General features: G+C 31.7%; 116 protein-coding genes and 2 pseudogenes (2 of these 118 cut by a window edge). 43 read left to right on the forward strand and 75 right to left on the reverse strand.

Translation table 11 applies throughout. The annotated features are described in order from the left end of the window. On the forward strand, positions 1-151 hold the end of the coding sequence (gene def / locus B7R65_RS16620; RefSeq protein ID WP_088043957.1) for a peptide deformylase. The gene continues 410 nt to the left of window position 1, outside the view; 151 of the gene's 561 nt are visible here — the last part of the coding sequence; its start codon lies off the left edge, out of view; the stop codon is at positions 149-151. Between the two features lie 59 nt (positions 152-210). On the opposite strand, the gene B7R65_RS16625 is transcribed toward def, so the two are convergent. Together B7R65_RS16625 and B7R65_RS16630 are read right to left on the reverse strand one after the other, a co-directional pair. Beyond that, entirely contained in the window at positions 211-984 is a 774-nt protein-coding gene (locus tag B7R65_RS16625) for a Cof-type HAD-IIB family hydrolase (protein ID WP_088043958.1), read from the reverse strand. A gap of 12 nt (positions 985-996) precedes the next feature. Continuing rightward, entirely contained in the window at positions 997-1,905 is a 909-nt protein-coding gene (locus tag B7R65_RS16630) for a DMT family transporter (protein ID WP_088043959.1), read from the reverse strand. Positions 1,906-2,496: 591 nt separating this feature from the next. Between B7R65_RS16630 and B7R65_RS16635 the strand changes: the two genes are divergently transcribed. Both B7R65_RS16635 and rnjA read left to right on the forward strand, forming a co-directional pair. Next, a complete protein-coding gene (locus B7R65_RS16635; protein WP_088043960.1) occupies positions 2,497-2,709 on the forward strand; it encodes a DNA-dependent RNA polymerase subunit epsilon in 213 nt (70 codons plus the stop codon). A gap of 3 nt (positions 2,710-2,712) precedes the next feature. Beyond that, positions 2,713-4,380 carry a ribonuclease J1 gene (gene rnjA / locus B7R65_RS16640; protein ID WP_088043961.1) on the forward strand — a complete coding sequence of 556 codons (1,668 nt, stop codon included), beginning with the start codon at positions 2,713-2,715 and terminating at the stop codon, positions 4,378-4,380. A gap of 290 nt (positions 4,381-4,670) precedes the next feature. Here rnjA and B7R65_RS16645 read toward each other — a convergent pair whose 3' ends face one another. The 10 genes from B7R65_RS16645 to B7R65_RS16690 all read right to left on the reverse strand — a co-directional run bounded on the left by B7R65_RS16645 (position 4,671) and on the right by B7R65_RS16690 (position 12,448). Further along, on the reverse strand, positions 4,671-5,705 hold the full coding sequence (locus B7R65_RS16645; RefSeq protein WP_088043962.1) for a cytochrome d ubiquinol oxidase subunit II: 1,035 nt from the start codon (positions 5,703-5,705) through the stop codon (positions 4,671-4,673). Between the two features lie 133 nt (positions 5,706-5,838). Further along, positions 5,839-6,294: a TlpA family protein disulfide reductase gene (locus B7R65_RS16650; RefSeq protein ID WP_088043963.1), complete on the reverse strand. Its 456-nt coding sequence runs from the start codon at positions 6,292-6,294 to the stop codon at positions 5,839-5,841. A 389-nt stretch (positions 6,295-6,683) separates the two neighbouring features. Then, on the reverse strand, positions 6,684-7,226 hold the full coding sequence (locus B7R65_RS16655) for a peroxiredoxin (protein ID WP_088043964.1): 543 nt from the start codon (positions 7,224-7,226) through the stop codon (positions 6,684-6,686). A gap of 112 nt (positions 7,227-7,338) precedes the next feature. Beyond that, positions 7,339-8,454 carry an N-acetyldiaminopimelate deacetylase gene (locus B7R65_RS16660; RefSeq protein WP_088043965.1) on the reverse strand — a complete coding sequence of 372 codons (1,116 nt, stop codon included), beginning with the start codon at positions 8,452-8,454 and terminating at the stop codon, positions 7,339-7,341. Positions 8,455-8,699: 245 nt separating this feature from the next. Beyond that, positions 8,700-9,416: a 2,3,4,5-tetrahydropyridine-2,6-dicarboxylate N-acetyltransferase gene (dapD, locus tag B7R65_RS16665; protein ID WP_088043966.1), complete on the reverse strand. Its 717-nt coding sequence runs from the start codon at positions 9,414-9,416 to the stop codon at positions 8,700-8,702. A gap of 84 nt (positions 9,417-9,500) precedes the next feature. Beyond that, on the reverse strand, positions 9,501-10,370 hold the full coding sequence (locus B7R65_RS16670; RefSeq protein ID WP_142288270.1) for a transcriptional regulator CcpC: 870 nt from the start codon (positions 10,368-10,370) through the stop codon (positions 9,501-9,503). Between the two features lie 213 nt (positions 10,371-10,583). Next, positions 10,584-11,030, reverse strand: a complete 447-nt coding sequence (cbpB, locus tag B7R65_RS16675) for a cyclic-di-AMP-binding protein CbpB (protein WP_088043968.1) — start codon at positions 11,028-11,030, stop codon at positions 10,584-10,586. Between the two features lie 282 nt (positions 11,031-11,312). Next, entirely contained in the window at positions 11,313-11,504 is a 192-nt protein-coding gene (abbA, locus tag B7R65_RS16680) for an antirepressor AbbA (RefSeq protein ID WP_088043969.1), read from the reverse strand. A gap of 54 nt (positions 11,505-11,558) precedes the next feature. Next, complete coding sequence (locus B7R65_RS16685) at positions 11,559-12,032, reverse strand: ribonuclease H-like YkuK family protein (RefSeq protein ID WP_088044077.1); 474 nt, start codon at positions 12,030-12,032, stop codon at positions 11,559-11,561. A gap of 179 nt (positions 12,033-12,211) precedes the next feature. Continuing rightward, complete coding sequence (locus B7R65_RS16690) at positions 12,212-12,448, reverse strand: YkuJ family protein (protein WP_088043970.1); 237 nt, start codon at positions 12,446-12,448, stop codon at positions 12,212-12,214. Between the two features lie 274 nt (positions 12,449-12,722). Here B7R65_RS16690 and B7R65_RS16695 point away from each other — a divergent pair, with 274 nt between their 5' ends. Both B7R65_RS16695 and B7R65_RS16700 read left to right on the forward strand, forming a co-directional pair. Then, positions 12,723-12,962, forward strand: coding sequence for a glutaredoxin domain-containing protein (locus B7R65_RS16695; RefSeq protein WP_088043971.1), 240 nt, complete (start codon positions 12,723-12,725; stop codon positions 12,960-12,962). Positions 12,963-13,711: 749 nt separating this feature from the next. Next, complete coding sequence (locus tag B7R65_RS16700) at positions 13,712-14,104, forward strand: hypothetical protein (protein ID WP_088043972.1); 393 nt, start codon at positions 13,712-13,714, stop codon at positions 14,102-14,104. Between the two features lie 161 nt (positions 14,105-14,265). Here B7R65_RS16700 and B7R65_RS16705 read toward each other — a convergent pair whose 3' ends face one another. Both B7R65_RS16705 and fadH read right to left on the reverse strand, forming a co-directional pair. Next, entirely contained in the window at positions 14,266-15,480 is a 1,215-nt protein-coding gene (locus B7R65_RS16705) for an EAL domain-containing protein (RefSeq protein WP_088043973.1), read from the reverse strand. A 13-nt stretch (positions 15,481-15,493) separates the two neighbouring features. Further along, positions 15,494-16,258 carry a 2,4-dienoyl-CoA reductase gene (gene fadH / locus B7R65_RS16710; protein WP_088043974.1) on the reverse strand — a complete coding sequence of 255 codons (765 nt, stop codon included), beginning with the start codon at positions 16,256-16,258 and terminating at the stop codon, positions 15,494-15,496. Positions 16,259-16,381: 123 nt separating this feature from the next. On the opposite strand from fadH, the gene B7R65_RS16715 reads away from it, so the two are divergent. Beyond that, positions 16,382-17,212, forward strand: a complete 831-nt coding sequence (locus B7R65_RS16715; protein WP_088043975.1) for a metallophosphoesterase — start codon at positions 16,382-16,384, stop codon at positions 17,210-17,212. Positions 17,213-17,242: 30 nt separating this feature from the next. Here B7R65_RS16715 and B7R65_RS16720 read toward each other — a convergent pair whose 3' ends face one another. After that, positions 17,243-19,330: an EAL domain-containing protein gene (locus tag B7R65_RS16720; RefSeq protein WP_179194907.1), complete on the reverse strand. Its 2,088-nt coding sequence runs from the start codon at positions 19,328-19,330 to the stop codon at positions 17,243-17,245. Positions 19,331-19,592: 262 nt separating this feature from the next. On the opposite strand from B7R65_RS16720, the pseudogene B7R65_RS16725 reads away from it, so the two are divergent. After that, a pseudogene (locus tag B7R65_RS16725) lies at positions 19,593-19,826 on the forward strand (hypothetical protein); the annotation flags it as partial. Positions 19,827-20,163: 337 nt separating this feature from the next. Continuing rightward, positions 20,164-20,673 carry a YkyB family protein gene (locus tag B7R65_RS16730; protein WP_373419593.1) on the forward strand — a complete coding sequence of 170 codons (510 nt, stop codon included), beginning with the start codon at positions 20,164-20,166 and terminating at the stop codon, positions 20,671-20,673. A 102-nt stretch (positions 20,674-20,775) separates the two neighbouring features. Here B7R65_RS16730 and B7R65_RS16735 read toward each other — a convergent pair whose 3' ends face one another. After that, a complete protein-coding gene (locus tag B7R65_RS16735) occupies positions 20,776-21,681 on the reverse strand; it encodes a chemotaxis protein (RefSeq protein WP_088043978.1) in 906 nt (301 codons plus the stop codon). A 343-nt stretch (positions 21,682-22,024) separates the two neighbouring features. On the opposite strand from B7R65_RS16735, the gene B7R65_RS16740 reads away from it, so the two are divergent. After that, positions 22,025-22,279, forward strand: a complete 255-nt coding sequence (locus B7R65_RS16740; RefSeq protein WP_088043979.1) for a phage holin — start codon at positions 22,025-22,027, stop codon at positions 22,277-22,279. 292 nt (positions 22,280-22,571) lie between these two features. Beyond that, positions 22,572-23,618 carry a DUF3967 domain-containing protein gene (locus B7R65_RS16745; RefSeq protein WP_088043980.1) on the forward strand — a complete coding sequence of 349 codons (1,047 nt, stop codon included), beginning with the start codon at positions 22,572-22,574 and terminating at the stop codon, positions 23,616-23,618. A gap of 71 nt (positions 23,619-23,689) precedes the next feature. Here B7R65_RS16745 and B7R65_RS16750 read toward each other — a convergent pair whose 3' ends face one another. Together B7R65_RS16750 and corA are read right to left on the reverse strand one after the other, a co-directional pair. Beyond that, positions 23,690-24,997 (reverse strand): sensor histidine kinase, encoded by a 1,308-nt coding sequence (locus tag B7R65_RS16750; protein ID WP_088043981.1) that lies wholly within the window; start codon positions 24,995-24,997, stop codon positions 23,690-23,692. 164 nt (positions 24,998-25,161) lie between these two features. After that, complete coding sequence (gene corA / locus B7R65_RS16755) at positions 25,162-26,106, reverse strand: magnesium/cobalt transporter CorA (protein WP_256941372.1); 945 nt, start codon at positions 26,104-26,106, stop codon at positions 25,162-25,164. Between the two features lie 136 nt (positions 26,107-26,242). On the opposite strand from corA, the gene B7R65_RS16760 reads away from it, so the two are divergent. Beyond that, positions 26,243-27,406: an aminotransferase A gene (locus B7R65_RS16760; protein WP_088043983.1), complete on the forward strand. Its 1,164-nt coding sequence runs from the start codon at positions 26,243-26,245 to the stop codon at positions 27,404-27,406. Positions 27,407-27,465: 59 nt separating this feature from the next. Here the strand turns inward: B7R65_RS16760 and B7R65_RS16765 are convergent, their stop codons facing one another. Together B7R65_RS16765 and B7R65_RS16770 are read right to left on the reverse strand one after the other, a co-directional pair. Next, the gene (locus tag B7R65_RS16765; RefSeq protein ID WP_088043984.1) at positions 27,466-27,915 is read right to left on the reverse strand and encodes an RDD family protein; all 450 of its coding nucleotides are present in this window, start codon (positions 27,913-27,915) and stop codon (positions 27,466-27,468) included. A 25-nt stretch (positions 27,916-27,940) separates the two neighbouring features. Next, positions 27,941-28,837, reverse strand: coding sequence for an NAD(P)-dependent oxidoreductase (locus B7R65_RS16770; RefSeq protein ID WP_088043985.1), 897 nt, complete (start codon positions 28,835-28,837; stop codon positions 27,941-27,943). Between the two features lie 268 nt (positions 28,838-29,105). On the opposite strand from B7R65_RS16770, the gene B7R65_RS16775 reads away from it, so the two are divergent. Next, complete coding sequence (locus B7R65_RS16775) at positions 29,106-29,720, forward strand: nitroreductase family protein (RefSeq protein WP_088043986.1); 615 nt, start codon at positions 29,106-29,108, stop codon at positions 29,718-29,720. Between the two features lie 45 nt (positions 29,721-29,765). On the opposite strand, the gene B7R65_RS16780 is transcribed toward B7R65_RS16775, so the two are convergent. The 5 genes from B7R65_RS16780 to glcT form a co-directional block, all read right to left on the reverse strand. Further along, a complete protein-coding gene (locus B7R65_RS16780; RefSeq protein WP_088043987.1) occupies positions 29,766-30,065 on the reverse strand; it encodes an ArsR/SmtB family transcription factor in 300 nt (99 codons plus the stop codon). Positions 30,066-30,489: 424 nt separating this feature from the next. After that, complete coding sequence (ptsP, locus tag B7R65_RS16785; protein WP_088043988.1) at positions 30,490-32,199, reverse strand: phosphoenolpyruvate--protein phosphotransferase; 1,710 nt, start codon at positions 32,197-32,199, stop codon at positions 30,490-30,492. Continuing rightward, positions 32,199-32,462 carry a phosphocarrier protein HPr gene (locus tag B7R65_RS16790; RefSeq protein WP_088043989.1) on the reverse strand — a complete coding sequence of 88 codons (264 nt, stop codon included), beginning with the start codon at positions 32,460-32,462 and terminating at the stop codon, positions 32,199-32,201. Before B7R65_RS16790 ends, ptsP begins: the two co-directional genes overlap by 1 nt. Positions 32,463-32,597: 135 nt before the next feature. Continuing rightward, on the reverse strand, positions 32,598-34,643 hold the full coding sequence (gene ptsG, locus B7R65_RS16795; protein WP_088043990.1) for a glucose-specific PTS transporter subunit IIBC: 2,046 nt from the start codon (positions 34,641-34,643) through the stop codon (positions 32,598-32,600). A 221-nt stretch (positions 34,644-34,864) separates the two neighbouring features. Next, complete coding sequence (glcT, locus tag B7R65_RS16800; protein WP_088043991.1) at positions 34,865-35,719, reverse strand: glucose PTS transporter transcription antiterminator GlcT; 855 nt, start codon at positions 35,717-35,719, stop codon at positions 34,865-34,867. A 169-nt stretch (positions 35,720-35,888) separates the two neighbouring features. Here glcT and B7R65_RS16805 point away from each other — a divergent pair, with 169 nt between their 5' ends. Further along, a complete protein-coding gene (locus B7R65_RS16805; RefSeq protein ID WP_088043992.1) occupies positions 35,889-36,671 on the forward strand; it encodes a Cof-type HAD-IIB family hydrolase in 783 nt (260 codons plus the stop codon). Positions 36,672-36,704: 33 nt separating this feature from the next. Here the strand turns inward: B7R65_RS16805 and B7R65_RS16810 are convergent, their stop codons facing one another. From B7R65_RS16810 to B7R65_RS16835, 6 genes are all read right to left on the reverse strand, one after another. Further along, positions 36,705-37,445 (reverse strand): GntR family transcriptional regulator, encoded by a 741-nt coding sequence (locus B7R65_RS16810; RefSeq protein ID WP_088043993.1) that lies wholly within the window; start codon positions 37,443-37,445, stop codon positions 36,705-36,707. Further along, the gene (gene nagB / locus B7R65_RS16815; RefSeq protein WP_088043994.1) at positions 37,445-38,155 is read right to left on the reverse strand and encodes a glucosamine-6-phosphate deaminase; all 711 of its coding nucleotides are present in this window, start codon (positions 38,153-38,155) and stop codon (positions 37,445-37,447) included. The genes B7R65_RS16810 and nagB overlap by 1 nt, the downstream gene beginning before the upstream one ends. Further along, positions 38,152-39,288, reverse strand: a complete 1,137-nt coding sequence (gene nagA / locus B7R65_RS16820; protein WP_088043995.1) for an N-acetylglucosamine-6-phosphate deacetylase — start codon at positions 39,286-39,288, stop codon at positions 38,152-38,154. The genes nagB and nagA overlap by 4 nt, the downstream gene beginning before the upstream one ends. A gap of 197 nt (positions 39,289-39,485) precedes the next feature. Continuing rightward, complete coding sequence (locus tag B7R65_RS16825; RefSeq protein ID WP_088043996.1) at positions 39,486-40,373, reverse strand: ComEC/Rec2 family competence protein; 888 nt, start codon at positions 40,371-40,373, stop codon at positions 39,486-39,488. A gap of 370 nt (positions 40,374-40,743) precedes the next feature. Continuing rightward, positions 40,744-41,562: an HAD family hydrolase gene (locus tag B7R65_RS16830; RefSeq protein WP_088043997.1), complete on the reverse strand. Its 819-nt coding sequence runs from the start codon at positions 41,560-41,562 to the stop codon at positions 40,744-40,746. A 10-nt stretch (positions 41,563-41,572) separates the two neighbouring features. Continuing rightward, on the reverse strand, positions 41,573-42,307 hold the full coding sequence (locus B7R65_RS16835; protein WP_088043998.1) for a hypothetical protein: 735 nt from the start codon (positions 42,305-42,307) through the stop codon (positions 41,573-41,575). A 301-nt stretch (positions 42,308-42,608) separates the two neighbouring features. Between B7R65_RS16835 and deoD the strand changes: the two genes are divergently transcribed. Continuing rightward, positions 42,609-43,313 carry a purine-nucleoside phosphorylase gene (deoD, locus tag B7R65_RS16840; protein ID WP_088043999.1) on the forward strand — a complete coding sequence of 235 codons (705 nt, stop codon included), beginning with the start codon at positions 42,609-42,611 and terminating at the stop codon, positions 43,311-43,313. A gap of 176 nt (positions 43,314-43,489) precedes the next feature. Continuing rightward, on the forward strand, positions 43,490-43,903 hold the full coding sequence (locus B7R65_RS16845) for a disulfide oxidoreductase (RefSeq protein ID WP_088044000.1): 414 nt from the start codon (positions 43,490-43,492) through the stop codon (positions 43,901-43,903). On the opposite strand, the gene B7R65_RS16850 is transcribed toward B7R65_RS16845, so the two are convergent. Next, a complete protein-coding gene (locus tag B7R65_RS16850) occupies positions 43,900-44,748 on the reverse strand; it encodes a DUF72 domain-containing protein (protein WP_088044001.1) in 849 nt (282 codons plus the stop codon). The genes B7R65_RS16845 and B7R65_RS16850 overlap by 4 nt on opposite strands. A gap of 125 nt (positions 44,749-44,873) precedes the next feature. Here B7R65_RS16850 and B7R65_RS16855 point away from each other — a divergent pair, with 125 nt between their 5' ends. Next, positions 44,874-46,106 carry a two-component system sensor histidine kinase NtrB gene (locus B7R65_RS16855; protein WP_088044002.1) on the forward strand — a complete coding sequence of 411 codons (1,233 nt, stop codon included), beginning with the start codon at positions 44,874-44,876 and terminating at the stop codon, positions 46,104-46,106. Between the two features lie 512 nt (positions 46,107-46,618). Here the strand turns inward: B7R65_RS16855 and B7R65_RS16860 are convergent. From B7R65_RS16860 to B7R65_RS16890, 7 genes are all read right to left on the reverse strand, one after another. Then, a complete protein-coding gene (locus B7R65_RS16860) occupies positions 46,619-46,753 on the reverse strand; it encodes a YvrJ family protein (protein WP_088044003.1) in 135 nt (44 codons plus the stop codon). Positions 46,754-46,801: 48 nt separating this feature from the next. After that, positions 46,802-47,770 (reverse strand): quinone oxidoreductase family protein, encoded by a 969-nt coding sequence (locus B7R65_RS16865; RefSeq protein WP_088044004.1) that lies wholly within the window; start codon positions 47,768-47,770, stop codon positions 46,802-46,804. Positions 47,771-47,788: 18 nt separating this feature from the next. After that, positions 47,789-48,757, reverse strand: a complete 969-nt coding sequence (gene nrdF / locus B7R65_RS16870) for a class 1b ribonucleoside-diphosphate reductase subunit beta (RefSeq protein ID WP_088044005.1) — start codon at positions 48,755-48,757, stop codon at positions 47,789-47,791. Positions 48,758-48,936: 179 nt separating this feature from the next. After that, positions 48,937-51,021 carry a class 1b ribonucleoside-diphosphate reductase subunit alpha gene (gene nrdE, locus B7R65_RS16875; protein ID WP_088044006.1) on the reverse strand — a complete coding sequence of 695 codons (2,085 nt, stop codon included), beginning with the start codon at positions 51,019-51,021 and terminating at the stop codon, positions 48,937-48,939. After that, complete coding sequence (gene nrdI, locus B7R65_RS16880; RefSeq protein ID WP_088044007.1) at positions 51,008-51,367, reverse strand: class Ib ribonucleoside-diphosphate reductase assembly flavoprotein NrdI; 360 nt, start codon at positions 51,365-51,367, stop codon at positions 51,008-51,010. Before nrdI ends, nrdE begins: the two co-directional genes overlap by 14 nt. A gap of 345 nt (positions 51,368-51,712) precedes the next feature. Beyond that, positions 51,713-51,907, reverse strand: coding sequence for a hypothetical protein (locus B7R65_RS16885; protein ID WP_088044008.1), 195 nt, complete (start codon positions 51,905-51,907; stop codon positions 51,713-51,715). A gap of 541 nt (positions 51,908-52,448) precedes the next feature. Continuing rightward, on the reverse strand, positions 52,449-52,757 hold the full coding sequence (locus B7R65_RS16890; protein WP_088044009.1) for a hypothetical protein: 309 nt from the start codon (positions 52,755-52,757) through the stop codon (positions 52,449-52,451). Between the two features lie 177 nt (positions 52,758-52,934). Between B7R65_RS16890 and B7R65_RS16895 the strand changes: the two genes are divergently transcribed. Further along, positions 52,935-53,120: a YkvS family protein gene (locus tag B7R65_RS16895; RefSeq protein ID WP_069035503.1), complete on the forward strand. Its 186-nt coding sequence runs from the start codon at positions 52,935-52,937 to the stop codon at positions 53,118-53,120. A gap of 196 nt (positions 53,121-53,316) precedes the next feature. On the opposite strand, the gene B7R65_RS21835 is transcribed toward B7R65_RS16895, so the two are convergent. Beyond that, positions 53,317-53,427 carry a DUF6254 family protein gene (locus B7R65_RS21835; RefSeq protein WP_256941376.1) on the reverse strand — a complete coding sequence of 37 codons (111 nt, stop codon included), beginning with the start codon at positions 53,425-53,427 and terminating at the stop codon, positions 53,317-53,319. 212 nt (positions 53,428-53,639) lie between these two features. On the opposite strand from B7R65_RS21835, the gene B7R65_RS16900 reads away from it, so the two are divergent. Continuing rightward, on the forward strand, positions 53,640-56,723 hold the full coding sequence (locus tag B7R65_RS16900; protein ID WP_088044010.1) for an efflux RND transporter permease subunit: 3,084 nt from the start codon (positions 53,640-53,642) through the stop codon (positions 56,721-56,723). Between the two features lie 90 nt (positions 56,724-56,813). On the opposite strand, the gene B7R65_RS16905 is transcribed toward B7R65_RS16900, so the two are convergent. Beyond that, a complete protein-coding gene (locus B7R65_RS16905; RefSeq protein WP_088044011.1) occupies positions 56,814-58,508 on the reverse strand; it encodes a M3 family oligoendopeptidase in 1,695 nt (564 codons plus the stop codon). A 311-nt stretch (positions 58,509-58,819) separates the two neighbouring features. On the opposite strand from B7R65_RS16905, the gene motA reads away from it, so the two are divergent. After that, the gene (gene motA / locus B7R65_RS16910) at positions 58,820-59,611 is read left to right on the forward strand and encodes a flagellar motor stator protein MotA (RefSeq protein WP_088044012.1); all 792 of its coding nucleotides are present in this window, start codon (positions 58,820-58,822) and stop codon (positions 59,609-59,611) included. Next, on the forward strand, positions 59,604-60,356 hold the full coding sequence (gene motB, locus B7R65_RS16915) for a flagellar motor protein MotB (RefSeq protein ID WP_088044013.1): 753 nt from the start codon (positions 59,604-59,606) through the stop codon (positions 60,354-60,356). The genes motA and motB overlap by 8 nt, the downstream gene beginning before the upstream one ends. A gap of 32 nt (positions 60,357-60,388) precedes the next feature. Here the strand turns inward: motB and B7R65_RS16920 are convergent, their stop codons facing one another. From B7R65_RS16920 to mtnB, 3 genes are all read right to left on the reverse strand, one after another. Continuing rightward, positions 60,389-60,835 (reverse strand): MarR family winged helix-turn-helix transcriptional regulator, encoded by a 447-nt coding sequence (locus B7R65_RS16920; protein WP_088044014.1) that lies wholly within the window; start codon positions 60,833-60,835, stop codon positions 60,389-60,391. A gap of 50 nt (positions 60,836-60,885) precedes the next feature. Beyond that, positions 60,886-61,095 (reverse strand): aspartyl-phosphate phosphatase Spo0E family protein, encoded by a 210-nt coding sequence (locus B7R65_RS16925; RefSeq protein ID WP_088044015.1) that lies wholly within the window; start codon positions 61,093-61,095, stop codon positions 60,886-60,888. 690 nt (positions 61,096-61,785) lie between these two features. Then, on the reverse strand, positions 61,786-62,421 hold the full coding sequence (gene mtnB, locus B7R65_RS16930) for a methylthioribulose 1-phosphate dehydratase (RefSeq protein ID WP_088044016.1): 636 nt from the start codon (positions 62,419-62,421) through the stop codon (positions 61,786-61,788). 426 nt (positions 62,422-62,847) lie between these two features. On the opposite strand from mtnB, the gene B7R65_RS16935 reads away from it, so the two are divergent. After that, the gene (locus B7R65_RS16935; RefSeq protein WP_088044017.1) at positions 62,848-64,590 is read left to right on the forward strand and encodes a B12-binding domain-containing radical SAM protein; all 1,743 of its coding nucleotides are present in this window, start codon (positions 62,848-62,850) and stop codon (positions 64,588-64,590) included. 144 nt (positions 64,591-64,734) lie between these two features. Continuing rightward, on the forward strand, positions 64,735-65,079 hold the full coding sequence (locus B7R65_RS16940) for a DUF3905 domain-containing protein (protein WP_088044018.1): 345 nt from the start codon (positions 64,735-64,737) through the stop codon (positions 65,077-65,079). 121 nt (positions 65,080-65,200) lie between these two features. Here B7R65_RS16940 and B7R65_RS16945 read toward each other — a convergent pair whose 3' ends face one another. Further along, positions 65,201-65,662, reverse strand: coding sequence for a DinB family protein (locus B7R65_RS16945; protein WP_088044019.1), 462 nt, complete (start codon positions 65,660-65,662; stop codon positions 65,201-65,203). 222 nt (positions 65,663-65,884) lie between these two features. Between B7R65_RS16945 and B7R65_RS16950 the strand changes: the two genes are divergently transcribed. After that, on the forward strand, positions 65,885-66,364 hold the full coding sequence (locus B7R65_RS16950; RefSeq protein WP_088044020.1) for a spore coat protein: 480 nt from the start codon (positions 65,885-65,887) through the stop codon (positions 66,362-66,364). A 29-nt stretch (positions 66,365-66,393) separates the two neighbouring features. On the opposite strand, the gene B7R65_RS16955 is transcribed toward B7R65_RS16950, so the two are convergent. The 6 genes from B7R65_RS16955 to B7R65_RS16980 all read right to left on the reverse strand — a co-directional run bounded on the left by B7R65_RS16955 (position 66,394) and on the right by B7R65_RS16980 (position 71,696). After that, on the reverse strand, positions 66,394-66,900 hold the full coding sequence (locus tag B7R65_RS16955) for a DUF3189 family protein (RefSeq protein WP_088044021.1): 507 nt from the start codon (positions 66,898-66,900) through the stop codon (positions 66,394-66,396). A gap of 318 nt (positions 66,901-67,218) precedes the next feature. Then, positions 67,219-67,887 carry a DUF421 domain-containing protein gene (locus tag B7R65_RS16960; RefSeq protein WP_088044022.1) on the reverse strand — a complete coding sequence of 223 codons (669 nt, stop codon included), beginning with the start codon at positions 67,885-67,887 and terminating at the stop codon, positions 67,219-67,221. A gap of 87 nt (positions 67,888-67,974) precedes the next feature. Continuing rightward, positions 67,975-69,183, reverse strand: a complete 1,209-nt coding sequence (locus tag B7R65_RS16965; protein WP_088044023.1) for an NAD(P)/FAD-dependent oxidoreductase — start codon at positions 69,181-69,183, stop codon at positions 67,975-67,977. Positions 69,184-69,322: 139 nt separating this feature from the next. After that, complete coding sequence (gene phaC / locus B7R65_RS16970) at positions 69,323-70,402, reverse strand: class III poly(R)-hydroxyalkanoic acid synthase subunit PhaC (RefSeq protein ID WP_088044024.1); 1,080 nt, start codon at positions 70,400-70,402, stop codon at positions 69,323-69,325. A 44-nt stretch (positions 70,403-70,446) separates the two neighbouring features. After that, on the reverse strand, positions 70,447-71,187 hold the full coding sequence (locus B7R65_RS16975) for a 3-oxoacyl-ACP reductase (RefSeq protein WP_088044025.1): 741 nt from the start codon (positions 71,185-71,187) through the stop codon (positions 70,447-70,449). 23 nt (positions 71,188-71,210) lie between these two features. Further along, complete coding sequence (locus B7R65_RS16980; protein ID WP_088044026.1) at positions 71,211-71,696, reverse strand: DUF4349 domain-containing protein; 486 nt, start codon at positions 71,694-71,696, stop codon at positions 71,211-71,213. Positions 71,697-71,903: 207 nt separating this feature from the next. Here B7R65_RS16980 and phaQ point away from each other — a divergent pair, with 207 nt between their 5' ends. The 5 genes from phaQ to nagE all read left to right on the forward strand — a co-directional run bounded on the left by phaQ (position 71,904) and on the right by nagE (position 75,205). Beyond that, a complete protein-coding gene (gene phaQ / locus B7R65_RS16985) occupies positions 71,904-72,335 on the forward strand; it encodes a poly-beta-hydroxybutyrate-responsive repressor (RefSeq protein ID WP_088044027.1) in 432 nt (143 codons plus the stop codon). Between the two features lie 44 nt (positions 72,336-72,379). Beyond that, complete coding sequence (locus tag B7R65_RS16990; protein WP_088044028.1) at positions 72,380-72,889, forward strand: hypothetical protein; 510 nt, start codon at positions 72,380-72,382, stop codon at positions 72,887-72,889. Between the two features lie 51 nt (positions 72,890-72,940). Next, positions 72,941-73,384, forward strand: coding sequence for a MaoC family dehydratase (locus tag B7R65_RS16995; protein WP_088044029.1), 444 nt, complete (start codon positions 72,941-72,943; stop codon positions 73,382-73,384). A gap of 91 nt (positions 73,385-73,475) precedes the next feature. After that, positions 73,476-73,664: an alpha/beta-type small acid-soluble spore protein gene (locus tag B7R65_RS17000; protein WP_088044030.1), complete on the forward strand. Its 189-nt coding sequence runs from the start codon at positions 73,476-73,478 to the stop codon at positions 73,662-73,664. 176 nt (positions 73,665-73,840) lie between these two features. Next, on the forward strand, positions 73,841-75,205 hold the full coding sequence (gene nagE / locus B7R65_RS17005; RefSeq protein WP_088044031.1) for an N-acetylglucosamine-specific PTS transporter subunit IIBC: 1,365 nt from the start codon (positions 73,841-73,843) through the stop codon (positions 75,203-75,205). Between the two features lie 160 nt (positions 75,206-75,365). Here nagE and B7R65_RS17010 read toward each other — a convergent pair whose 3' ends face one another. Further along, complete coding sequence (locus B7R65_RS17010) at positions 75,366-75,677, reverse strand: cyclic-phosphate processing receiver domain-containing protein (RefSeq protein WP_088044032.1); 312 nt, start codon at positions 75,675-75,677, stop codon at positions 75,366-75,368. A gap of 346 nt (positions 75,678-76,023) precedes the next feature. Between B7R65_RS17010 and B7R65_RS17015 the strand changes: the two genes are divergently transcribed. Beyond that, complete coding sequence (locus tag B7R65_RS17015; protein WP_088044033.1) at positions 76,024-76,833, forward strand: CAP domain-containing protein; 810 nt, start codon at positions 76,024-76,026, stop codon at positions 76,831-76,833. Positions 76,834-76,940: 107 nt separating this feature from the next. Here the strand turns inward: B7R65_RS17015 and B7R65_RS17020 are convergent, their stop codons facing one another. The 3 genes from B7R65_RS17020 to adhE all read right to left on the reverse strand — a co-directional run bounded on the left by B7R65_RS17020 (position 76,941) and on the right by adhE (position 81,251). After that, positions 76,941-77,630 carry a copper homeostasis protein CutC gene (locus tag B7R65_RS17020; RefSeq protein ID WP_088044034.1) on the reverse strand — a complete coding sequence of 230 codons (690 nt, stop codon included), beginning with the start codon at positions 77,628-77,630 and terminating at the stop codon, positions 76,941-76,943. Between the two features lie 10 nt (positions 77,631-77,640). After that, entirely contained in the window at positions 77,641-78,549 is a 909-nt protein-coding gene (locus B7R65_RS17025) for an RluA family pseudouridine synthase (RefSeq protein ID WP_088044035.1), read from the reverse strand. Positions 78,550-78,647: 98 nt separating this feature from the next. Beyond that, positions 78,648-81,251 (reverse strand): bifunctional acetaldehyde-CoA/alcohol dehydrogenase, encoded by a 2,604-nt coding sequence (gene adhE / locus B7R65_RS17030; RefSeq protein WP_088044036.1) that lies wholly within the window; start codon positions 81,249-81,251, stop codon positions 78,648-78,650. 838 nt (positions 81,252-82,089) lie between these two features. Here adhE and B7R65_RS17035 point away from each other — a divergent pair. Beyond that, a complete protein-coding gene (locus B7R65_RS17035) occupies positions 82,090-82,698 on the forward strand; it encodes a YitT family protein (RefSeq protein WP_088044078.1) in 609 nt (202 codons plus the stop codon). A gap of 256 nt (positions 82,699-82,954) precedes the next feature. Here the strand turns inward: B7R65_RS17035 and B7R65_RS22025 are convergent. Next, positions 82,955-83,147, reverse strand: a pseudogene (locus B7R65_RS22025) (histidinol dehydrogenase); the annotation flags it as partial. Positions 83,148-83,349: 202 nt separating this feature from the next. Here B7R65_RS22025 and B7R65_RS17045 point away from each other — a divergent pair. Continuing rightward, positions 83,350-83,769, forward strand: coding sequence for a MarR family winged helix-turn-helix transcriptional regulator (locus B7R65_RS17045; RefSeq protein ID WP_088044038.1), 420 nt, complete (start codon positions 83,350-83,352; stop codon positions 83,767-83,769). A 31-nt stretch (positions 83,770-83,800) separates the two neighbouring features. Here B7R65_RS17045 and B7R65_RS17050 read toward each other — a convergent pair whose 3' ends face one another. The 5 genes from B7R65_RS17050 to B7R65_RS17070 all read right to left on the reverse strand — a co-directional run bounded on the left by B7R65_RS17050 (position 83,801) and on the right by B7R65_RS17070 (position 89,000). Then, the gene (locus B7R65_RS17050) at positions 83,801-84,850 is read right to left on the reverse strand and encodes an ABC transporter substrate-binding protein (protein WP_088044039.1); all 1,050 of its coding nucleotides are present in this window, start codon (positions 84,848-84,850) and stop codon (positions 83,801-83,803) included. 19 nt (positions 84,851-84,869) lie between these two features. Continuing rightward, positions 84,870-85,658, reverse strand: a complete 789-nt coding sequence (locus B7R65_RS17055; protein WP_373419594.1) for an ABC transporter permease — start codon at positions 85,656-85,658, stop codon at positions 84,870-84,872. 15 nt (positions 85,659-85,673) lie between these two features. Then, positions 85,674-86,525 (reverse strand): ABC transporter permease, encoded by an 852-nt coding sequence (locus B7R65_RS17060; protein ID WP_088044040.1) that lies wholly within the window; start codon positions 86,523-86,525, stop codon positions 85,674-85,676. Further along, entirely contained in the window at positions 86,522-87,496 is a 975-nt protein-coding gene (locus B7R65_RS17065) for an ABC transporter ATP-binding protein (protein ID WP_088044080.1), read from the reverse strand. Before B7R65_RS17065 ends, B7R65_RS17060 begins: the two co-directional genes overlap by 4 nt. 115 nt (positions 87,497-87,611) lie before the next feature. Beyond that, positions 87,612-89,000 carry an aldehyde dehydrogenase gene (locus B7R65_RS17070; RefSeq protein ID WP_088044041.1) on the reverse strand — a complete coding sequence of 463 codons (1,389 nt, stop codon included), beginning with the start codon at positions 88,998-89,000 and terminating at the stop codon, positions 87,612-87,614. A gap of 324 nt (positions 89,001-89,324) precedes the next feature. Between B7R65_RS17070 and B7R65_RS17075 the strand changes: the two genes are divergently transcribed. Together B7R65_RS17075 and B7R65_RS17080 are read left to right on the forward strand one after the other, a co-directional pair. Next, positions 89,325-89,945 (forward strand): DUF47 domain-containing protein, encoded by a 621-nt coding sequence (locus tag B7R65_RS17075; protein WP_088044042.1) that lies wholly within the window; start codon positions 89,325-89,327, stop codon positions 89,943-89,945. Positions 89,946-89,956: 11 nt separating this feature from the next. Continuing rightward, positions 89,957-90,964: an inorganic phosphate transporter gene (locus B7R65_RS17080; protein ID WP_088044043.1), complete on the forward strand. Its 1,008-nt coding sequence runs from the start codon at positions 89,957-89,959 to the stop codon at positions 90,962-90,964. Positions 90,965-91,000: 36 nt separating this feature from the next. Here B7R65_RS17080 and B7R65_RS17085 read toward each other — a convergent pair whose 3' ends face one another. Next, on the reverse strand, positions 91,001-92,218 hold the full coding sequence (locus tag B7R65_RS17085) for a D-alanyl-D-alanine carboxypeptidase family protein (protein WP_088044044.1): 1,218 nt from the start codon (positions 92,216-92,218) through the stop codon (positions 91,001-91,003). Positions 92,219-92,357: 139 nt separating this feature from the next. Further along, positions 92,358-93,032, reverse strand: coding sequence for a DNA alkylation repair protein (locus tag B7R65_RS17090; RefSeq protein WP_256941379.1), 675 nt, complete (start codon positions 93,030-93,032; stop codon positions 92,358-92,360). Between the two features lie 137 nt (positions 93,033-93,169). Between B7R65_RS17090 and B7R65_RS17095 the strand changes: the two genes are divergently transcribed. Then, complete coding sequence (locus B7R65_RS17095) at positions 93,170-94,384, forward strand: MFS transporter (protein ID WP_088044045.1); 1,215 nt, start codon at positions 93,170-93,172, stop codon at positions 94,382-94,384. Between the two features lie 40 nt (positions 94,385-94,424). Here the strand turns inward: B7R65_RS17095 and qoxD are convergent, their stop codons facing one another. Genes qoxD through qoxA form a run of 4 tightly spaced genes read right to left on the reverse strand, consistent with a single transcriptional unit; the run spans position 94,425 to position 98,137 of the window. Next, entirely contained in the window at positions 94,425-94,706 is a 282-nt protein-coding gene (qoxD, locus tag B7R65_RS17100; RefSeq protein WP_088044046.1) for a cytochrome aa3 quinol oxidase subunit IV, read from the reverse strand. Continuing rightward, on the reverse strand, positions 94,703-95,302 hold the full coding sequence (locus B7R65_RS17105; RefSeq protein ID WP_373419595.1) for a cytochrome c oxidase subunit 3: 600 nt from the start codon (positions 95,300-95,302) through the stop codon (positions 94,703-94,705). Before B7R65_RS17105 ends, qoxD begins: the two co-directional genes overlap by 4 nt. After that, positions 95,271-97,238 carry a cytochrome aa3 quinol oxidase subunit I gene (qoxB, locus tag B7R65_RS17110; protein ID WP_088044048.1) on the reverse strand — a complete coding sequence of 656 codons (1,968 nt, stop codon included), beginning with the start codon at positions 97,236-97,238 and terminating at the stop codon, positions 95,271-95,273. The genes B7R65_RS17105 and qoxB overlap by 32 nt, the downstream gene beginning before the upstream one ends. Beyond that, positions 97,238-98,137 (reverse strand): cytochrome aa3 quinol oxidase subunit II, encoded by a 900-nt coding sequence (gene qoxA, locus B7R65_RS17115; protein WP_088044049.1) that lies wholly within the window; start codon positions 98,135-98,137, stop codon positions 97,238-97,240. Before qoxA ends, qoxB begins: the two co-directional genes overlap by 1 nt. A 770-nt stretch (positions 98,138-98,907) precedes the next feature. Here qoxA and B7R65_RS17120 point away from each other — a divergent pair. The 3 genes from B7R65_RS17120 (at position 98,908) to B7R65_RS17130 (ending at position 101,576) form a co-directional block, all read left to right on the forward strand. Beyond that, positions 98,908-99,237, forward strand: a complete 330-nt coding sequence (locus B7R65_RS17120) for a DUF1904 family protein (RefSeq protein WP_088044050.1) — start codon at positions 98,908-98,910, stop codon at positions 99,235-99,237. A gap of 281 nt (positions 99,238-99,518) precedes the next feature. Beyond that, entirely contained in the window at positions 99,519-100,877 is a 1,359-nt protein-coding gene (locus B7R65_RS17125) for an arsenic transporter (protein ID WP_088044051.1), read from the forward strand. 33 nt (positions 100,878-100,910) lie between these two features. Beyond that, on the forward strand, positions 100,911-101,576 hold the full coding sequence (locus B7R65_RS17130) for a DUF2642 domain-containing protein (protein ID WP_088044052.1): 666 nt from the start codon (positions 100,911-100,913) through the stop codon (positions 101,574-101,576). A 363-nt stretch (positions 101,577-101,939) separates the two neighbouring features. Here the strand turns inward: B7R65_RS17130 and B7R65_RS17135 are convergent, their stop codons facing one another. Next, positions 101,940-102,509, reverse strand: a complete 570-nt coding sequence (locus B7R65_RS17135) for a GNAT family N-acetyltransferase (protein ID WP_088044053.1) — start codon at positions 102,507-102,509, stop codon at positions 101,940-101,942. Positions 102,510-102,778: 269 nt separating this feature from the next. Between B7R65_RS17135 and B7R65_RS17140 the strand changes: the two genes are divergently transcribed. Genes B7R65_RS17140 through B7R65_RS17150 form a run of 3 tightly spaced genes read left to right on the forward strand, consistent with a single transcriptional unit; the run spans position 102,779 to position 105,345 of the window. Continuing rightward, positions 102,779-103,528 carry a metal ABC transporter ATP-binding protein gene (locus tag B7R65_RS17140; protein WP_088044054.1) on the forward strand — a complete coding sequence of 250 codons (750 nt, stop codon included), beginning with the start codon at positions 102,779-102,781 and terminating at the stop codon, positions 103,526-103,528. After that, positions 103,525-104,400: a metal ABC transporter permease gene (locus tag B7R65_RS17145; RefSeq protein ID WP_088044055.1), complete on the forward strand. Its 876-nt coding sequence runs from the start codon at positions 103,525-103,527 to the stop codon at positions 104,398-104,400. The genes B7R65_RS17140 and B7R65_RS17145 overlap by 4 nt, the downstream gene beginning before the upstream one ends. Before the next feature lie 18 nt (positions 104,401-104,418). Further along, positions 104,419-105,345: a metal ABC transporter substrate-binding protein gene (locus B7R65_RS17150; RefSeq protein ID WP_088044056.1), complete on the forward strand. Its 927-nt coding sequence runs from the start codon at positions 104,419-104,421 to the stop codon at positions 105,343-105,345. Between the two features lie 48 nt (positions 105,346-105,393). Here the strand turns inward: B7R65_RS17150 and B7R65_RS17155 are convergent, their stop codons facing one another. The 7 genes from B7R65_RS17155 to B7R65_RS17185 all read right to left on the reverse strand — a co-directional run bounded on the left by B7R65_RS17155 (position 105,394) and on the right by B7R65_RS17185 (position 112,151). After that, positions 105,394-106,602 (reverse strand): DUF4097 family beta strand repeat-containing protein, encoded by a 1,209-nt coding sequence (locus tag B7R65_RS17155; protein WP_088044057.1) that lies wholly within the window; start codon positions 106,600-106,602, stop codon positions 105,394-105,396. Beyond that, on the reverse strand, positions 106,599-107,057 hold the full coding sequence (locus tag B7R65_RS17160; protein ID WP_088044058.1) for a hypothetical protein: 459 nt from the start codon (positions 107,055-107,057) through the stop codon (positions 106,599-106,601). The genes B7R65_RS17155 and B7R65_RS17160 overlap by 4 nt, the downstream gene beginning before the upstream one ends. 14 nt (positions 107,058-107,071) lie before the next feature. Next, complete coding sequence (locus B7R65_RS17165) at positions 107,072-107,530, reverse strand: zf-HC2 domain-containing protein (RefSeq protein ID WP_088044059.1); 459 nt, start codon at positions 107,528-107,530, stop codon at positions 107,072-107,074. After that, positions 107,527-108,075: an RNA polymerase sigma factor gene (locus tag B7R65_RS17170; RefSeq protein WP_088044060.1), complete on the reverse strand. Its 549-nt coding sequence runs from the start codon at positions 108,073-108,075 to the stop codon at positions 107,527-107,529. The genes B7R65_RS17165 and B7R65_RS17170 overlap by 4 nt, the downstream gene beginning before the upstream one ends. 463 nt (positions 108,076-108,538) lie before the next feature. Beyond that, on the reverse strand, positions 108,539-109,699 hold the full coding sequence (locus tag B7R65_RS17175; RefSeq protein WP_088044061.1) for a CapA family protein: 1,161 nt from the start codon (positions 109,697-109,699) through the stop codon (positions 108,539-108,541). 171 nt (positions 109,700-109,870) lie between these two features. Then, positions 109,871-111,571, reverse strand: a complete 1,701-nt coding sequence (locus B7R65_RS17180; protein ID WP_088044062.1) for a methyl-accepting chemotaxis protein — start codon at positions 111,569-111,571, stop codon at positions 109,871-109,873. 175 nt (positions 111,572-111,746) lie between these two features. Beyond that, a complete protein-coding gene (locus B7R65_RS17185) occupies positions 111,747-112,151 on the reverse strand; it encodes a hypothetical protein (RefSeq protein WP_088044063.1) in 405 nt (134 codons plus the stop codon). A 290-nt stretch (positions 112,152-112,441) separates the two neighbouring features. Here B7R65_RS17185 and B7R65_RS17190 point away from each other — a divergent pair, with 290 nt between their 5' ends. The 3 genes in view from B7R65_RS17190 to B7R65_RS17200 are tightly spaced (each overlapping or abutting the next) and all read left to right on the forward strand, a layout consistent with a single transcriptional unit that may run on beyond the window. Then, on the forward strand, positions 112,442-113,389 hold the full coding sequence (locus tag B7R65_RS17190) for an AAA family ATPase (RefSeq protein ID WP_088044064.1): 948 nt from the start codon (positions 112,442-112,444) through the stop codon (positions 113,387-113,389). Continuing rightward, positions 113,390-114,610: a DUF58 domain-containing protein gene (locus tag B7R65_RS17195; RefSeq protein ID WP_088044065.1), complete on the forward strand. Its 1,221-nt coding sequence runs from the start codon at positions 113,390-113,392 to the stop codon at positions 114,608-114,610. Continuing rightward, on the forward strand, positions 114,607-115,343 hold the 5' portion of the coding sequence (locus B7R65_RS17200) for a hypothetical protein (protein WP_088044066.1). It continues 454 nt past the right edge of the window; 737 of the gene's 1,191 nt are visible here — the first part of the coding sequence; it begins with the start codon at positions 114,607-114,609; its stop codon lies off the right edge, out of view. Before B7R65_RS17195 ends, B7R65_RS17200 begins: the two co-directional genes overlap by 4 nt.

Below are 115,343 nucleotides of genomic sequence, written 5' to 3' on the forward strand. Positions count from 1 at the left end.
CGAAGTGAAAATTCGTCTAAAAGGATTACCAGCTATTTGTTTTCAGCATGAGATCGATCATTTAAATGGTGTTATGTTTTATGATCGAATTGATAAAACAAATCCATTTTCAGCACCAGAAGGTTCTTCCCCATTAGATAGAGATGCATAATTTTATCGATAAAAAAGAAGCTATTGATATCAATAGCTTCTTTTCTTCTTGGTAAAACTTTATAATAATCCAGCCCACTTTAAACCATTTAAGATTCCATCTTCTTCTACACTAGTTGTTACATGGTTCGCAAGTTTCTTTAATGGCTCTACAGCATTCCCCATTGCAATTCCAGTACCAACAGTCTCAATCATCTCTAAATCGTTTAATCCATCACCAAAAGCAAATACATCTTTTATATCGATTCCTAAATGTTTCACCATTTGTAGTATTCCATTTGCTTTAGATCCACCGATTGGTAATACATCAGTAGAGAAATCATGCCAACGAATGAAATTAAATTGACTAAAACCATTTGTAAGATTAGCTTCATTTTGTTCTTCACAGAATAGTAAAACTTGATAAATATCACGATTATGATAAAAATCGCTTTGTGCTTCTGGAATATTCATTTTAATTGAATTCATCGCTTCCATAATATGTGGGTGTGTGACAGTAGAGGCCCTCATTGTTTCATTATTTAAATAAACTAGTGGAATATTTAATTCATTCGCTTTTTCAGTGAATAAATGTAGTTCTTCAGGATGTAACGCGTGTGTATGAACAGTTTCACCTTCAAATTCAGCATATTGACCATTTAGACTGACAAAACTTTTAATGTTCAATTCTTCACGAATTTCCTCAAACATAAATGGCGCACGTCCAGTAGCTATTGCTACATGAATATCCTTCTTCTGAAGTTCCATAATAGCTTCTTTTGTACTATTTGGAATTACTTTTTCATGATTTAAGATGGTTCCATCTATATCAAAAAATACAATTGGTTTTGACATTTTATTCTCCTCTCATGATGCCGCATTAGCTTTTGTGCTCTTTATCTTTATCTTTTTTTTACTATTTGAAATATAAACACCAATTAAAACGATTAGTAATCCTGCAATCATTTTTAAGGATAATGGCTCCTTTAAAAATAAGAATCCCCATATGGAAGCAAATACTGGTACAATATAAGTAACCATTGTAGCAAATTCTGCACTTCCCTCTTTAACCATATAATAAAATAGTAAATATGCCAACCCAGAACATAAAATACCAAGTCCAATTACTCCTCCAAAAACATGTAACTCTATGAATGGTTTTAAAGTTCCTTTTCCAGCAATAATCATGTAGAAAAAGCCGAATACAGCTGAAATTCCTAGCGTTAAGAAAGATACAATTAATACATCAATATTTTGTAAGTATTTTTTAGTTAAATGGGATCCGAGCCCATAACAGAACGTTACAAAAATCATTAAAAGTGAATAGAATATATTATTGGACAATATTGTTGATAGATTTATATTCATCATAATACCTACACCTATGATCCCGACAATTAAACCAATCCATTGGTTTTTAAGTATTTTTTGAGAAAAGAAGAAATAACCAATCACAAGTGTCGCAATTGGAGTAAATGCGTTCAGCATCGCAGCCTGATTGCTTTGGAGGTGTGTTTCGCTTAAGGATAAAAATAACCACGGTATTGCATGATTAAATAAAGATATTGCAATGATTAAACTAAACTTAGGGAGATTCTTATATTCAATTTTTACTTTTTTAACTAACATTATGATTAATAAAGTTAGCGAACCAAACAAACATCGATAAAATACTATCCCTTCTGGACTTATATCATTTAGTAGTAGTTTTATAAATAGAAATGATGTACTCCAGATAATGCTTAACAAAAATAAGGCGGCATATAATTTCTTCATAGTATTCTCTCCTTAAATTAATATCACTGTTAAAATATATTGTTGATTTTCCGTTACAGTATGCTCCCTTTTTTGCGGCGCGTTAGCTAAGCCTAATTGGCAAGCCTTCGGGATCTCACCCTTCTCACTACGATCGCAGGAGTATCGCACCTTCCACTTTAATCAAATCTCTTTATAAACTCTTTCCTTCCAATCCTGTTAAATGTTTTAGAACAATGCGTTTTGTTTAATTTCAACAATAAACATTAACAGAGAGAAATTATTAGATACCATCTATTTTAACTTCTTTTCCCCTTATATTGTATGAAAATGTTTTTTCGATAAATACTAAACATAAATTATCTTATGTCCGTGTTCGCTTCACATAGTTTATTTTCGAGTATAGGAGGTAAAACTAATGTTACGTAAACTTCGAAATAGATTAAAAAAACGGCTAAAACAATTATTAAAAAAGAAGAAATATATCTCTATAATTTCAAATAAACTTTTAAAATGAGCGTAATTTAGGCATTATGCAATAAAAAGAATGAAAATATATAGAATATCCCTTATAATATTGAGAAGATAGTGAATTGACAAGGAGAGATTTAAATGATTTTTAAAGTATACTATCAGGAGCTACCTTTAGAGGTACCTGTAAGAGAAAAAACAAAAACAGTTTATGTTGAAGCTGAAAGTGAAAGAGAAGTTCGTGCGAAATTAACACCTTTCAATTATAACATTGAGTTAGTACAAGCTTTAACCGGCGCTCATCTTGAATTCGAAAAACAAAGTGAAAGCTTTAAAATTTTGGAGCTTGTGTAATTTATGAAATTTCTTAAAAATGATCAAGCGGCCGTATTCGCACTAGGCGGCTTAGGGGAAATTGGAAAAAATACATACGCAGTACAATACCAAGATGAAATTATACTAATCGATGCCGGAATCAAATTCCCTGAAGATGAACTACTTGGGATAGACTATGTTATACCTGATTATTCCTATTTAGTTCGAAATGAGGAAAAAATTAAAGGTTTATTTATTACACATGGACATGAAGACCACATTGGTGGTATCCCGTATTTACTAAGAGAATTAAATATTCCAATTTACGGTGGTAAACTAGCCTTAGCTTTAATCAAAAATAAACTTGAAGAGCACGGTCTATTGCGAAAAGCTAAGTTAATAGAAATCAAAGAAGATGACATCATTAAATTCAGAAAAACTAGTGTTACTTTTTATCGTACTACACATAGTATTCCAGATTGTTATGGTATCGTCGTTAAAACACCACAAGGACAGGTTGTTCATACAGGAGATTTTAAATTTGATTTCACACCAGTTGGAGATTCGGCTAATTTAACGAAAATGGCTGAAATAGGAAAAGAAGGTGTGTTATGCCTACTTTCAGATAGTACGAACAGTGAGGTTTCTCACTTTACGATGTCAGAAAGAAAAGTCGGTGACACGATCAGTGAAATTTTCCGTAAGGTAGATGGTCGTATCATTTTTGCTACTTTCGCTTCTAATATTCACCGTCTTCAACAAGTTGTAGAATCTGCAATCGCTACTGGACGAAAAATTGCTGTCTTCGGGCGTAGCATGGAAGCAAATATTGAAATCGGTCATGATTTAGGATACATAAAATGTCCAAAAGATACGTTTATTGATGCTAGTCAAATTAATCGTATCCCTGCAAATCAGATTGTTATTCTATGTACAGGTAGTCAAGGTGAGCCTATGGCCGCACTATCTAGAATAGCTAATGGTACTCATCGTCAGATCCAAATTATCCCTGGAGATACAGTCGTATTCTCGTCTTCACCAATTCCAGGTAATACGATGAGTGTAAACCGTACGATCAACTTGTTATACCGTGCTGGTGCAGAGGTTATCCACGGATCTCTTAATGATATCCATACAAGTGGACATGGTGGACAAGAAGAACAAAAATTAATGCTTCGTTTAATGAAGCCTAAATATTTCATGCCAATTCACGGTGAGTACAGAATGCAAAGAATGCATGCTAAGCTTGCTATGGATTGTGGTGTACCAGAAGAAAACTGTTTCATTATGGACAATGGTGAAGTTCTTGCCCTACGTGCAGATGAGGCAATGGTAGCTGGTAAAGTTCCTTCAGGAAATGTATATATTGACGGAAGCGGTATTGGTGATATCGGAAATATCGTTTTACGTGATCGTAGAATTCTTTCTGAAGAAGGTCTTGTAATCGTTGTCGTGAGTATCGACATGAAGGAATTTAAAATATCTGCTGGACCAGACATCATTTCTCGTGGATTCGTATATATGAGAGAAAGTGGCGATTTAATTAATGAAGCACAAGCTATGATTTCTTCTCATTTAAATAAAATTATGGATCGTAAAACTTCACAATGGTCTGAAATTAAAAACGAAATTACAGATACTTTATCACCATTCCTTTATGAAAAAACAAAGCGTAAACCAATGATTCTTCCAATCATTATGGAAGTGTAAATCTAAATACAGTAAAAAAGAAGAAGCTTAATTACTATTAAGCTTCTTCTTTTTTTGCTCATTTCTAAAAACGGTTGGTATAAAACAGTTTTGTTAAAGTACTCTGCGGTAAGAATCCTGTGGAATAGCAGGACAAATGAGATCCCAAAGGCTAGCCGAGGAGGCTCATCGTAAGCCCCACGGAAAGCGAGCACCCTGAAGTGGAAATCGACGACTTACTTTTTTGAAAGCAATAAAAATTACGAAAGCAGCCTATATACTAAATGATTACAATAAATCCACTGAGCCTATTATTTTATCACATCATTTTTTTCGTAGTCTTTTAAGTATAACTTCTGGAAAATAGGTTTATTAATCATTAAGAAAATAAAATAAATTGTAATTCCGATTAAAAATATGACAAATAAAATGATCAAAATATATGCTAGATGGCTTTTAGCAAAGCTTGTTTCCAACCTCAAATATGGATATAAAATATAGGGTAAATGGCTTACTCCATACCCAAAAAATGCAAAGAAATATTGTAATAAAACAAGCATAAAAGCTACCCCGTACCTTTTTCTTTTAATAACAAGAAAAATTGCAATACTGAAGCAAACTAATGAAGTTAGAAAATACCCCCAAACATTATGCATTCGTTCAAAATGTATACCATTATGTAATTTCATTGAAGCGAATACGATAATACTTGAAATAATTGTTGGAAAAGACCATACAAGTACGTATTTCCTTAACTTATTCTCCGATTCTGAATCCTCTATTAGTTTTGCAGAGTAAATTAAAAACATCGCACTTATAAATAATACTGAGCATACTGCTAACAACATAACAGACAAAGAATAGAAATTGGTAATTAATTTTAACGGGTAGAATCGAATATCCGTACCGTTTTCAATAATAAACCCACCTTCAGAGATCGTTAAAACTGTAGATAAGGTAACTGGTATTAATAAGCTAGTCGCACCATATAAAAGTAAAAAATATTTACTCCTTTTCCCTCCATATTGCTGAAAGGTATAAAAAGATCCCCTAATAGCTAAGAAAATCATTGCTACACACCCTGGTACTAATAGAGGAACTCCATAATAATATGCAACCCTTGGAAAGATACCAACTACGCCTACAAAAAAGAAAATGAAGAATAACGTAGCTAATTCCCAAATTGATGACAGGTGTCGATTAATTAGTCCTATTAGCTTTGGCTCTTCTTTTGTTGAAATTGCATAAAAAGCATAAAACCCTGCACCAAAGTCTATCGAGGCAATAATCATGTAGGCATATAGAAACAACCATAGGATAAAGATTGCAATCGTTTGTATTTCCAAACTTATTTCCTCCTACAAAAAATTTCCATTTAATAATAGTTATTCTTCTTAATTATACCGATAAAATTCTAATTGTTCTATATTCCGATTAAATAACAAAAAAAGAGACTATTAAAGTCTCTATTTCTAATTATTACTCTACTTTCGCAGCTTCATCAAGTACACGATTAACACGTTTTTCTAACATCGGCATACCGCCTTCTCCAGCTTGGAAATGACGTAAAACACCTGTTTTATCGAATACATAATATGAAGGCACATATTTGTTTTCAAATGCATCTGTGATTGAATGTTCATTATCGACTAAAATAGTTTGAGTAATTCCATGTTCTTCTGCAACTTGTTTAATTTTATCAATATCCAAGTCATCTTCTGATCTAGGCATATGAACACTTACTACATTTAATCGATCTATATATTCATCTCTAAACGCGTTGATATTTGGCATTGCAACTTTACACAGATGGCAACTAACTGACCAAAAATGGATTAAAGTTGGTTGTTGACCAATTAAATCCTCTTTTTGAACTTCCCCATTTAACACTGTAGTTGCACCGTTTAATTCAGGCATAGGCGAACGTAATCTCATTTCTGTTTCCTCCTGTCTAATTCCTTCGGCTCGCCCCTCGAGGTCATAAGCTAAAGCCCATTGAAGGTTACAAACCAACCTTCATTGTTCTTTTTCTTATGCTTGTGGGCCCACAGGATGTGGGTCATGCATGCGTTACGACAGGACGTCGTGGTTTTAGCATGACTTCATCTTTACTAAGCCGCTTCCACTTTTCGTATTGTCTAGTTCCAGCGGCTAGCCCCTCGAGGTCATAAGCTAAAGCCCATTGAAGGTTAAAAACCAACCTTCATTGTTCTTTTTCTTATGCTTGTCGGGGCTAAGCAAGCCGCTTCCACTTTTCGATTCTTATGTATTGAAAAGGCCTAACAAATTGTTAGACCTTCATTAATAATTCGTTTTATAAAAAATTATAGTGTAGCTTGTCCTGGTTTCCAGTTAGCTGGGCAAAGTCCACCAGTTTGAAGTGCCTGAAGCACACGTAGTACTTCATCAACTTCACGACCAATATTATTGTGGTGAACTACTTGGTACATTAATTCGCCTTCTGGGCTAATGATGAATAAACCACGTAAAGCGATACCTTCTTCTTCGATTAGCACGCCATAGTCACGAGAAATCGCGTGGTTAGTATCAGCACCTAATGCATATCTTAATTGACCTAAACCATTTTCTTTACGGTCAGTGTTAATCCAAGCTAAGTGAGTGTGGATTGTATCTGTAGATACACCAACAACTTCAGCATCAAGGTCTTCAAACTCATCATATCGCTCAGATAAAGCAATGATTTCTGTTGGACAAACGAATGTAAAGTCCATTGGATAGAAGTATAATACTGTCCATTTATCATTTTTCATGTTTTCTTCTAAACTTACTTTACCAAATTCTTTATTTGGTAATACTGCTTCCATTTCAAAGCGTGGTGCTTGTTTTCCTACTAAACGTTCTGCCATTATGATTACCTCCAATAATTTATGTAGTTAATTATCATACATATGATATTATAGTAAACTACTTTTTTAAAGTCAATCTTAATTTATAATTATTATTAAGTGAAAACTATTTTCATCCCTTTTTCATGAAAAAGTCGGTAATAAATTGAATCATTATAGGAATGACATTTTCATCTGGATTTAACTTTTGATTATGCAGTCCATAACTTGAATCTACACCAACCCAAAACATCATTCCAGGCATTTCTTTTGTCATATACCCAAAATCCTCGCCAGTCATCGCTACCTTACACTCAATCGCTTCGACACCACTATATTGTCTCGCAAAATCAAAAAATTCATTCGTAAGGGATTCATTATTTATTACTCCATAATAATTACTACCAAAATCTACATCTATTTTACACTGAAAGCTCTCTTGAAATCCATTCACAAGGCTTAATACCCTATCTTTTAATTTCATCATTGCTTCTTCTGTTAGTGCTCTCATAGTACCTTCTAAACGAACATGGTCAGCGATAACGTTTTGAACCGTTCCACCTGTAATCTTTCCAATCGTAATGACTGCACTATCTAAAGGATTTACATTTCTTGAAACAATTGATTGAAGTTGAGTGATAAAATGACCAGAAGCAACGATCATATCATTCGTTAAATGAGGAAAAGCTGCATGACCACTTAATCCATGAAAATCGATAAATAGCTCTGATGTATGTGCGAAAAGCATTCCCGGTTTAGTAGCAATTGTTCCTACTGGGTATTCAGGAGCGATATGAATCGCATAAATTTCATCAGGTTTAAACGATTTAAATTCCTCACTAATTAATAACGGTTCAGCTCCACCTGGACCTTCCTCAGCAGGTTGAAAGATAAATACTACGTCATCATCAATTGGATTCTCCACTAAATTTGTAAGTACTCCTAATGCGATACTCATATGTACATCATGACCACAGGCATGCATCCTACCTTCGTGAGTCGAAGAAAAAGGGAGCCCAGTTGCTTCTTTCATTGGTAAACCATCAATATCTGTACGATAACCTATTGTTTTTTTAGGATCTAACCCTTTCACTCTCACAAAAATTCCGGTTTTCCAAGTTTGCACAATTAAACGTTTTTGATTAAGTGAAGTCAAATATTCGAGCAAATAGGCCTGTGTTTTATATTCTTGAAAACCTAGTTCAGGAATTTGATGTAAATCTCTTCTTATTTTCACAAATGCTTCCATTTATTGCACCTCCAAAAAAAAGCGTAGAATGAAAATTCTACGCTTCAGACTGTTGACAAACGCTCGCTTTCTTTGTTGCTTTGCCTTCTTGCGGTGCTCATTACCGTCAATGGTAACTCCCCTCCTCATCAAGCTTTGCGCCTCGAAAGACAAACGTTTTCAATCAGTCTGAATATGTTCCTTATATGTACTTGTCTACTTATTGAAGCGTAGAATAAAAATTCTACGCATTAAAATTGTTGTTATTATTGGTTTAATTGACGTAAAGCTTGGATAATTTCAGTCTTTGAAACTGTTTTATCATCAATATCTTTAATTTTTCTAGCTGGAACTCCTGCAACTACTGTATATGGTGCTACATCTTCAGTTACAATTGCACCCGCAGCGACAACCGCACCTTCTCCAACTTTAATACCTTCAAGTACTACTGCGTTTGCGCCTACTAATACATTATCTTCAAGAATTACTGGGTTTGCAGAAGGTGGCTCAATTACACCAGCTAAAACAGCACCAGCACCAACGTGACAGTTTTTACCAGTAGTTGCGCGACCACCAAGTACAGCATTCATATCAATCATTGTGCCTTCGCCAATTACAGCTCCGATATTAATGACTGCACCCATCATAATAACTGAGTTATCACCAATTGTTACTTGGTCACGTATAATTGCTCCTGGCTCAATACGAGCTTTGATTCCTTTTGCATCTAATAATGGAATCGCTGAATTACGACGATCAGATTCAACTACATAATCTTCTATGTATTCTTTTTGCTCTTCTAAAATCACTTTCACATCATCCCACTCACCGAATAATACGCCTGAGTTTTGAGAAATAAATGACTGAACAGATTCAGAAATTGTCAACTTGTCCAATTGACCTTTAACATAAACCTTTACAGGTGTTTTTTTTGTGCTATTTGCAATAAAAGCAATAATTTCATTTGCATCCATTAATTTCATAATGATTGTTGCCTCCTTTAGTTTATCAATAAGATTACTCTATCAAAACAAGTACCTAACTAGCAACATTTTGTGAAGTAAACATTATTTTTTTTTTCGAATCGACTTAATAAAACCTTCTACTTGTTTTAATTTCATTGCATCACGATTGTATAATAAGTATGTATCCCTATATAGACGTGCTTGTTCCTTTGAATACAAAGGTGTTTTTATGAGGTTATCTTCTCTTACATCATGTAGTGCTGAAGAAGGTAGAATTGCAAAACCTAGTCCATTTAAGACAAATTGTTTACAAGTTTCAATTTGATCTACAACTATTTCATGTTTTGGTAGTGAATTAAAATGCTCGTACCACCATGATTGAATTAATTGATAATAGTTTGAGTTACTTTTAAATTGAATAAATGGTCTTTGAATCTCTTTATAATCAGCTAAGTCATGTTTCTTTGTATCGACTAAAAGTAATTCATCTGAAAAAAGCAATTCTTTTTCTCCAAACCAATTTTGATTGCCTCTTAAAATTGCAAGATGTACTTCATTTTCATATAATCTGTTAGTTATTTCACTACTCCACCCAGTAAAAATCGAAACTTGTACATCTGGAAATTGCGATACATATTGTTTTAATACAGGAGGAAGCCAATATTGCGCAACAACGGAAGAAACTGCAATTTTTAAAGTTCCTGAAATATCAGAATTTAATATTTGAAGTTGTTCTAGCATACTTTGGTATGTGTCTTCCATTCTTTTTGCATAGTTTAATATAATCTCACCTGAAGCAGTGATTATTAATCCTTTTTGTGATCGAATAAAAAGTTCACTACCAATTTGTTTTTCTAAATTTTGTAATCTTTGACTAAGTGCAGGCTGTGAAACAAATAATCTCTCCGCTGCTTTTCGCATATTTTTCTCTTCTGCTAAAGTGATCATTAATCGAATATCATCAATTTGCAAAATCATTCCCCCTTACATGATCTCGTTCGATCTATCTCTTGCAATTGTTAGGTGATATTACTAGATTCCGCTCTTTACCTCCTTGAAGAAATTCCTCTTCACGCTTTTTTAGGTGTAGTATACCGATTATCCGATGAGAAAAAATTCCCAACTACCAAACTGAATATATGATAAAAAAAGTAAGCCAATTGATTGACCTACTTTTTTATCAATTTAATGTTTATTATATCTTCTTACACTTTTGTTCACTTGTTTTAATATCGCTCGTCTAGTCAAGATACCTTCAAATGTAAACTCATCACCTACTACACAAACAAAAGGATGGTCTATGACAGATTCAAGTCCTTTGGCAAGCGTATCAGTTGTTTTTAATAAAGGAAACTCTTTACACATGACTTCTTCTACTTTCATATTATTAAGTCTCTCAAATTCAATTCTTTCTAATCCTAAAATTCTGTCCAATATCATAGAAGTACTAATTAATCCCAGTAATTGAAACTTTGGATTTAAAACTGGAATGGAAGAGTATCCAGATTTAGTAAGTACTAATAAAGCATGTTCTAGGCTGTTACCAATTTGGACATGTGCTACTTTTTCACTTGAAATAATTACTTCATCTAGTTTATGTTCAAAAAATTGTTGACCATCAATACTAATCAAAACATCGTCCCCCAATGGAATCATACAGAGCACCTTTTCAATTAAAAAGATTATTCCAATTCATTCAAATTAATAGGTATTATCATTTGAATTTTGGCTCTGTAGTTAGTCATTTGTACAGATTCTATTCATATACTAAAAAAAATTTCGAGGACATTGTCCTATTTACCATCTTATCAGATTTTGTATGCCTTTCCAATGCATCAAATTACTATTTAAATGACAAAAAAAACGTTTAGATAAATAGTTTCATTTATCTAAACGCCTTATTTATATAATACTTCATAACCCCAAATCCCTTAATTTTTGATACAAGTGTACAAGTCTTTCATATTGATCTTCACCTGCATCCATTAGACCATTTTCAATATCAGTTATTTGAGATGAAATTAGTTCAATTGCATAGTTTTGTTTCATAACAGTATCTACTAATAGATACAACTCGTCTTCTGTGAAATTTTGTTCTCCTAGCATTCATCAATCCCTCCTAATTCTCATTTTAATCAATGTTTAAATACTTTAAACTTTTTATTTTGTAAATTTATTTGCATAACTAAATGCTGTATATGAATCTGGTTTTATCTTTGGGATAATTCCCATTGCACTTACTTTCGAAGTCATTTCTTGTATAAATTCTTTTGTAAGTCCAGAAGTGCCAATATCTAAATGAATCTCAAAACTAAAATTATTGGGGTTAGCATTTTCATGGAGTGGACTAAAAATTTTTTCTAAATAAAAGGGTGTTAACAAAAATGCAATCTCTTGACTATACATAGTTTCTAAAAATATTTTTTCTTTTAAATTTCTAATTTTACGATTGTGCCAACATGTATGTAAACATCCCCAGGCACCATTGCCAACCCTATGCAGATGTAAGGCTGTAATAAACTTTGTCCCATTACTATGAACTTGTGAATCAGTTCCAATTGAGAGGCGATACTGTTTATTCGGATCACATTTTACAAAATGATATAATCTAGAAACAACTTGATCAAAACTCATGTTTCTTTCGCTAACATTATAAAATCTATATTGATCTTTATTCACCGTTTTTACCTCCCCTGTTCATAAACAATACATATTAATGTATTCAAAATAAATTGGGATTAGCACGACCGAAAAACTATGAACTATTTTTGCATAAAAAAAAACAAGCTTTCGCTTGTTTTTCTTTAAACTTTTTAAGAAATGATTTCGTATATTTCAATCGCTACCATATCGATATTATCGAATGGGAAAGTTTGTGGCTTTTCACCTTGTTGAAATACTTCTAATTCAAAAGTTTCATTTTTTTCTGAATACTTCACACTACATTTTCTTTCGCCATTCACTTCAAAGAATCTTTGAGCAACCTCACCGTTCGTTGCTTGTTGTTTTAAACTTTCTAAGCGTTCTAAAATTCCTAATAATAAAGACATATTAGAACTCCTTTCTACCATGTGTCATTCCTAAATATAGGTTATACTTTCTTACAATTTCTATCCATAAAATTTTCGATAGAATCAAGTTATGTAAGTGTCCATTAATAAGAATACTTGTATTTTTAAATAAATACAAGTGAAATATACTTGTATTTTATATTATGAATCCTAAAGCAAATCTCTTTATTCCTATTATTTTTTTAGATAAGATTAAGATTAAGAACATATTTATTAATATAAAGCGAAATTATAAAAAAAAGGATGAAGATAAATGCGAATCGAATTATTTACACAGGATGGTTGTCCCCCATGTGAATTTCTAAAAAATTATTTAAAAGAAGCTAATCTTTCTTTTGAAGAATACAATGTATCAAAAGATCAAAATGCTAAAAATCGAATGATGTTTGAACTTGAATCATTCTCAACTCCGACATTAATTATAAATGATGAAATTATTCGTGGAGTTCAAATTGAACAAATTGAAGCTGCATTACAGAAAAATAATCAATAATATTTAATACTTGAAAAAGTGCACAATAAAAAACACCTTTAAGTTTTTAAAGGTGTTTTTTATTGCTTGTTTGAATTCATACTATATTTGTTATGTTAAAATAGGCTTAATAAATTACTTGATTATCCAACTCCAATAAAATGAAAGGCAAAAAACATGATCGATGATACGATAAAAATCTTTGGTAATAGCCCTTTCAAAGTATATCCTCCCTCAAAAGATAACCCGTCTTTCAATAATCGTATCACTTTTAAAAACCTATTTACTACAAAAATAGTTCTCATCTTTTTTACAAAAGATGACAATTGTTTTTATAAAAAACTCAAAATAAAAGAACTGTCTTATACAATAAATAGTTCCGTTTTTGTGGAGAAATATTAGAAATTGGATACTAATTTTGAGACCAAATCGCATAGTGTTTGGACTTTTAGTTTTGTTGATATATCCGTGTTCTGAGTGAAAAAAGGCATAGAAAATTGTAGATTTTCACTCCAGGATGCTCGCTTTCCGTTGGGCGGGCTGCTTTAGCTGCTTTAGCTGCTTTAGCCTCCTCGCCGCGTTCGCGCCTGCGAGGTCTCACCAGTCCGCAGCTCCCACAGTAGTCTCGCACCTTCCGTTCCAATCTTCTTCTTCGTTTTTCAGTTTGATATAACAAAATATTTAAAAAAAACAACAATCTTTTAGAAAAGTGCCTAGATTTAAAAGGACAATGGTATTTTATGGTGAAATAACTGTACATGGAGGTGTTTATGCTGAAAATGTATAAAGTAATTTTAACTGTAGTGATATGTTCATTTTGTTTATTCGGTTGTGTTAAACCAGAAACCAAAAATGTAACAACTAAAAATCCAGATGCAGAAGAAATAATACGTCTTGATAGACATGCTGACATTTTTAAATGGAAAGATATAATTTATCAAACGAATATTGATTGGGTAAATAAGCTTAAATTGACAAAAGACAAATCGGTTGGAGAAATTACAGCCTTAGTATCAAAAGTTTCCAAAGAGTCATTTAAAAATGGTACGGCAAATAACTTACCAATTGGAGCTAAAATATATACCACCAAAGAGAGAGAAGATATATTAATTGTTGAATTCAATGGAAAAGCAAGTTATTACTTAGCTGTTGTTGAAGGTTAAATAGAAAAAAACGCTTGGAATATTCCAAACGTTTTCTTATGCTAATTTACTGTTCATTAGGTTTTATTTCATATACTATTTCTATTGTTATTAAACATGTTATTTTACATTATCGGAACTACTAACTTATAAAAGACAGTTTTTTTATTGAAAATAGCTAATTAAAAAAGCAGCTCATTATGCTTAAATAAGAAATCATAACTTAAATCAATGTAAAGATAGCGACTATTTTCCAAAGGATATGAAAATGTTCGGATTTTTTCACCGGTTTCAATATCCCGATACATATCAGATAATACCCCTCGGTCATGTGCCTTCATTCGTAAAACTGTTTCTAAAAAATATGGTCGCCAACTCCAATTCCTTCCAACATATTGTTGCTGAAGTTCCCATTGTTCTCCATATAACTTAAAAAAGTTAGCTGATTGCTGAAAGCCATCTTCATCGCAAATATACATTCTAAAGCTAAACGAGTTTAATTCACTTGATATTTTTTGTAAAAAATCATTCAAGTCAGATTTAAGATTAAATTTTTGAATAGCAGTTTCCACTCTTTGCTGAATTAAATTCGTCATATCTCTAAGAGCAGTTAATTTAGTTTTTTCTTCTCTTATATACTTCAAAATATCTTTCTTTAATGGTTCACTCTCATGATTCAAATTATTAATTGATTTTTGTGGTATACATAAGTAAGCACCTTGATAAAATCTTCCACCATTCTTCCATGCATTCCTTAATTGAAGTGAATCAATTATTCCATCATAGTACATTGAAGCTCCAATTTTTCTAGCCACATGAATAACTGAATGTAATAAATCTTGGAAAGATGATGTGTGTAGTTGCTGTACCATTTTAAAATCAATTTTGATGATATCAGGTGACAAATATCGCAATTTTTCTAAATTAATCAGCTTATCATTCACACTGTTAATTGCAAACTTAATACCATATGTTTGATAATATGTGATTAGGTTTTTTAATTCTTTTTCAAAACCGTAAAAAAGCTGATGCTGTAGAATAATAACAATATTATTTAACTTGATCCCTTTTTCCTCATATTCTTGTAAAATTGAAAGTAAGTTTTCAGGATCATCTGATAATAAAGCAGATGGATGACGATTAATAAAAATGTTGCCTTTAAACTTCGAACGAACAACCTCATCTAATGATTGCAATAAAATATGATTGTCTACTTCAAGAAGATAATCATCTGGAACTAAATCATTTGAAAAGAAAAATTCCAAGCTATGTAAATTATCTAGATTCATTCTACCAACAACTTCAATCGCAACACAGTCCTGTGTATCCGCTCCATATATAGGTTGAAAATATGGTATTACTTTATCTAAGTTACTAATTACATCTAAAGGATCCATAAGCTACCTCCTTTTAGAAAGGATATTGATGTAATGACTGGCCTCCATCCATTGTAAAACAAGAACCATTAATATAACCAGCTTCATCTGAAAATAAATATGCTGCTAAGCCTGCAATCTCCTCTGGGGTACCTAAGCGACCAAGTGGGACACTTTGAATAGTTCTCTTAGCTAATTCTTCTGAAACCCATAATTTTTCCGCTCCACCAGTTCTTTCAATCGGTCCAGGAGCAATTGCATTTACTCTAATTCCATACTTTCTACCCCATTCAACTGCTAATGTTCTAGTCATTGCAAGTACTCCAGCTTTTGCAGATGCTGAATGAATAACGCCAGGCCCAGCATCCCAAGCGTAAGTTGCAATTATATTTGTCATTGCCCCTTTAATTCCCTTTTGAATCATATACTTTCCAACCTCAGAACTGCAATAGAAAGTTCCATTTAAAACAATATTTATAACTGAATTCCATCCGTTTACTGACAAATCTTCAGCCGCACAAATAAAGTTACCTGCTGCATTATTAACTAAATAATCAATTGTTCCAAATGCTTCATCAACTTCATTTACCATTTTCTTTACAAGTTCAGGATCTCTCACATCCATTACGACAGGCAAAACTTGGCCATCGTATTGCTCAATTTCTTCTTTTGCACTATTTAAACGGTCTAGATCTCTTCCCGCAATAACTACCTTCGCACCTTCTTTTGCAAAACGTACTGACATAGCTTTTCCCATTCCGCTAGAACCACCAGTAACGATTACAACTTTATCTTTCAATGTAATTCCTCCTATCTCTTTTATCTAGTTTAACAATTTTTATCTATTTTGAGAATATTTTTAACTATTAAACTATTAAATATATTAAGTAGATTATTTTGCAAGATTAAAGGTCGGGTTAAATTGAGAGCAAAAATTTATACTATTCTATTCGCTTTTATTTGTTTAACATACTATGCCTTATTTATAGAACCAAGTATGATCTTAACGAAACAAAACTCCTTCTATAATAGTACGAACACGGACTTAACAACTAACCTTCGAATTGTACAATTCTCTGATACTCACTTAAATAATAAGAATGATATTCGTAAATTATCGACCATTGTTAAAAGCATAAATAGGATGAAACCTGATTTCGTCGTATTTACAGGTGATTTAATTAGCGATATTCGCAAATTCGGTTATGAAAAAGAGGTTATTAATCTTTTAAAAGGGATAAAAGCAAAAAGAGGAAAGCTTGCAATTTATGGGAATCATGATCATGGAGGATACTTTACTGAGCAATATGAAAAAGTATTAAAAGATAGCAATTTTATCTTACTAAAAAACGAGGAGAAGTCATTTTATTTTGAAAATCAGAAAGTATCTTTTATTGGACTAGATGATTATATGTTAGGAAAGAGGAATTATGAAAATATTTTAAATCGAATACAAAAAAATACTTATACGATCGTATTAGCTCATGAACCTGATATAGCAAATGTAACGAAAAACTATCCAATTAACCTTCAACTCTCTGGTCATAGTCATGGTGGACAAATTTATTTACCTATTTTCAAATCTCTCATTATGCCACCATTTGCAAAAGTTTATAATCGTGGAAAGTATAAATTATCAGAAAAATATAATAGTTACTTAATCGTTTCAAATGGGATTGGAACAACTAAACTACCCATTCGATTTTTAACTCCTCCTGAAATTATTTCGATCGAAATAAAAAGGACGCATTAAGTAACTATTTTACTTAATACGTCCTTTTTATTAATAATACAATTTTTCAATTTGTTCAGGCGTTATTGGTTTACTAAAATAATATCCTTGCGCTTTTAAACAATGTTTTTTCTTTAAAAACTCTATTTGTTCAATTGTTTCTACACCTTCAGCGATTACATCGATGCCAAGTGAATGTGCCAAACTAATGATTGTCGTTACGATTGCCGCATTCCGATTATCTTGAATGACAGACTGTATAAAGCTTCGGTCGATTTTTAACATATCAACAGGAAAATCTTTTAAATAACTTAATGAAGAATATCCAGTTCCAAAATCGTCCACTGCTATTTTTATATTTAAGTTTTTAAGTTTTTGAAGAATTGATGCTGTTTGCTCTCGATTTACCATTGAGCTCTCGGTAATTTCTATAGAAAGCAGCTCACTTGGAATGTCATAAATTTTCAAACATTCTGATATATATTGCTCTATTCCACCGGTATAGAATTGTTTCGGAGATAGATTAACGGCTACTTTCCTTACATCGTAACCTTTATCTAACCATTGCTTTATTTGCTTTGCCACTTGTTTAAATACCCAATTACCTATATCAATAATTAAATGGGATTGCTCCGCGATTGGAATAAATTCACTCGGAGGAATATAACCGAGTTTTTCGTGCTTCCATCTTAGGAGAGCTTCTAAACCAATTAATTGATTATTATGTAAAGAGATTTGAGGTTGGTATACAATTTCTAATTCATCTCTTTCGAGAGATTGTCTTAAGAAATATTCTAAGTTTAATTTCTTTTGAGTAATCGTTGAATATGCTTTATCGTAAAATGAGTATGAACCACGTTCGTTTTCTTTACACGCCAAAATTGCTCTTTCTGCATTTCTAAGAATAATTTCACTTGAAATACCGTCTTTTGGGTAAGAACTAATCCCGATCGTTGTAGAAATAATTACTTTTTCATCATGAGAAGGTATTTTAATAGGTACTTTAATCCCCTCAATTATGCTTTCCGCTAATTTTTTCATTTTTTCTTTTGATTTAGTTTCATATATAACAATAAATTCATCACCACTATGTCGAATAAGAGGACAACTCTTTAACGTTTCTTTTTCGACAATGGACGTAATTCTTTTTGAGACTAATTCAATAATATAATCTCCAACTTCGTACCCATATGTTTCATTCAATATTTTTAATCGATCGATATTTACAATAAACAAACCAATACCACTATTTAATATTTCAACGTCTTGAATTGATTGATTCATTAAATTTGAAAACATATCTCTTTTATAGTAACCAGTTAATTGGTCTCTTTGAGATAAGAAAAATAAATAATTTTCTTTCTCATTTACTGACGTAGTATCTCTTATGATTAAGTAAATACCTTTTATTTCATGATCTAACATAATTGGTATACATTTTATATGACTTCTTAAGTAATGCCCATTTTTGTTTAACAACACGGTATTTTTCAACTCTGTCGAGACACCTAGTAGCGTTGAAGTAAGCGCTTTATCTAGCGCTTCATTATCTTTACGATCAATTAAACTAGAAATATGTCGTCCTTTTAACTCTTTTTCTCTGAAGCCTATTACGTGGTATGTAGACATATTTGTTTTTTGTATATTGCCATTACTGTCTAGCATAATGATACTATCAAGATTATGCTCAAATAAAGAACGATATCTTAGCTCGTTCTCAAGTTTTTCATTTGTTTCTTCTGTCCATAATGTAACATCTCGCGTTACACTTACAATATAATTACATTGTCCATCTTCATCGATAATCGGAGATAAGACAGTTTCAAAATAATACTTCTTTTCATTAATAATCAAATCATCATTGTACCATAAAGCTTGTTTTGACCTTTTTGTAATTTGATAACTCTCAATAAGTTTCTTTGAGATTTCATTTGGCATCACTTCTTGAATTGAATAACCGATAAAGTTTCTATCAAAAAGGTTTGCATGCTTTATTGCCTGATCATTTGCATAATGATAAAGAAAATTATCTCCATCAACTTTCATGATAAATAGGAGATCATTGATTGAGGTTAATAATGCATCTATCATTGATTGATCTAAATTTTGTAATTTATTTATTTTTAGAGAAGTATCCATCATATGCGTCCTTTTTTTTAATTTAAAGAATCCTGATGAAATATATCAAATGATGTCATTTTTCCTATTCTATAAGTCTACTATATTCCATTTACTTACAAGTTAAAATAGGTATTTCAACTCAGCCATTTAATAATTTGCACAAATGACTAGGTTGGTTACCTAATTTTTTGGGTACTTGCTCAATTAATCGCTGACTCCATACACTAATAACGAAGACAAGAGAGGAGGTAAAAACTTGAATTATCAATCATACCCGAATATAAATCATTATTATTATAGAAATGCTGATACCCCATCATACTACTATGATCATAACGAACAGCGCTTCATTCCATTTTTCCCTCTAATACCTCTACTCGGAGGTTTAGCAGGAGGCTTCGCTTTAGGTGCATTAGCGTTTGGTAGACCACCATATTACCCTTATTGTCCACCTTATGGACCTTATCAGCAGTTTCCTCCATATGGAGGTTATCCGCCATACCAACAACCTTTTCCACCAATAAATCCAGGTGCTTTTCCTGGGAATATAGGTGCCTACCCTGGTAATACAGGTGCTTTTCCTGGAAATATAGGTGCCTACCCTGGTAATACAGCATTGAATCCAAATGGAAACATTGGGGCTTATCCATATTAAAACGGCATTTCATAAGGCAAATCGATAAACAGTTAATCAATGTAAAGGCATTATAAGATTAACTGTTTATTTTTCATCTTTTTATTAAAAACTAGATTTATTTTGAAAAATACCAAACAAAGGCTATAATATAGTCATATATATTATTTGGAGGTAATAAAAAGGCATGAAATCGAAAGAACCAAGCCTGAATAAGATGGTTTACTCTAATGAAGAAATCTTTCAGGCAATATTTGTAGTGAATAAACATGCTAAAACTGCTCTAGAGCCAAGTGAACTTTATTCGCTTAAGAGACAAGCTATATTAAAGCTAATAGAAAAAGGAATTGCAAAGAAAGTCGGTTTACACTTTTCAAACAACCCTCGATCTAGTAAACAACAATCTGATGTGTTGATTTCATGTGGAGATTTTTTCTTTCATATCCCACCTTTAAAAGAAGACTTTAAACTTCTTCCACACTTAGGCGTATTAGAAAATTCTCACCGTAATCCAAAAGTTTCCATGTCATTAAGTTATGCAAAAAAAATACTTCATCATTTTTTAGGAATTGTAAAAGAAAAAAATGACAGTAATATTAAAATTGGTTTTAATCACCGAAGAAATAACCCCGGGCAACAATTTAAACCTTCTTCATTTATTAGTAACTCAACTTTTACTTTCCCAAGCGAACCAATCCGCAAAAATAAAGGGAAATATGATAAATGAAAATTAGTAAGTTGCTCCAATCAAAATGATTATTATAGTAAAAGGGAATCTAATAAATACCTAAATAGTTTTTAGGTTTTATAATGATTCCCATTTTTATTTTTATAGAATGTGTTGATCGATTAATTGAACAAGTTCACCAATTTCTGGTTTACTTACTTGTGCAGTTGCTCCAACTTGATCCCCTTTATGTTTAAGGCTATCAGTAATTAAAGAAGAGAAAATAATAATCGGAAGCTTACTTAATGTTTTATCTTCTTTTAATTTTTTAGTAAGATGGTGGCCATCCATTTGAGGCATTTCAATATCTGTAATAATTAATTTAACAAAGTCAGTCAGCTCTTTACCACTAGCTATATTATTAGATACTTCCTCATATAAATCCTTACCATTTTCAAAAAATACTGTATTGACATATCCAGCTTCTTTTAATGTATCTTTGATTAAGCTTCTTAATAAAGGAGAATCCTCTGCAATAAAAATCGGCTTTTTGGAAACTTCCCTTTGATCAAGATTAGTTAATTTCTTTTTTGAAATAGCTGTTTCTTCATTAATCTCTACTACCATTTTCTCAAAATCTAGTAAAAGTATCATTTCGCCATTATGTTTAACAACACCCGTAATTTGTGTTTCTAGGCCTTGATACATTTCATTCGGCTTTTCAATTTGAGCCCATGAGATACGATGAATTTGTGACACAGTGTGAACATGAAAAACCATTTTAGTTTTATTAAATTCTGTCACAATATATTTATCATACTGTGGCTCATTTGAAGGTGGAAAGTCAATTGCAGTTGCTACATTTATGACAGGTAATACTTCGCCTCTTAGTTCAATTATTCCTTCTACATTTGGATGTGACCTAGGGACTGGAGTAATTGGTAAAGGATTAATAATTTCACGAACCTTTATCACATTTATACCAAATTTACTTTCACCTATAGTAAACTCCACGATTTCTAATTCATTTGTACCGCTGTCCATTAATATACCATGATTTTGTTCCATGACGATCAACCTTTCCCACTTATATTTCTTATTCCATATTATCTAAATAGTTTAAATCCAAGATAAAACTAACATTTAATCTTGATACAAATAAATAACATAACAATTAAACTCTTTTTTTAAATACATACTATTCAATTAAGTAATCGGATTATTTTTGTACTTTGTTAATAGATAATTGAATAAAAAGTTGATAAGTTTAGTTACAAACTCTCTGCTATTTATACTATTTTAAGATCTATGATCCTTCCTTATAGTATTAATGGCCCATTTCCGTCTATTATCATCCATTATTTCACCAAATGGACAAGCCTGAATAAGGTAGTAATAGGAGGTGATAGATTTGTTTGAAAATAATAACTTGCAAGATATCATCCGCTATTTTGCTGGGGCTTTAGTGTCACTTAATTTCCTTTTAAAGTCTTTTGGATATGATTTCTTTAACAATGAGCAAGTTGATGCTGTTGTAAATATCGCTTCTTTCTTATTTATTTTATATTTTGGCGCAAAACATAATTATCTTGGAAAGAAGGGACAGGCACAAAAAGCTCTTCTACAAAAAGCAGGCTTAGAGAAGAAAAAGAATAAAAAAGATTAATTACCTATCAGACTCGACTATTCCTATTTAAATTTAATAGCTTGGATTGCTCAAGATTTGTGAGTGTGGCAAGTATCACACTCTCTTTTTTTCTACATCTTTTTAGCTTGTTCTTAACATTTTTCTCAAAAAACAGTTCAAGTTTCTCTTTATTTCTTCATTAAACGATACAAATTGTAGTAATCGTAACTACTTTGTTAAACATTGTAGAAATATTTTAATAGTAATAAGTAGGAGAAACTTAAACTTCTATTGAATCTTCTAAAAACACATATTTTTCCAGGAGGTACTAATGTCAGTGATATTTACTAGTAAAGATATTTCAAAAAAATTAAAAATTGGTAAGTCTCTCGTAAGAGAAATTAGTAAACAGTTAGAAAAAGAATCATATGAATTTACTAAAAATCAAGAGACTCGGATTTACTCAGAAAAAGACTTAATACTAATGCAAGCAATTGTTGAAGATTATCATAGAAATCAAAATCAAAATCTATTTGAGTCAATCCAATCCGAACTAGATCAACTCAACAATCGTGAACTACAAGTCGAAAGCACTGACGACATTAGCGGCTTTATTCCATTCCAACATCAAGTAGATGAAATTTCTACTGATATGATTCAATTAACAAGTAATCCTACTCTTGAAAAAACTGCACAAGATACCATTGAATTACATATTGATAATGTAGAGAGTAACACTGAAGAAACATCTGTTGAAATGAAAGAACTCGACTTAGTGCACAATGCTAAGGTTGAAGATATCAATGAGGACATTCAATCTCAAGTAGAAGAAATTTTTGTAGAACATACTGTTTTAGGATACGAAACCATCTCAGATAATTTCGTAGAAGCAAAAGAAACTCAAATACTATCGGTAATAGACGAATCAACTATAAAAGATGTAATAGTTGATGAAGTTTATTCCCAAAATTTAAATTTAGTTTCCTCCCCTACTCACTCAAATCCAGATCAACTAATGTTTGAAGATTTCATGTTGCAAATATCTAATTTAGCTAATCAAAATGAACAAATTTTATTGCAAAATCAGACTTTAATCAAACAAAACTTAGAAAAAGATCAAAAACTTGAAAAAATATTGAACTCGGTTGAAGAAAAAAGTGAAGAACTTCAAGAATTAGCAAGTGTAATTGAAGAAAAAGATGAAAAGCTTGAACAAATGTTTGAAGAAATACAAATTAGAGAAGTAGGTCGTGACGCTCAACTAATGCGAATGATTAGAGAGATGCAAGAAACTAAGAAAATGGTAGCTGCATCTAAAGAAAAAGATTGGAAGAATTCATTAAAATCATTTTTTGTAAAACCGAAAACAGTTAAATAACATTTTTATTTTGATAGTCATTTGCCCTTATTCGTAAAAAATAAAAAGAGAAGGTTATCCCTTCTCTTTTTTTATTGAATATTTTCTTGTTCTTCCATCTCATATGCAGGTAATAGAATATGAACCTCAGTGCCTTTTCCTTCTTCACTTAAATACTCTATTGACCCCTTATGGGCTTCAATGATGCTAAAAGTTACCATTAAACCTAGACCCGTCCCTTTTTCTTTCAATGAATAAAAAGGCTGACCTAATCGATCCAATTGTCCTTTAGACATCCCTATTCCATTATCTTTTACGACAATTCGAATATAATCTCGATCTCTCATCTTCTCGATATTAGCCTCTATTTTAATATATCCTTTCGTGTCTTTTATTGCTTCGACACCGTTTTTCAATACATTAATTATCGCTTGCTTAAGCTTTGCTCTATCACCTATTGTATACATTTCTTCTGTCACACTTACTTGTAAAAACGCACCTTGTAAAGCTGCATATGTAGACATTAATGTCGTAACTTCATTCAGCTGGTCAGTCATATTAATCATTTTTTTCTCTTCTATTTGAGGTCTTGCCAGATTTAAATAATCAGAAATAATATTTTCTGCACGATCTAACTCAGTTAATACAAGTTTCATATATTCTCTGTTTGTACCGCTTTCTTGATTTTCGATAAGTTGAATGAAGCCCCTAACAACTGTGAGTGGGTTTCGAACTTCATGTGCAACACTAGCTGCAAGTTCACTTACCATGTTTAATTTTTCCGACTTTTGCATTTGAACTCGGATTTCCGCATTCTCAAATAAAAATTCTCTTAAATACACATGGAACAACATCGTGATCGTTAAAACTGTAAAAAATATACAAACAGAAAGAATTGTTTGATCAGATTGATATTCTTTTACTCCATTTACTGTCGCTTCATAATACAACAAACAAATAATACAAAACGCATAAAGTATTGGCATTAAAATACTTAAAGCAAATTTTTTCCTTTTTGAAAAACTTACCCATTGTGGAGAAACAATTAATGGCAAAATACATGATATAAGTTCAAAAGGGAAACACTTTAAAACAGTAACCCCATATAGCAAATACATAAATAATGGTTTGGCAAAAATCACAATAATTCCAATTACTCTTCCGCCATATAAAATCGCTGAATACATTAATAAAATACTAAAAGTAATCGCCATATTGTCACTTATTTGTATAGGATATAGTAGGCATATAAATATATTAAAAATAGATAATAATCCTACTAGTAATCTATTTTGTTTAGGACTAGTATTATGGTATCTACTTAACCAAAACATTTCATATAAAAAGACCGGAATGATAATGATTGCAAATTGAATTAACAAATCTTTTAATTGCAGCATTTATGTAACCTCCACCGCTTCTTTCACCAAATTATATCATAATTAGATATCCTTCTATTTAATAATACATAAAATTTCAAAAAAAGATTTCTACACAGAATGCCACATTACAACAAAGTAATCTAAAATACAAGAAAAGTCGTCAAGCTTCTTTGCTTAACGACTTAAAACCAGCCTTTTCGTTTAAAAAATATGTACATAAAAAGTGTTACAATTCCCATTATGAATAAGATAAATAAATAGCCATATTTCCATGTTAACTCTGGCATATAATGGAAATTCATCCCGTATAAACCTACAATAAATGTTAATGGTAAAAAGAAAGATGAGATAATTGTTAATGTCTTCATAATATTGTTCATTTTTTCTGAACTTAACGAGAAATAACTTTCCCTTATATCCGAAGCTAAGTCTCTATTTGCTTCAATCATATCAGATAGTTTCATCAAATGATCGTGAATATCTTCAAAATAGATCCTATGTTCAGAAATATCTTTGAAACGATTTGAATTTAAAATTCGATATAGTAAATCTCTTGTCGGTAAAATCGTTCTTCTTAACTTTGATAAATCAGTCCGAATATCATATAGCCGTTCAACTGCATTATTAACTTGCTTCTTCATTTGATCAACTTCTAAATCAGCTAACTCATCCTCTAATCGATACATTAATGGGAAATAACTATCTACTAGCTCATCAATCATTCGATGGGTTAAGTGTAAAGGACTTTTTGTTGCACGTCGATCTGTTTGAATACTTTCTAAAACTTGATTTATAGTTGGGCTTTTATGCATATGGAACGTTACAACAAAATGATCACTTACAAAAATATCGATTTCAGTTTCATTCAAATCCATTTTATGTAATTCATGTAAGATCAAAAAATGGTATCCTTCATAATAGTCGAGTTTAGGACGTTGAACATATTCTAAACAATCTTCTATTGCTAACGGATGAAAATTGAATTCTGTTTTTAATATTTCTATTTCATCTTGTGATGGTTCATTCATGTCGACCCAATACCACATGTATTTACTCGATTTAGCTTCTTCAAGTGTTAGATCACGCTCAATTGTTCTATTTTTCGTAATTCCAATAATTTGTAGCAAGAATATCCACCTTCTTTTACTTTCATAAATAACAATTGTAAATTCTTTTAATATTATATGGTAAAATAAAGAAAATTTCATTGATATTAATGTACTTTAACTTAATACATAAAACAATAAGAGTAGAGGGATTATGATGAAAAGATTTATAAATGATAACGTTAAAGAAATTCAAATCTCAGGTATTAGAAAATTTGCCCAACAAATTGAAAAATATGAAAACGTCATTGCATTAACTTTAGGTCAACCAGACTTTCATACACCAACACAAATTAAAGAAGCTGCGATTGAAGCAATCAATCATAATCAGACAGTTTATACTCCAAATGCGGGGCTACCTTCACTTCGAATAGCTGCTTCAAACTATTTAAAGGTAAAATATGACTTAACTTACGATCCTACAAATGAAGTAATTGTAACTGTTGGTGCGAGCCAAGCAATTGATGTTACTTTTCGTACAATTTTAACAAAGGGTTGTGAAGTTATTCTTCCTGCTCCTATCTATCCTGGTTATGCTCCAATCATTACGACTTGTGGTGCTACTCCAGTATTTGTTGATACTTCAGATAGTGGATTTAAAATCACACCAGAACAATTAGAGAATTACATAACCGACAATACCCGATGTATCGTTTTACCTTATCCAAATAATCCTACCGGAGTCACTTTAACGAAAGAAGAGCTTGAAATTCTAGCTGATTATCTTTCGGAAAAAGATATTTTTATCCTTTCAGATGAAATCTATAGTGAACTAACGTTTGAATCAAGACATTTATCAATTGCCAGTTTTCCAAATATGAGAGATAAAACAATCGTTATTAATGGATTGAGTAAGTCACACTCTATGACAGGTTGGAGAATTGGATTCATTTACGCACCTGCTTATTTAGCTCAAGAAATATTAAAAGTACATCAATATAATGTATCATGTGCTTCATCAATTTCCCAATTTGCAGCTATCACTGCACTAACTGACTGTATCGATTCACCAATCGAGATGGCAATTGAATATAAACGTAGACGTGACTATATGCTCGAACGATTAGATCGAATGGGACTTACGTGTGCAAAGCCAGGTGGTGCATTTTATTTATTTCCATCGATTAAAGAATTCAATATGCCTTCAATGGAATTTGCCATAAAATTAGTAGAGCAACAAAAATTGGCGGTAATTCCTGGAGAAGCATTTTCTGAATATGGTGATTCATATATTCGATTATCTTATGCTTATTCAATGGAAGAACTTAAAGAAGCGTGTGACCGTTTAGAAGCATTTATTCAAAGCTTAATAACAAAATAATGACTATTAATATAACGAATCAAAAAAACCGTGATTTCATTTGAAATCACGGTTTTTTCTTATCTAGTCTGTATGACACTAGTTTTAAATACTAAATCTTGTAATGTTTTACGATCTTTTCTAAATAACATTAAATATGCATTTAGAATGACTGGTATACCTAATAATAAAATAGATAATACAGCAATAAAGATAAAACGAACTAGAAAAATACCAACTTTAGTTTCTTCGTAATTATCTTTAATCATTTTTACACTCATCATTCGCTGACCTAATGTCATTCCTTTATTTACGATAGGAACGAATACAAATAATAACAGCATTATAGCAAAGATAACAATGATATCAATTGTAGAATTTCCTGAAGTTGAATTAAATCGACTAAATATTTTTTCAGGTTTCATCGTAATTAACGCAATTATGACTCCATAACAAATCGATACAATAAACATATCAAAAATAAACGCGCTTAATCTGTGATAAAACCTAGCAAGTTGTAAATTCTGCACTTGTAACCCTCAATCCTAAAAATTATTAAACGTGATGTGATGGGTCATACATCATATAAAGTGCTTGTGTACCCTTTTCATCAAGTCCATTTCTTGACAATTCATCATAGCAATTCTTCGCTAGTAATAAACCTGGAAGCTTCAAGTTCATTCGTTCAGCTTCTTCAATGGCAATTCCCATATCTTTAATAAAATGTTTAATATAAAACCCTGGTTCAAAATCGCCTTTTAATACTCGTGGTGCTAAATTACTTAATGACCAACTTCCAGCTGCACCAGTCGATATGCTACTCAACACTTTTTCTCCATTTAAACCTGCCGCTTTTGCATAAGCAATCGCTTCACATACACCAAGCATATTTGATGCAATTGCAATTTGGTTACACATTTTTACATGTTGTCCATTACCTGCTTGACCATGATATACAATATTTTGACCTAAAACTTCTAATAATGTAGACATTTTATGAAAAGTATTTTCTTCTCCGCCGACCATAATTGCTAATTTAGCTTCTCTTGCACCTAAATCGCCACCAGAAACTGGTGCATCTAATGAATACATGCCCAGAGCTTTTGCTTCATTTTCTATTTTTTTAGCTAAAGTAGGTGTAGAAGTTGTAAAATCAATAAATGTTGTTCCAGTTTTTGCAGATTGAAATAAGCCATTTTCTCCAAAATAAACCTCTTCTAAATCTGAAGGATAGCCAACCATCGTACAAATTACTTCACAATTTGAAGCTAATTGTTTTGGTGTTTCATACCAAGTTGCACCTAATTCGATTAACTCATTAGCTTTCACCTTAGTTCGATTATAGATATGCAGTTTCGCGCCAGCATTAATTAAATGTTTCGCCATACTTTTACCCATGACTCCTATCCCAATAAATCCAATATGAAGATTATTCAATTTAACTCTATCCATCTATCTTACTTCCCTTCTATACTTGTTCCCTTCATAAAACTACCATAAATTCACGTAATAAAAAAGCTGAAACACTTAAGTAATCTAACTATTTCATGCCTTTTAAGAAGATTTTAATAAACGAGTAAGAAATTGATTTTTATTCGAATAAATAAACTGAAAATCAAGTTTAATTCAAGCTAATTTGTTGACTCTAATAATGTAAGTATCTATATTAGTAAAGTAACTCGATTTACATAAGATCAATGATTTTTTGGAGGAATATAAAATGAAAAACGAACAATTTTTTGAAATGATAAAAGAACGAAACTCAACTCGAGCTTTTGATAATTCGATTGAAATAAGTCAAAGTGAAATCACAGAGTTGCTTGATGCAGCGATGACAGCACCATCTGCTTGGAATCTTCAGCATTGGAAATTTGTTGTATTCCATGGAGAAGAAGCTCAAGGTAAGCTTTTACCAATTGCATACAATCAAGGTCAAATTAAAGATGCATCAGTTGTTATTGCCGTTTTAGCTGATACAGAGTCTGCAAAAAATGTTGATCCTGTCTTTGATCCAGCAGTAAAAGCTGGCTATATGACTCAAGAAGCAAAAGACAAATTAAAAGCAAATGTAATTAATGCTTATTCTACAGAACAACGCAACCGTGAACAAGGCATCTTAAACTCCTCACTTGCAGGTATGCAATTAATTCTAGCTGCATCTGCAAACGGTTGGAATACATGTGCAATTGGTGGATTTGATGAAAAAGCATTTAGAGAAACTTTCTTATCGGATAATCGATATATTCCAACAATGCTTATAGCAATCGGAAAAGAGAAAGTTCCTGGTCATCCAACGAATAGATTCTCAGCTAAAGAAATGTCTATTTGGATCTAATAAATTAACAAAAGGGATTCTGACAAAAGTCGGAGTCCCTTTTTTTTAACAACTCTCTTCAACTGTTACAATTAACTTCTTTAATAATTCTATTGAAGCATCAATCGAGAGCGAATAGTAGCGATGTGTTCCTTTTTGCTCAATTTCAACTAAAGCATTATCTCTTAAGATCTTTAAATGATGTGAAATAGCTGGTCTCGATAAAGATGTTTTCTCTGTAATTTCATTCACAGTTAAGGATTCATTGCTAGCTAACATTAGTATAATATCTTGTCTATATGGATCACTTAATGCCTGAAATAAGGGAATACACTCTCTAAAAACACTAATTGCCTCATTACTCATTTATGTCACCTACTTTATTTTCCAAAAATAAGATTAATCGTTTAACAATTTAAACCTACACTAAAATAAAGTAGAGGATTTGTCAATGTTACTATACAGGTATAACAATATACGATTTTAATTTTTCCTTTAAGTTATAGCAGTATTCGTGTTGATATAAAAAAGTAATACGTGGATTCCCAATTCAGGATGTTCGCTTTTTAGTAGTGGGACGGGAGATTAGCCTCCTCAGCTCACCTGTTAAGGTTTCACATGTCAAGTTACTTAAACAGGAGACTCATTTCTTCTACTCCTATAATCTTCTTATTTAACTGATTGCTTTAACAAATCCTTTTAAAAACAACAAAATTTTAATCATTTCTTTTATTTAGATTTTAGTTCTGTAAACCGGAATAAAAAAACAACAGGGTCGCCTGTTGTTTTTTTAAATACTGTTAACTAAATTTACAACTTCTTCAGCAGTTGACATAGATAAAGCTTTTTCAGCTAATGTTTCCATCTCAGCTTTAGAAAGCTTAGCCATTTGACTACGTGCTGGAAGTATTGATGTCGCGCTCATAGAGAACTCATGTAAACCAAGTCCAACTAGTAAAGGAATTGCAAGTGAATCTCCAGCCATTTCGCCGCACATTCCAGCCCATTTACCTTCTTTGTTTGCCGCATCAATTACCATCTTAACTAATCTAAGAATAGAAGGGTTATATGGTTGATATAAATAAGCCACTTGTTCATTCATACGGTCAGCAGCCATTGTATATTGAATTAAATCGTTTGTTCCAATACTAAAGAAGTCTACTTCTTTCGCAAATACATCTGCTAAAACTGCAGAAGCTGGAATTTCAACCATCATCCCAATTTCAATACCATCTGAAACTTTTACATTTTCCTTGATTAATTGTTCTTTTTCTTCCAACAGAACAGCTTTAGCAGCTCTAAATTCATCAACAGTTGCGATCATTGGGAACATAACCTTTAAGTTACCGTAAACACTAGCTCTTAATAAAGCACGTAACTGAGTACGGAAAATGTCCTTTTGATCTAGACATAAACGAATAGCGCGATATCCTAAGAATGGATTCATTTCTTTTGGCAAGTGTAAATAAGATAATTCTTTATCTCCACCGATATCTAAAGTACGTACAACGACCGGTTTACTCCCCATACTTTCAAGAACTGTTTTATATGACTCGAACTGTTCTTCTTCGGTTGGGAAACTGTCACGTCCCATATAAAGAAACTCCGTACGGTAAAGACCAACGCCTTCACCACCATTATTAATAACACCCTCTACATCATTTGGTGTACCAATATTCGCTACTAGCTCAACGTGATGTCCATCTTTTGTAACTGTTGGTTCATTTTTCAATTTAGCCCACTCGACTTTTTGAAGCTCGAATTTCTCTTTTTTCGCTTTAAATTCAGCAAGTTCTTCTTGAGTTGGATCAACAATAACTTGACCATCTAAACCATCAACAATTACTGTTACGCCATTCTCAATTTTACCTGTTACTTCTTTTGTTCCTACTACAGCAGGAATTTCTAGAGAACGAGCCATAATTGCCGAATGTGACGTACGTCCACCAATATCAGTTGTAAAACCTAAAGCATATTTACGATTTAATTGTGCCGTATCAGATGGCGTTAAATCTTCTGCAATTATAATCACTTCTTCAGTAATGTTTGCAGGGTTCGAAATAGTTACGCCTAATAAATGAGCCATTACACGTTTTGTTACATCACGTATATCAGCAGCACGTTCTTTCATATATTCATTGTCCATGCTTTCGAACATTTGAACAAACATAGAGGCAACTTCATTCATAGCAAATTCTGCATTTACATTTTCTGATTTAATTTTGTCTTTTACTGGGTTAACAAGTTCTGGGTCATTTAAAACTAAGATGTGTGCAGAAAAAATTGCTGCTTTATCTTCACCAAGTTCTACATTCGCGTGATCGCGAATCTTTTCTAGTTCAGTGTTTGAAATTTGAATTGCATGATCAAAACGTACAATTTCAGCATCAACATCTGAAATTTGCTTCTTAACAATGCTTAATTCAGGGTTTTCTAAGCGAAATGCCTTGGCAATCGCAATCCCACTAGAAGCTGCGATACCATTAATATGTAAAGACATTACTCGCCTAGGCCTTCTTTTTTCATTGTTTCTTCAATTGCAGCAAGAGCTTGGTCAGCATCTTCACCATTAGCTGAAATTTTAATTTCAGTTCCTTGTTGAATCCCTAAAGACATTACACCCATGATTGACTTTAAATTAACAGATTTACCATTGTACTCTAAATTAATATCTGAGTTAAATTTACCAGCTACATTTACTAATAATGTTGCAGGACGTGCATGAATTCCAGAATCAGCTGTTACTTTAAATGTTTTTTCCATTATATTTATCTCCTTTGTGATTAAATCCACATTTTTGGTATAGACATTTGGCCTACTAAGAATATTCTATTAAAAGGGGTGCATAGTGTCAACTATACAACCCCCTCCAAAATGTAAACATTTTTCGAATTTTTTCTACTTTATTTTTATAATGCCTACTTCACCTTTTGATTGCTTACCTGATTTTTCAATTATTACTTGTTGACCTTCAGATAAGTTAGTAAACACAACAGGTGTAATTGTTGATGGTGCATTTTCGCGAATGTAGTGTAAATCTAATTTCACTAATTGTTGTCCTTTTGTAACTTTGTCTCCTTGAGACACAAGTACTTCAAAACCTTCACCATTTAATTTTACTGTATCAATACCAATGTGAATTAGAATTTCTTTACCACCGTTTGATAAGATACCAATCGCATGTTTAGTTGGGAAAACATTTACGATTTCCCCATCAACTGGTGAAACAACCGTTCCTTCTGATGGGATAATTGCAAAACCATCACCCATCATTTTTCCTGAGAAAACTTGGTCTGGCACTTCAGTGATTGGAATAATTTCTCCTTCAATTGGATTAATTATTTCTTCATCAGTTGATTGGTTAGTTGTTACTACTTTATCTTCATTTTTTGCAATAAAAGGTCTTTTCCCTGTCATTATATCTTTAATTTGTGTTTTTAATGTATCTGATTTAGGCCCAAAGATCGCTTGAATATTGTTACCAACTTCAAGTACTCCCGCAGCACCAAGTGCTTTTAGACGATCTTTCTTAACTTCATCTTTTTCTTTTACTTGGACACGTAAACGAGTAATACATGCATCTAATGAAGCAATATTATCTTTTCCACCAAGTGCTTGTAATATTTCATAAGGTAATTCATTTGCTGGAGTATTACTTTCCATTTCTTCAGTAATAGCATCTTCACGACCTGGAGTTTTTAAGTTCCATTTGCGAATTGCAAAACGGAATCCAAAATAGTAAATTACCGCTAATATTAAGCCAACGATGATTACCCACCACCAGCCAGTTCTATTTGGAAGTACCCCAAATAATAAGAAGTCAATTAACCCGCCAGAAAAAGTCATACCAATTTTCACATTTAGTAATTGCATTACCATAAATGATAAACCTGCAAAGATTGCATGAATACCGAATAATACTGGGGCAACGAATAAGAATGAAAATTCGATTGGTTCAGTAATACCAGTTAAGAATGAAGTTAATGCAGCTGATGCTAAAATACCTGCAGCTAATTTTTTATTTTCAGGTTTTGCTTCATGATACATTGCTAAAGCTGCAGCTGGTAATCCAAACATCATGAACGGGAATTTACCAACCATGAATGTTCCAGCAGTTAACTTCACACCATCTTTTAATTGAGCGAAGAAGATTTTTTGGTCACCATGAACTACCATACCAGTTTTATCTGTATATGATCCAAACTCGAACCAGAAAGGTGCATAGAATATATGGTGTAATCCAAATGGAATTAGTGAACGTTCAATTACACCGAATATAAATGCTGATAAAGTTAGGTTCGCATCGATCATATTATGAGAAAATGTATTTAAGCCATGTTGAATCGGTGGCCAAATGAAACACATTAAAATACCAAGTAAAACTGAGAAAGCCGCTGTTGCAATTGGAACAAATCGTTTTCCTGCAAAGAATCCTAAGTATGATGGCAAATCAATTTCAAAGTATTTATTATAAGCCCATGCAGCTAAGATACCAACAATAATACCGCCAAATACACCTGTTTGTAATGTAGGAATACCTAATACAAATGCATATGATGGATCATCAAATTTTGCTATATTTAATGCTTTATCTAAAACAATAAAATGTCCAACATCTTTGAACACGCTCATTGTTTTATTCATAATAAGGTAACCAACGATTGCAGCTAGTCCTGCAACGCCTTCACCACCAGCTAATCCTACGGCAACACCTACTGCGAATAATAAAGACAAATTACCGAAAATAATGTCACCAGATTGTTCCATAACTTTAGCAACTAGTTGGAACCAGTGAGCATCCAGAAATGGTAAATATTTTAATGTTTGGGGATTTTGAAATGCATTACCAAATGCAAGTAATAATCCGGCAGCTGGTAGAATTGCAACTGGAAGCATTAGAGCTTTACCAACTTTTTGAAGTACGCCAAAAATCTTCTTAAACATTGTTATCCTCCTTTTATTCAAACAAAAAAAGGCATGAGATAGAAAAATGTAATTATCACAATCCTGGGTATAGTTTCCCCTACCCTGATTTAATAATTCACATTTTTTCTACTCATGCCTGATCGAATCAGTAACACGTATAATGTGTACTTGTTATTCACTTTTGTTATGATTTCGCTTTCATTATATCTATATCATAAAAAAATATCAAGTGATTCAACTTAATTATTTTTTAGTTTACTTTGTACGAGCCTTTCTAGATGAATCGTTAAATAGATTACCTCTGCTTCGTTCGCTTTCCTATTTAAAGAACTTTCTATCGATTTTAGAATTTTCCAAGCTAGATCATAGCAAAGTGGGTATTCTTTCTTCAATATTATCGCCAAAGCAGGTGATTCCTCAGAAGATTCTCCATGGAAAATTCGATCAATTAAAAATCGAAGGTGACGTACTAGCCTTGAATAATGTATACTTTCACGATCTATTTTAATTTTTAAATAATCTTCTATATATAGAATTAATTCTTTAATGATTTGTGAAAACTTATGAACATCGGAAACCACTTCAATAGATAGGTTACTTACAATATGTAATGTAACAAACCCGACTTCTTCTATTGGTAAATTTATATCAATTTCATTATTAATTAATTCGATCACTTCTTCTGCAATTTTAAAATACTCAGGATACATCGCTTTTGTCTCTTGTAAAAAAGGATTTTCTACAATATAACCTTCTCGAATTCGTTTGATTGCATAGATTAAATGGTCAGTTAACCCAATATGAATTTGTTCATTTAATATACAGCCAGTTTTTTCTGCTATTAAATAGATTGCTTGTTGCAATGTTCCAGATAATTTTTCATCCATTACATGAATTAATGATTTATATTGCTTCTGCTTTTGTTCATCTTTTAAGACAAACATTTTTTCGACTAAACCTTCCATAATTAAATCGCCCTTAGTTTTATTAAAACCGATTCCTTTACCTAATAGAATTACTTCAGGGTGGTCTGCATTTTTAGCGATCAGTACATTATTATTTAAGACTTTTTTAATTGTATAGAATTCCGACATTTCTCTATACCACCCCCCAATTTCAAAATAGCTATATTATCATAACATAATTTTTCAAAAAAAGTTAAATGACTAATACTGTTCACAAAATAATCATATGTTTTTGAAACTTTTTTATTGTAGGTTAGAATGGATAAGTAAAAAAATTAAATGAGTAGGTGTTTTGTATATGATTAAATTATTTGTAAGTGATCTTGATGGGACAATGTATCATAAAGGTGAATTGTTTGATCACGATGTTGAAGCATTAAAAAAATTAATTGATCAGGATATTATCTTATGCTTTGCTTCAGGTAGATTAGATTATGAAATCGTAGAAATAATGGAAACATTGGAAGGCAACTTCCACCGAATTAGTATGAATGGTACATATATTTATTCAAAAGATGGAGAGGCTCTTCTAGATGCGACTTTCCATCCAACAGTTGTTAATAAGATCTATGAAATGATCTCTCCTGATAAATTTTTACGATATGTAGCTGACAATACGACTTACTACATTGAAGAAAAAACTGATATTGTAAAAGAAATTGAGAAGAATTCCAATATGCAAGCAGTAGAAATAAAAACACTTAAAGAAGAGTTAGGCAATACAATTACGCCTAAAAAATATGTTGTCATCGGTGAAGATGAGGATCTAATTCAATTACAAAATGAATTACAAAAAGAATTACCTGAATATATAACTTCATTTATTTCAGCTAAAAATTGTTTAGACATCGTTCCTGCTAATATAAGTAAGGGATCTGCCATCCAAATTTTAATTGATAAATTAGGAATCAATTCAAACGAAATCGCTTGTATAGGTGATTCTTATAATGACATACCAATGTTTCATTTAACTCCTAACAGTTTTGCCATGGAGGATGCAGATGATGAAGTTAAAAAACATGCTTCTTATGTCGTTCCTTCAGTGTCTGAAGCAATAAAAATAGCATTACAAATAAAATAAACATAAATAGGGGTGCTCAGAAAAGCACCCTTTTTATGTTCGTTCAATATCGATTGTAAAACGATAACGGTCTGCACGATAAATACAACTGACGTATTCTAACGGAACATCATCGTTTATATATGTTATTTGATGTAATTCAAGTGCAGGTGATTCTTCAGCTACTTCAAGAATCAGAGAATCACTTTCAGACATCAAAGAAGCCTTAATCCATTTTGTTGCTTTTTTAATCGAATATCCAAGACTAACTTCAAAATATTCGTATAAGGAATGATTAAGAACTTGTTCATCTATTCGATTGACTAAGTATTTTGGAATATAAGTTGTTTCTATAGCAATTGGATGCTCATTTGCTAAACGACATCTTTCAATTTTAAACACCTCAGATCCACATTCAATCGATAGTACTTCAGCCAAATATTCATCAGCCTCAGTTGTGGAAAATCCTAATAGTTTATTTGTTGGTGTCATTCCAATCGAAGAAATATCCTCTGAAAAACTTCTTAACGCTTGTAGAGACTCCTCCACTTCAATCCCATCTTTAACTGAAACAAATGTGCCGATTCCCCGTTTCCGACTTATTAAAGATTCTTTTACAAGATTATTTAAAGCCTGTCTTATTGTCATTCTACTTACATTTAGCATCTCACTTAATGCTTGCTCAGAGGGAATTCGTTCCCCAGGATTCCATTCCCCCGAGCTAATTTTTTCTTTTAATATCTCTTGTATTTGAAAATAAATCGGTAAAGGCGAATTCTTATCTAATTTAAACACTATTTTTTACAAAGTGAGTATGCATCTTCATCGACTACTACTGTAACATTTTGGTGTTGTTGAAGAGCAGTTGCTGGACAGTTTATGTCAACTTTTCCATAAAGCATTTCTTTCACAGCTTCAGCCTTTTTTGAACCTGATGCTATTAATATAATTCCTTTAGCATGAAGAATCGAACCAATTCCCATAGTTACTGCGTGAGTTGGAACATCATCTTCGTTTTCAAAGTAAATTTTATTTGCATTGCGAGTTGATTCTGTTAGTTCAACAATATGAGTTGGTGTATCAAATGGAGTTCCTGGTTCATTGAAACCAATATGGCCATTCTCCCCAATTCCTAATAACTGTATATCAACAGGATGTGACTCTAAAAGTCTTTCATAAGTTTTACATGCTTCTTCTAGGTCTTTCGTATTTCCATTTGGTAAATGATTTTCTTTAAATTGTAAATGATTAAAGAGCTGTTCAGCCATATACGTATGGTAGCTCGTTTGATCATCTTCTGCTAATCCAACATATTCATCTAAATTTACAGTTGTAACATGTTTAACATTTGGTTTGTTTTTACGGAATAATTCATATATCCCTAATGGAGAACCGCCTGTTGCTAAACCTAATGTAAAGTTATTTTTATCTTCTAATTCTTTCACAATTTTTTCATACGCAACTTTTGCAATCTCTTCTGCACTTTTCACTACGATTACGTTCATTCACTCACCTCATCTATTGATTTACCTAGTCTTGTCGTATTTATCACATGGAAATCTGTTGTCATTTGAACAAAATCAGCATCCTTACCAGCTTCTAATGCACCTTTTTTGGTAAGACCAAATTCCTTAGCTTGATTTATCGATGTCATCAGGACTGCCTCTTCAGGCGTACAGCCAGTGTATTCCATAATATTTCTAAATGCATCATCCATTTTTAAAATACTACCAGCTAATGTACCATCTTCTAATCTAGCACTTTTATTTTTTACAAATACAGGTTGACCACCTAGCTCATATTCACCATCTTCTAATCCTTTAGCTCTCATTGCATCTGTAATAACGCTTATTTTATTAGCACCCTTTAAGCGATATGCAAGCTTAACCATGTCGGGATGAATGTGGATACCATCTGGAATAATTTCAACCATTACATTTTCATCTAATAATACATGTCCTACTGTTCCTACTTCTCTATGATGCATTGGACGCATTTGATTATATAAGTGTGTTGCGTGAGTAATTGACCTTCCTTCAAAATCTGCAGCTACCGCATCAGAATGGCCAACCGTTCCTATTACACCAGTATCTTTGAATACTTTTTCTAATTGATTTGCTCCATCCAATTCAGGAGCATAAGTAACTAATTTGATTAATCCACCCGAAGCCTCTTGCCACTCATTAAATAAATTAACATCAGGGTTAATTATATATTCTAATGGCTGTGCACCAGCTCGCTTTTTGTTTACAAATGGACCCTCTAAGTGAATGAATTCAAAATGCCCGCCTAATTTTTTAGCTTCTTTTAATGAACTTAAAGCGTTTTTTATATTTTCATGTGACTGAGTCATTGTTGTTGGAAAAAAGGTAGTTACTCCTTCTTTCATCATTTTTTTACTCATTTTTAAGATTGACTCTGGATTAGCATCCATTGCATCAACATCATATGCACCATGAATGTGTATATCAATTATCCCAGGGATAATGACAGTACCTTTTCCATCAATTATTTCTTCATCTTCACTGATGAACGTTTCCATTCGATCAATTTGTTTTATTGTTTCATCAAATCGAATAAAGCCATTTTCGATTACTTCTTTGCCTGTGTAGATTTTTACGTTAGTTATTGTTTTCATTTTTAGTTCCTCCTTCTTACTTTAAAGAAGTCGTATGATCCCCACTTATAGAAAGTAGTGTTTACCTAATCAGAAATCACATTCTTTTTCTAATTAGCTAATCAGGTAATCTTCTTTCACATATCCATTTTAAGATATATACGCCTAGTTGTCTATACTACCTTACATGTTTTTTGTGACAAAAAAAAGTATCGGTTTCACGGATTAACCAATACTTCTTCTTTTTCAATATATAGTTTTTTCCCATTTGTTGCTAATTCTATATCTCCATACTCATCTGTTGTATAATGCTTAATTCCTAAGTGATTTAAACGCTTCATCACAGAACGATGCGGGTGTCCAAATAAATTAAATTTATCATACGAGAGAATTGCTACTGTTGGATTTACGGCAAATAGAAATTTCTCTGAAGTGGATGTAGCAGAACCATGATGTGGAATTTTTAATACTTGGGCATCAATACTCTCATCTTTCAATAGCCTTTTTTCTGCTTTACTTTCGATATCACCTGTTAATAATAAGGATATTTCTTCATAAGTAACTTTTAATACGATTGAACTGTCATTATTTGATAATTTAGGTTTACCACTATTTAAAACTGTGATTTCTACATTTGGGTCGAGAGAAATTTTATCATCAATCTTTGCAATTTGTATCGGAATATTTTTTTGATATGCTTCCTTTTTATACAAATAATATGAGTGTGAATTATATTTTTTTCCACTATCTAATATATTTTTAATTCTTATTTTATTCATTACCTTTAGTAATCCCCCGATATGGTCTATATCTGGATGAGTGCTTACGAGTAAATCAATCTCATTAATATGAAGTCGTTTTATCTTTTTAATTACGTCATTTCCATGCTCAACATCCCCTCCATCAATAAGAATTGTTTTACCATTCGGCATAATCATGATGATACTATCTCCTTGTCCTACATCTAAGAAATAGACTAATAAAGGATGGGTAATGTAACCATTATTTAGTGATCGAGCCTCTATCTTACTAGTTACGCCAAAAATTGTAGTGAAAAGAATCAAGAAACTAATTATTAGAGAGTAAAGTTTATTTTGGTTGATCATTCACACTTCCTCCTAATACTATTTTCTCTTTCCTTTTTCAAAAGTATGTATGCTTTATCAGTAGAATTAACCAAGTGATAAAGTTTTTCTTAAAGCTTTCGTATACTACATTTTTAAATTAACTAAAATGTGATTCCATTTAACGGTCGAACAATTGAGCCTCCTAGTAGCGATGGCAAATCCGCTCCAATCAACTTGTATGCATTTTTGAAAAATTTTGGTATTAAAAACAGCAATCTTATAGAAAAGAGCCTTATTTAATTTCAATAATAAACTTTAACAAAAAAACGCTTATAATTGAACTTCACCTCCAAATACTAGTTGTGTCTACTATTTGGAGGGGATTTCAGTTCAATTATTCAGCGTTTTTTTAAAATACTTCTTCTAATTTTTTTACGACTAATAATGTATCGCTTATGATTTGAAAAGGTTCGTTGGTTATATAAATTCCATGCATACCTAATTTTAAAGCTGGAGAAATTTCATTAATAAAATTATCACCGATTGAGACGATTTCATGAGGTAGCACACTATATTTTTCCATAATGCTTTTTAAATGCTTTTCAGTTTCCAAAGGTTTTTTCCCATCCGTAATTTCCAAATGAAATACTTGTGTTAATCCTATTAATTCCAACAGTCGAGTTACATCCGCTCGATCTGAGTTCGTTAATAAAACTAATTTTTTGGTGTTTTTCACATTATTTAGACCTTCTTTTAATCCTTTTATAGAAGGTATTATAAAATCTTCTGTAGCCATAAATTCTTTCGTTTTATCATAACAATGATAAACATCTCTGGCACCATAATGATAGCTAGTTACTAATGGAAGCCACCATCCATCGCCTACAGGAATGAACGGCAATTCAAAGTTTATTTTATCAAAATAATTTTCTTCAAGTTCATCTTTTGAAAGTAACTGACCTTCCCATGTATGTACTTGTATCGGTCTCATTGTTATAGGATCTAATGTAACGATTAAGTCTCTTTTCGAATCATAGACTTTTCCGATTGTTAAGGCATGGTCTAGATTTTTTATTTTTTTGTAGTCATTCTCAAAACTTACTCTATTTTCTTCACTGATTTCTTTTGCTAAAAGCTTCGCGTAATAATCATAATGTTCAGTTCCATCATACAAAGTTCCATCTAAATCAAACACTAATACTTTTGAATTCTGTAATAAGTTATGCATGCGATACTCCTTAATTCACTTTATCTTTTACATCTATTATATAACTAAAAGATTCCTTCTTATTATTTAAATTAAATTCATAAAAAATCTTATACATTTCTTCCTGCTGTAGTGTTAATTCATACTTTAATTTAGTTTTATTAGATGAAGAATTCAATATTTTAAAAAATGACCCATCTTCACTTACAATATAAATTTGATGATTACTCATTTTAGGATGATGACCTTTGAAGTTAGTAAATTCGAAGTTAAGAGTATTCTTATTTTTTGTAAGCAACGAATCAAATAATAATGATACTTGGAAATCATCAAACTTTTTGGTTAAAATCGATGTTGGAAATAATGCTTGCTTTTGTTCCTTATTTTTTTGGAATATTTTTGTATCGATTGTTTGGTTATTTATAAAGATACTTACAAAATAAGGTGTTTTTTTCTTAAAATGATAATTAAATGTAAAACGATTTTTCCCATTATAAATAGGTTCAATAACTTTATAAGATTTAAGTGATTCTGAAGTAATGAATACTTTTATTTCATCACGCTGGGGTACACTTATGGATTTAGAGTGTATGTCTACCTTTTGTGTATTAGTTTTAGTACTTAGATTCCACTCTACTTTTTGAAACTTAATCGGATTCACTTGATTACCATTTGAAACAGTACTTTGATTAGTTAGAAACCGATTGCCAATTAATAAGATAATTAATATACCGATACATAATGATACAGTATAACGAAATTTCATCATTTTAGTCCCCTTATAATGATAGAATAGTCAAGTTTTCTAGTAGTTTACAGTAGGCTAAATTCTACATGTAAACTCTTTCAATATTTCTTCACATATGTAATAATTAAAATTCGTCATAAATTATCTGAACTAGTTTATTTAGTTTTTTAGCAAAACTTCTATATTTAATATGTACTACGTTCGATACGCTTTTTCCTTTATGTAAAAGTTTAATCAAGAATGTTTTTATTTGAAATGTAGAAACTAAAATATTGATGCAGATAGTTTATTGTATTAACTTTTTAAGGAGGATTTTTAAATGAGTATACATATTGGTGCAGAACAAGGTGCAATTGCTGACAAAATTTTATTACCAGGTGATCCACTACGAGCTAAATATATTGCAGAAACATTTTTAGAAGATGTTGTTTGTTATAACGAAGTTCGTGGGATGCTTGGTTTCACAGGTACATATAAAGGTCAAAGAATTTCTGTTCAAGGAACTGGTATGGGTATCCCTTCCATTGGCATTTACGTGAATGAGCTTATTAATAGTTACGGTGTTAAAACATTAATTCGTGTAGGTACGTGTGGAGGTATTCAAAAGGACGTTAAGGTACGCGATGTAATAATTGCAATGACAACTTGTACTGATTCAAATATGAATCGATTAACATTCCCAGGTTTTGATTTTGCTCCATGTGCTAGCTTTGATTTATTAAAGAAAGCATACGATGGTGCTGTAAATAAAGGATTAAATGTTAAAGTAGGAAATGTATTAACGGCTGACGTGTTCTATCGAGAAAATATGGATATGGTTCAGAAGTTAGGAGATTATGGCGTACTGGCTGTTGAAATGGAAACAACTGCGTTATATACAATTGCTTCAAAACATAATGTAGATGCCCTTACTGTTTTAACTGTTAGTGACCATATCTTTACTGGTGAAGAAACTTCTGCGCAAGAAAGACAAACTACTTTTAACGATATGATTCGTATAGCTTTAGATGCTGCAATTTCTTAATATAAATTAATATTTTGAATTAATAAAAGCCTGGATAATATTTTCCAGGCTTTTTAATATGTATATAAATAGTGAATTATCGTTTTTTATCGTTAAAATCTATGACTTTTTGTTCCACATTTCTCTCATTCAACGGTACAATAGCAATATCGAATATATAGTAGGGAAGGTCATTTATGAAAAAAAACCAATCAATCTTATTTTTCGTTTGGATTGTTAGCATTATCGCAACACTTAGTAGTTTATCTTTTTCAATTTTTAACCATTGGATTCCATGCTCGTTATGTTGGTATCAGCGTATTTTCATGTATCCAATCGTATTTATTGTAGGCATTGCCTTTTATAAAAATAAGATAAATGACATTATTTATGTACTACCATTATCTTTAATAGGTATGTGTATTTCGATTTATCATATACTCATCCAAAAAGTACCTGCACTAAAAGAAACTGCAACGCAGTGTGGACCCGTTCCTTGCACAGGTGATTATTTAAATTTATTTGGATTTATTACGATCCCAATGTTAGCATTTGTTGCATTTCTTCTTATTACTATTTTTTCTATTTATTTAATTAAAAAATCAAATTAAAATAACTCGAGCTGCTCGGTAGATGATGGTCCAAATTCAATACCTAGCAGCTTCATTAATTGTTTTGCGTTATCAGCTGCATCTCCACCAGAGTTATTATTAAACAAAATACATATTTCCTTCGTTTGTTTCGATAAAATTTCTAGTTTTTCAACCCATTCAATTAATTCCACTTCATTATATCGATAAAGGTAACGGACCTCGCGCCAATTTTCTTGACCATTATGATTCCAACCGTAAACGTTACGTCCATGAAATCGTATAATCGTTAATTCCTTATTCGTAGCATGTAATACAATTGGAACACTTCCAGTACCTGCTTGTGGTTCATCACAAATGGAATGAATCCATCCTTCATCCTTCATAAAATTCAGCGTTTGATCATAAAACTGAGGAAGAAACCATGATTGATTTCGAAATTCTAGTATTGATGGTATATTTTCTAGTTCATTTTTAAGTGTTCTTAAAAAATCCACATTCTCTTTTTTACAATTAAACCAAGGTGGAAATTGAAATAATACTCCTTTAAGTTTGTCATGTTCAATTAATGGTTGGATAGATTCCAAAAATGGCTTTAATAATTGTATTTGTTCTTCTTTTGAATAATTTTGTCTCGCATGTCCAGTTATCCCTCCATATGCCTTTACAATAAATGAAAAATCAGGTGTTGTTTGATTTGACCATTTTTGAAAATTCGATTGAGGCATAATACTATAATAGGAAGAATCAATTTCCACGATTGGAAAATGTGTACAATATTGTCTAAGTTTTTTCGATGAGTGAATACGATCTGGATATAAACTATCATGATCTCCCCAACCAGTGACTCCAATTTTTATTTCCATAACCCTCTCCCAATTAAATTTCATTATTAAATAATTATTTCTAATTTTCATTAAAATAAACGATATAGTTTGATATAATGACTATGGTATAAACTTATTTTAGTAGAAATTGGAGTATAGTGTAAATGATTAACGAGACAGTTAAAGAATTAAATAATAAAATTGCTGAACTTGAAGGTAAAATAAAATCATATGAAAAAATCCTAAGTACAATAGATTCTGGTTCTATATTTTCAAATGAAACTCGTGAATTATACAGCACAAAACAACCCACTAATGAAGAAACTTTTAATAAACCTCATTTTGAAATAGATCAGACACCATCATTACATAATAAATTTTCAACTTTTTTAACTAATAGTAAAAGAACATTGCAATCAGTATACGATGCTTTCCCACATCAAGTATTATTTATAGATAAAAATGGCATTATTACTTTGTACAACCAGCAAGTTGCCTTAGATTTTAAGATAAAAAAATATGAATACATTGGTAGACATATTAAAGAGCTCCTAAAAATAGATGAGAAAGATATTTTCTTATTACAAACTCTCTATTCAGGTGAAGAGTTTTATAATAAGGAAATATTAAATATTGATTATGGAATTATTAATACTCGTATTATTCGGGATTTAGAAGGTGATATTGCTAGAGTAATAGGTGTATTTCATAATTTAAATGACGCCAGGGAATCTGAGAAACTAGCCATGTCAGGAAGAATCGCTGCAGGTATTGCTCATGAGGTACGTAACCCACTTACGACAGTAAGAGGCTATTTACAATTCCTACAAGAAGAATCACCAAGCCAATATAAACAATTATTTAACGATTTATTAATACCAGAATTAGACAGAGCCAACAATATAATAACTGACTTTTTATCAATCACCAAAAATGCAAACTATAAACCCGAACCCATTCTAATTAATAACTTTTTATCCAATTACATGAAACAATTATTATTTAGTGAGACAGTCTTGAATAATATCAACATCGAATATAATCTATCAACTGAATTAAATGAAAACAAAATATACTTTGATAAAAATCAACTGGTTCAAGTATTTCTTAACCTATTTCATAATGCATTAGATGCAAAAAAAGATGGTTTACTTACAATAAATTTTTCAACATTTATTGAAAATGATTTAATTTATATCGTCTTTAAAGATAATGGGTCTGGAATTCCTCCAGCTGACTTACCTTATATATTTGATCCGTTTTTTACAACTAAAGACAATGGCACAGGGCTTGGTCTATCTTTAACAAAGAAAATAATTCAAAATCACAATGGTACAATTTCTGTCTTTAGTGGTAAAAGTGGCACGACATTTACAATCACATTACCAGTTAAATAATGTCTCCTATATGAATAGTCTATTTAAAGCTGTCGCGATTGTTTCTGACAGCTTTTTTTAGTTTTTTCAAATTAAAATTGCTAAAACCTATAAATTCTATACATTTTAAACATCCAAATAAAAAGGCTTTTACCATTCTAGATTTCCACTTCAGAATACTTGCCTTCCGTTGGTCGGGTGATGAGCCTCCTAGGCCACAAGACGTGGGTCATGCATGCGTTACAACAGGTCGTCGTGGTAAAACCATACCTACGTTTTTGACGCCTTGCGTGGGTCTCACCTGTCCCATAATCACTCACAGGCGTCTCGCACCCTCTGCTCCAACCATCTTCTTGATTACCAGTTTAATTTATCAAAAACTCCATAAAATCAACAATCTATTCATTTCTTTATTTACTTTACTAGCAACAAAGTCTACGAAATAGCAAAAAAAGACCAAAACAGTAAAGTTTTGGTCACCTTTAAGTACTATTATGTTCGTTAAAATAAAGAGAATCTAATTTTTACACCGTTCATTTGATTTGGTTTGGAAGTTCCTTTATTGAAACAATCACATGATCTAATTTATGTTCAATTCGATATAAAAGATACAATGTAACTGCAATTGGAAATCCTACTTCTTTAATAAAATTAAACCAAAGTTCCATTTCATCTCCCCCTTTTCGATATAGATAAAGGGGAAAAACTTTTTTTCATTAAACCGTTAAAATTATTTTACCTGTAGATTTTCTACTTTCCAATAAATCGTGTGCTAGTTTACCATCTTTTAATTCAAAAACGGTCGGTTCTTGAATCTCAATTTGTTTATTAGCAATCCAAGTAAATAATTCATTACTTCTATTTAGTCTTTCTTCTTTGGAAATAAGGATATTCCATAAGTCTCCACCCGTTAATGTCTTTGAAGTATCCATTAACATTCTCGGATCAATATGAACAGGATCTCCGCCAGCCATTCCATAGAATACCACTGTACCATGTACTTTCGTTGCTTCAAAACTATCCATTATTGTAGAACCTACGGATTCATAAACTACATCAACACCATGTTTTGCTTTTGTTAAATCTTTTGTTAACCCAACCCAATTCTCGTTATAAAGAAAAACTTCTTTCGCACCTATTGATAGAGCTTTTTCTCTTTTTTCTTGCGAGGAGGTCAGTCCGATTACCTCGCCACCTTTTAGTCGAATCATTTGAGTTAACAACTGACCAACCCCACCTGCAACAGCATGAACAAGCGCTATGTCTCCAGCTTTTATTTTATAACTATCGTTAATCAAGTAATGAGCAGTTAATCCTTGTAGCATGATGGATGCAGCAATCTCAAAACTAATTTCATTAGGAATCGGGACAATATGAGAATCTTTTGCAGCAACATATTCAGCATTTGCGTAAGGTACATCAGCGAATGCAACTCTATCTCCGATTTTATAATCTGATATATTCGAACCAACTTCTGAAATGATACCTGCACCTTCGTAACCTAATATATAAGGCGGATTTCCAGCTAAATGATAATTACCTTTACGACGGTAAATATCAGCGAAATTAACCCCAACAGCCTTCATCTCAATCAATACTTCATTTTCTGATATGATTGGCCGTTCTACCTCTTCAAATTTCAAAACATCTGAACTACCGAACTCTTTAAAAACTAATGCTTTCATAGACATACTTCCTAACTGTTAAAATTCAAAAATAAAATCCTCATCTGTTAATTTTTCCACTGTAACAGCTTTTACATACCCATTACCTTTTACAGAGAAAAAATCATGGTTTTTTGTATCTGTTTTCAAACCATTTAGAACGATTGGATTAATGTCCTCTTCTTCAAAGTACTGATCAAATCCTAAATTCATAAGTGCTTTATTTGCATTGTATCTGATAAATTTATTTACTTCATCTACTAAGCCGATTGATGAATAGATGTCTTCTGTGTATTGCAATTCAATATCATACAACTGAACTAATAATGACATTGTTTCCTTATACAGTCGAGTTTTTTGTTCTTCTGTAAATTCTTCATATATTTGCTGAGCTAATATCCCAACGAATACTCCATGTATACTTTCATCACGTAAAATTAGATTTATTATTTCACCACTTGCAGTCATCTTACCTTGACCTGCTAAATATAAAGGGAAGAAAAATCCACTATAAAATAAGTAACTCTCTAAAAAGACACTTGCTACCATAGCCATATATAGCTCTTCAGATGACACATCTCTCTTTAATAAATTTAGGTAATATGATGAGATTAGTTCTGACTTTTTCGTTAAAATTGGGTGCTCGTCAACCCATTTAAATAGCTCATCAATTTCATCTTCAGTAGCAAGTGTTGTAAATATATGTGAATAGCTTTTCGCATGTACTTCTTCCATTGCTCCCATAAAGGCTAGTACACTTTTTGCTTGTAGATTCTTTAAATGAACTAAAATAAGTGGCATCCCTTCTCCACCTTGCTTCGTATCAAGTAAAGTAAGTCCACCTAGTACTTTTATAAATGTATCCTGCTCATCTTTTGATAAAGTGTTCCATGTATTTTTATCAGAAGAGACGACTATTTCTTCTTCTGTCCAAAATTGTGATAAATTTTGTTTCCAAAAAACTAAACTAAAGTCATCTTCCTTCTTATTCCAGTTCACAGCTTTCATTTATATTGCCCCCTAGTCATTAAAGAAAGCCCGATAATATAGAATTGTTTGCTTTTGCATTCTATAATCGAGCTTTCCAATTCGCATAATTATTAAATTTAATTTAGATATAGTTCAGGTATTGACTATGATTTGCATATCTAATGTCTAGCAACACAGTTCTAATTCTTTCACAATTCTTAAACTGAACAACTGATACATTCTTCAACGCTAAGTTTTCGTGTGCGAGTATAATATAAACTCTTTAATCCTTTTTTATTTGCATAGATATAATATCTTGCTAATTCTCTAGTAGAGATATCACTATTTACATATAAAATCGTACTGATTCCTTGATCAACATGTTGTTGAATTTCTGCAATCAAATCAATTAATTTATATTGATTGACATCATAAGCAGATTTGTAATACCAAAAACTTTTTTGAGATAGATATGGCATTGGATAATAAGTCGTAGAATTTGCGTATGTTCGAGATTCTATTACATTTACAATTGGCATAACTGAAGAGGTTGCATTCTGAATGTAGCTAATTGATTGTGTAGGTGCAATTGCTAATCGATAACTGTTATACAAACCATATGCTTGTACTTGCTTACATAATGTTACCCAATCAAATTCGTTTGGGATATAAATTCCGTTAAATAACTCTTTTACTTTTTGAGATTTTGGTTCAAATGACTGCTCTGTATACTTTTCAAAATAAGTACCTTTTGCATATTCACTTTTCTCAAAGTCCTTGAATGTTTTACCTGTTTCTTTTGCAATTAACATGCTTTTTTCGATTGAATAGAAATTCATCATCATAAAGAATGTTCGAACGAAATCTTTTGCTTCTTCACTTTCATAAGCAATACCGTTTTTTGCAAAATAACCATGTAAATTCATAGCACCTAATCCAACAGAATGAAGCTCATCATTTGCTTTTTTTACTGTAGGTGCATTTTCAATCTCAGTCATATCTGATACAGCTGTTAAAGCTTCAATACCAACATGTACTGATTCTTTTATAGCTTTATTTTCCATTACATTAACAATATTTAAAGAGCCTAAATTACAATTTACATCTCGTTTAATTTGATCCTCAGAACCATAATTATTAATTTCTGATGTTTCTTGAAGCTGGAAGATTTCAGTACATAAATTAGACATTTTAATTTCGCCGATATCCTTTAAAGCATGCTGCTTATTTGCATTACTCTTATACATTAAGTATGGATATCCTGATTCTAATTGAATTGCTGCGATTTTAACCAGTAAATCTCTCGCAGTTAAATCTAATTTTCTCTTTTTAATTTTATCATTCTTAACTAATTCATCATATTTTTCATCAATGTCAATATCATCCAGATAGATACCATATTCTTTATATACAGTGTACGGTGCGAATACGTAGAATGGCTCATTTTTCTCTGCCAATTCAAAGAATTTATTAGGAACAATTAATCCGATCGAAAGTGATTGAATGCGGCTTTTTTCATCTGCATTTATTTTTTTTGTATCAAGAAATTCAATTACGTCCCAGTGAAAAATATTTAAATAAGTAGCTCCAGCACCTTTTCGTTGTCCAAGCTGATTAGCGTATGAGAATGAGTCTTCTAATAATTTCATTACAGGAACAACACCACTTGCAGCGTTATCAATCTCTTTAATTTGTTCTCCCCTAGCTCTAAGCTTAGATAAATTCAATGCAACTCCACCACCAATTTTTGATAGCTGCATTGCCGTATTAATTTGAAAACCGATTGAATTTAAGCTGTCATCCATTTCAAGCAGGAAGCAAGATACCATTTCACCTCTTCTACTTCTACCAGCATTTAAAAATGTTGGTGTAGCAGGTTGGTAATTTTGTTGAATCATCATCTTAGCTAATATTAAAGCTTTTTCAATATTGCCTCTACCTAGATATAGAGCAACTATTGCTATGCGATCTTCATAGCCTTCTAAATAAAATTTTCCATCATTTGTTTTTAAGGCATAATCCTTAAAGAATTTTGATGCAGCCATATAAGATTGGAACGTAAATCCAGCTTTATATACAAGGTCATACATTCTTTCTATTTCATTAAAGGAGTATTCTAGCTCTACGTTATAATAATAGTTTTCTTGAATCATATAGTTTAAGCGTTCTTTTATAGTAGAAAATTGAATTTTTCTGTCTTCCACTTCTTTTAAAAAACAAAGTAACGCTTCTTTATCTTTCGCAAGATCAAAAAAACCATCCTTTTTAATCGTTAATTCATTATTAAGCTCAATATGTCTCAAGCTTTTTCACTCCCTCAAGAAAATATTGTATATCTCGATTTGTCCCAGACATTTCGAATTTTGACAAAACTGGTACGTTATATGTTGATGATATTTTATCCGCGCTGGCTGCAAATGAATCTCCCCAGTTTCTATTACCACTTGCACTTACTGCTTTAAGATAGTGTGAATTTTGTTTTAAAAAATGATTTACATTATCAGGTACACTACCAAATCCAGTTGTATAAGTTACGAGAATATACGGTTCTTCAATTGTAAGTCCATCTTTTATTTGAATTGACGGCATTCTAATTTTATTGACAAATCGTTTAACATTGCCAGTCATTGAGCTGTAAACTATCACCATATAATCACCCTCGTTAATATGTAAGAATATTGAAAAATCTCATGTTATATACCTACATATTGTATTACCTTTTTAGAACAAACACAACATATAGTTTCTCAAATTAAAAAATAAACATTTCGACAAGTTCATCTAGAATGAAACAATAAGAGAAATTTAACAAAAAATGGAGAAGAGTGCAATAAAGTGTAAAACGATTTTTTTGTCAATTGACCGATTGTCATTTTCACAAAAAAAGTACTCATTAACTCCTTGCTAAACAAGAAAAAAGTCGAAAAAAACTTTTTTTTTTAGCAAAGTTTTAATGAATACTTAGTTAAATGTTATAAAGTTTTCACTATTTCTTTAACTTCTAGCAATTTCACTATAAGTGTAAATTACATCGCCGCCATGTTGTGCAATTCCACGAATATGCTTAAAATCCTCACGTGCTACTATTATTTGTCTAAAAGTTAAAAAATCACTTTTCTTTATTGCGATTTCTTGTATTTCTCCATTAACTAGTTGATTAATTAAATTAATCATTTCATTTTGTTCCATAAACTCACCCTTATATAGTAGAAATATTTTTTAAAATTGGCTCTGTTAAAAAAGAATCCGTTTCCTTTTCAGTGGATGAACTCACCACCCTCCCCCTCGTTCCCTACCGTAACGTCTGGTAAGTTAGTTGTTCATTAGGAGAATCGTGGCATCTCTATATTCTTTAATTACTTAGGCTGTTTTTGTATACATCGTTGCAAATTAAGTAAATGTAGGTTGATTTCCACCCTAGAATGTTCGCTTTCCGTGGGGCGTGAGTCGAGCCTAGGCCCACACGATGTGGTTCATGCATTCGTTACGACAGGACGTCGTGGTATTGCATGCCTTCCTATTGACGATTGTGGGGTCTTAAGCCTTTCCGCATTTACCTCAGTAATCGAGAACCCTTCCGTTTCAATCAACGTCTGTCTTAAAAGTTACAATAACTAAAGCAACAATTCTTAAAAAAGAGCCTTTAACATAAAACAAGAATTAAACGATATTGAGCCTTAATTTTAAAATCTTTACTCTAACATTATCAAACAAAGTCGTGATTTGGAACTTAAAATGTTACGTCTAAGATTTTCTCAGTTACTCCCATAGTAGAAATCTTTTTATTTAATAGAAGAACTTCACTTTTCCCATCTTTAAGAATTAAAAAAGCTTTCGGCAATATGGCTACCCCTGAACCTGAATAATCCAAATTGACAGCCGTATGACCTTCTCCAAGAATTGCAACCATTTCAAAAAAGGGTATTAAAATGATATTCTCAAAAAATAAAATAGGATCACCAATTAATGTATTTCTGCTAACTAACTCAGAAATTTCTTCACTTAATTCATACAAATATTCATCTTTACCGTCTTTCAATAGAAGTAACCTCCAAAAAGTGCTACATCCATTTTTACCTTTCTTTTAATTTTTAAACATAATTATTTGAGAAAATAGACTTAATTGTAAAAAAATTTAAATTTTCTCTTTACCTTTAAACCGTTTTCATGCATTATTAAGGTGTCAAGTTAAAACTTTCTTATAGGAGAAATGCTCATGAAAATTGCAGAAGCAGGGAATATCATTGAGTTTAAACAGGGGTTAAAAGGTAGAGTTCAGAAAGTAAATAAAAATTCTGTCATTGTTGACATATCCATAATGGAAAACTTTAGAGATTTGGAAATGGAGCCACTTACAGTGGTAAACCATAAAAACTATAAAATAGTAAGAACTGCCGAGTAAAATTAGTAGAAGAAATTTTTTTCTACATAATTCTACTTTATAGATGTAAACATTATTGAACATTCGTTATTTAAATCAGTCTTAGGTCCCGTGTGCTACACGGGACTTTTTTTTATGATTACACTTGTTAACGTGAATGTTTGATAGTTTGATTATAGTTGGACAAAACCTTTTAGAAATAAATGAAAGGAGTGAGTTATTTAGTTTCTTTGTCCAATTCTTTAAAAGATTTTACTTTCTCATGCGGTTGTTGGTTCGTTTTTCTTTCATTCCAGAATCGTTCCTTTTCTTTCTTAGATTTTGTCATAATTGTTCCCTCCGTAAAAAGTAATTTCTAGTCACTTTATCCTTTCACTAATTGGTAGAATATATGTAAACAATTTTCTTACATAAGTATTAAAAATATTTAAAACCATTAACACAAACAAGACACAAGACCGGTGATATTATTTTGAAAATTCTGTAAAACAAATCAGTATGATTTAAAATAATTACCATAATTAGAAAGGAAGGTAATTTATGAACTTTTTAACAAAATTTAGTTTGAAAAATTCAGCAGCTGTATTCATCATTTCATTTTTATTAATATTTGGTGGACTATACTCTTACTCAAAATTAAAAGTAGAGGAACTTCCAGATATAGAGTTTCCTGCAATTTCAGTTCAAGTAATTTATCCAGGTACTGCACCAGAAGATGTTAACGAAAAAATCACATCAAAACTTGAAAACTCATTTAAGTCAATTGAAGGTTTAAAAACACTTTCTAGTTCTTCTTTTGAAAGTGTCTCAGTAATTAATTTAGAATTTCCATTTAATACTGATATGGATAAAGTTGAACAACAGATCAATACGACTATAAAGGATGCTGGTTTACCTGAAAATACAACATCAAAAGTAGACCGCTTTTCGTTTGGGTCATTTCCAATATACTACCTATCATTGTTTTCCAAAAATGAGTCAGACATTGAAAAATTATTAAATGACGAGATCGTTCCTTCCTTAAATAAAATTGAGGGTGTAAACAGTGTAACAATTGGTGGTGGAAAATCTACTTCTCTATCCATTGAAGTAGATAAACAAAAGATTGCCAATTTAGGACTTTCGCTTTCTGGAATAAAAGATCAAATAAATGCAAAGCTACTTTCTTTCCCAGCTGGTAAAATCACTGACGGTGATATTAATGTTCCAATTCGTGTTGAGGAAAAAATAGATACGGTTGAAAAGTTAAAGAACTTAGAATTACAAGCAACAAATTTTGATTCTACTTCTACAAACCAAAATGCAACAAAAACTCAACCAAAAGTATTATTAAGTGATATAGCTAAGATTGAATCAGTTGAATCTCAGGATGAATTAATTCGATATAACAAAAATGATTCCATTTCAATGGCAATTACTAAAAAGCAGGATGCAAATACAGTTGAAGTGGCTGATAAAGTTATTAAAGTATTAAAGAAATATAAAAAAGATATTACTTATAAGGTTGGATATAGCTCAGCAGAAGGCGTAAAACAATCTGTAGAATCCCTTGTTAAAGAAGGTCTATTAGGTGCTATTTTTGCTTCGCTGGCTGTATTAATCTTTTTAAGAAACTTCCGTGCAACATTCATAGCAATCATTTCTATTCCATTATCATTATTGATCACGTCTATCTTCTTACTTCGACTAGATATCACTTTAAATATTATGACACTTGGTGGTATGGCAGTTGCAGTTGGTCGTGTTGTTGATGATAGTATCGTAGTAATTGAAAATATCTTCCGACGTATTCGAAAATCAAAAGAAGGAATTTCAAACGAACTAATTCTTTCATCTACAAAGGAAATTTTAAAGGCGATTACTTCTTCAACAATTACAACAATCGTAGTATTTTTACCACTAGGTGTTGTTGGTGGTTTTACTAGTAAGATTTTCTTACCATTTGCTTTAACAATTGTTTTTTCTCTACTTGCTTCTCTTTTAGTATCTATAACAATTGTTCCTATACTTGCACGTTATTCTTTTAAGAAAGTACCACCTGAAGAAAAAGAAGAAAAATTACAAATTTGGTACGGAAAAGTAATCGAAAAATCATTAAATCGTAAGTGGGTAGTTATCCTATTAGCTATTGTTTTACTTGCAGGCTCATTTTCACTTGTAGGCAGATTAGGTTTCACTTTTATTCCTAATGAGGCTTCAAGAGCAATCATTGCACAATTAGAATTACCTTCATCAACATCATTAGAAAAGACAAATGATGTATCTCTTAAAATCGAAAATATGTTCTTAAATATGAAAGAAGTAAAAGAAGTTTCTACCGGTGTTGGTAGCAGAGACTTTATGACTGGCTTAAAAACTGAAAACAAAGCAAGTTATTTTATTAATTTAAAAGACAGTGCTGATGTTGACACTTTCATTGAAAATACAAAAAGCAAAATGGAAAAAGTTGCTACTTCGGAAGTTAAAGGGGCAAAAGTTGGGCTTCAAGAAAATTCGTCAAGTGGCCCTCCTTCAAACAATAATGTAGATATCAATCTATATTCAACAAATCTTGTTGCACTTCAAGAAAGTGCAAAAAAGGTTGAAGAATATATGAAGAAAAATAATGATTTAAAATATGTAACAAATAATTTCTCTGAGAAACAAAAACAAGTAATTGTATCAGTGGATGAGAAAAAAGCTTCTGAAAATGGTATATCATCAAGTATGATTTTAGGTTTAGTTGCTGATCAAACAAATCCAGTAAATATGGGTACTCTAAAATTAGATGGAAAAGACCAGAATGTACAAATAACATATGATAAGAATCTTACTAAAATAGATGATATTAAAAATATCGCTTTATTCGGCAAATTAGGCCCTATAAAATTAGCTGACGTAGCCGACGTTAAATCAGTTGAAACATTCTCTGCTATCCAAAAATCAGATGGGAAAGTATTTGCGAAAGTTTCTGCTCAAATAAAGGGCAAAGATATCGCAACAGTGACGAATGAAGTAATAAATGGGGTTAAGAAAAACGTTGATTTGCCTTCTGATGTGTCGCTTGAAGGCGGTGGCGGTAGTGATGATACGATGCAAACATTTAAGGATTTAGGAGTAGCTATGGGAGTTGCCATTGGATTAGTTTACTTAACGATGCTAATCGCATTTGGTAAAGCTCGTATTCCATTTATTATCCTTTCTGCGTTAGTGTTCGTACCGATTGGCTCGTTTGTAGCTTTATTCATAGCAGGTGAACCTTTATCAATAAGCGTAATGATTGGTTTATTAATGTTAATTGGTATTGTTACTACAAACGCCATTGTATTAGTTGATCGTATAGGTCAAAATATTGAACAGAAACAATTACCTCTTCGTCAAGCTATTATTGAAGGTGGTAAAACTCGACTTCGTCCAATCTTAATGACAGCCTTTGCGACAATTGCAGCACTTTTACCTTTAGCATTAACAACATCTACAGGAACGTTAATTTCGAAAGGATTAGCAATTACAGTAATAGGTGGTTTAACATCTTCTACTTTATTAACATTAGTGTTCATACCAGTTGTTTACGAATTATTTTTCTCAAGTAGAAAAAAGAAATCACTGAAAACTGACCGACCTGCTAAAGTAGTAAATAACTAAATAGAATTGAAAAGAGAAAGTTTGTAAACTTTCTCTTTTTTCTTTCTTATTAAACAAAAAAGCTTCGACCCAATCTGGGTCGAAACTTTTTTATAAATTACTGTCATTTACTGAATCTAGCCATTTTCTAACTGGCTCCAATGTTTGTTCAATACATCCTTCTTTAAATGGAGATTCCAGTTTTGCATCACTTACTAATCCTAAAAACGATTTACTTCCGCCTAGTTGACATAGTCCCACATAATCCGACCAGGCTGCATCACGGTCCTCGTGCATTTTATTCCAAAATTGCAACGCACAAATTTGAGCTAGCGTATAGTCAATATAATAGAATGGCGATTGATAAATATGACCTTGTCTCTGCCATAGTCCACCTTTTTCTAAATAACTATTTCCATCATTTACTCGGTGCGGTAAATATTTATCCTCAATATTCTTCCATAAGCTATGGCGCTCTTCTTTAGATAATTCAGGGTTCTCATAGATTGCGTGCTGGAACTCATCCACAGCTACTCCATAGCTAATAAATGTTACTGCACTGCTCAAATGAGTAAAATAATATTTTTCAGTATCTTCTTTAAAGAAATTCTCTTGCCATGGCCAAGTGAAGAATTCCATACTCATTGAATGGATCTCACAAGCCTCATATGTCGGCCAATTATATTCAGGTGTATTAAATTTTCTACTCTCATATACTTGAAACGCATGACCTGCTTCATGTGTCAGTACATCGACATCACCTGATGTCCCATTAAAATTAGAGAAAATAAATGGCGCTTTATAGTTAGGGATATACGTACAATATCCTCCACCTTGCTTACCTTCTTTTGCGACTAAATCAAGTAGGTTCTCATCTAGCATAAATTGGAAGAATTCACTTGTTTCTTTTGATAGTTCATCATACATTTTTTTACCATTCTCAATAATCCACTCAGGATTACCTTTTGGTGTTGCATTCCCAGTGACAAACTCAAATTTATCATCAAAATAATAAAGTTTATCAACACCAATTCGATTTGCTTGACGCTCTCTTAATTCAGTTGCAATTGGAACAATTGTCTCATAAACTTGATCTCTAAATTTCTTTACATCAGTTGCATTATAATCGGTCCTTAACATACGAGTGTAACCTAATTCAACAAAATTCTTAAAACCTAGTTTCTTTGCAATTCCAGAACGGATTTTAACTAATTTATCATAAATCTCATCGAATTTCTCTTGGTTCTCTGAGAAGTATCCAAAGTATGTATCATATGCTACTTTTCGTACTTCCCTATCTTTATCCTCAAAATAAGCTGAAATTTGTGCTAATGTTTTCACTTCACCATAAAAAGGTAGTTTTGCAGCGGCCACTAACTTAGCATACTCAGTTGTTAATTTATTTTCTTCCTGTAAATCTGGAATGACTTCTTCATTTAAGATTTTCACTTCACATTCAGCAAGTGCAAATAATTGTTCGCCGTACTTTTCTTCAAGCTGTTCTCTAAAAGGGGAACCAATTAGTGCTTTATAATATTGTTGGCCATAAGATTGAACAATTGGTGTATTCTCATCAAAAAATGCCTGTTCTTCTTCATAAAATTTATCATTCGTATCAACAGAATGGCGTACAGCACAAATATTTTCCATTGTACTAAATTCATTTCTCATATCATTAATTTCATTCATCGCTAATTCTTGTTCGTATACAGTGGAAGCATCATAAAAGTTTTGTAATAGTTTTTTAAATTCTTCTTTTATGTTTTTCATATTTGGTCTTGAATATTGGTAATCTTGAAATCCCATCTTTATCCCTCCATTTTGTGTGATATTGCTATTATATATAAAAAAGACAAGTAAAAAAACCAAAATTTAATAAAAATCTGAAAATTTAAAATTATTATCTTAGAACTAGATAAGTATTATTTTTAACCGATAGTAATATAGAAGGTCAGTTTATCTTGTTTGAAAAATGATACAAATTAACCTTTTCCTTTATTTTTTGAATACTTACAATAAATTTAGAGAAATTTTTACATTTTTATACAAATAAACTGCAAATTAGACATAATTTACTTAGACATAAAGATTTAATAGAGAGAGGAACATTGGGGACTATGGATAAAAGCTCGATTATAGGTATTATTTTAGGATTTATTGCAGTAGGAGTTGGAATGGTACTGAAAGGTGTTTCACCTTCTGTACTTATGAATCCAGCAGCTATACTTATTATTATCGCTGGAACTATTGCAGCTGTATCAATTGCATTTCCAACAAGTGAATTAAAACGAATTCCATCATTATTTAAAATCATTTTTGGAAACGAAGAAAAAGAAAGTGTCCTTGATGTTATTCAATTGTTTTCTGATTTAGCAGTTGTAGCTAGAAGAGACGGATTATTAGCGTTAGAAGCAAAACTAAATGAAATCGAAGATCCATTTTTAAAATCAGGATTAACATTAGCAATTGACGGACAATCACCTGAATATATTAGAGACGTTTTAGATGAAGAAATTGATGCAATGAAAGAAAGACATAATGCAGGAGCCCTAATTTTTACACAAGCTGGCACATACGCTCCAACTCTTGGCGTACTAGGTGCAGTTGTAGGTCTTATCGCAGCACTTGGTAATTTGAGTGATACAAATTTATTAGGTCACGCAATTGCCGCAGCTTTCGTAGCAACATTAATGGGTATTTTTACAGGTTATGTACTTTGGCATCCATTTGCAAATAAGTTAAAACGTAAATCTAAATCAGAAATTAAAAGAAAAGAAATTATGATTGAAGGTATTTTATCAGTATTAGAAGGTCAACCTCCAAGATTAATTGAGCAAAAATTAGCAGTATACTTACCTATTAAGGACCGTTTGTTAATCAATTCAGGTGGAGAGAAAATGGATGAGTAAGAAGCGAAAAAATCACGACCATGAAGAACATATTGATGAAAGTTGGCTTATCCCTTACGCGGATTTATTAACTTTATTATTAGCTCTTTTTATTGTCTTATTTGCCTCAAGTAATGTTGATGCAACAAAGTTCAAACAAATCTCAGAATCTTTCACGACAATATTTAGTGGCGGAACAGGCGTGATGACCTACCCTGCTGAAAGCGAACCTAGTCAAGCAAATAATAATAAAAATGATGAAGATAAAAAAGGACAAGGTGCAACATCTCAAAAAGATTTACAAGAAATGAAAGATAAAATTGATAAGTATATTGCTAGAAGTAAACTACAAGGCAGCTTAAAAACTCAATTAACAGATGAAGGTTTATTAATTACCATTACAAATGATGTATTATTTGATTCAGGTAGTGCAATAGTACGTACTGATGAAAAAAGTATCGCAACACAAATCTCAAGTTTATTAATTTCAAACCCTCCATTAAGTGTCATAATTTCTGGACACACGGATAATGTACCGATCAAAAATGATTTGTTTCAAGATAACTGGGATTTAAGTGTAACGCGTGCTGTAAACTTTATGAAAATCATGTTAGAAAATAAACATCTTAAACCACAACTTTTTAGCGCAAAAGGTTATGGAGAATATCAACCAATTGCTAGTAATCACACGAATAAAGGTAGAGCAAAAAATAGACGTGTTGAAATTTTAGTGCTACCACATGACAAAAATCCAAAAACAAATTAAATTTAAAAAAGCTCATTAATCAATGAGCTTTTTTAATTTGATTCATGATAGCCTATTTTCTTTAATAAATGAATTAAGAAGTTTTTTTCTTCATCCGAAAGATCACTCATCTGTTCATGCAAGAATTGTTCATGAATTGGAAAAATCTCATTCATTAATTCATTTCCGCTCGATGTTATTTCTGCATAGATTACTCTTCGATCTTCGCTACATGGATTTCGTACGACTAATCCCTTTTTTTCTAGCTTGTCTACTACATATGTAATGCTTCCGCTCGCAATGAGAATTTTTTCACCAATATGCTGAAGTGGCTGATTTCCCTTATGATACAATAATTCCAAAACAGCAAATTCAGTTGGATTTAAATTAAATTCAGCAATAGATTTATTTGCAGAATCATTTATTTTCCGATGCGCACGAGACAATACAATAAATAGCTTTAAAGAAAGTTCAATCTCTTCTCTATTTGTATGATTCATACCAAAACCCCTTCTTTCACTTCGATAACTCTATCTATTTTATGAATTAATTATTGATTCATATTACGATTTTCCAAAGAAAAGGTTTGATTTGATTTTCTCTGGAATACCTTTTGATATGAAACAATTAGCTCGTCCAATTCTTGGCTTGCTCTTAAAGTCAATTGTTCATTTAATCCTTTAGTTTCTGCAAAAAATACCATTTCTTCTCGTTTTAATGAGATTGATACTAATAAATGGTTTAATTGAGATTCATTCATTAATCTATTTTCCCTTCTTCAGGATTATTATTTTTATTCTACACTTGAGATGGCTTAATAGAATGTTTAGATATAATAACCATTTTATCTTTTTTTACATATAAAGATACAAGCAATATGAAACCTACTAAGATTTACTTAGTAGGTCTTTTATTAGTTTATGAAATATTCATTCTTACTTTATTAAATTAGACGACTTTCTACGAATTCCTTCTTATAATGATTATTTTTGATATAATCTTACCATAAATCAGTTAAATCTTAAACTTTCATTTAAAAAGCTTCTATATATATTACTGCATTTATTGGATTTCTAAAAAAAGAAAACCTATTGAATGAAACTTGTCGTAACTTTTTGTTGTTGTTGATCTATCTCCACTCCAGGATGCTCGCTTTCCGTGGGGCAGGTGTCGAGCCTCATCGCCGCATTCGCGTCTGCGGGGTCTCACCTGTCCGACTTCTCCCACAGGAGTATCGCACCTTCCGTTTCAATCATTTTCTTTTATTATCAGAATGCAATAATAAAACAGTTCTAAAAAGCACTCCTTAAAAGGGAACTTTTAAAATAATGGTTTTTGTAAACTTTGTTTTTAAAAACAGTAGTCCTTTAGAAAAAAGCCAATATAAATTATAAAATAAAAAACTGAAATGATTGGAATCAAGTTACCAATACATTTCAGTTTTTGTTGTCTAATTACCTGCTTTAATTTTATGGCCTTGAATCATCATTAATTTTACTTTATAACTAATTAAAAATTCAATTCCTTCTAACCATTTTTTGGTTTCAAGTGGTGACCGTCCCCATACTGTTATCCCATGATTTCTAACAAGTACCGCTCCAAAATCATTTGTTAAAAATGGTGTGTATGAACGTTTAAATGTGTCCATATCTTGTGCATTTTCAATAATTGGAACTGTTATTTTATTTTCCAAATAAGAACCCGTTAAAATATGAATCAACTCATTATTCTCAAGTTCGACCTTACCTTCATCTCCGAATAGTTCAGAAATGATATTATTATCTACCGTATGTACATGTAGCACACAAGTAGCAGATGTTCTTTCATATATATTAGCATGAATAAGTGTTTCGATTGAAGGCTTCAATAATGTATCAAATACCGGTTCGCCTAGATCATTTACGACAATAAACTCCTCATCACATCGGTCCCTTTTATCCTTTTCATCTGCTGTTACAAGAAATAATAATGGATCATCTGAAATCTTCATTGATAAATTACCACTTGTACCGAAAAACCAATCTCTTTTTGCTAAATCGCACTTAATATTTGCAAGCTTTTTCCATTGTTCTAAAAATATACTCATCCTTACACCTCCATATAATTAGACTATCTATAGTTACACCGTTAAAAATTCAAACTATTCTTACTATTTAATGGAATTATGTCATGTTTCAGACTTCATTGTCAATAGTTCTAAGTAAATGAACAACCTTCAATTATCTACAACATTTCACTTTTTTTGATATCAATTAATCATTTAATACTTTTTTTACTTCCTGTTTAGACAGGACTCCAATTTTACTGCAAATATATGTGAAAAAAATAACTTTCTTTTTCATTTTACAGTCCCTTCTTTCCCTAGGGAAACTTTTTTGTGTGTAGTAAATTATATGAACATTAAGTTAAAAGGTGATGATTAGTATGATAAAAAAACATTTGTTCACTAATTTAGATATTCTTTTAATTTATGATAAAATAAATCGACAATAATAAAGAACGAGGTATTCAAATGAAAGCAGTTTTAGCAACTTTAAATGCAAAGTATATCCATACTAACTTAGGCATTAGGTATATTAAAGCCTATGCTCAGCCTGAATATGAGATTGACCTTGCAGAATATACGATTAAAGACCCAAGCCTAAATATCATTACTGATTTATATAAACGCAAGCCGAAAATAGTTGGCTTTAGTTGTTATATTTGGAATATAGAACAAACAATCGAAGTAATTCAAATGTATAAAAAAATCGATCCTTCCGTTACCATTTTTGTTGGTGGACCTGAAGTAAGCTATGATGTAAATTATTGGTTAGATCGTGTAAAGGAAATTGACGTTGTTGTAGTTGGTGAAGGAGAAATAACAGTTAAGAAGTTACTCCAAGCCATCGAAAATAATGAACCTTTTACGAAAATAAGTGGGATAGGTTATAGAGATGAAGGCAAAAACATTATTAAACCTCAAACTGAGAAACTTGATTTAACTTCTCTTCCTTCACCGTATAGGTTTAAAGAGGATCTCCCTTTTCTAGGTAAGAGAATTCAATATATTGAAACGAGCCGTGGCTGTCCATTTAATTGCCAATTTTGTTTATCTTCTATTGAAGTAGGCGTACGCTATTTTAATCGTGAAGTCATTAAGGACGACATTCGTTACCTTATGGCTAATGGAGCAAAGGTATTTAAATTTGTCGATCGAACTTTTAATATTAGTCGAAGTTATGCCATGGATATGTTTCAATTCTTAATTGATGAACATGTCCCAGGTACAGTTTTCCAATTTGAAATAACTGGTGATATCATGCGACCTGAGGTTATTGAGTTTTTAAATGAAAATGCACCTAAAGGTTTATTTCGATTTGAGATTGGGGTCCAATCAACTAATGATGCGACAAATGAGCTAGTAATGCGAAGACAAAACTTCGAAAAACTTTGCCGTACTGTTACTCTAGTTCGTGATGGTGAAAAAATCGATCAACATTTAGATTTAATAGCAGGGTTACCTGAGGAAGACTATAATTCATTCCGTCAAACATTTAATGATGTTTTCGCTTTACGCCCTGAAGAATTACAGCTTGGATTTTTAAAAATGCTACGTGGGACTGGTGTACGATTAAGAGCCCATGAACATGATTATGTATATATGGATTATGCACCTTATGAAGTATTAGGTAATAATATCCTTTCATTTGAAGACATCGTGAAAATTAAACAGGTTGAAGATGTTTTAGAAAAATATTGGAATGATCACCGAACAAATAATACAATTGAGTATTTAATTGGTCACGAATTTGAAAGTCCATTTGATTTCTTCCAACAATTTGGTTCATATTGGGAAGAGCGTGGCTGGTCTAGAATTGGACACCAGCTTGAAGATTTATTTAAGCGATTAAACGAATTTTTAAATCATTATTCAATCAAATATAAATCACTTACCAAAGATATTATGAAATTAGATTATTATTTAAATCATAAATACAAACCTCGTAAACCATGGTGGGACGATTTAACTGAACATGAGTTTACAAAATCAGTTTATAAAAGAGTCATCGAGCAACCTGAAGTCTTAGGAAATGATTTTATTGATTTAGAATTAAATGAAAAAGAACTATATAAACATACATTGGTTGAACCACTTTCATTTGATGTTGAACATTTCTTAAAAACAAAAGAATTTCGAACTGGAAGTTACGCAATGCTTGTATATTTTTCACCGAAAACATTAAAGCCAACATTTTTCACTTTAGAGGCATAACCTAAATAGGACAGAATCTATTAACTGCATCCCAATTGATTATATGATGAACAATTGAAGGTGCGGTTCTAAAATAGATTTCTGTCCTTTTGTATTTAATTTTTTTAAATAGCAAACAATATTAATGAAGACGAGGTGATAAAAATGAATCGAAAAAAGGAAGAACAAACAGTTGAATCTCCAGTATTAAACGAAACCTTACCACATATTTCTAATTTCCCTTCGTTTAAAGGTACTGAAATTAAAATGGAAGAGCCGTTTATTAACTCACAGGGTGTCGTCATTGGAGATAGTAAATACAGCTCGCCTAATTCACCGTTAAATAACTGGTCAGATGATGTTGATCCCTCTATAATGGCAGGTGATGAATGGATTCATCCAACAAATGATATTGGTTGGGCAACTGAAGAGAATACAGATTTATTAGAAACAAAAAAAAGAGAACCAACGAAACAATTTATGCATCCACAGCATGAAACTAGAGATTAATACGAGTAGAGTTAAGGGAATTACGTTTAGAGGATGAAAGAATTGAAAGTACCACATACTTTTGTTTCTCTTGACACTTACTATCCCCTTAACTTTGCTCTTTTCTTTTTAACTTTTAATATTATTCGAACAACATCACATTTAAATCTCTATATTTCATAGAAATTAACATATGTAATTGCGCTCGATGATGCGTAAAATGGACTAAAATCTCTAATAACCATTCAAACCTGGTATATTCCACTCCCCAGTAAGAGGAAACTTTTTTTGCCAATTCTTCTTCTGTAAGGATTGAATACTCTGACTCTAAAGATTTCAGTCCACTTGTTAAAAGTTTTTTCATTTCATCTATTGAGCGACAATTGACTGATTGATAATATTGATTCATTTCTTCTTTTAAAGTTCCCTTACTTATTAATAAATCCGCTTCAATTAATTCACATAAATGTTGAACTAACTCCCCGATTGATTTCTTTTCCTCAAGGAGACGAAAATTCATATCATTATGATCTAACCTATTTACCATATGCAATACACTTTCGACTGAAAACCTCAATTGATGGATTACATTCTCTATATACAAAACTAAAGCCTCCCTTTTTCAACTCAATTTAAACCATGGAAAACTATCTTCTACTATACTTTAACATCGTACAACATACCTGTCTCAACATTCATACTTTTTTCATTTTATGATCCTTACTTACCTTTTTAACTTACTTCATCTACTTTTTACAGCACTCAACTGTCATAGTACGAAGAATTTTAGAATAAATATAAAGTGGTACAGAATAGGAGGGACAAAATGAGAACATTAGCATGGCATGAAACCATGGAATTACATGAGATTGTGGCAGCAACAACTTATTATCTTTATAAGCTTAAAACAAACATAAAAAATATATCTGATCCTGGGTTAAAAGAATTATATAAGATGTCAATCGGGAAGTTGGAGAATAATTTAAGAGATTTACTCCAGTTCATGAGTAATATTACAGTCGGACAAAGGGATGCGGCCTCTGATAAATTAGCAAGTGAAATGTCAGCTGAAGATCTACTATCAGCTACTAAGGTGTTAATCAAAATGTACTCACATGCAATTACAGAAACGGCTACAGCAGAACTTAGAGATGTATTTGTTAAACAATTACTTGCCGTGATTGACATGCATACACAAATCTATAATTATCTATCTAAACAAGGTGAATATTCCGCTTATAATATAAATAAATTAATCGAAAATGATGCGAAAAAAGCAGCTGATGTACTCAAAATGACATATTAAAAAAATGGACGTATTTTACGTCCATTTTTTTAATCTTTATTGAAGTTTTTATTATCTAATTTTGTTACTTTCTCAGCTGCTAAATGATGATAGTTTTTAGTATTTTCGACTAATTTTATTAAATTCATATAGGTTTGTTTTGCACCTAAAACAAGTAAGGGTACACCTATAAAATCAATATGTAAAAACCTAGATGTAAATCCACCTAATGTCATTGCAAGTGGTACTGTTGGAGATGTGCTTGATAAAATAATTTTATCGTCATTATTTAATAATATTAAACCTAAACTTTCAATCGCATTTGGTACATTTTTAGTATATCTTTTTGCGACTGTATAGACTTTATCACCATTTTCATCTTCACCATGATAAAAAATTTTCCCACCATCTTTAGGTTTTAATTTATTAAATAAATAAACATTCTTCACTTCATCATCAGTAGGTTTGCGATCCATCGGTAATTGTTTTAAATGGTAAGCTGCTGCAAGAGGTGAGGAGTGCGTACCTCCAAAACAGTAATATATATAATATTTCATTCATCTCATCCTTAATTTTATAATATTTATCTTTTTTAGGCTGTTTTCATAAACTTTGTAGCAATAAAAAAAATTCGTCGATTTCCACTCCAGAATGCTCGCTTTTAGTGGTCCGTGCGATGAGCCTGGGCCCACATGATGTGAGCCATGCATGCGTTACGACGGGACGTCGCGGTATTCTATGCCTACCTTTTTGAAGACTGTTAAGGTCCCATCTATACCGCTACACCTACAGCAGTCTCGCACCTTCTGTTCCAATCATATATTTATAGTTTGTTTTAAAAGCCTTTTTAATAATCAATAAAAAAAGCGACATTTTTAATACGTATGTAAATGCAATTGCTTTGAATCCCATTCAGCAAAACAAACTTGTTTTAGTGTTAAATTAGCTTCAGAAAGTTTCTTTTGAACCCACTTCTCATCTTTTTTCAACGACTTAAGGGATCTCTGAATGATTTTGCCATCACTAATAATGATTAAAGGTAGAAATTCTTTTTCTAATTGTAATTTTAAATCCTGCTTAGTAGGAGTATCAAAATTTGATTTCTTTAGTACACTGATTGAACCATCGTTTTCTAAAATAGCAAAAGCAACTTCATTAACCGAAAATGTATCCTTTGCTCTAAGTAATTGAAATAGTTGATCTACATCTAATCTATTTCGTTTCAACTCACTCCATTGTATATTGCCATTCTTAATGACGATTGAAGGATCACCTTCTAGTAGTCTTCTTCCCTTAAGGGATTTTTGTGTAATAATTTCCGTAACAAGTACAAGCGCTCCCCAAGTAAAGATACTAAATAAGATTTTAGGTAAATTTGCTTCCTTATCGTAAATTGCATCACCCAATATATTTCCGAGTACAAGCGAAGAAATTAAATCAAATGGAGTAATTTGACTGATCTGAGTCTTTCCTAAAAATTTAACGACTATAAAAAGAGCGATATATCCAAAAAACAATTCACTTAATATTTCCAAATATCCCATTTCATACACTCCTAAATTTTTATTGCCTATTAAATTTTCTTACTACTTAATTCTTTTTATACATTTTATATTGGAAACTTCTAAAATTTATTTACTATCCATATATAAATGAGCATCAGGATGAGAGCCAGTCGTAACTAAATCTTTTAATATATTAGCTAAAATATAACCATAAACTGTTCCATTTCCTCCATATGCCATTAGAAAATAGCAGTTTGGAAATTCATCGTATTGTCTGATCATAGGTAGGCCAGTATGCGTACCTCCAAAAACACCTGTCCAGTAGTATTCCGCTTTTGCCTCCTCATATTGCGGGAATAATTCGATGAGCTTTTCGATGAGTTGTTCTTTTTTATGATGTAACATTGATTCTCGTTTTTCCGACAGAACAGTAGACTCGTCAAGACCACCAACAATTATTCTGCCGTCCACTGTGGTTCGTAAATATAAATAAGGTCTTGCTGTCTCCCATATCAAACAATTCTCAAACCAAGCGTTATGATTAAGTAATGGTTGTGTAGCTATTGCGAACGTAGAAGATAATATGGCATTCTTTTCACTTTTAACTTCTAAAGATTCATATCCGCCTGCAAAAATCACTTTTTTTGCTTTAATTGTTTTCTTATTATGAGTAAATATTTGAACACCATCACTCGTACCAATAATTCGGGTAACTTCTGTATCACTATACACTTTTACATTCCTTTTCATTGCATACTGTAATAAAGCATGTGAACATTTAAATGGATTGACCTCCGCATCATTACCTGAGTATAATGCAAATTCCTTATTCATTTTAAACGTCTCTTTTATTTTTGAGTTGGAGAGTTGTTCAACTTTAAATCCGTTTTCATTTAATGTACGATATTCAATTTCTAGCATTTCTTTTCCATCCGAATCACTCGCATAATACAAGCTATTCCTTTTTTTAAAGTCTGGATTAAAATCGAATGTTTGAACCATCTTTTCAAAACCATCAATGGCATCTTGGCATAGTTGATAATGTCGAACTGCTTTTGCTTTACCATATGAATTGATAAAGGAGTATAGTGGTTTATCATTTGAATATTGTAATAGCCCTGTGTTTGCACTTGTACTTCCATGTGCTATATTTCGTTTATCAATGACCACTACTTTAGCACCCGTTTCACTTAAAGCATATGCACACAGGCTCCCTGACTCTCCGCTACCAACTATGACAAAGTCACATGTAATGTCTTCATCCAATGGTTTTACTGTTTCATATCTATTTGTATAGGTTGTTGGCCAATAAAGCATACCACTTATAACTTTCATATTTTTCTCCTTTCACCTTTTGTCTAATGCTAGTTTTTGTCAGTTACATGAAAAAAATCCCACTTTTTTAAAGTGAGATTTTTCATCATACAATATGAAGTGATTAAATTTATAATGACTAGAATATAAATAACATTTTTTAAGATCTTTCTTTTAACCATTTACCAATTGTCGGATAAGTGATGTTTAATGAAGCTGGACCAAACATAACAGAAACGTGTCCAGAAGGAATTGAAACATATTGTTTATCTTCACTAGAAATATGTTCATTTAGCGCTTCAACCTGACATGGCATTGCGATATGGTCTTTCGTAGCAGAAATATTTAATACGTTTGCTTTAATTGTAGAAAGATCTACCTTTCTGCCCCTAATTTCTAATTCACCTTTGATTAGTTTGTTTTGCTGATAAAAATCTCGAATCCATTGACGATAAGCTTCACCTGGAAACGGAATTCCATCTGCAACCCACTTTTGCATTAACTGCCATGATTTAATAAATTTAGTATTGTCTGATCGATCTAAAAGTGTGACATAAGGACCGACAAAATTTGTTATCGGCTTTAACATCTTATTTCCAAAATCAATCATTTCAGGGGGAATATTTCCTAGTGTATCAACAGCTTTATCTAATGCAAAGTACTTTTCATTTAAGAAAGCTCCATATAATCCTGTGTCAGAAAAATCAAAAGGACTTGTTAAAAAGATTAAGTTTTTAATCGGTGCATCCTTATGAAGAGCAGCATAAATACTAGTGAGAGTTCCACCCATACAGTACCCTAAAATTGATAACTCACTTGAACCTGAAAATCGCAGCACTCGGTTTACTGCTTTTGCAATATAATCATGGACAATATCATCAAACTTCAAATGACGATCCTCATAACCAAATGTTCCCCAGTCTAATAAATAAACATCAAAACCTTCGCCTACTAAATACTCTACAAATGAATTTCCTTTAGTAAGGTCAAGAATATATGGTTTATTAATTAAAGCGTAAACTAAAAGAATTGGCGTCTTTTTTAGTTTTTTTGCAGTTGGAATATATCGGTAGAGTTTACTCTTATTTTTAGTCCAAATTACTTCTTTAGGAGTTTGCCCTACTAATGGCTCTCCTTCTTTAATCAGTATATCCGCTGTTCTTTTTAATCTTTTATACGATTCTTTTAGCCCTTGCGGTAGCACTTCAGATGTCGAATCAAGACTTTTTGAACTAATCATAAACATCCCCCTTTACATATAAAATTTGTATTCAAATTTAATGATTATACATAAAGACCGCCGTTTACATTAATTTGTTGACCTGTAATGTACTCTCCGTCTTCGCATAAGTAAACAACTGCTTTTGCAATTTCATCAACTGTTCCAAATCTTCTCTTTGGAATTTTAGCTTTTATTTGCTCTTTCACATTTTCAGGAACATCACTTAGCATGTCAGTTTCAATAAAACCAGGACATACAGAGTTTACAGTAATATTAGATTTTGCTAATTCAATTGCTAAAGATTTAGTAAATCCGATCATGCCGGCTTTAGCTGCAGAATAATTTGTTTGACCAAATCCTCCAGCTTGACCGATGACCGAAGAAATATTAATGATTCGTGCATTATCAGATTCTAATAAATATTTTAAGGAAGAATTACATGTATTATAAACACTACTTAAATTCACGTTTATCACTTCATGCCAATCTTCTTCAGTTAGCTTTTTGAAAGTACGATCTCTCGTAATCCCAGCATTATTAACAATAATATCTAATCGACCAAAATGCTCAATCGTGCGCTCAACTAGTGCTTTTGCTTGATCCAATTCAGCCACATTTGCTTGAACAGCTAGAGCCTCAAATCCTTCTGCATAAAGTTCATCTACGACAGCTTTTGCTTGTGCCTCACTGTTATTGTAATTAATAACAACCTTTGCACCTTTCCTAGCTAAAGAAAATGCAATAGCTTTTCCAATTCCTTTTGCGCCACCTGTTACGATTGCTACACGATTTACTAAATCCATGAATCATTCTCCTCTTTACCCAATTATTTTTTTGATGTTAATTGCTGTAAAAGTTGCTCTATGTTTAACAAAGATGTACTTAATTCATTAAATTGTTGATGAATCGTTTGTGTTTCAGCTTTTAATTCATTAATTTGCTGATGAATTGATTTAGTATCAGATTTTACTTTTGCAATATCTTTTTTTAATGCTAATACGTCTGTTTCTTGCCCGCTTTGAGTAAAAAGTTGATCATCAAGTGTATCAACTTTTGCCTCTAAATTAATTACTAAACTTGCAACATTTGCAATATCTTCCTTCGAAGCAATATTCGAGGCTTCTAAAAAAACCTTCGATTGGTCATTCATAGCCTTTTTACAGTAAAGGTTAAAATCGATGACAGATCCCATCCACTCTGAGAATTCTTCTTTTTGAACAACATCGTTCATCATTTTTCCCCAGTATTTTTCATTCACATCGTATAACTGTTTCCACATTTTTAACGGATCTGAAAAATTTTGTTCTGACATGTTTCTCCTCCTCACTCTATGTTTAAGTATAGAAAACATGTTATTGACAAAACAATCCTATATTTTCGTGATATTTCTACAATGAGTGTCGAAAATTGTTTTTTAATATTCATTATATTCGTAATACATTGACAATAAAATCAACTAAGTGTAAATTACACTTATGGAACGATTACATTACTACGTTATAGAGAGGAACAATACTTTATGACAACAAATGATAAAGAGACAAGTAAAAATAAACAACAAAACACAAAACAAGACTCCTCAGATTCGATTACATTACCAAAAAATTTCTTAGTTCCCTTTTTGCTACTAAGTCTTAAACAATGGAATATGCATGGATATAAACTAATGCAAGAATTATTCAATTTAGGCTTTACAACAATTGACTCAAGCAATGTTTACCGCATATTAAGACAACTCGAGAAAGAAAGTTATATTCAATCGAGTTGGGAGCATGGAAATGAGGGTCCTGCTAAACGTATCTACTCAATAACAGCTGCTGGAGAAGAATATTTAAAAACATGTCATTCTTCATTCACTCAATATAATCAAATGCTCCAAACATTTTTCTCAATTTATACTAATTCTTTCTTCCCTTTTAGTAATTCTGACGAAAAGATTAACAAAGATTGAAAATGCTTTTGCATATCAATAATAAATTTTAGGAGGATTTAATCATGTCTGAAAAAACAGTGGATATCCCAACAGAACAGGCTGCAGAGAATTTCAAAAAAATGCTTCAATATTTATTAGATAATCAATTACAAATTCAGCAATGGACAGAGTCAATGTTACAAGAACAAGCAAAGCAATGGAAAACTTTAAACGAGCAAGTGCAAGAGCAACAAAAAAAATCATATGAACAATTCCAAGAAATGGTCAAACTAGTTAATGAAGTAAAACCTACTCTAAATCAAGAGTCATATGAACAAACATGGAAAAAATTATTTGATCAATTTGCTCCATTCCAAACATATTGGTCAAATTTGAACCAAAACCCATATCAATCTTTTTTCCAAACAATGAACTCATTCACGAATCAGCAACAACAGTTTTTCAAACAATTTTTTAATCAACCTTTAAGTAACTCTACTCTTCCTAACTGGACTAACTTATATCAACAATTTCAAAAAAGTCAGGAAGATTGGTTAAAACAATTTCAAGATCTTTCGTTTACAAAACTATAATTTTCATTCCTTGAATAGCTGATTAGTTCAACATAGAAAGGATGGTACAAAATGAATATTTTCGAAAGTGCAAAACGTGTACAGGAAGTTCATTTTGACTCTATTTCAGTTGGTGATGAAGCTAATCTTCAAGTAGAAATTACATCGGAAATGATTGAACAATTTGCCATGATCTCAACAGATGTAAATCCGATTCATCTTTTAGATGATTTTGCTAAAGAAAGCATCTTTAAAGAAAGAATTGCTCATGGCATGTTAATTTGTAGTTTTATTTCTTCAGTACTTGGTACAAAACTACCTGGAAAAAATACAATTTATTTGTCACAAGAAGTATCCTTTAAAGCACCTGTAAAAATTAATGATACGATTACGGTAAAAGTCAGGGTATTAAATAAAAGGATTGATAAAAGGTTATTAACTTTGCAAACGAATGTATATAACCAGAACAATCTCTTAGTAGTTGAAGGAACTGCATTGGTTAAAAAGTTAACTTAATCCTAATATGACTGTATTTACCAAGCATGATTAACCCCTTTTAGTTAAAAATACAAATGTAAGATATTACTTACAAGAAGGGGTGAAAATCATGGCACGTACAAATAAATTATTAGTTCCAGGTGTTGAACAAGCACTTGATCAATTCAAATATGAAATCGCCAACGAATTTGGCGTAACATTAGGGTCAGATACAACTGCGCGTTCTAACGGTTCTGTTGGAGGAGAAATTACAAAACGATTAATTGCACAAGCACAAAGTCATTTAAAAGGTATTTAAATTCACATATAACTATATAAAATGGCTTAATATAGGGGAGATTCTTGTCTTCCCTATTTATTTTTAAATTTTTTTCAGAAATTCAAAAACTAATATAACTAGTTGTATAGACAAGTTGGTTGATTTGGGTTAATATTGAAAGCGTAATCATTATATTTTATTTGGAGGAAAAACTTATGCTTAGTTTTTTACAACGTATTGGTAAAGCATTAATGTTACCAATCGCTGTTCTTCCTGCAGCAGGATTATTACTGCGCTTTGGACAACCTGATTTACTTGACATCCCATTTATGGCGGCGGCAGGTAATGCAATTTTCTCTAATCTTGCATTAATCTTTGCCATCGGTGTTGCAATCGGTATTTCTAAAGATGGTAATGGTGCAGCAGGTCTTGCAGGTGCGATTGGTTATTTCGTATTAACTGCAGGAGCAACATCTATTAATAAAGATATTAATATGGCTGCTCTTGGTGGTATTATCGCTGGGGTTATCGCTGGTTTACTATATAACCGTTTCAGTGGAATTAAATTACCTGAATGGTTAGGTTTCTTTAGTGGAAGACGTTTCGTTCCAATTATCACTTCAGCCGTTATGCTTATTTTAGCTGGTATTTTCGGTTATGTATGGCCATCAATTCAAGATGCAATTAACTCTGTTGGTAACTGGATTATCGATCTTGGTCCTATCGGAGCTGCAGTATTCGGATTCTTAAACCGAATATTAATCCCATTAGGATTACATCACGTTTTAAATACAATTTTCTGGTTCAATTTAGGTGACTTCACAGATGCAGCTGGTAAATTAATTCACGGTGATTTAAATCGTTTCTTCGCTGGAGACAAAACTGCTGGTGCATTTATGACAGGATTCTTCCCTATCATGATGTTTGGTCTACCTGCAGCTGCAATTGCTATGATCGCTGCTGCAAAACCTGAAAGACGTAAAACAGTAACAGGTATGTTTTTAGGTCTAGCTTTAACTTCATTCTTAACAGGTATCACTGAGCCAATCGAATTTGCATTCATGTTTATCGCTCCAGTTTTATATGCATTCCATGCTATTTTAACTGGTCTATCACTGGGTATCGTAAATGCATTAGGAATTAAGAGTGGATTTACATTCTCAGCAGGTTTCATTGATTATGTTCTAAACTTTAATATTGCTCAAAAACCAATTTTATTAATCCTTGTAGGTTTAGTATTTGCAGTAATTTACTTCATTGTATTCTACTTTGCAATCATTAAATTTAACATTAAAACGCCGGGTCGTGAAGATGAAGAAATGGAATCTGATGAAGTAATAACTGAAATCGGAGATTCATTATACCTACAAGGTTTAGGTGGAAAAGAAAACTTAGTTAATATTGATAACTGTACTACTCGTTTACGTTTACAAGTAAAAGATGCTTCAAAAGTAAATGAGTCACTACTTAAAAAAGCTGGTGCACGAGGAGTTATTAAATTAGACGATAAAAACGTTCAAGTAGTCGTAGGTACAAACGTCGAGTTTGTTGCTGAAGACTTGAAGAAATCAGTAAAATAAAAAAAAGCTTGTACCCACTGGTACAAGCTTTTTTTATTGATATCTTAATGTAAAATACTTTCAATGATTTACGTGTTTCTTCTATATAAATGATTTATTCTAAAACAATACAATTAAATATGTACGTTATAGTGAATTAGAGCTTTTATTAGATATCGTATTAATAACTAATCCTTGTTATTTTTATTTCTTTATTTATTTTCCCTTCTATTATCTTACGATTAATTTCACTGATCATTTTTGAAACTCCTATCGAGTCATCGCTATGAAAATTAAGATGTGGTACATAAAATCCTTGCGAAAAAAATTCTACGATAAAATCTAACCCGTTCTTTTTCCTAAACCCTAAATTAAAATCTAACGAAATTTGATTGAATTCATATAGTTTACATTCATCAATTGCTTCATCAACTGAAGTAACTAGTATAAAACCAAAAGGTACAGCTCGTGTGTCATCAATATATAATTTCAATTTAGTCACCCTCAATACGTTCTTTACAGAATGATTACAAACGTAACTGAATAAAAACAAAAATGGATTTTTATTCCATGATTATAACGGTGAATTATGATGTTTTCTCTAATCATCATTTTTTATATGGAAATTTTTTGAAGAAACTTACATACGTAATTTATTATTATTCTAGTAAAATAGTAGGCTAGATAAGGATTTTTCTAATTTATGAGCTTTAGTTTTTCTACCAAAAAAATCCTCAATTTTTGTTCGCCATTTTTTCCCATAATTATGTCACGCGTTTTCATGCTAAAGTATTACTTGTACAGCGAGACAATAACCAAACAAATGGAGGAGAAAGAACATGAAAAAAATTATAACTTTATCAACAATGGCTGCTACTCTACTAGTAGGTGCTCCTGTAAGCGCAGTAAAGGCAGATACAATCAATAAGGATACAAAATCATATACACAAGCTATCAACTTAAATGATTCTTTATTCAATTATTTTAATCTACCAAACTTAACTACTACTAATGGTGCTATGAAAATAGATTTAAACAAAGTATTACAAGGCCAAGGTTTTGATATGAAGCAAATTCAAGATGCTATTAAAAAGCAATTAGAACAAGGTTCAGTTAAGCCTGCTAACCCAGGAACTACAACACCATCTACACCGGCTAAACCATCTACACCAGCAACAAAACCGACGGTACCAACTACACCAGCTAAACCATCTACACCGTCAACAAAACCATCTACACCTTCAACATCAACGCCATCAACATCTTCAGCTTTAAATGCTTATGAAAATAAAGTATTTGAATTAACAAATGTTGAACGCTCGAAAAATGGTTTAAAACCATTTACATTAAATGTTGAATTATCAAAAGTTGCTCGTTTAAAATCACAAGATATGACTGATAAAAATTACTTTGATCACAACTCTCCAACTTACGGTTCACCATTTGATATGATGAAACATTTTGGAATCTCTTATAACTATGCAGCAGAAAACATTGCTAAAGGTCAAAGAACACCTGAAGAAGTAGTTACTGCTTGGATGAACAGTGCTGGTCACCGTGCAAACATCTTAAATCCTAACTTAACACAAATCGGTGTTGGTTACGATTCAAGAGCTAACACTTGGACTCAACAATTCATCGGTAAATAATAAAAAATACTCATTGTATCTAGCTGTGTAAAAGGTAGTCCAATTAAATTGGACTACCTTTTTAGTATGACCAAAATTATTTTAAACACTCTTTGGCTATATTTAATTTAACTGTTTTTAATTATATTTATTAAATTTCGCATTAAATTCTCATCAATTTCTTCGATTGATGAATGGTTCTTACGGACTCCAGATCCAAAATGAATTTCCTCAACAAAAGTAGAATCAATAAAATTAGAAACATTTTCAATAGATAAGCCACTTCCTGCTACAATTTTCAGTTCAGTATTTTTTGCCAGTTTAATCATTTCATTAATCGTTCCCTGACCTTCAATTGCACTGTCTTTGCCGCCAGAAGTTAATATATGAGTTACTTCTGGATATTTTAGCAATGTATTTAAAGAATTGACTATATCATTTGATTCGTCAATCGCACGATGGAACGTTATATTCATTCCCTCTACTTTTTGTATGACTTTTACCAATAAATCCTCATTGATCGTATTGTCTGTATTTAATGCACCAAAAACAACTCCAGCAGCTCCTAATTCTTTACATATTTCAATATCTTTTAATATAACGGCTTCATCATATTTATCATAAATAAAGGATTTACTTTGCGGGCGTATCATTACATGAACTGGAATAGAGACATTTTGGACAACATGTTTAATCGTTGAATAACTAGGAGTTAATCCTCCCTCCATCATTCCAGTCACTAATTCAAGTCTATTTGCACCAAATTTTTCTGCATCTATTGCATCTTTTACGTTCGTAGCTATTACCTCTAAAATCATTTATGTCATCTCACTTATCGTCTATTATTTGTTGAATATCTGCAGGAAATGGAATGTTAATTTGAAGTTTTTCTCTCGTAAATGGATGAGTGAACTTCACTTGACTGGCATGTAAAGCTTGGCGATTTAATAATTTATACTTGCTACCATATAGATTATCTCCAACGATTGGATAACCTAAAAAACTTAAATGCACACGTATTTGATGAGTTCTCCCAGTATCTAATTGGCATTCTAAAAGGGTAATGTTTTTTTTCGGAATATATCCAATTTTTTTATAATGCGTTACTGCACGATCTCCTTTAGGGGAAACCCGTCTTCTTGTTGGATGATGACGATCTCTTCCTATTGCCTCATTTATCGTTCCTTCAATTGGTTTTACATTCCCTTCAACAAGTGCAGTGTAAATACGTTTTATCTTTCTCTGACTAAGCATCAAGTCAAGTACTGCACTACTCAATGCATGTTTAGCAAAAACGATACCTCCTGTTGTATCTTTATCGAGTCGATGAATATGTCTGACCTTTGTTTTTAAACCATTTTTTTCGAAATGATGAGCAACACCATTTGCTAGTGTATGTAATTGGCCTTTTTCATTTGGATGTGTATCTACTCCAAATGGTTTATTTACAATTAGTAAATGATCATCCTCAAAACATATATTAATCGATTGATTTTGTGGAATTACACCATAATCCTCTTCCTTAAATAGCAAAATACCTACATGATCACCGTTTAAGATTAAAGAATTCCATGGTTTAACTTCTCCGTTTACTTTTACTCCTTTTTCCATTCTTAATTCATGTAAAAGCTTTTTAGGGAATTGCCAAAAGCTTTTCAAATATTCCTCGATGGTTTGATTACTATATTCATCACTAATTATCACTTCACACCAAGAATCATTTTTTGTTAAATTCATTCTTTCATCACCATACTTTCAATAGGCTTATTATATCAAAACAATTTACTACAAAAAAGAAGCACCCAATTTCAGGTACTTCTTTTTCTATCATTCGTTTAACAGCCTTTAAAAGCGTTCATATAAACTTCTTCAAGTTCTATTATAAGTGGTAATTTGGGATTCGCAGTTGTACATTGATCTTCAAATGCTTTATCTGCTAAATATGCTACTTTTTCTTTAAATTCTTTTTCTGTGACCCCTTGTGCTTGAATACTCATTTGAATATTTAATTCTTTTGCTAAGTTTGTTACAGCTGTAATAAGGCTTTCTACACCTTCTTCGGATGTAGAACAACGTAAACCTAGGATTCGCGCAATTTCTGCATATCGTTCATCTGCGATAAAGTATTTATATTTAGGAAAAGCTGTAAACTTTGTTGGTTTTTTAGCATTATACTTTATGACATGTGGCATTAAAATTGCATTTGCTCTTCCGTGTGGTATATGGAATTCGGCACCAATTTTATGCGCTAAACTATGATTTATACCTAAGAAAGCATTTGCAAATGCCATCCCTGCAATAGCAGAAGCATTATGCATTTTCTCACGTGCTTCAAAATCATTACCATCGCGATATGCTCTAGGAAGATACTTAAAAACAAGTTTAATTGCTTGAAGAGCTAATCCATCTGTATAATCATTTGCTAAAACACTAACATATGCTTCGATTGCATGAGTTAAAACGTCCATACCCGTATCAGCAGTAATACTTTTTGGAACTGTAGTTACAAACTGAGGATCAATAATTGCTACATCTGGTGTCAATTCATAGTCTGCTAGTGGATATTTAATATTTTTTACTTTATCAGTAATTACTGCAAAAGGTGTAACCTCTGAACCTGTTCCTGAGGTTGTAGGAATTGCTATAAATTGCGCTTGTCGACCTAGCTTAGGATACTTATACACACGTTTGCGAATGTCTAAAAACTTTTGTTTAGGGCCATCTAATGTAGTTTCTGGATATTCATAAAACATCCACATACCTTTTGCTGCATCCATTGCCGAGCCTCCACCAAATGCAATAATTGCGTCTGGTTGGAAATATCTCATTCTTTCAGCACCCTTGATTACAGTTAAGTCTGAAGGGTCTGGCTCAACATCTGAGAAAATCTCAATCTGTACATTTTGTTCACGTTTTTCTAAATAATATTTGATCACATCAACATATCCTAGTTTTACCATTGCTTCATCAGTTACAATAAATGCCTTTGAAATATTAGGCATTTTTTCTAAGTATTGAGTAGAGTTCTTTTCAAAGTAAATTTTTGGTGGTAATTTAATCCATTGCATATTTGTATGTCTACTTCCTAATTTTTTTATATTTAATAAATGAATAGTTGAAACGTTGCTCGAAACTGAATTCTTACCATGTGAACCACAACCAAGAGTTAATGATGGAATAAATGCATTGTATAAATCCCCTATTCCACCATGAGCTGAAGGTGAATTAGTAATGATGCGGCAAGCTTTCATCCTTAATCCGAACTGCTTTTGAATTTCTATATTATTGCTATGAATAACGGCAGAGTGACCTAAACCACCTAACTCTAACATTTCTTCACATCGTTTAAATCCTTCTTCATACCCTTTTACTTTTATCGCAGCAAGAACTGGGCTAAGCTTTTCCCTAGTTAAAGGTTCCTTGGGTCCAACACTTCCACATTCGACAATTAATAATTTCGTATCTTCAGAAACTTTTATTCCTGCTAAAGATGCTATCTCGAATGCGGATTTCCCAACTATTTCGCCATTAACTGCACAAGTTAATTCGTTGATAACGAGCTTCTCTAATTTTTTCTTTTCATCCTTTGTAACAAAATAACAATTATTCGCATTTAATTCGTTTGTCACATCTTGATATATTTCTTCATCAATAATTACTGCTTGTTCTGAAGCACAGATCATCCCATTATCAAAAGTTTTAGAAAGAATTAAGTCGTTAACAGCGCACTTTACGTCAGCTGATTTTTCAACATAACACGGTACATTTCCAGGTCCAACTCCAAGTGCAGGTTTACCAGTACTGTATGCTGATTTCACCATGCCTGCACCGCCTGTAGCTAGTACAAGTGAGACACCTTCATGATTCATTAAACATTTCGTTGCTTCAATAGATGGAACTTCAATCCATTGAACACAGTTTTCTGGAGCACCTGCATTAACTGCAGCATCTCTAACAATTTTTGCTGCTTCACGACTGCAATTTTGTGCAGAAGGATGAAATGCAAAAATGATAGGATTTCTTGTTTTTATTGCAATAATTGCCTTAAATAACGTTGTTGATGTTGGATTTGTTGTAGGGGTTACACCTGCAATTACACCAACGGGCTCTGCGATTTCAATTATTCCTGTTTGTTTATCTTCACTTATAATTCCAACTGTTTTATTTTTTTTAATCGAATTCCATATATATTCTGTTGCAAATATATTTTTTATAATTTTATCTTCATATACCCCACGACCAGTCTCCTCTACTGCCATTTTCGCAAGTGGCATATGCTGATCTAATCCAGCAATAACCATTGAATGAACAATTTTATCTATTTCTTCCTGATTATAACTCTCAAATTCCTTTAAAGCCTTTTGTCCTTTTACGACCAATTCATTTACTAATTTAGATGCATCAACTACATCATTTACATTCTTTTCTTGAACAGCCATTCTTAAGCCCTCCTTAGATTCTGAAAAGTATTTGTCAATTCAGATCAATACAATACTTATCTTGTATCCATAAGTAAATTTGTGATTTAATTCACAAATATCTTAACAATTAAAATATACGCTTTTAAAATTTAAAAAGCCATGTATATTTTGTGAATGTTTTCACATAATTTTATTTTATTTAGCTTTGTTATGTAAGATTATTTCTTAGATTGCACTTGTACTGATAAAATGGTTGCCGAGTCTCCTTTTAGAGTAGTATAAAGGTGATACCCCACAGACCTTTTACCTTAGAAAATAGTCACCTCAAGCTTCAAGGAAGGCAAACATCCTTAGGTAGAGGTCAACGAAAATTCATGTTAATAGCACCAAAAATTCAAAAAAATCATCAGAGAAATATCACCTTTATTTAGACATGTAGTTTTTTGTTAAAACTTTTCTTTTTTCTTAAATTTCAGCATATGTTAAGATTAAGAATAAGTTCTATCTGAACTTATTCACATCTGTTAGATTTTCATCTAACAAAACTGGTAAAAAGGACGTGTAACCATGATTGCTCGAAGGAGCATTTGGCAACGTAAAGACTTATCCTATACTTAGCGGTTTTAATTTAGAGAACCAAAAGAACTCTAAAATAAAACTGAAGGTAGGCGAAACTATGGTTGACAGGCGATTATGTTATTTCTTCAATGATATATAGCTTAGTAGTTAGTGAATTCACTGAACTAACTACACATTAGCTATATGTACGTAGTTAGTTTATAGATTTTACATTTTAAACTACTAACTACGAAAAGAGGAAATAACAATGAGTAACAATCGTTTGGGTGAGACCTTGATGATTTTAATCGGTTCATTTATTTTAGCAATGTCTTTATTCCATTTTCATTTTCAAAACAATTTAACAGAAGGCGGATTTATAGGAATTGCCTTATTAGTAAAAAACTCTTTTAATATTTCACCATCTATAACAACTTTAGTTCTAGATATTCCAATTATCTTAATTGCTGGATTCTTTCTAGGAAAAAAGTTATTAATTAATACTTTTATTGGGGCAATTTCATTTTCCATTTTTTACGCAATCATAGAAAGAACTTCTACGTTTACGTTCACTTTTGAAGATCATCTATGGATTCCTGCTATTTTGGGAGGGATTTTTGCGGGACTAGGATTAGGAATTATCCTTAAGTTCGGTGGTGCTACAGGTGGAGATGATTTACTAACAATTCTTATGAGTAAGAAGTCAAAAATATCAATTGGTAAAGTTTACTTTATCTTTGATGCTTTAATTCTTCTGTTATCATTAAGTTATTTATCATGGAATGAAGTCGGCTTTACAATTTTATCTGTTGCAATATGTGCAAAAGTAACTGAACTAGTTTATGAAAGTAATTTTCAGACGAAGTCTGTTTCAATTAAATCAAATAGTAAAAGATTACATGCTTAGTGCATGTAATCTTTTTTTGTTTCAGAATAGTCAACGAGTTCATTTAAGACGTTCTCCGCAGCTAAGTCATACAGACAATCTTTAAAAAGAATAGCTAATCTACGATAATCATTATATTTGTCTAAAAGTTCATCGATCGATGAGGCAATTGGGCCATCTTTTTTAATTATATCCTCCTGTTTTTTAGCAAACTTAATTGTAAAAGTTCCTAGTTTCTCAAACATCGATCCATAAAATTCATCAAAATTTGAAACGCTTATCAGTTCTTCTTCTTCAGCATCTACTTGTAAACCATCAAATTCTCGTAAGAGCTCGTAAATAATGCTACTGTACTCATCGTTTAAATAAATACTTTTTTCGATTCTATAACCGATAACTCGGTAGAAATGACCATCGTTTTTCACAAATTGAACAGTATCATTTATTTTAAACTTAAAATACTTAAACATTGTACTTCACCCCTACCAATGTCTTTTATCATACTATTTACAAAACACTATGGAATCTATACAGACAATACTTGACAAATTTTAATAATTCATTTTCAAAGTTCGTATACTTGATAATTAAATTGAATCTTGGTAACCTAATCGTACAAAACCTTTACTATTAAAGTAATTTTTAATTGTAATATTCAAGGAAGTGGATTTAATGTTAAATGATCATGATAAGCTACTTGTTGATGATCTAACAAAACTGTTAATTCGAGTAAGAAAAAATTGGCAAAAAGCAAACGAAGCTGCAAACAATTCTTTAACCCCACCTAAATATTTGCTATTACATCTTTTAAATAAAAATAAAAAAATGACAGTATCTGAACTCGGAAAGCAAATCGGATTATCTTCTGGAGCGATTACTACTGCGGTAAATAAAATGGTAAATAATGAACTTATCAAAAGACAGCGAGATCTTCGAGACCGTAGAGTAACTTGGCTTGAGTTAACAGAGCAAGGTTATCAAATGGTCGATGAAATGGCTACTTTTCGTGAAGGACTATGGGCTTCTTTGTTTAACTCATTGTCTAATGATGAAAGAGATCAATTTCATTATTTGTTAAATAAAATATTATAAAGAGGTTATCTCGAATGAGATAACCTCTTTATTATTTTTGGCCAGTTTTTAATTCTGTCCAATACTTATCGTATAGTTCTGTTTGCTCCCCAACATCTTTAATCCAATTCGTATGATTAACTTCTTCTTGTGTCACATTAATAAAAGGATTTTTCTTATATGCCTCAGAATGATATTGAATTGCTTTACTGTTTGGATCAGAATATCCAATAGACTCATAATTCTTTGCACTTACTTTTGGATCATATAGGTAGTTTATAAATTTTTCAGCTAAATCCTTTTGCTTAGAATCCTTAGGAATTGCCAATGTATCAGCCCATCTAGAAGAACCTTCCTTTGGTACTACCCACTTAATTCCTTTAAGTTCTTTTTGAATATAAGCCGCATCTCCAGACCAAACTTGTCCAATCCAAGCGTCTTCAGTAATAAATTTTTGCTTCACTGTATCAGTATCAAATGCTAAAAGATTTGGTGTTAAAGTTTTCAAATCATCAAATGCAACTGATAAATCATCTTCATTTAATGAACTATTTGAAAAACCATTTTTTATTAAGCCCATTCCAAATACTTCTCTATTATCATCTAATAATGTGACATGACCTTTATATTTCGGATTCCAAAGGTCTTCCCAACTACTAATATCTTCCTTTACATATTTAGGATTATAAGCAATTCCTGTTAACCCTCCAGTATATACAACAGAATAATCACCCTTTGGATCAAACTCTTGATTTGTATACTCAGGTGCAATATTACTTAAATTCGGAATTTTGTCCTTATCTAATTTTTCTAACATGTTTTGTTTGATCATTAGTTTAACCATGTAATCAGAAGGTTGAATGACGTCATAGTTCGAGCCACCAGCTTTTAATTTAGCATATAACTCTTCATTACTTGCAAATACTTGATAGTTGATTTTCACATCGTATTTTTTGGCAAATGAATCTAAAACACTTTGATCAAAATTATCTGCCCAACTATAAATGTTAAGTTCCTCTTTCCCAACAGAACATGCGGATAATAATAAACTTGTTAATCCGACTGAAGCAATGAAAGAAGCTACTCTTTTAAATTTACTCACTTTGAATCCCCCCTATATTTTAGACAATATATGAATTTTTTTTCGATTTCTCATTCGAAATTCCTTTTGTGCGGAACATCTCTGATAGCACCATTAAGATGATGATCGTTACTATAAGAATTGTTGATATTGCATTAATTTCTGGTGTAACTCCTTTTTTAACCATTCCATAAATATAGATTGGTAATGTTGTCGACCCTGGACCAGATACAAAGAAGCTAATGACAAAATCATCAATACTTAATGTGAAACATAAAAGCGCAGAAGCAATTACACCTGGCATAATCGCTGGTAATGTAACAAATCTGAATGTTTGCCATGGAGTAGCACCTAGATCACTTGCTGCATCTTCTAAATCAACTGACATACCTGAAAGCCTAGCACTTAATAAAATAACAACATAGGAAATACAAAAAGTAACGTGAGCGATAATAATCGTTAAACTCCCTAGTTCAACATGAAAATTTGTAAATAATATTAATAAAGAAATACCCATCAGAATATCAGGTACAACAATTGGCAAGTAAACTAGACTACTAATAAATTTATTGAATTTATATTTGTAACGATGTAGAGCAAGTGCACAAATTGTCCCTAATATAGTAGAAATGATCGTTGTAATTACTGCTATCATTAAGCTATTAAAAAAAGCGTCGACAACTTGTGGATTATTAAATAGATTTAAATACCAATCAAATGTAAAGCCAGACCATTCAGCGTTAATTCTCGACTTATTAAATGAAAATAAAATTAATATAAGGATGGGCAAATATAAGCAGACTAAAATTAGCGTGGAAAAACCAATCAGTAATCTTTTTTTCACTTATTTCTCACCCCCACTTTTTTCCGTACCAATATTTTTTGTCGCTAAATAGTAAAGACCTATTAAACCAATTGAAAAAACGACTAAAAAGATTGACAATGCTGAACCAAATGGCCAATTTCTTGCACCTAAAAATTGGTTCTGAATAACATTTCCAATTAGTGCAACTTTTGAACCACCCATAACATCTGAAACAACGAACATTCCAAAAGATGCTACAAAAACTAAAATACTACCAGCAAAAATACCCTTCATTGTTAAAGGTAATGTAACGTAGATAAAAGTTTTAATTGGTGTTGCACCTAAGTCGCTTGCTGCATCTAATTTACGATTATCTAATTGTTCGATTGCAACAAATATTGGTAGGACCATAAAAGGTAATAATGTATACACCATTCCCAAAATAACTGAAGGAGTATTATATAGTAATTGTAATGGTTCATTTATTAAACCCAACTTCAATAACAGAGTATTTATTATCCCTTTTGATCTCAGAATTACAATTAATGCATACGAACGAACTAAGAAATTTATCCAAAATGGAATTGTAATAAGTAATAATAAGATTCTTTGCCATTTCTCACTTACAACAGTTGCTGTGTAAGCATAAGGATATCCAATTATTAAAGTAATGATTGTTGTAAGCAAAGCAATCCAAAATGTTGTCCACAAAACTTTTAAATAAAGTGGATCGAAAACCTTTATTATATTATCAAGCGTAAAAATTCTTTCAATTTCTCCATATAGTCCATTTTTCATAAATGCAAACCCAAAAATAAATAAAAGAGGTAGTAAAAAAAATATCAATAACCATATAACCGCAGGTGCAATTATGTATTTACCATTTTTCAATACATAAACACCTCATCTTCTGCATTCCAAACGATATGAACCATCTCATTACGTATTAAACTAGTTTGATCTGGCATTTGATAAACAACAACCGTTTGCTCAATTTCAATCAAATCAATAAATAATTTATTTAAATTACCTACAAATTCGATATCTCTAACTATCCCATTATAAAAACCGTTCTTTTCATTCTCTTTCAAAACCTTGATATTTTCAGGTCGTACTGCAAATAGTTTTCCATCATGTGTGAAGAAATTATTTTCACCAATAAATGATGCAACAAACTGGCTCGCCGGTCTTTGATAAATTTCTTTTGGAGTTCCTATTTGTTCAATTTTACCATTATTCATTACTACAATTCGATCACTCATACTCATTGCTTCTTCTTGATCATGTGTTACGTAAATAAATGTTATTCCTAATTCACGTTGAAGATTTTTTAATTCTCTTTGTAAATCTTTTCTAAGTTTAAAATCTAATGCGCCTAATGGCTCATCTAATAATAATACTTTAGGATTATTTACGATTGCTCGTGCGATTGCTACCCTTTGTTGTTGTCCGCCTGAAAGTTGACTAGGCTTACGATTTCTAAACTCAGTAAGTTGAGTTAATCGCATTGCTTTTTCAGCACGATTCTTTTGTTCTGCTAATGAAACACCCTTCATTTTCAATCCAAATTGTATATTTTTTTCAACATTCATATGTGGAAAAAGTGCATAATGTTGAAAAACTAAATTCATATCTCTTTTATAAGGTGGTAAATTATTTATTACTTTTCCATTTAATTTAATGACACCTAATGACGGTTCCTCAAAACCTGCAATCATACGTAAAAGCGTTGTTTTACCACAACCACTCGGTCCAAGAATTGTCAAAAACTCTCCGGAAAATATCTCTAATGAAAGCGGTAAAATGACTTGAGTCTCATTAAAAACTTTCTCTACTTGATCAATTTCAATTATATTTTTCATTTTCTCGTCCAATCTAACAAATGTTTTTATTGTATGTAAAATGAATAATTTATTCAGTAACAAATAAAAAGCCCCTTTTGTCAAGGAGCTTAAAAACCGAAGTTGCAATTAGTATCTATTTTAGCAATTTACGTATAAACCGTAAAGCGTTTTTTGTTGTATGATAGCGAATTTTTAGGTCTATTTTCGTAGTTTGAATCAGTACACTTTTGTCATGGGTAAATGCGTTAAAACTATACTCACCATGATAGTTTCCTGTACCGCTTTCTCCGACTCCTCCAAATGGTAAATAAGGTGTTGCCATATGGTAAAGTGTGTCATTTACGCATCCACCACCAAACGGAACTCTTTCGATGATTTGATTTGCTAAAGAGCTATTTTCGGTAAAAACATATAATGCTAAAGGTTTTGGATGCTTATTTATTTCTTCTATTACTTCATTAATACGCCTATATGAAATAATTGGTAGAATTGGTCCAAATATTTCTTCACTCATACAATTCGATTCCCATGTAATATCTGAAAGGATTGTTGGTTCGATTTTATGTGAAACTTGATCGAATCCTCCCCCATGTTCCAACTTCCCATCTTTCAAAAAAGATACTAAACGATTAAAATGCTTTTCACTTACTATTTTTGTATATTGAGAATTTTCAAGTGGTTTATTTCCATAAAAATGAATTACTTCTTCTTTTAAAGCTTTCATTAACTCATCTTTAACGTTCTCGTGTACATAAATATAATCGGGAGCAATACATGTTTGACCTGCATTTGTAAATTTCCCCCATATAATTCTTTTTGCAGTCACTTTTAGATTCGCATCATCATTAACGATCGTTGGACTTTTTCCACCTAATTCTAAAATTAAAGGGGTTAAGTGTTTAGAAGCAGCCTCCATTACGATCTTACCAACTTGCACACTTCCGGTAAAAAAGATTAGATCAAATTTTTGTTGAAGTAAATTTGTGCTTGTATCAACACCACCTTCGATGACTGAAATATATTCCTCTTCGAATGTATCGTTTAAGATTGATCGAATAACTGACGAAGTAGAAGGTGTTAATTCAGATGGCTTTATGATCGCAGTATTTCCACCAATTATCGCTCCAACTAGAGGTGTCATAGTCAGCTGGAACGGGTAATTCCATGGTGAAATAATCAACGTAACTCCATATGGCTCCCTAAATATTTTACTTTTTGTTCCTATATGAGTTATAGGAGTTTTTACTCTTTTAGGTTTCATCCACTTTTTAACATTCTTAATCGCTTCAGTAATTTCTTTCAGTGTAAATCCGATTTCAGTTGAATAAGCTTCAAAGTCAGATTTATTTAAATCAGCTTTTAGAGCATTTATAATTTTCTCTTCGTTTTTGACAATAGCGTTATATAGTTTCTTTAATTGGGCTATACGGAATTCTGCACTTTTTGTTGCGCCAGTTTGAAAATAAGCCTTCTGTTTATTGACTAATTGATTATTTTTTAGCGCAGTATCAGTTTCGGTCAATACACACACACCCTTTATAAGTTCAATTGTTTAAACACATAATCTAATGCTAGTTTAATTCCCCTTTACATGTCAATAAAACTGTCTATATCAAAAGTTACTTATTATAGAAACGAATTATTAAGTATGTTAAGGAAATGTAAAGATATTGTAAATTTGTAAATATAATATAAGTTTTTAATTGATTAATTTTAAAAACCAATTATTATTATTAACGTAGCCTTTACTTTTTTCGACATTTTTTACATAATTTCGGACATTATATAATTAAGTGATAATGTAAAGGTAAATAATAAACTATATGTTTTACTTGGAGGAATCATAATGTTTTTTGGTCAAAAAAAGGATGTATTCTTTGAAAAGCTTTTAGGAATTGCAGAAAACTTGCACGTATCTTCACAATACTACGTTGACTTTAAAATAAAAAATGCAAGCGACTTAAAGAAATTTTCAGAAGAAATGAAAGAATACGAAACTAAAGGTGATAAATTCATCCACTCATTAATCGTTGAGTTAAATAAAACTTTCATTACTCCAATTGAGCGTGAGGACATTTTACAATTAGCTATGAAAATGGACGATGTATTAGATGGTTTTGAACATACATCTGCTCGTTTTGAAATGTATTCAATTACAGCAGCAGACGAATATATGGTTAAGTTCGTAAATATTTTACACAAAGCAGTTGAAGAAATTTTAAATGCCGTAAAATTACTTTCAAATAAAAAACTTTTAGAGATTCGAGTGCATGCAATTAAAATTAAAGATTACGAATCACAATGTGATGAATTATTAAGAATCTCAATCAAACAACTATTTATGAATGAAAAAGATCCAATTAAAATTATCCAATATAAAGAAATTTATGAAATGTTAGAATCTGTTGCTGATAGTGCACAAGACGTTGCGAATACTCTTGAGCAAATTATCATGCGTAATGCGTAAGGGGTAGTATAATGGATCATTTAATTTTCCTTACGATATTAGTCGTGATTTTTGCATTAGGATTCGATTTTATCAATGGATTTCATGACACTGCAAATGCAATAGCTACATCTGTTTCAACAAAAGCATTAAAACCACGTACAGCTATTTTATTAGCAGCTGCTATGAACTTTATTGGAGCCATTACATTTACAGGCGTAGCTAAAACAATTACAACTGGTATTGTTGACCCAATTACAATTGAGGGTTCTAATGGACTTGTTGTGGTAATCGCTGCATTATTAGGCGGTATCTTTTGGAATTTACTCACATGGTATTTTGGAATTCCAAGTAGTTCATCACACGCAATTATAGGTGCAATTGCAGGGGCAGCAATTTCTGCTAAAGGTTTTGGTGTTTTAGAAGCTGAAGGTTTCACAAAAATCATTCAAGCACTTTTAATTTCTCCAGTAATTGCAATTACTCTTGGCTTTATTGTTATGACTATTTTAGCAACGATCTTTAGACGTTCTAATTTATCAAAAACAAATAAAGGCTTTAGACTTGTTCAGATTTTCACTGCAGCCTTACAATCGTTTACACACGGGACAAATGATGCACAAAAAGCTATGGGTATTATTATGATTGCACTAATTGCTTCTAAAACTGAATTACCTGGTGCTGATGTGCCATTATGGGTACGTATCGCTTGTGCTACTGCTATGGCAGTTGGTACTTCTGTAGGTGGATGGAAGATCATTAAAACAGTTGGTGGTAAAATCATGAAAATACGTCCAATAAATGGTGCGGCAGCTGATCTATCTTCAGCAGCAATTATTTTCACATTTACTGCTTTACATTTACCAGTTAGTACAACTCATGTTATTTCATCATCTATCATGGGTGTAGGCTCAGCTCAACGTGTAAAAGACGTAAACTGGGGTACAGCTCAACGTATGCTTATTACTTGGGTTATCACAATCCCTATCTCAGCAACTGTAGCAGCAATTTTCTATCAAATTCTTAATTTATTCTTATAATGATTTAAACATAAAACAAAAAGTCGAACGGTTAGATTACGTTCGACTTTTTATATACACTCTTTTTTTCCTATTCCCTTTTAAATAAATTAAAAAAGAAAAAATAACAATAATTAGTCCTGCAATTAAAAATGTATTAATCGTGAGAAATGTAGGTTTATCATATGATTTTGCAGCTAATAAATCTGTTTGTAGTATTTCCTTATTATTTGACCAAACTTCTACTTTACCAATTTTCTCATTTTTTGAAAGACCATTGTTTTTATATTTTTCATTAATTGATGATGATAGCTTCGTTTTTATTTCATATTTAGTAGTAGGATCATTCGCAGTTAAAAATGAAATATCTTTCTTAATTTTAGTTTGTATAAGATTATCATTAATTTTGAATTTCTTTTTCCAATCTTTTTGTTTTATAATAGTTTCCTTATGAATTCTAGTGAATGCATAGGCATCAAGTAACTTTATATCCGTTAAATATTGCGGTTTAGATGATCTAAGCAAAATATTAATTATTCGCTGACCATCTTTTTCATCAATTTCAATTAAAGTGTTTCTAGCCATGTCAGTATAGCCAGTTTTACCTGCTATAAAGTAGGGATTCGTAAACATTTTACCTCTATTAAAAATGTAAACATTCTTTTGCTTTGAAGTATTAATGTGAGCATCCTTCGTACCCATAGCTTGAATAATCAATGGATATTTTAATGCTTCCTTAGCAATTAGTGCCAAATCATGTGCTGTAGTGAAATGATCAGGATCATGCAGACCATTTGGATTTTTAAAGTTTGTATGCGTCGCACCAATTGCTTTCGCTTTTTCATTCATCATTTTCACAAAGTTGTCCATGTCTCCAGCAACTGTTTGACCAATAGCATAGGCTAAATCATTTGCGCTTAAAATCATCATCGTTTTTAAAGCCGTATTACGCTCTAGCTTTTCACCTTCAGAAAAAAGAATTTGAGAATTACTTTTTTCTTCTTGAATACTTCTCGCGCTCATCGTAACAGAATCATTTTTCTTCAAATGATCCATCATAATGATTGCCGTCATTACTTTAGTTGTACTAGCAGGAAAATCAACTTCTTCTGCATTTTTTGCATAAATGACTTCACCACTATCTGCAAGAATTGTAATAGCTTTATCACTAAAAAGATTTAGTTCCTGAGCTTGAACACTTTTCGGAATTATTAAATAACTAACCATCCAAATACATAGACTAAACATTAATATTTGATAAATCGTCAATCTCATTTTTAAACTAAATCTCCTTTAAACTTATTCAAAAAAACAACAATGAAGTTATTATAACGTTTTCTTTTCATTGTCTCAACCTTCATAAGAAAATTATAATAATTGATTTTATTAAAATATTTCCCGGAAAATCGACAGATTATTTTCTTCTTATTTTATCTATATTTTTAAGTCCTTCTCTCTTGCTTAGCGGTGCTAAATCAGTTGTTAATATAAAGTTCTCTACAGCAGTATCATTGATATAAGCATATTCTCTTAACGCCCATCCTATTGCCTTTTGAATAAAGAACTCATTACTCTTTGACAACTTCTGACAGTAAGTAAACAATCTCTCCTGATCTGTTTTCCCCTTAAATTTCATTTGAAATAAGATAGCTACTCGATTTAACCACATATTTTCCGATGAAACCCACTTATTAGCATATTCATTAATCAAGTCTGGATAGTTAAGAAAATGGAAACTTATAAGTCTACATGCGAGTGTATCAACCGTGTCCCACCATGATTTTTCAATGACTAATTTTTCGTAAAAGTCAATTCGTTCTACTTCTGCTTTTTTATACTGCCTGTCCAATAATGCTAATGCAATATATTGAAATTCTCTTTCATTAAAATCCCATATTTCTTTCACACATATTAAATTCGGAGGATCACCATATAGCTTTAAAAAGTCCTTTAATAGCTGGGCTCTATCAGGTGATTTTATCCCTAGAAAAGTAAATTTATTTCTCATATAAGATTCCATGGCCAGACGATTCTCATTATTTTTATGTTCTAAAAAGAAATAGTATAAATTTTCTGAATAAGTTCCCACATTTGTTCCCTTTCTTTGAATCTAATATTATTTCTTACATTATAATATTGCTTTTGATGCTTTGGAAGAAGTGAAGCAAAATTGTGTCAATTTTTTGAAGATTGGTTTATTATAATTTAAGAAGAAAGGAGGCACTTATGCAACCAGCCGTAAAAACAAATGTTGTCAGTCAATCAACTATGTATCAAATTTTATTTGCAATTAGTTTAGGCCATTTATTAAATGATTCAATGCAAGCTGTTGTTCCTGCCATTTTTCCAATTTTAGAAAAGACTATGAATTTAACCTATACGGAAATTGGATTTATAGCTTTCGTACTTAATATGACTTCCTCGGTAATGCAACCAGTATTTGGCATTTTTTCTGATCGGAAACCTTCTCCTTTTCTGCTCCCAATTGGAATGGCATCAAGTTTAATTGGAATGCTTTGTTTAGCATTTGCGCCTAATCTAACTTTTGTACTACTATCTGTATTATTAATTGGGATTGGATCCGCTATATTCCATCCTGAGGGCTCTAAAGTAGCTTTTCTAGCATCTGGATCGAAACGAGGGTTATCGCAGGCTATATATCAAGTTGGTGGGAATACAGGAAACTCATTAGCTCCGATATTTACTGCATTGATTTTTGTACCACTCGGACAAAAAGGTGCAGCTTGGTTTACGATTTCAGCTGCTATTGGCATTTGTGTATTAATTTATGTTTCATCATGGTATCGTAATAAACTTAAAGAGAATCCTTTTAAATTGAAAAATAAAGGTCAAAATTCAACTGAAGGTCTTTCGATTACGAAGGCAGTAAAATTTGCAATCATATTATTAATTTTTATTACATTTGCTCGTTCATGGTATTCTGCTGGTATCGGAAACTATTATCAATTTTATTTAATTAAAAGCTATGGATTATCGATTAAAAGTACACAGTTATATTTGTTTATCTTTATGATTGCTGGTGTAATTGGAACGTTTATTGGTGGAACTCTAGCAGATCGATTTGGGAAGCGAAATATGATTTTATTTTCATTAGTTGGAACATTTCCTTTAGCCCTTTTGCTACCTCATGTATCCCTGTTAGCAGTAATACCAATCTTATTTTTAATTGGCGTAATCAGTTCAAGTTCTTTCAGTGTAATTGTTGTATATGCTCAAGAACTAGTTCCGGGTAAAGTTGGAATGGTCAGTGGATTAATAGTCGGATTGGCATTTGGAATGGGTGCTTTAGGTGCCGTCCTTTTAGGTGTAATTGCAGATGCAACTAGCCTAAATTTTGTAATGAATTTATGTAGTTTCTTACCTTTATTAGGTTTAGTAGCATTTATGCTCCCGAATGACCGTCAAAAAGCAAAACTATAATAAAAAAAGAGCTCTTCTATTGTTAGAAGAGCTCTTTTTATTAAAATCCCCAAATTAATGCCCATAGCGTCCCAAAAACAATGGTTAATGCTACGAATAGTGCATATCCTAAGTTGATAAATAAAACTTTTTTATTCTCATTTTCACTCATATGCATGAAAACAATTAATTGAAGTCCACCTTGTAACGCTGCTGTAACTAACAAGATGATAAAAGATATTTTGTATGGTAATTCTAAAAAGTAAACACTTAATGCAATCGCAGTAAGTACAAGCGATTGGATGAAGCCAACCACTTGTTGCTTTGGAAATAGAGCACTCATCCAATCAGTCCTTTCACGTAAACAAAACTAAAGATAAAGATCCATACTACGTCTAAGAAATGCCAGTATAATGAGTAAATAAATGTTTTATTTGCTGTCGTTTCTGTTATTCCTTCGCGATATGTTTGAATTAAAATTGCGATACCCCACATCATACCAAAAGTTACGTGGGCACCATGTGTACCTAATAATACGAATAAACTAGATAATGCACCACTGCTTTGGATCGTTGCTCCTTCATGTACATAAGTAAAGAATTCAGTAATCTCTACACCGAGGAAGACTGCTCCTAAAGCTAATGTAATAATAAGGAAACTCATAAATGCTTTTTTATGATTTAGTTTAATTGTATTTACAACTAAACCAATTGTAAAACTACTAGTTAATAATGCAAAGGTTTCAATCATAACACCTTTCATCTCAAATAATTCTTTTTGAGTTGGTGCTGATCCAGTATTATTCGCTAAAGTGAAATATACTGCGAACAATGTTCCGAATAAAGCTATTTCTGCTCCTAAAAATAACCAGAAGCCTAGAATTCGGTTTGAACTCTCTTCACCTAGACTATACAGAGGCTTGCTGCTCATAATGATCACCTCGTAATTTTTTCTCTGTTTCAATTATTTCTTCTTTATGAATATGGAAACCATGATCACGTTGGAAAGAACGCGCAATTAAACATAAAACAATCGGAATTGCACAAACAATCGTTGGTACCCACCATTCGAAAATCAAGAAGAAACCAAATGCCATAAAAGATACTCCTAATATGAATGGGATACCACTGTTACTTGGCATATGAATATCTTTAATCTCGCCTTCAAGTAATGACGTACCTTCTTTTTTACTTTTCCAAAACGGATCTAGTGAATCGATCTTTGGAATTACTGCGAAATTATATGGAGCAATCGGACTGCTAGTTGCCCACTCTAATGTTCTTGCATTCCATGGATCACCGTTTGTTTCTCTTGGAGCGTAACGTACACTGTAATAAATATTGTAAACAAGTAAGATAAATCCGATTGCTAGACCAATTGCCCCAATCGAAGCAACCATATTTAAAGGTCCAAATCCTGATTCTGCACTATACGTATACGTACGGCGAGTCATCCCTTTTAATCCTAAAAGGAATAATGGGAAGAACGTTACATTAAAGCTAATTGTGATCAGCCAGAATGTAATCTTACCGATTTTTTCATCTAATTTGAAACCGAATACTTTAGGGAACCAATAATAGAATCCAGCGATTACTGCAAAAACAGTACCTGGAATTAATACATAATGGAAGTGAGCTACTAAGAATAACGTATTATGATATTGATAGTCTGCACTTGCCATTGCAAGCATTACACCTGTAACTCCACCGATTGTAAAAATCGGAATAAATGCTAATGAATAAAGCATTGGAACAGTAAACTCAATCTTACCTTTTCTCATTGTGAACAACCAGTTAAAAATCTTAACCCCAGTTGGAATACTGATTGCCATTGTCGTAATACTAAAGAAACCATTTACCATTGCACCTTGACCCATCGTATAGAAATGATGCGCCCATACAAGGAAACTTAAAGCTGAGATTGCTATCATACTGACAACCATGCTCTTATATCCATATAAATTTTTTCTCGAAAATGTTGAAATAATTTCACTATATATACCAAAAGCAGGAAGAATAACAATATATACTTCAGGATGTCCCCATATCCAGAATAAGTTCGCCCATAGCATATCATTACCGCCATTTGCCATTGTAAAGAATTGTGTTCCAAACTCGCGATCGAACATCATTAGTGCTAAAGCAACTGTTAATACTGGGAATGCAAATAAGATAATTACGTTTGTAATTAAGATGCTCCAAGTAAACATCGGCATTTTCATTAATTTCATGCCTGGCGCACGCATTTTTAATATCGTAACGATAAAGTTAATACCGGTCATTAGAGTACCGAGACCAGCTATTTGTAGAGAAATTGCATAATAGTTATTGCCTACACCTGGGCTGAATTCTTTACTTGCTAGTGGGAAATATGCTGTCCAACCTGCATCAGGAGATCCACCGATAACAAAGCTAAGATTTAATAACATAGCACCAGCAAAGAATAACCAAAAGCTAACTGCATTTAAGTATGGAAATGCTACATCACGCGCACCGATTTGTAATGGAATAACAATATTCATTAAACCAATAATGAAGGGCATTGCCATAAACAAAATCATAATAAGTCCATGTGTTGTAAAGATTTCGTTATAATGTTGTGCATCTAATATTTTTAAATCAGGAGCAGAAACTTGAGCTCGCATTAATAATGCATCTACTCCTCCACGGAAAAGCATTAATAAAGCACATAAAATGTACATAACACCAATTCGCTTATGGTCAACAGTAGTTAACCATTCTTTCCATAAATAACCCCATTTTTTAAATTTGGTTAAACCAATTACAATAGCAATCGAAACTACAACGATACTCACCATTGCACCATAAATCATTGGCTCACCTGTTACGAAAAAGTGATCCCATTTGTAACCCATTATTTCATCCCCTCCATCTTGTTCATATCGTGGTGATCAGATGAATCATCCATTGAACCATGGTGATGTCCTGCATTACTTCCTTCTGGAGCTGGTCTAAATTCTAAATGAGTAGATGTATAGGTTTTTCTACCTAAATGCTCTATTTTTAGTAATTTATTAAACTCTTTTTCTGTTAAAGTTGGAGCAGTCTCTTTTACATCCTTAACCCAGTTAGTAAAATCTTTATCATTCATAGCTAACACTTCAAATTCCATTCCAGCAAAACCTTTACCCGTGAAATTTGAGTTTTTCCCAATAAAAGAACCTTCATTAGAAGCAACAAAATTTAATTTAGTAACCATATCACTCATTGCATATTTCTGTCCTCCTAGTTGAGGAATCCAGAAACTTGAGATCGGCCCAAACGAATATAAACGGAACTCAACATTTCGGTTTGTGGGAATGTTCACATAGTTAACTGTTTCTATCCCTTGTTCTGGATAAGAGAAATGCCATTTCCAGTTAGAAGAACTTGCATAAATAATAAGAGGTTTATCATTTTCGTGACCTTTTGGCACGCTTTCAACTGCATTTGTTGTTTTGACAGTTACTACTGACAATACAGCAACAATTATAACCGGAATAACCGTCCAAAGTATTTCAAGAAACTTGCTACCTTCTTCATGTGGTGGCTCATAATCTTCTGGTAGTTTGCTAGCACGATATTTTGTTAGGATTATGATGTATAAAATATAAACAACTAATAATACTCCTAACATCATCAGCATTGAGAAAATAATTGTATCTGCTTGTGTTTTAGCTACAGGTCCTTGTGGATCTAATACGGCGATTTTATCGCAAGCACTCATTACTAACCCAATCAGCATAATCATCATGCTCATTAGAAATTTTTTCATCTTATTCTTCCTTCCTGTAAATTAAGTATAAGTACAATTACATTTTTAAAATTATTTCTAAATTAAGTATTTTTATAAATTGTCATCCAAATGACAAACAATGTTCACAGTTATAGTAAGATACTTTAATTTAAAATACAAACAAATAATTACCATTTTAAATGGAAAGAATTCACTGTTCACATTTTAGACATATTTAAAATTAACTAAAATCAGTAAAAACCCTTACGTATCATAACCTCAACACCTTTGCTCACTATTTCACAACGTTCACATTTTAGACATATATTAGATTTTTATTATACTTTTGTTCTATTCTGTACACGTTAAAATTTAATAACTTAGAATAATATTCCCCGTAAAAAAGTAACTTAAGAAAACAATGTTCTAATTTCTCAATTAACGTCTTAAGGCACAAAAAAAAACGCAGTAAAACTGCGTTTTTCAGTACAGGCATTGTAATAAGTGAAGAGAAGAATTAATGTCCTAGCACATTCTTCTCTTCTATAGGGTTTGGGGGGTTCTAGGGTTGAATCCACATTTTTTTTTAAAAATGTGCATGCAATCTAAGAACAGAAACATTGGCAATAATACTTAAATTTCTTAACTGAGATTAGAATAACACAATTGAAAATGATTATCAATACCAATTAGTTTTTTTTTCTACTCTTTTACATTTTTTCCTCTATTCTAAAATACTGCACTTGTTAAAAAGGATGTGGTGTACTGTATAATTAAATAAAAAATGATTGTTTTAGGAGTGAGAAAAAATGCCCCAATTATTAATTAAAGGGATTTCTTCAGATGAAATTTGTAAAATAAGTAAGCCTTTAGTTGAAGAATTAGCAAATTTGTGTGAATGCGGTACAGATAATTTTATATTAGAATGTCTGCACTCTACTGCGATTTTTGATGGGAAAATCGTTGATAGTTTTCCTTTTATAGAAGTTAAGTGGTTTGAAAGAGGGATTGAGATAAGAGATCAATTTGCAGAAATAATTTCTAAATTCATACTTACTTTAAATATTCCTGAATTTGAAATTGCATTTATACCATACAAAGAAGATAGTTATTATTTAAATGGAAAGCGTTTTGAATAAATCATTTCATTTTATTATTTAAAAATAATAAGGCATGCAAAATAGGCATGTCTTTTTTTTGTCTTTTTTTTGTCATTTTTTATAGATAATCTCATTTTTCATAGGCATTTCACTTAATAGGCTAATTAAATTAGGGGATATTCATACTACTTAGACAAACATACAATCTTATAAAATTGGACATGCACCTAAGTACGAGTTTAGTAAGTATGAATATTAATATAGTAATCGGACAAGTAGGTACTATCAGTATACCGATAAAAAGAAAGGTGAATATAAAAATGAACTTTGAAATCTTAATGACTGCTTTTGTGTTTATTATGACGATGGCAATCATATTTTGGAGGCCAAAAGGGATTAATGAAGCTTGGCCAGCATCGATTGGTGCGATAATAATATTAATAACAGGGATTGTAACTAAAAGTGACCTACTTGATATTATTAGTAAAATTGGTGGAGCCTCAATAACCATTATTGCAACAATCGTTATGGCGGTTATTTTAGAAAGCTTCGGATTTTTTCATTGGTCAGCAGCTCGTCTTGCAAGTTTAGCGAAAGGTTCAGGATATCGCTTATATTGGTACATCCAACTATTATGCTTTTTAATGACACTACTGTTTAATAATGATGGAAGTATTCTCATTACTACACCTATTTTAATCCTACTATTAAAAAATCTACGTCTAAAACCTCATCAACAAATTCCATATCTCCTATCTGGCGCATTAGTTGCAACTGCTTCCAGTGCACCAATTGGGGTAAGTAATATTGTAAATTTAATCGCATTAAAAATAGTACACATGACTCTCTATATGCAAACAGCTATGATGTTTGTTCCTGCAACATTAGGACTCCTTTTTATGTCCGGGCTTATGTATATTGTTTTAAAAAATAGATTGCCTGATACTTTACCCATTTCAACAGACGACATTGAAGAGTCTTTTTTCATCAAAAATTTTCACCCATTAAAAACTAAAATCACTGTTGAAACGAAAAAAAAGCGAACTAAATTCATGTTAAAAGTACTCACATTCGTTTTATTAATGAGATGTCTTCTATTTGTTGCTTCCTTTCTATCAATCCCTATTGAAATAGTTGCGGTACTTGGTTCACTCGTTCTATTAATATGGAGATGGTACCATTTACGTACTGGTCCCGTCGATATTTTAAAAAAGATCCCATGGCATATATTAATATTTGCATTCTCTATGTATGTCATTATTTTCGGTTTGCATAATGCAGGCCTAACAGCATTCCTTGTAAATTTATGTGAGCCGCTTGTTAATCAAGGTCTTTTTCAAGCAAGTTTTATTATGGGCGGATTAGTTTCCGTTTTATCTAATTTATTTAATAATCATCCTGCTCTGATGATTGGAACGATTACTTTAACGGACATGGGTCTAGATCCAATTACATTAAAAACAATTTATTTAGCGAATATTATTGGTAGTGATATTGGATCACTTTTATTACCAATTGGAACGCTAGCATCATTAATTTGGATGCACATTTTAAAACAAAATAAGATTAAAGTAAAATGGAAAGATTATTTAAGCGTCACGATAATTGTTATTCCAATAACAACTCTTGTAACATTATTTCTATTATATTATTGGGTACAATTAGTCTTCGTACATTAAAACTTTTACTTTTACCTCTAGGAGGAGATTAAAGTGAGTGATGTATCAACATTACTTGGAAAACAAGTTTCAGTAAAACTATCAGGAGAACTAGTGTTTGAAGGAATATTGACTGATCTAGGTCAAGACATATTAGTTATTTTTAATGGATTAAAATATTATTATATTCCCTGGATGCATATCCATATGGTTTATATTAGTGATAAATCAAGAGAAAAGATAAATGAACCTGATGAACCTTCAATTGGTCAAGAATTAGAAACAATCTCTTATCGAAAAATATTATTAAATGCAAAGGGAATATTTTCTGAAATCTATGTTACTGGTAATATAACTTTTCATGGGTATATCATAAATGTACTAAGTGATTATTTAGTGTTTTATTCACCAGTATTTAAAACGATGTATATTTCCCTCTCTCATTTGAAATGGATTACTCCTTACAATCAACAGCTTAACCCTTACACTCTTAAAAATGAAAGTCTCCCGTTACACCCTTCGAATGTGCCTTTAAATCGTTCATTTGAGAGCCAATTGAAAAAAGATGAAGGAAAACTAGTAGTTTTTGATGGTGGAACAGATCCAATGAAAATAGGCTTATTAAATAGGGTTGAAAATAACCAAATCGAACTTGCAATTGCAAACGGTGAAAATGTTTATCTAAAACTAAATCATATTAAATCTGTACACTTACCCTAAAAAAAAACCTCAATTACCTATTCAAATGTAATTGAGGTTTTTTATTTGACTGTTTTCGTAAACTTTGTTGTCATTAAATATCTAGTTCCTCAATTTTCACTATAGGATGCTCACTTTTTACTGGGCGTGCGATAAACCTGGGGCCCACACGATGTGGGTCATGCATGCGTTACGACAGGACGTCGAGGTATTAGCACGCCTACCTTTTGATGAATGAGGGTTCTTATCTGTCCCGCTTCTCACATAGGGGTCATACACATCAGATTCAATCATCTTCATTATTTATAAGTTTGTTTTAAAAAACTTTATAAAAACAACATTCTTTTAGAAAAAGTCTATTATTTTTAATAAGGATTAACCTTACTACTGGCCTATATTAACGATCAATTTATCACTTTTCTTTAATTCCGTCCATTCTTCCTTTAAAATTCCCATTCGTATTGAATCGTAGTAAGTTCCATTATAAAAACGACATTTTCTTAATCGTGCTTCCATTGTCATTCCTATTTTCTCACCTACTTTAACCATTCTTTCATTTCCAGACCAAGTTGTATACCCAACCCTTACTAATGGTAAAGTATTAAACAAGTGTTCAATCCATAAACATAAAGCTCTTGTACCTATTCCTCCACTCCAATAATCTGGATTATAAATACCAATCCCCATCTCAAGCCAATTTGATGGTTTATGTTCCCAATAATAACTAACTGTCCCAATTACACTTCCATCTATTTCGATTACCCATTTATCTTCCTGATCAAGAATAGTTGATTTATTTGCATAATATTCTAAATAGGTTATTGCTTTATGTTCAAAATAAGGTGCATCCCATTTCTTCCATTCTGGTGAGTCTTCTTTATACATTAGTTCCCATAATGGCTTTAAATCATCTTCAATTATTGGTCGAATGACTAAATTATTATCTCTATACAATTAAAAACCTCCCAGTTGTATGTTTATATAGTTCTTTATCCTAAAAAAAAATCCTGCAATTAAATTGAATGCATAAAATAATCCTTTACAAAATAAAATATAACCATTAGAATTTCATTAAGAATAAAAAAGTTGCACTGATACAACTTTTACCGAATCATTTTTAATTCATCAGCATACACTGCACTAAATCATTTATTTTTTTGCTCAAAAAGTTGCACTAAGGCAAAACTTATAGACTAGGTAAAAATCAAAAGGAGGTAAATTTTATGAGCAAAGCATTAACTATTAAGGATTTGTATGTCTCATATCAAGGTAATCAAGTCATTCAAAATGTTTCATTTGAGATTGAAAACGGATCGTTAGTGGGAATTATAGGACCAAACGGTGCTGGTAAATCCACATTAATGAAGGCGATTCTTGAATTAATCCCTCGAGATAATGGCACTATCGAAATCTATGGTCACTCTATTCAAAAGTATCGAAAGCATGTTGCCTACGTACCTCAAAGAAGTGATATCGACTGGGATTTCCCTATTACAGTATTGGATGTTGTTATTTTAGGTACTTATCCGAATCTAGGATTATTAAATAGACCAAAGAAAAAGGATATTGAACTAGCAATCGAATGTTTAAGAAAAGTTGGGATGGAGACTTTTAAGAATCGTCAAATTGGAGAATTATCTGGTGGCCAACAGCAGCGTGTTTTTTTAGCAAGAGCATTGGCACAAAAAACGGAAATCTTATTTTTAGATGAACCATTTGTAGGAATAGATATGAAAAGTGAAGAGACAATTATCAAAATTTTAAAAGAACTTAGAAATTCAGGAAAAACAATTATTGTTGTACACCATGACTTAAGCAAGGCAGAGCGATATTTTGATAATTTACTTTTACTGAATCGTAATCTGATTGGGTATGGAAAAGTGAAGGATGTGCTAAATCCAGATGTAATTTCTAAAGCTTACACAAATGAAGCTTTTATATTAAGTGAAAGGCAAAAGGTAAGTTTACGATGAGTATACTTAATTTCATTGAAGCAATAATGCATTATGAATTTTTACAAAAGGCATTATTTACATCTGTTATAGTGGGAATCATTTGTGGTGTGATTGGATGTTTTATCGTATTACGTGGAATGGCATTAATTGGTGATGCAATTTCGCATGCTGTATTACCGGGTGTTGCTATTTCCTATATGTTAGGCTTTAACTTCTTTATCGGTGCAGTAGCAACTGGTTTACTTACTGCAATTGGAATTGGATTTGTCAGTCAAAATAGCCGGATTAAACATGATATGGCTATCGGAATCATGTTCACCTCTGTTTTTGCTGTAGGTATTATTCTCGTCACTTTTATGAAGAGTAGTGCTGATTTATATCACATTCTATTTGGTAATGTTTTATCAGTTCGTTCTTCAGATATGTGGATTACGATTTGTATAGGGATTATCGTCATTAGTTTAGTTTATTTATTTTATAAAGAATTACTAGTTTCTACATTTGATCCTACGATGGCTCAAAGTTATGGTTTACCAATAAAATGGATTCAATATGGATTAATGGTCTTATTAACATTAGTAACCGTTGCTTCACTACAAACTGTTGGCATTATTCTAGTAGTTGCTATGCTTATAACACCGGCAGCTACAGCCTACTTATTAACAAATCGACTATCAGTAATGATTTTTTTATCTGCATCAATCGGAGTTATTTGTTCTATCATAGGTCTATATTTTAGTTTTACTTATAATTTAGCCTCTGGTGCTACGATTGTGCTTGTAGCGGCGTTTCTTTTTGCAATTACATTCTTTTTCTCTCCATCACAAGGTTTGATTTGGAAATTAATAAAAGCGAAAAAAAATAAAGCGAGTATATCAATTAACAAGTAACAATTGGAGGAATCAGACATGAGATATAAAAACATATTTTTGCCTATATTACTACTATTCGTTTTAGCATTAAGCGCTTGCTCAAATGATACAAAGGAAACTAAAAAGAGATTACAAGTCGTTGCTACCTACTCAATAATTTATGATTTAGTTAAACAAATCGGAGGCGACAAAGTTGAGATTCATAGTTTAGTACCAATTGGTGCAAACCCACATGAATATGATCCCCTTCCAAAGGATTTAATGAAAACAACTGATGCTGATATTGTTTTTTACAATGGTTTAAATCTAGAACAAGGGAATTCATGGTTTAAAAAACTTTTAAAAAGTTCTAATAAATCTGGTAAGGATGCACCTGTTTATATGGTCAGCAAAGGAGTATCACCAATCTATTTAGAGTCGAATGGATTAGAAGGTGAAACGGATCCTCATGCTTGGCTCGATATCCGAAATGGGATTATTTTCGCAAAAAATATAAGAGATGGTTTAATCAAAGAAGATCCATCTAATAAGAAATTCTATCAAAAAAATGCTGATGCATATATTAAAAAACTTGAAAATCTCCATGCCAAGACGATTGAAGAATTAAACAAAATACCTAAAGAAAAACGTTTCCTGATTACTAGTGAAGGTGCGTTTAAATATTTTAGTAAAGCGTATGATTTACAATCAGGTTATATTTGGGAAATTAATTCTGAAGGTCAAGGTACACCAAGCCAAATAAAAAATGTAGTTGATTTAATTAGAGCTAAGAAAGTTTCTAAGTTATTCGTTGAAACAAGTGTTGATCCTAGGAGCATGGAAACTGTTTCTAAGGAAACAGGTGCACCAATTGTAGGTACCGTATTCACTGATTCATTAGGTAAAAAAGGTGAAGCTGGTGACACCTATTATAAAATGATGGAATGGAATACGAAGACAATTATTGATGCTCTTAATGAGTAAAAAACAAACCCAAGCGTATGCTTGGGTTTCTCTTATATTCTATGAAAATCAATGACTATTAACAGATATTGATCCATTTTTTGTTTGAATAAGTACTTTATTCGTTCCATTTCCTAAAATGGCTTCTTTATTATTTCCTACTTCTTTATCTTTCACTTTCCAGCCAATATTACCTTCAATTGAACCATCATTCGTTTCTGCTTTAACGTTTAAATCATTTTGGTTGATTAACCCAAGATCAACTTCACCATCATCGGAAATGAATTGACTATCACCTTTAATTACAGCATCATCAAACCGTATTGTACCGTTGTTTGTTTTTGCAAAGATTTCTCCATTAAACTCAACAACTGAAATTTCCCCATCAATCGTTTTAATCGAACTATGTTTGGAGAGGTTTGCTTTCTCTACTGAAATCGAACCATTGCTAGTTTTTGCATTTAATGATCCAGTGACTTGTTCAATATTAATTTCACCATCATGTGATGAAATTTTGCTTTCATTATTTAAAGTAGCATTTTGTAAGTTAATAGATCCATTTTCGGTTTTAGCGATTAAAGTTCCATCAATCTTATTAATGTTAATGCTTCCATCATCTAAATCGATAACAGTTTTATTTGATTTATCCTCTAAATTAATTGATCCATCATTTAATTTAATCGTTGTCATAAGATTTTTAGGTAATTCGATGTTTATCTCCGTTTTTAAATCATTAAAATTTATAAAATTGAAGTGATCTTCCTTAATATTTACGTACATTTTATTACCGATCGTTTTCACTGAATAATAATCTGAGATTTTACCTTTTATGTGCTTTTTATCAGGGATTTGAATACTCCCGTTAACCTTTAAATTAGTTGTATTTGTACCTACTACATTATACTCCCCGTCTGCACCGTCAATAATGATTTCTTGAATAGTAGATGGAATTGTCTTTTCATCATTTATGTCGGCTCTAGTTGAATGAAGGCTAATTCCAAGTTCATTGAATACCAAATGACCAAAATTATAAGCAATAGATGTAATCATTACCAAAATTAATAAAAAGATACTTAGCCAATGAAATTTAAGAGATTCTTCTTTTTTTATTAAATGAAAAACTAAAATTTCGATTCCTAATAAAATACAAGCTACTGGCCATGCATTTAATAATAATGAACTATACTGTATCGCTATAAAACTTTGGAGAAACCATAATAACCCTATCGCAATCAATAAGATTCCGGCTGTTATTGAGCCGACTTTCCAGTTCCTCATATTTCTTCCTTCGACTTTCCTCGTAGTAATTTAATGCCAATCACAACGAATACTGCACTTATTAAAACGTTCTTAAATATATCATAATCAAAATTAATTTGATAACGGATCATTAAATAATTAGAAGCATTTTCTAATACAGATAAGCAACCAAAAGCAATTAACACCCAACCGACCATTGATTTATTTACTCGAATTAGACGATTATTTATTAATGGAGCATCTTGTAAATCGGCTCCCACACGGTAATTATTATGGAATTGTAAAGCATCAAAATAGCTATAAAATACAATTACTGGTATAAAAAATCCCATACTTTCAATTATATTTGTTAAAAATATTGTTCCACAAAATAAAAGCATAAATTGTAACCCACGATTCATTAGACCTAAGTAAAAGTGACCAAGCCCCGGTAAAAGTGATAATAAATAAATTAATTTTTTACGTTTCTTCATTGTTTGTTCCTCCATTAGTTTTTCAGTCCTCTCAAAATTTTTGGAATTGGAATTGATAGTTTTTCACTTTTTTCAATTAATGTCGTTGTTTGCTCTATTGTCTGTACGACATGTCGATTTGAATTTGATATATATTTAGTCAATTGGAATTGAAAAAATAAGAATGTTGCTGCAGCTGCTAATAACAAGTGCAAGAATCTTACTCTTTTTGAGTCAATTGATTTTACATATTGCTTATTATCCTGTTTAGAAATATGAATTACCTCTGTTTGTAGCATTATCTCATTTAGGAAATCATTTGGAATATCAACATTTGAAGGATTTAACCATTCTTCATTAAGCTCTGCCAGTAGTTCAAGCTCATTTTGACATGATTCACATTCTCTTAAATGCGTCTCAAGTAGAAGAGATTCTTTATTTGATAACTTTTTGAGTTGATATGATAATAGTTGATCAGTCGTTAAATGTTTCAAATAATCCCTCCTTTGTGCTTGTCCTTAATTATCCTTTTAGCTCGATATAAACGAGACTCTACTGTTTTTACGGCAATATTTAATTTTAATGCAATTTCACTATAGGTGAGCTCTTCAAAATAATATAACTTTAAAACATCTCTATATGACTGCGGCAATTCGATTATATAAGAATGAATTAGTTCCTTATCTAAATTTTTTAAAAGAGCTGCTTCTGGCGATAAGATCTTTTCTTCTGGCAAAGTAGAATCAATTTCTTCCAGCTCATGTTCCTTTAGCTTGTCTTGTTTCCGCTTAAAATCAATTGCTTTGTTCATTGTTATACGATAGATCCATGTTGAAAAACTTGATTCTCCATTAAAGTTTCCAAGAGAACGATACAACTGGAGGAAGACTTCTTGAGAGATATCTTCAGCATCTTTATGATTGTTTGATACTTTTAATGCTACAGCAAATACTCTTGATTGATATCTCAAAATTAGTTCTCGAAATTTCTGTCTTTCACCTTTAAGTATGTTTTCAACTAATTGTTCATCCGACTCCATTGCATCACCTCTTTTCCTCTTTCATTACTTTAGACGAAACTAATTCATTAAACCCTGCAAAAAATAAATTATTTTTTTCTCATTATTTGTAGATTGATATTAAATAAGGAGTTTTCTAGATTTACACTTCAGGTTGCTCGCTTTTCGTGGGGCGAGCGCTGAGCCTCCTTGGCCCACACGTCGTGGGTTATGCATGCGCGGTGTGATATTAGCATGCCTACCTTTTTGACGTCTTGTGTGGGTTTCACCTTCCGGCTATTCCCTCAGGGAGTCTCGCACCTTCCGCTCCAATCTCTTTCTTTGTTACCAGTTTGTTTTAATAAAACCTTTTTAAAACAACAATCTTTTAGAAAGGAGCTTTATTAAGATCTTCATCTTAAACTCAGAGCGTATAACAATAAGAAAGATTGCTATCCTTTTTCTTAGAAAAACTTTTCAGATTTTCTTAAAAAGAATAACAATCTTAGTTCGAATTATTTATATTTAATTCTTTAATGTACTTTCTCATATGAGATTTTATTTGCTCATATTGTTTTGCACCATCTTTTAAATATTTTCCACTTATATTAGCTAGTGGTTTGATTTTAAAATTCCGATCATTTGAATAGTAATTGTAAGTTGGCATAAAGGTCGGATTTCTTAATTCAATTTGAACATTATTATTTTGCCTTGTTTTAACTACCTCTATCGAAGCCATTCCACCGATCAATTCATATAATTCATCTTGCGCCGATAAAAAATTTCCTAATGAATAGATCACAAATGTTTTATTTCCTGAATTACCTTTCACCCATGCTGGAGGCTGTAAAACATGTGGGTGATTACCAATTATAATATCAACCCCCATATCAGCTAATTGTTTTGCAAGCTTAATTTGAGAATTATTTGGATAGCGTTCTTTTTCAATACCCCAATGCATCGCTACGATGACTACGTCTGACATAGTTTTTGCTTTTTCTACTTCATTTCGAATTTTATGTAAGTCAATTAAATTTACTAAATAGTCCTTCCCTTTTGGAATAGGAATACCATTTGTCCCAAATGTATAAGCAAGAAATGAAAAACGAATATCATTTTTAGTGATTACTCTTAAATGATCATGATCAGCTTTCGATTTAAATGCTCCAGTATACGGCATTTTTAGTTTATCCCAGTGGGAAATCGCACTATCTATTATCTTTTCACCTCTATCGAGTGAATGATTATTAGCTAGCGTTACAAAATCCACCCCTGCGTTTTTAAGTGCATCGCCTACTTCATAAGGACTATTAAACCTAGGATAAGTTGAAAGTCCATATGACTTTCCTCCAATCATTGTCTCCTCATTTGCTATTAAAATATCTGGCTCTTGCATTGTTTTTCTAACTTCATTAAACATTTTGTTGAAGTTATATGATCCATTTGGTAATGCCGCATCTTCGTACACTTCATTATGGATTAGGATATCTCCGGTTGCTCCAATAGTCGCCTTATTGACAATCGGGTAATCATTTCGTTGAATAAAATGAGTATGATTGGATATTTCATGATTATTTTTAGTTGATTTAATTTGGTGTCTTTCTGTATTTGAGCATAAAATAATGACCATACTTAAACATATTACTAAGGTAAGAAGTTTCCTCATGCTCTTTCTCCTATTAATCCAGTAAATAGTGTTATCTACTAAGTTATATTTTTATTATTGTCACTTTTAACATTATCTAATTATAGACCAGTACTTATAATAGAAGATATTATATTTTTCTTTACTAAAAAAAGCCACTCAATTAATGAGTGACTTTAACAAACTTATTGCTTATAATTTAAAAGTTTTCACTGTATCCTGTAATTCAACTGCCATGTTACTTAAAATGTCTGCAGATGCTGACATTTCTTCCAACGATGCATTTTGTTGTTGTGCAGCAGCAGCAACACTTTGAGATTGACCTGATGCTTCCGCAGAAATTTCCGACGTCATTTCAACAATATTAATTATGCTTTGTGAGCTAGCATTAATTTGTTCAAATATAGCTGAAACTTCTTGTGTTTGAGCCGAAACTTCTTCTATCATTTTTACGATATGATTGAAGTTTTCTCCTGATTCAGATACAAGTACGATTCCATTTTTTATTTCAGATGAGCCTGCATCCATTGAAACAATAACTTTTTTCACCTCTAACTGAATAAATCCAACTAGTTGCGAAATTTGTTGCGCTGCGGTTCTTGATTGTTCTGCTAGTTTCTTTACTTCGTCTGCTACAACAGCAAAACCTTTTCCTTGTTCACCAGCTCTTGCAGCTTCGATCGCGGCATTTAATGCTAATAGATTTGTTTGTTCAGAAATCTCGGTGATAATCGTTACAATTTTACCGATTTCATCTGATTTCTCTCCTAGAGAGTTTACAATATTCGAAGTATTATTCACCGTCTCGTGGATCATATTCATTTGTTTGACTGTTTTCTCTAAAACTTTATTTCCGTAAATAGCCTTTTCAGACGTAGATAAAGAATTTTCTGCCACTGTTTGGATTGAAGATGCTGCTTGTTCCATTCCAGTTGAAATTTCCTTTACAACAGTAAATGCCTCAAGACTACTTTTTTCCTGTTTTTCTGCACCTTCTGCAATATGAATGATTGAGCTTGTAATTTGCTCCGATGCACGACTCGTTTCTTCAGAACTAGCAGAAAGCTCTTCTGAAGTTGCAGCAACTAATTGAGAATTATAAACAACATTTTCGATTAATTCTTTTAAATTCGAAGTCATTAAATTAACATTTCCAGCTAATTCACCTATTTCATCGCTGTTTTTGATGTTGAGTGGTTCCAATGCTAGATTACCATCAGCTACTTCTTTAACTTGAACTGATAATTGTGTTAACGGATTTTTAATACTTCTAATTAAGAAGTATGCAATGACAATAGTTAAAATTATTGAAGCAATTACGCTTATTGCAGTTAAGTAAAATACGTTTTTAGATTCATTATCACTATTAATTGTAATCTGGTCAGCTTGCTTTTTATGCAATAGAACTAATTCATCTAAATTCTTGTGCATTTTATCAAAAAGCGCTGTTCCACTAAAGGTAGTTAGAATTGCATTTTTAGTTTCAAATTTATTACTATAATCAATGATTTCATCATTTTTTTTGTGGAAATCGTTCCATTCAGTTTGTAAACTTTCAAATAACTTCTTTTCTTTTTTTGTTTGTATTAATTTTTTATATTCCACAAAAGCTTTATCCATTAATTCATACTGGCCATCAAGCTCATTTTTATATTTATTTTTGAATGATTCATCATCACTTAAAATATGTTTTTGTGAAGTACTAAAAATATGTTCAGCTAAATAATTGATTTCATTTATTTGTTCAACTTTTGGTAAGACATCTCTACTTATTTGTTGCGTATTATCATTTAATCTATAAGTACTGCTTAATGAAAAAGCACTCAGTACAACAATAATTACCATAATCAGAATAAACGATACAATTAATTTACGACCTATCGACCACTTCATTAAATTTCCCCCTACATAAAAACACTATGTTATCTTTCTACTAAAATTTTATCGGCACCTTTTCTAGAATATTAATTAACTGTAAATTTAGAATTTTTCACAAGACTTTAAATAGACATACTATCAATCGTTATTACTCAAAATAAAAAAACAGAGCTCTATTAAACTCTGTTTTTTACTCATGATTATTAAAATACGTACTCTTATGATTTGAACTTCGTAATTCGTCTAGTTCCTCTTCCACTTCTAAGCTTCTCGCCAGTTTCCCTTTGCAGCCAGAACATAATGAAACGCCATCCGTTAAATTCTCTCCACACTTCGGACAAGGTATTCCGATATTTGGAAAATGTCTTTGTAGGATTTTCCCATCTCTTACCCATTCATAAATCCATTCTTCAGTGACAAGTGTCGCATTTAGTACTTGAACGATTGTTGCAGTTCGGTTCTCCCTTTGTCTTAAGTAATTTAAAACAACCTCTAACCACGCGTTATCTATTTTTTGACACTTAGGACATAGTTTACTTTTTCCATTTTGAACAGTTAGTGTAAAACAACGTGCACAATTTATCGCATTGTTCATAAAATCACTCCATTTAATATTTTCATTCGTTCAATTTATTCCTTCTTATTATCGGACGTATTTTCCAATATTTACAAAAAATATTAAATTTTTTTACTCTTATTTTAATAATTCATGAGTTCTTTGAATCTACCAAATCGTAAACTGATACTATCCAAAAATTAAGAATTAATAGACTATGATTGAAAATAGCTTTAAAATAATAGCAGGTATAGCTTTTGGAAGATTTTGTATTTAGTCAAAACTTACATATATAGATAATTTAGATTACTATTTGAGGAGAAAAACATATGAATACTTCGGAAAAATTAGAGTTGCTTAAGAAAGAAATCGGTCAGGTTTTAATTGGGAAAGATGATATCGTAGAAATGATTTTTATCTCATTAATTAACGATGGCCATGTACTACTTGAGAGTGTACCTGGAACTGGGAAAACATTATTAGCAAAAAGCTTTGCAAAAACAATAAATGGTTCGTTTAAACGAATTCAATTCACACCTGATTTATTACCAAGTGATGTTACTGGAATTCAATTTTTCCATCCGAAAGAACAAGACTTCCAACTACGTATTGGACCAGTCATGACGAATATATTATTAGCAGATGAAATCAATCGAGCAACCCCTAGAACTCAATCCAGTTTACTAGAAGTAATGGAAGAGCGACAAGTAACGATAGATGGTGAAACAATCTCTCTTCCAAAACCATTTATCGTTATTGCAACACAGAATCCAATCGAATCTCAGCAAGGAACTTTTGCATTACCTGAAGCTCAAATGGATCGTTTCTTTATGCAAATCCAACTAGATTACCCAACATTTGAAGAAGAAAAGAATATCTTGAAAACTTATCGTAATGGGACACCCTTTTCTAATTTAAAAAATGTATTAACAATTGAGGACATTCATCAAATGAAGGAAGACGTAAAAACAGTCTTAATTTCAGAAGAAGTTGAAGATTATATATTAAACATTGTTCATCTTTCACGTAATCATGAAGATATTCAAATGGGAATTAGTCCACGTGGAACTCTTGCGCTTATGAGAGCTGCTCAAGGAAAAGCATACGTTAATAATCGTACATTTGTTACTCCTCAAGATGTTAAGGATGTTGCCGTCTTTTTACTTGCTCATCGTTTAGTTTTATCCTTAGAGGCTTCCTTAAGAAAGACTAATATACAAGTAATCGAGTCGATTCTAAAAAACGTTGAAGTTCCAGTTGAACATGGGGCAATTTAAATGACTTGGGCTAAGGAAGTACATGGAAGGGATTCATTAGACGGTTTAATCGTGATTGGTATTATATTTCTACTTATCAATTTCTATCAATCTTCTTTTTTACTGATGTTTTTAGCTGCACTCCTAATCATCATTAGTTTAATGAGCAAATACTATTTTAAACATATTGACGAACATTTAGTTCTTGAGAATAAAAAAGAATCTATACGTACTTCAGTTGGAGAAGAATTTGTTTTGCCAATTTCGATTTCGCAAAATAGCTGGCTTCCAATTATTAATGCAAAAATTCAACTTAAACTAGAATCTATTATTGATGGAGATCATGTATCTAACCGTGATGATGCAACTATTGAATTTACAATTCCTATTAAACTTAAAGGAAAAGAACGCATCCAAATTAACCTCCCTCTTATCGCAAAAAAACGTGGTGTAACAAGAATTAAAGAAGTTGAAATAACAATATTCAATTTCTTCAGTTTTGGATATGTAAAGCTAAAACATATACCTTTTTTACACAAAGAAGTGATTATATTTCCAGCTTTGATTACCATTCCAAATTTAGATCAGCTAGTTGCAACAAAATCACATGGATACTTTCCAAGTGCAACTAGTATGTTTGAGGAAGTTTTGGCACCTATTGGAACGAGAGATTATGTTTACTCGGATCCATTTCAACGAATCCACTGGAAAGCAAGTGCTAAAACACAAAAACTTCAAACGAAAGTGTTTGAACGAACGGCAGAGTATTCTTGGACTTTTATCATTAATCTTAGACAAATCGATCATTCAAATCTCCGAATGGATATGATTAAAAATATTGAAACAATTGCTAGTAATGTCGCTTTTATGGCAAGGTATGCTTCTTTATATAATATTGAGTATGAAATCTTTTTAAACTTCAATATGGAAAGTGGCATGCCTGTCTACCATTTACCACTTGGTGGCGGAAAGACGCAGTTAGGAAAAACATACGAAATCTTAGCTCGAATTAATCGTCAACGAATGACTCAACCAATTCAAAAATTACTACATTTTGTTGAGAAGCAACAACGGAATTCACCAGTTGTTATTTTGTGTGGACCTTACGGTAATCATGGTGACCAATATTTTTCACAAATGCAAAATAGGGGTCAAAGAATTTATTATTTAAATGATCATGAAGAAAATCCTATGATTACTCCATATCGACAAAACGAAATGAAAATGAGGGGAAATATATGATATTACGTCTACTTTCACTTTACTATTTTTCATTAGAATGTATATTTTTATATTTCCTTCTTTTAATGTTTTATGTCCATTCAAATCAAGTACCACCTCTTTTAGCCTTTTTATGCATTGGAGGAATTGCTAATCTTTTCTTATACTACTCCCTACGGAAAAAGCAGATTTCTCGAATTATCCCAATGCTTACTGGATTGATAAGCGGAGGAATTGCTTATTTTTTAGGTTTTAATTTATTTCCTTCAATATTTTGTACCTTTTTTATAATCTATCGAGTTAATGCTTTTATCAATGATTCATCTTTATGGATGGAAGAAAGAAAAAAATTACCTGTTATTTTTTATTGTAGTAGTTTCATTGTTTTTATCACCGCTTGGATAACTGATTACTCATATATAAATTGGGTCTATTCAATATTAATCATTTTTACACTTCTCTTTAGCTTGGGCAGATTTCTTCAGCAAGCGGTAGTTAACAATGAAATTAAGAATGTAAATGGGTTATTACTTTCCATGATAATCGCAGCGATGTTAACTGGTCTCTGCACATTATTATTACCTTTCGTTAAATGGATTTGTTTTACATTATTTGAATTCGTTGTTAAATTTGTTGGATTTGTGGCAACTCCTCTATTTAATTTTGTTGAAACAATCCATATTAAGCCAAAACCTAAAGGCCCCATTGAAGATTTTGTGATCAATCGTGATCCAACACAACTTAAACAAAAAGA

Source organism: Bacillus sp. EAC (assembly GCF_002156875.1).
Classification (GTDB): Bacteria; Bacillota; Bacilli; order Bacillales; family Bacillaceae_G; genus Gottfriedia.

Bases quoted from the DNA above. Each gene is read 5' to 3' on its own strand.
- B7R65_RS16750 (WP_088043981.1), bottom strand. From the start codon at position 24,997: ATGCTGCAATTAAAAGATTTGTTAATTCAATTTGCAATCATTATCATT.
- B7R65_RS17170 (WP_088044060.1), bottom strand. From the start codon at position 108,075: ATGGAGTCGGATGAACAATTAGTTGAAAACATACTTAAAGGTGAAAGA.
- B7R65_RS17080 (WP_088044043.1), top strand. From the start codon at position 89,957: ATGGATCATTTAATTTTCCTTACGATATTAGTCGTGATTTTTGCATTA.
- B7R65_RS16865 (WP_088044004.1), bottom strand. From the start codon at position 47,770: ATGAAAGCATTAGTTTTTAAAGAGTTCGGTAGTTCAGATGTTTTGAAA.
- B7R65_RS17085 (WP_088044044.1), bottom strand. From the start codon at position 92,218: ATGAGATTGACGATTTATCAAATATTAATGTTTAGTCTATGTATTTGG.
- B7R65_RS16990 (WP_088044028.1), top strand. From the start codon at position 72,380: ATGTCTGAAAAAACAGTGGATATCCCAACAGAACAGGCTGCAGAGAAT.
- B7R65_RS16655 (WP_088043964.1), bottom strand. From the start codon at position 7,226: ATGGCAGAACGTTTAGTAGGAAAACAAGCACCACGCTTTGAAATGGAA.
- nagB (WP_088043994.1), bottom strand. From the start codon at position 38,155: ATGAACGTAATCGTAGTGAAAAGTGCAGAAGAGATTGCAAAAGTTGCG.
- B7R65_RS16975 (WP_088044025.1), bottom strand. From the start codon at position 71,187: ATGGATTTAGTAAATCGTGTAGCAATCGTAACAGGTGGCGCAAAAGGA.
- B7R65_RS17185 (WP_088044063.1), bottom strand. From the start codon at position 112,151: ATGAACAATGCGATAAATTGTGCACGTTGTTTTACACTAACTGTTCAA.
- B7R65_RS16805 (WP_088043992.1), top strand. From the start codon at position 35,889: ATGATTAAATTATTTGTAAGTGATCTTGATGGGACAATGTATCATAAA.
- B7R65_RS16635 (WP_088043960.1), top strand. From the start codon at position 2,497: ATGATTTTTAAAGTATACTATCAGGAGCTACCTTTAGAGGTACCTGTA.
- B7R65_RS16625 (WP_088043958.1), bottom strand. From the start codon at position 984: ATGTCAAAACCAATTGTATTTTTTGATATAGATGGAACCATCTTAAAT.
- B7R65_RS16955 (WP_088044021.1), bottom strand. From the start codon at position 66,900: ATGAAATATTATATATATTACTGTTTTGGAGGTACGCACTCCTCACCT.
- glcT (WP_088043991.1), bottom strand. From the start codon at position 35,719: ATGTCGGAATTCTATACAATTAAAAAAGTCTTAAATAATAATGTACTG.
- B7R65_RS17180 (WP_088044062.1), bottom strand. From the start codon at position 111,571: ATGAAGTGGTCGATAGGTCGTAAATTAATTGTATCGTTTATTCTGATT.
- nrdF (WP_088044005.1), bottom strand. From the start codon at position 48,757: ATGAAAGCTGTGAACTGGAATAAGAAGGAAGATGACTTTAGTTTAGTT.
- B7R65_RS16790 (WP_088043989.1), bottom strand. From the start codon at position 32,462: ATGGAAAAAACATTTAAAGTAACAGCTGATTCTGGAATTCATGCACGT.
- B7R65_RS17150 (WP_088044056.1), top strand. From the start codon at position 104,419: ATGAGATATAAAAACATATTTTTGCCTATATTACTACTATTCGTTTTA.
- dapD (WP_088043966.1), bottom strand. From the start codon at position 9,416: ATGAAATTAATGGATGCAAATGAAATTATTGCTTTTATTGCAAATAGC.
- B7R65_RS16920 (WP_088044014.1), bottom strand. From the start codon at position 60,835: ATGAATCATACAAATAGAGAAGAGATTGAACTTTCTTTAAAGCTATTT.
- ptsG (WP_088043990.1), bottom strand. From the start codon at position 34,643: ATGTTTAAGAAGATTTTTGGCGTACTTCAAAAAGTTGGTAAAGCTCTA.
- B7R65_RS17145 (WP_088044055.1), top strand. From the start codon at position 103,525: ATGAGTATACTTAATTTCATTGAAGCAATAATGCATTATGAATTTTTA.
- B7R65_RS16850 (WP_088044001.1), bottom strand. From the start codon at position 44,748: ATGGAAATAAAAATTGGAGTCACTGGTTGGGGAGATCATGATAGTTTA.
- B7R65_RS17015 (WP_088044033.1), top strand. From the start codon at position 76,024: ATGAAAAAAATTATAACTTTATCAACAATGGCTGCTACTCTACTAGTA.
- B7R65_RS16630 (WP_088043959.1), bottom strand. From the start codon at position 1,905: ATGAAGAAATTATATGCCGCCTTATTTTTGTTAAGCATTATCTGGAGT.
- B7R65_RS17195 (WP_088044065.1), top strand. From the start codon at position 113,390: ATGACTTGGGCTAAGGAAGTACATGGAAGGGATTCATTAGACGGTTTA.
- motB (WP_088044013.1), top strand. From the start codon at position 59,604: ATGAGTAAGAAGCGAAAAAATCACGACCATGAAGAACATATTGATGAA.
- B7R65_RS16720 (WP_179194907.1), bottom strand. From the start codon at position 19,330: ATGGATACTTCTCTAAAAATAAATAAATTACAAAATTTAGATCAATCA.
- qoxD (WP_088044046.1), bottom strand. From the start codon at position 94,706: ATGAGTGCTCTATTTCCAAAGCAACAAGTGGTTGGCTTCATCCAATCG.
- B7R65_RS17125 (WP_088044051.1), top strand. From the start codon at position 99,519: ATGAACTTTGAAATCTTAATGACTGCTTTTGTGTTTATTATGACGATG.
- B7R65_RS21835 (WP_256941376.1), bottom strand. From the start codon at position 53,427: ATGACAAAATCTAAGAAAGAAAAGGAACGATTCTGGAATGAAAGAAAA.
- adhE (WP_088044036.1), bottom strand. From the start codon at position 81,251: ATGGCTGTTCAAGAAAAGAATGTAAATGATGTAGTTGATGCATCTAAA.
- B7R65_RS16885 (WP_088044008.1), bottom strand. From the start codon at position 51,907: ATGGAACAAAATGAAATGATTAATTTAATTAATCAACTAGTTAATGGA.
- deoD (WP_088043999.1), top strand. From the start codon at position 42,609: ATGAGTATACATATTGGTGCAGAACAAGGTGCAATTGCTGACAAAATT.
- B7R65_RS16935 (WP_088044017.1), top strand. From the start codon at position 62,848: ATGAAAGCAGTTTTAGCAACTTTAAATGCAAAGTATATCCATACTAAC.
- B7R65_RS17160 (WP_088044058.1), bottom strand. From the start codon at position 107,057: ATGAAGAAACGTAAAAAATTAATTTATTTATTATCACTTTTACCGGGG.
- B7R65_RS17140 (WP_088044054.1), top strand. From the start codon at position 102,779: ATGAGCAAAGCATTAACTATTAAGGATTTGTATGTCTCATATCAAGGT.
- B7R65_RS16685 (WP_088044077.1), bottom strand. From the start codon at position 12,032: ATGAGTTTTGATCAAGTTGTTTCTAGATTATATCATTTTGTAAAATGT.
- nagA (WP_088043995.1), bottom strand. From the start codon at position 39,288: ATGAAAACAATAACTAACGTAAAAATCTACACAGGCAAAGAAGTAATC.
- phaC (WP_088044024.1), bottom strand. From the start codon at position 70,402: ATGATTAGTTCAAAAAGTCTTGATTCGACATCTGAAGTGCTACCGCAA.
- qoxB (WP_088044048.1), bottom strand. From the start codon at position 97,238: ATGGGTTACAAATGGGATCACTTTTTCGTAACAGGTGAGCCAATGATT.
- B7R65_RS17025 (WP_088044035.1), bottom strand. From the start codon at position 78,549: ATGAATTTAACAAAAAATGATTCTTGGTGTGAAGTGATAATTAGTGAT.
- B7R65_RS16660 (WP_088043965.1), bottom strand. From the start codon at position 8,454: ATGGAAGCATTTGTGAAAATAAGAAGAGATTTACATCAAATTCCTGAA.
- B7R65_RS16925 (WP_088044015.1), bottom strand. From the start codon at position 61,095: ATGAATGAATCTCAATTAAACCATTTATTAGTATCAATCTCATTAAAA.
- B7R65_RS16825 (WP_088043996.1), bottom strand. From the start codon at position 40,373: ATGATCAACCAAAATAAACTTTACTCTCTAATAATTAGTTTCTTGATT.
- B7R65_RS16900 (WP_088044010.1), top strand. From the start codon at position 53,640: ATGAACTTTTTAACAAAATTTAGTTTGAAAAATTCAGCAGCTGTATTC.
- qoxA (WP_088044049.1), bottom strand. From the start codon at position 98,137: ATGAAAAAATTTCTAATGAGCATGATGATTATGCTGATTGGGTTAGTA.
- B7R65_RS16940 (WP_088044018.1), top strand. From the start codon at position 64,735: ATGAATCGAAAAAAGGAAGAACAAACAGTTGAATCTCCAGTATTAAAC.
- B7R65_RS16835 (WP_088043998.1), bottom strand. From the start codon at position 42,307: ATGAAATTTCGTTATACTGTATCATTATGTATCGGTATATTAATTATC.
- ptsP (WP_088043988.1), bottom strand. From the start codon at position 32,199: ATGTCTTTACATATTAATGGTATCGCAGCTTCTAGTGGGATTGCGATT.
- abbA (WP_088043969.1), bottom strand. From the start codon at position 11,504: ATGCTAGGAGAACAAAATTTCACAGAAGACGAGTTGTATCTATTAGTA.
- B7R65_RS17095 (WP_088044045.1), top strand. From the start codon at position 93,170: ATGCAACCAGCCGTAAAAACAAATGTTGTCAGTCAATCAACTATGTAT.
- B7R65_RS17120 (WP_088044050.1), top strand. From the start codon at position 98,908: ATGCCCCAATTATTAATTAAAGGGATTTCTTCAGATGAAATTTGTAAA.
- B7R65_RS16830 (WP_088043997.1), bottom strand. From the start codon at position 41,562: ATGCATAACTTATTACAGAATTCAAAAGTATTAGTGTTTGATTTAGAT.
- B7R65_RS17000 (WP_088044030.1), top strand. From the start codon at position 73,476: ATGGCACGTACAAATAAATTATTAGTTCCAGGTGTTGAACAAGCACTT.
- motA (WP_088044012.1), top strand. From the start codon at position 58,820: ATGGATAAAAGCTCGATTATAGGTATTATTTTAGGATTTATTGCAGTA.
- rnjA (WP_088043961.1), top strand. From the start codon at position 2,713: ATGAAATTTCTTAAAAATGATCAAGCGGCCGTATTCGCACTAGGCGGC.
- B7R65_RS16845 (WP_088044000.1), top strand. From the start codon at position 43,490: ATGAAAAAAAACCAATCAATCTTATTTTTCGTTTGGATTGTTAGCATT.
- B7R65_RS16950 (WP_088044020.1), top strand. From the start codon at position 65,885: ATGAGAACATTAGCATGGCATGAAACCATGGAATTACATGAGATTGTG.
- B7R65_RS17035 (WP_088044078.1), top strand. From the start codon at position 82,090: ATGATTTTAATCGGTTCATTTATTTTAGCAATGTCTTTATTCCATTTT.
- B7R65_RS16960 (WP_088044022.1), bottom strand. From the start codon at position 67,887: ATGGGATATTTGGAAATATTAAGTGAATTGTTTTTTGGATATATCGCT.
- B7R65_RS17155 (WP_088044057.1), bottom strand. From the start codon at position 106,602: ATGAGGAACTGGAAAGTCGGCTCAATAACAGCCGGAATCTTATTGATT.
- B7R65_RS16965 (WP_088044023.1), bottom strand. From the start codon at position 69,183: ATGAAAGTTATAAGTGGTATGCTTTATTGGCCAACAACCTATACAAAT.
- B7R65_RS17175 (WP_088044061.1), bottom strand. From the start codon at position 109,699: ATGAGGAAACTTCTTACCTTAGTAATATGTTTAAGTATGGTCATTATT.
- nagE (WP_088044031.1), top strand. From the start codon at position 73,841: ATGCTTAGTTTTTTACAACGTATTGGTAAAGCATTAATGTTACCAATC.
- mtnB (WP_088044016.1), bottom strand. From the start codon at position 62,421: ATGAGTATATTTTTAGAACAATGGAAAAAGCTTGCAAATATTAAGTGC.
- nrdI (WP_088044007.1), bottom strand. From the start codon at position 51,367: ATGGTGATAGTTTACAGCTCAATGACTGGCAATGTTAAACGATTTGTC.
- B7R65_RS17065 (WP_088044080.1), bottom strand. From the start codon at position 87,496: ATGAAAAATATAATTGAAATTGATCAAGTAGAGAAAGTTTTTAATGAG.
- B7R65_RS16995 (WP_088044029.1), top strand. From the start codon at position 72,941: ATGAATATTTTCGAAAGTGCAAAACGTGTACAGGAAGTTCATTTTGAC.
- B7R65_RS16745 (WP_088043980.1), top strand. From the start codon at position 22,572: ATGTCAGTGATATTTACTAGTAAAGATATTTCAAAAAAATTAAAAATT.
- B7R65_RS16695 (WP_088043971.1), top strand. From the start codon at position 12,723: ATGCGAATCGAATTATTTACACAGGATGGTTGTCCCCCATGTGAATTT.
- B7R65_RS16735 (WP_088043978.1), bottom strand. From the start codon at position 21,681: ATGGAACAAAATCATGGTATATTAATGGACAGCGGTACAAATGAATTA.
- B7R65_RS16700 (WP_088043972.1), top strand. From the start codon at position 13,712: ATGCTGAAAATGTATAAAGTAATTTTAACTGTAGTGATATGTTCATTT.
- B7R65_RS16780 (WP_088043987.1), bottom strand. From the start codon at position 30,065: ATGAGTAATGAGGCAATTAGTGTTTTTAGAGAGTGTATTCCCTTATTT.
- B7R65_RS16770 (WP_088043985.1), bottom strand. From the start codon at position 28,837: ATGGATAGAGTTAAATTGAATAATCTTCATATTGGATTTATTGGGATA.
- B7R65_RS17075 (WP_088044042.1), top strand. From the start codon at position 89,325: ATGTTTTTTGGTCAAAAAAAGGATGTATTCTTTGAAAAGCTTTTAGGA.
- B7R65_RS17190 (WP_088044064.1), top strand. From the start codon at position 112,442: ATGAATACTTCGGAAAAATTAGAGTTGCTTAAGAAAGAAATCGGTCAG.
- B7R65_RS16980 (WP_088044026.1), bottom strand. From the start codon at position 71,696: ATGTCAGAACAAAATTTTTCAGATCCGTTAAAAATGTGGAAACAGTTA.
- B7R65_RS16730 (WP_373419593.1), top strand. From the start codon at position 20,164: ATGGTTTACTCTAATGAAGAAATCTTTCAGGCAATATTTGTAGTGAAT.
- B7R65_RS16905 (WP_088044011.1), bottom strand. From the start codon at position 58,508: ATGGGATTTCAAGATTACCAATATTCAAGACCAAATATGAAAAACATA.
- B7R65_RS17020 (WP_088044034.1), bottom strand. From the start codon at position 77,630: ATGATTTTAGAGGTAATAGCTACGAACGTAAAAGATGCAATAGATGCA.
- B7R65_RS16760 (WP_088043983.1), top strand. From the start codon at position 26,243: ATGAAAAGATTTATAAATGATAACGTTAAAGAAATTCAAATCTCAGGT.
- B7R65_RS16650 (WP_088043963.1), bottom strand. From the start codon at position 6,294: ATGAGATTACGTTCGCCTATGCCTGAATTAAACGGTGCAACTACAGTG.
- B7R65_RS16705 (WP_088043973.1), bottom strand. From the start codon at position 15,480: ATGGATCCTTTAGATGTAATTAGTAACTTAGATAAAGTAATACCATAT.
- B7R65_RS16895 (WP_069035503.1), top strand. From the start codon at position 52,935: ATGAAAATTGCAGAAGCAGGGAATATCATTGAGTTTAAACAGGGGTTA.
- B7R65_RS17045 (WP_088044038.1), top strand. From the start codon at position 83,350: ATGTTAAATGATCATGATAAGCTACTTGTTGATGATCTAACAAAACTG.
- B7R65_RS16860 (WP_088044003.1), bottom strand. From the start codon at position 46,753: ATGGAACTTTGGTTTAATTTTATTAAAGAAGTAGGATTTCCAATTGCA.
- B7R65_RS16855 (WP_088044002.1), top strand. From the start codon at position 44,874: ATGATTAACGAGACAGTTAAAGAATTAAATAATAAAATTGCTGAACTT.
- phaQ (WP_088044027.1), top strand. From the start codon at position 71,904: ATGACAACAAATGATAAAGAGACAAGTAAAAATAAACAACAAAACACA.
- B7R65_RS16775 (WP_088043986.1), top strand. From the start codon at position 29,106: ATGAAAAACGAACAATTTTTTGAAATGATAAAAGAACGAAACTCAACT.
- B7R65_RS16690 (WP_088043970.1), bottom strand. From the start codon at position 12,448: ATGTCTTTATTATTAGGAATTTTAGAACGCTTAGAAAGTTTAAAACAA.